This is a genomic window from Streptomyces sp. NPDC058195, from assembly GCF_042883525.1.
In the GTDB taxonomy this organism is placed as follows: domain Bacteria; phylum Actinomycetota; class Actinomycetes; order Streptomycetales; family Streptomycetaceae; genus Streptomyces.
The window spans coordinates 1-115,343 of the sequence record NZ_JBHVVM010000026.1; the positions used below are offsets into that span (position 1 = coordinate 1).

Consider the following 115,343-nt stretch of genomic DNA (forward strand, 5'->3'; position numbering starts at 1 on the left):
GAGCGGCACCCCGCTCGCGGAAGGCGGCGGCCCGGCCCCGGATCACACCATTGACCGGCTGGCCGATGCCTTCCGGCGGACGAGGAAAGGACGTGGACCGGCGTGAGCGACTCGACCTCCTCAGTCGAGGAGACGCTGCTCGGCATCATGAGGGCCGAGCTCGACGACGAGGAAATCGGCCTGGACGACGACTTCTACGCGATGGGAGGGGATTCGCTGATCGCGCTGCGCGTGGTGGCCGAGGCCACCGGCAAGGGGATAGACATCCAGTTGCGCGACATCCTCTACTACCCGACCGTCCGTGAACTCGCCGTCTCGCGCGCCGACGTTCCCGCGGCGGCCCCGTCGGCGGTGCCGGCCGGCGCAGCCGACGCCTTCGGCCTGATCGACGACGCGGACCGTGCCCGGGTGCCGCCCGGAGCCGTCGACGCCCTGCCCGCCTCCGCACTCCAGGTGGGCTTGATCTACATGTCCGAGATGGCCGACGACACCCGCCTCTACCACGATCTGACCGGCGCCGAGATCGAGGGCCGCTTCGACGAGGACCGGTTCCGCGCGTGCCTCACCGCGCTCTGTGCACGGCACCCGGCGTTGCGGACATCCATCGACCTGGGCGGGTACACACAGCCGATGCAGCTGGTGTGGGGCGGGATCGAGCCGCCGCTCACCGTGGAGCGGATCGGCGGCGGAGGCGCGAAGGCCGCGGACGCCAAGGTGACGGCCTGGGCCGAGGCGGAGCTGACCAGATCGATCGACTGGAGCGCGGCGCCGGTCTGGCGCTGTTACGTGGTCGTGCTCCCCGAGTCCTTCCGCCTGGCGATGGCCGTTCCGCACAGCATCATCGACGGCTGGAGCTACGGCCGTCTCTTTGTCGACCTGCTGAGCCTGTACAACCGCGAACTGGGCGGCGGCCATGAGGCGCTGCCCCTGCCACCGCCCTCCGGACACGCCGATTTCATCCGTCTTGAGAGGGAAGCGCTCGGCTCCGCACAGGCCGCGGCCTTCTGGCGGGCCGAAGCGGACGTCCCCCCGCTGCTGTTCGGCCCCGAGGACTTCGCGCGCGTGCCGGTCCAGGACGGGCGCCACTTCTTCCCCGTCGGCCCCAGCGCGATGGAGGGACTGCGCAAGGCGGCCAAGCGGGCCGAAGTCCCCCTCAAGTGCCTCGTCCTCGGGGTGCAGTTGTGGGCGCTCGGCGAAGTGACGGGCCGCTCACGGGACATCGTGAGCGGGGTCACCGTGAACGGCCGGCCGGAAGTCCCCCACGCGGACCTGCTCATCGGGCTCTTCCTCAACACGATGCCGCTGCGACTGCGGACGCGGGACGGTGACTGGGACGACATCGCCCGACGGGTCTTCGCCGCGGAGAAGAGCATGGTGGAGTACCGGCACTACCCCGTGGCCGAGCTCCAGCGGAAGCTGGGCCGCCGCCCGTTCGACGTCACCTTCAACTTCACCGAACTGCACGCCTATGAGGAACTGGGCGGGCTGAGCGAGGTGCGCATGGCCAACTGGTGGGCGTACGACCGCAACAGCTTCCCCGTCAACGTCGAGTTCATGGTGAACTCACGCCACTCGGGCACGGGCGTCCAGGTGGCCTACGACCCCGGCCTGATCACCGAGCAGTGGGCGGCGGAGTTCTCCGGCGTCTACCGTGCCGCGCTGGAGTCCGCGGCGGGGGAAGGGGCATGACCCTCGCCGTCGTCTACGACCACGGGGCCGCGTCCGCGGGCGACATCGCCGTGGGGCTGGCCGAGGTCGCCCCCGTGGTGTTCGTACTGCCTCCCTCGCGCCACAACGAGCAACTGCGCGACGTACTGCGCGGACTGGGCGACGTGGCCGTGCTGCGCGGTGACCCCGTGGCGGACGCCGCCGCCGTGCGCGGGCACCGGCCCCTGGGCATCGTGACCTTCAGCGAGTCGATGCTCGTCACCACCGCGGCTCTCGCCGACGCCCTCGGGCTGCCGTTCCACAGTCCGTCGACCGTGAGGCTGCTCACCGACAAGCTCGCTCAGCGCGACCGGCTGCGTTCGGGCGGCGTGGACGACGTCAAGGGCCACCTGGTGCGCTCCGTCGCCGAATGGCCGGACGCGGTGCGCCACGTCGGCCTGCCCGCCGTACTGAAACCACTGCGCGGCCAGGGCAGTCGGCACACCTATCCGGTCACCGACGAGGAAGAGGGGCGCCGACTGCTCGAAGGGCTGCTGCCCGGCGACCCGATGCTGCTCGAAGAACTGCTGCTGGGGCGGGCGGCGCCGCCCTTCGGTGACTACGTCTCGGTGGAGAGCGCATGCGGGCCGGGCGGTGTGCGGCATCTCGCCGTGACCGGCAAGTTCCCGCTCGCGCACCCCTTCAGGGAGGTCGGCAAGTTCTGGCCGGCCAGGGTCACCCCGGCGCAACGGGCCGAGATCCTGGCACTCACGACGCGGGCGCTGCGCGCGCTCGGAGTGAGCACCGGCATCACGCACACAGAGATCAAGCTCACCCCCGAAGGCCCCCGGATCATCGAGGTGAACGGCAGGCTCGGCGGACACATCAACGACATGGCGAAGCAGTCCTGCGGAGTCGATCTGGTGCGGCTCGCGGGCCGGCTGGCTCTGGGGCAGGCCGTGCCCGTCCCCCCGCTCGAACCCGGCGGCGTGCACTTCCAGTACCACACGCTCGCCCCGGTCGAGCCGTGCCGGCTGATGGGGAGTTCCGGCGGCAAGGAGGTGAGACGGATCCCCGGAATCTCTGGATACCGCACATACGCGAAGAAGGGGGAGGAGCTTCCGGGCGGCGTACGAACACACTTCATCGATGTTCTCTGGGGGGCTTCCGGGACTCATCAGGCGATGGTGGACATACTCGGGTCCGCGCTTCCGAGAATTACCCACGACGTACTCATCGGAGGTCTTCATCACCGCGTTTCGCCCGCTCTCTGATCCGGTCCGCGCCGTTTCCCAGCCTCAAGTAGCGTCACCAGCACGCAGATTAAGGGACCACTAAACGCTCTTGTTTCAGGAGTGACACGTGTGGGTAGATTGCTGAACGTCTTGAACCGGAACGAGCAATTGCTTGTCAGGATGCCGTGCCAGGTCATACGAGAAGACCCTTGAGAAGTGTGCCCGTTCCGCTATTTCATCTTGCTCTCGAAAGTGACGGACCTCGGGTCATGCCCGGTCTGCGCAGTGCCACGCATTCCCTCCCCGCCTCCAGGTACGTCGAGCGCATCCGATGCGTTTGGCGGCGTCGTGGTGTGCGGACCAGTCGATGACGGATCTCTCCGCAGGACGAACACGGCGATGGGCCGGATAGGAATCGAGGTCGAGCAATGGCGCGCACCACTGTCTCTCCCGTGACGTACCCGTGGACCGGAAGGACAGTCGTAGAGCTCTTCGCCGAGAGCGTTCGCGAGTCTCCTGACCGGATCGCCGTGGAGTGCGGGGACGCTCACATGACCATGGGGGAGATCGACCGTCTCAGCGGCCGGATCGCCGCCGAACTCGCCGCGGCCGGGATCGGGCGCGGCGATGCGGTCGTCGTCGCCGTGGACCGCGGCGTTCACCTGCCGGCCGCGCTGCTCGGAGCGCTGCGCAGCGGCGCCGCCTTCGTCCCGGTCGACCCCGGCTACCCGGCCCAGCGCCGCGCCTACATGCATCAGGACTCGGGCGCGAGGGCGACCCTGACGCTGAGCCGGTTGCTCGACGACGTGGACGATGACCGCCCGGTCGTCCTCGTGGACGCGCCCCGCGGCGGCCTCGCGGACGCCGGTCCGCCCCCGGTCCGCCCGGCCGACCTCGCGTACATCATGTATACGTCGGGCTCCACCGGACGCCCCAAGGGCGTCGAGATCAGCCATCAGGCCCTGCTCAAGGGCGTGCTGGCGACGGCCTCGGTACTGGATCTGGGCGAGGACGAGGTCTGGCTCTCGGTCACCTCCCCGTCGTTCGACATCAGCCTGGTGGAGATCCTCGTTCCCCTGCTGACCCGGGGGCGCCTCGTCATCGCGGACAACGACCAGGTCGTGGCCGGGGACGCGTTGTGTGACCTGCTGGCACAGAGCCGCGCCACGATCATGCAAGCCACTCCGCTGACCTGGCGGATGCTGCTCGCGGGCGGCTGGACCGGGCCGCTGCGTTTCGCGCTCTGCGCCGGTGAGCCGATGCACCCGGACCTCGCCAGGGCCCTGGACGAGCGCTGCGGCGAAGCATGGAATCTCTACGGGCCGACCGAGGCCGCCATCTACGCCACCGCGCATCGCGTCGGTCCGCGGGACACCGGGAACATCCCCGTGGGACGCCCGCTGCCCGACACCGAGGTGCGCATCCTCGGCACGGACCTGGCCGACGTGCCGCAGGGCACCGTGGGAGAACTCTGGATCGGCGGAACGGGCGTCGGCGTCGGCTATCACGGACGGCCCGAGCTGACCGCGGAGCTGTTCCGTACGCTGCCCGGCGGACCGCCCGCGGAACGCTTCTACCGGTCCGGCGACCTCGGCCGCCGACGCGAGGACGGCACGATCGAGCTGCTCGGCAGGGCGGACGACCAGGTCAAGATCAGAGGGCACCGGATCGAGCCCGGCGAGGTCGAGAACCAGATCCTGGACCACAAGGACGTGGAAAGCGTGGTGGTCGTACCGCGTACCCTCCCCGGAGAGGCGGGTGTTCAGCTGGTCGCCTACGTCCGGCCCGTGGGAGACGGCCGGATCGCCGCGGCCGAGCTGCTGGGGTTCCTCGGTGACCGGCTTCCGCAGTACATGATTCCGTCCGCCGTCGTCCAGGTCGCCGAGTGGCCGCGGACCGCCAGTAACAAGATCGACCGCAACCGGTTGCCGGACTCCGGCAGTTCCGCCCCCCGGCCCCAGGCCGGTGCCGCTCCGCGGACACCGACCGAGCGCGCACTGGCCCTGCTGTGGGAGGAGGTGCTGAACCACCGGCCCGTCTCCCGCGAGGACGACTTCTTCGCCCTCGGCGGGCACTCGCTGCTCTCGATGAGGCTGGTCGCCCGTATCCGCCAGGAGATGGGCGTGGCGGCGACGGTGCGCGACCTCCTCAAGGCACCCGTCCTGGCCGACCTGGGCGAGCGCCTCGCACGGATGCCCGCGGCGTCCGCCGCGTCACCCTCGGGCGGCACGCCGAGGCCGTTCCTGCCGGTCTCGCCGGAACAGCGGCTCCGCCTGGCCAAGGAGCGGCTGCGAAGGGAGCGCGGCCTCGGCCCCGGAACACACAACGTCCGCATGGTGTCCACCGTCGAAGGCCCCCTTCACCTGGACGAGCTGGAACAGGCCCTGACCGATGTGGTCAACCGCCACGAGGCGCTGCGAGCAAGGTTCCTGTGGGACGAATCGGGCGAGGTGCTCCAGGAGATCGCCCCGGTCCAGCCGGTGCGCATCCGCCGGGAAGTCGTACCCCCCGGGGAGAAGGCGCCGTTCGCGGACATCAGGCAGGCGGCCAACGATCCGTTCGACCTCGGCTCCGGGCTGCTGCTGCGGGCGGCGCACTGGGCGTGTGACGACGGTACGGGTGTCCTGCTGCTCGCCTGCGACCATTCCGTCTTCGACCTGGTCTCCGTGGTCGTGCTGATCGGCGACCTGGAGCGTGCCTACGCCGCGCGGCTCGCGGGCGCGCCGGTGCCGTGGGACGGCCCGGATCCGGCCTACCGGCTCTTCCTGGTGGAGGAGGAGGCATGGCTGGCGTCGCCGGAGGCCGAGGACGCCCTGGCGGCCTGGCGCGAGAAGCTGGCCGGCGATCCGCCCTACTGCCTGCTGAAGGGCCTGTCCCAGCCCGCGGCGAGAGCCGCGCACGAGCCCCTGTCCGGAGCGAGGGCGGTCCATCTGCCCCGAACGGTCACGGAACCGCTGGCGGCCGTGGCCGCCGAGCACGGCGCTTCCCTCGCCCACGCCCTGCTGGCACTGGTCGCCGTGACCCTGTCCGGGATGACCGGTCAGGAACGCGTCGGTGCGATCGTCCCCATGGCGAACCGCGAAGTCGCCGGGTCGGACCGGCTGGTCGCCTACGCCGCGCACGGGCTGCCGATCCTCCAGGACGTCTCCCTGGAACTGCCGTTCACGTCCCAGGTCGAGCAGGCCGCCGAACAGACGATGGAGGTCCTGGCCCGTCAGCGCATGGCCCTGGCGGAGATCGTACGCAGGCTCAGCCCCGAGCAGTTCGGCCTGGCGTCCTCCCAGCCGTATGCCATGGTCAACTACATCTCGGCGGACCTGTTGAGCGCTTCGAGCGTTCCGGTGCTCGACCAGGTGCGCATGGAGCCCTTCGTCGTGGGAGCCATCGAGCCGCCGGCTCCTGTCGTGGTCATCTTCGAGGAGACCGCGGAGTACCTCGCCGTGGAGGTCGTCCACGACCGCAGGATCATCGAGGACGCGGACGCCCAGCGCCTGGCCGACCTCCTCACCGCACTGGCCGGCGCGGCGGCGGCCACCCCCGGGGCGACGGTCGCGGAGCTCCTCGCCGCACAGGGTGCCACCACGTGACCATGGCAGAAGCCACGGGCGAGGGCGGGCCGACGCGCATCCTCCCGCGTGGGCCGGGTGTCGTGTGGTTCGGCGCCTCGGGGTTCGTCAACGCGTTCGGCACCGGATTCTTCTACCCCTTCGCGCTCCTCTTCTTCAGCGAGCTGTCGGGTCTGTCGCTGAGCGCGGTGGGCGTGGTGCTCACCGTCTCCGCCCTTGCCGCGCTGCCGGGGCTGCCCTTCGTGGGCCGCCTCATCGACCGGTTCGGACCGCGCAGGGTGCTCGTCGTGGCCGCGCTGGCGCGGGCCTGCTGTTTCGTGGGTTTCGTGTCGACACGCGGTGTCGTGCTGCTCGTCCTGTTCAACATCGCCCTCGCCCTGGGCAACCGCGCCGAACAGGCCGCGGCCCCGGCCCTCGCCGTGGGCCTGGCCGGAGAGGGACAGAGCGGGCGGTGGCTTGCCCTGTCCCGGGTGGTCTTCAACGCCGGAATCGGGGCAGGCGCCCTGGTCGCGGGCTTGCTCGTGGTCGACTCGCGATCGGGATTCGCGGTACTCGGCGTGGCCAACGCGGTCAGCTTCGCGCTGACCGCGGTGCTCTACTTGAAACTGTCCGTACGCGAGCACCCCGCGAAGACGCCGGACGCGGAGGAACCGGGGGCCGCGCACAGCAGCCCCTGGCGCAACACCCTCTTCCTGCGGGTGGCGGGTGCCAACGCCGTCCTGTGGACGGCGACGCTGATCGTGGAGACCGCGCTGCCGGTCTTCGTCCTTCATGAACTGTCCCTCGCCACCTGGACGGTGGGAGCGCTCTTCGCCGTCAACACCGCTCTGCTCGCCCTGCTGCAACTGCCGGTGAGCCGCTTCCTGGAACGGTTCCGCCTCGGGCCGGTACTGGCCGCCGGAGGCTGCACCTTCGTCGTGCTGTACGTGACCGCGGCGACGGTGGGCCCCGCTCCGCACGCCGTCAGGCTCGGGGCCCTGCTGCTGGCGATGGCTGTGTACACGCTCGGCGAGATGGCTGTCTCGCAGGCAGGTCTGGTGCTGCTGACGGCCCTTCCCCCACCGTCGGAGCTGGGCGGCTACATGGCCTTCAACCAGCTCTTCGTCGGTGTGGGCGCCGCGCTCGCCCCGTTACTGGCCGGAACCCTCCTGGACCGCTGGCCGGCCCTGCTCTGGTGGGTTCTCAGCGCGATGAGCGTCCTGGCCGTCCTGCTCATTCCCCGCCTCCCACGAGGTGCCTCCCCACAGCCCGGGGAGATCTCCCCCGCGTAGGTGCCGGGGCCAGGGCCGGGCACCACCGAGCGGCCTGAGCCCGGCGTGAACCGACTGTTCCCCGGACGGGCCCGCTGCTACCGAGCGCAGTCAACGGCCCGCGGACACGTGCGCTGTTGTGTTCCCAAGTACCCCGGAATGAGAGGGTCTTCCATGACCAGCAAGCCACGGCATATGCATTTCTTTCTTGTCATGGGCAACGTCGGCCAGCACCATGGGGCATGGCGCGAACCGGACAGCGGCATCGAACTGGCCGACTCGATCGACTTCCACGCCGAGGTGGCACAGCGGGCCGAAGCCGCGAAGCTGGACGCCGTGTTCATCGCCGACCACCTCGCGATGCTGGGGCGGGAGGCGCATGCGCCCGCGCAGCATCTGGAACCGGTGACCCTGCTGTCGGCCCTGAGTACGCGTACGGAGTCCATCGGCCTGGTGGGCTCGGCGAGTACGACGTTCAACGAGCCCTTCAACGTGGCGCGCCAGTTCGCCTCACTGGACCACCTCAGCCGGGGCAGGGCGGGCTGGAACATGGTGACCTCGGCCTTCGGCGAGGAGAACTTCGGCTCCGAGCCGCTTCCCGCGCACGCGACGCGCTATGAACGTGCCGATGAGTTCGTGGAGGTGACGAAGGCGTTGTGGCGCAGCTGGAGCGCCGACGCCCTGGCGCTGGACAGGGAGTCCGGTGTGTACGCCCGGTCGGAGAAGGTGCATCCGATCGACTACGCGGGCAAGCATCTGACGGTCTCCGGGCCGTTGAACATCCCCCGGCCGCCGCAGGTGCACCCCGTTCTGGTGCAGGCCGGGACATCGGCCGACGGCATGGCCTTCGCGTCCAAGCACGCCGAGGTCGTCTTCTCGGCGCATCAGGGGATTCCGGCGGCGAAGCGCTACTACGAGAAGATCAAGAACGGCGCGCGTCTGTGCGGCCGTGACCCGGACTCGGTCAAGGTCCTGTTCGGCCTGAGCCCGATACTCGCCGACACCCAGAAGGAAGCCGAGGAGCGGCAGCGAGCTCTGGCCGGTCTCCTCAACATCGACTACGTCAAGCAACTGGTGGGATTCCAGCTCGGCGGCATGGACTTGAGCGGCTACGACATCGACGAGAAGCTGTCACTGGACCTGCTGCCGGACCCCGCCACCGTCAACCGCAGACAGGGGCGTTTCGACCTCTACCGGCAACTGATCGAGGACGGCGAAACCCTGCGGCGCCTGACCGAGATCGAGGCCACGGCGGCGGGGCTCCAGGTCGCCGTCGGCGATGTGGCAGGCGTTGCCGACAAGATGGTCGCCTACTTCGAGGCCGGCGCGGCCGACGGTTTCATTCTCATTCCGCCGTCCCAGCGCGTGGACGGACGCCGTCTGCTCGGTGAGGTCATTCCGCTGCTGCGGGAGCGGGGGTACGCCCGTGAGGACTACCGGGGTACGACCCTGCGGGAACATCTCGGCCTCACCTGGCCCTGAGTGCCGTGCGGAACCAGACCGTTGGCGACCGGCGACCGGCGACCGGCGACCGGCGCCCGGCTGCCGGGACACGGAGCCGCGTGCCGGTCCGGCGGGGTGGCCGCGGCCGGACCGGCGGGGTGGCCGCGGGGGCGCCGGGCGCCCGATGCGCCGGACCGGGTCGCTTCACCCGGAGGTGGGTGCATACGTGATTATTTCGACTTCGCTCAGGGTCGCCATTCCCTCGTCAATCAGTTCTGACAATTGAGGGAGGAAGTTACGCACCCGTTCCTCCGCGTCGATGATGACCACCAGAAGCGGCATCGAGTCCGACAGGGAGAGAAGCCTCAGGGTCTGTATCTGGCCGTCGCCGGTATAGCCCTCTATGCCACGAATCACGATCGCCCTGAATATCCCGGATTTCCTGGCTCTTCGTACGATCTCGTGGTACAGGGGCTTGCGGTGCCATACGTCGTCATCGTTGACGAAGATCGTCAGCTTCAGTCCACGGCTGGCTGATGGCATGGCGCGCCTCTTTTCTGTGCACTGAAAGTCAACGATCCAGTTCAGGGAAGCGTGAGGGTGGAGGCTTCTTCATTCCTCGGCGGGTGGCGATCCAATCCCGCGGTGACATTGAGTGAAGTTCAAATCTCTCCCAAGCTAGCAGCGGCCTGTGGTGGCCGCAATACCCTGTGCGACCCGTATGACCTGCACGATCGGCTTGTGACCGGCCAGTAGGAAGTCGGTGCGCCGAAGGCTCCTGTGACGTATTCGACGTTTGACTGGTCGAAAGCCCTGACGGTGATGTTGCCGACTGTGTGCGGGGCCGGGCGCGATCGCGCTTGCGAAAAACGGACAGTTGCCGGTCGTAAATCGGATTGAGGCACCTTGGGGTGACGGATAGTGTTCCTGTGGCGCAAGGGGATTCCGTATGTCCCAGCCGCCATGGATCGAGTTATCGACCGAGAGAGGCAGCGATGACCCAAAATTCACCTGCTACGGGCATCCGTACACTCGACCAGGACGCATTCGATCGCCATCTCAAGGAGTATTCCGAGAGCGCTCCTGTGCTCGAGTACTCGCAGCAATTCCGCCGGGAAGGCTATGTCAAGCTTCCCGGAATCGTGCCGGCGGACGTCTTCTCCGAGGTCGTCGGTGAATCGAACGGCCTGCTCGACCAGCACGCCCGACGCATCGACATCGAGCTCAAGGAGACCGGGAACTCACCGCGCAAGATGCGCACGGTGAGCGCCGCCGACATCGACCGCGGGTCCAAGCTCATTCCCGCGATCTACGATTCCGCGAGCATCCGCGACATGCTCGGCCAGATCGCGCAGGCGGATGTACTGCCGTGCCCGTGGGACGGCGAGAAGTACGTCATCATCCGTCAGGACCAGCCCGGCGACACGCACGGATGGCACTGGGGCGACTTCAGCTACACGCTGATCTGGATCATCGAGGCGCCCGGTCCCGAGGTCGGCGGGATGCTCCAGTGCGTGCCGCACACCAACTGGGACAAGCAGAACCCGCGGGTGGAGGAGTACCTCCAGAGCAACCCGATCCGGACGTACGCGAACGCCACCGGTGACCTGTACTTCCTGCGTTCGGACACCACGCTCCACCGGACGATCCCGCTCAACAAGCCGGCCACCCGGATCATCCTCAACACCTGCTGGGCCAGCCAGGCCGATGTCGATCGCCCGGCGACACACGAAACCATGGACGCGATGTTCTCCTCCTGACCGTCGCGCGAAGGGGGAATCTCCTTGAGTACCACTCCTGAACTGCACAGCGGAATCGACCTCCGGGAACTCGTCATTTCGCTGCTGGCCGGGGACGAGGACGTGGCCACGGTCAACTCCCGGGTAACCGACCGGGTCTACCGGGCAGAAATCCGTGCCGCCTCGGAGGAGCTGGCCCACGCGGCCTTCGTCCGGGACGACCGTCCGTCGCTGACCACCGCACACTGGGTGCTCAGCGACATATACGACTGGTATTTCGGTCTGCCGCCCGTCGACCAGGTCGACTCACTGCTGAGTGAGATACTGGACGACATCCGCGGTGTTCTGGAAAATGCCATGCTGGCGTATGTCCGAGAAAGAGTGGATTGCAGCGAACTGGCTTCCGCTCCCCAGGACCCGGAAGCGTTTCTTCCGTGGTACCGGAACTTCATCAGCAGTCACAAAGCAAGCAATCACCCGTTCTACCGGGATTTCCTGGAGAATCGGGCCTCGGTGGATGACCTGAGATTCTATCTGGCTCAGGAAACATCGCTGGATCCCCGCTTCGACGACATTCTGTCACTCCTGACCGTGGGAACCGACGGCCTGGTGAAGATGGAGCTCGTCACCAACCTCTGGGATGAACTCGGAAACGGCAAGGAAGAAGAAGTGCACACGTCGGTGTTCGCGCGGACACTCGCCGACGCCGGAGTTTCGAAGGAGTTCATCGAAACCAACATCATGTTGGATTCGCTGGTGTGCGGAAACGTTTCTGCTGCCTTGGCGCTCTCCAGGCGTCACTGCTACAAGGCGTTCGGATACTTCGGTGTCACCGAGTATTTGACGCCTCGGCGTTTCCGGTCCTACATGGTCGGGTGCAAACGCCTGGGCATGCCGAGATCGGCCTACTTCTACCACGAGCAGCACATCCAGATCGACGCGCGGCACGGTCCCGCCTGGTTCAAGAACATCCTGCTCCCGGCGATCGCCCGCGAACCGCGTTGTGCCTCGGACATCGCGCTGGGCACCGTCCTGCGGCTGGAGACGTCAACCTGGTACCTGGATGCCTTGCAGGCGAGACTGGAGTCGGCCGTATGAAGCCGGCATGGCGACAGGATCCGCGCGGATGCGGCTAGCCATCGTCGGCGGTGGCGCGTCCGCGGTGACACTGGTGGACGCCCTCGCCCGCAGCACGCCGAGAGAAAAGATCAAGGTCAGTATCTTCGAGCCCCGGGCGGATCCCGGCCCCGGCAGGCCCTACCAGCAGGACGCGGACGGCGCGCTGATCAACAGACCCGCCGAGGCGATGTCCATTCGGCACACCGAGCCCCTCGACTTCCGGAACTGGCTGCGGGAGGCCGGGAACAGAGGCGAATTCCCGTCCGTCGATCCAGAAGCGCGATTCCAGCCGAGATGGCTGTTCGGTGTCTACCTGCGTCGGCGGCTCGCGTCGGCGGCCGCCCGGCTGGCCGCGGGCGGAAGCACGGTGGAGACCAGCGAAAGCACCGTCGAAGACGTGCTTCCCGTCGATGGCGGACTGCGCATCCTCACCTCGACTGGTGTGACGCAGACGAACGATCACGTCGTGATGTGTCTGGGCACGCCCAGGCCCGCCGACCTGTACGGGCTGTCGGGCAGACCGGGTTTCGTGGCGGATCCCTATCCGCTGGCGGGACCGCTGCCCGCCGACGAGCCGGTGACCGTGCTGGGCAGCAATCTGTCCGCGGTGGACATCGCGGTCGCGCTCCTGCGCAGGGGACACACCGCGCCGGTTCGGCTGATGTCGCGCAACGGCGCGCTGCCCAGTGTGCGCTGCCGGCCAGCCGTCATCCTCCCGGACGAGGCCCGGGAGCTGGCCGAAGCGGTCCGGCGTACCCCGTCGGCCGCGCTCTGGACGACCGTCCGGAGACTGCTGCGGGCCCGGCTGGCCGCGCACGGGGCATCGGCCGACGAGATGGTCCGGGACCTGGCAGTGGGTGAGCCGGCCGCGGGCCGGCTCACCCGCCAGCTCGGACGGCAGGACGCCGAGGACTGCTGGCGGGCGGTGCTGCTGCCCCTGCTGGATCCGGTGGGCGAACTGTTCTGGCAGCGGCTTCCCCCGCGTACGAGGCAGTCGTTCCTGGGACGGCACCACACACGGCTCGCGACCGTGCTCAACCCGATGCCACCGGCGACAGCGGCGCTGCTGCTGGAGGCATTGCGCACGGGTGCGCTGGAGGTGCACGCGGGGGTCACCGCGGTCACCGCCCGGCCGACTGGTGGCTTCACGGTGACGGCGGACGGAAGGGACCACCACGCGGGTGTCCTGCTGAACGCGGTGCGGGCGACGCCCTACGACCCCGAGGAGCCGGCCGGGCGGCTCCTCGCCCGGCTGACCGCCAGCGGGCTGGTCCGCCCGCATCCGTGTGGCGGTGTGTACGTCGACTTCGCCACGAACCGGGTACTCGGACCGGCACCCGGACTGTACGCCCTCGGTCATCCGACCGCGGGTGACCTCTACTACGCCAACGCGGGCTCCCTGCTGGGCATCAGCGCCCGTGCCGAACGCATCGTGGCACGGATTCTGAGCAGCCCGGTCACGGGCGCCGCCGCAGTGGCCCATTCTTCAACGCTGACGATCGGGGGACGGCTCGATGGCTGAGTCCTGGTGGGGAATGCGCGACGAGATATTCGCGGACGGACTGCGGGGCAGCGTGCCCAGACTTCCGTCCGATCCCGCCGAGCTGGAGCAGTTGGCACAGCGCTACCTTCCGGCCGGTCTGTGGTCCTTCGTGGCGAACGGAGCGGGCGGCGGACGCACGCTGGCGGCCAACCGGGCCGCCTTCGACGCGTGGGAGATCGTGCCGCGCATGATGCACACGGACCAGAACCCGGCACTGCGCACCGAACTGCTGGGAACCAGCCTGGCCGCACCGGTGATGCTGGCTCCGATCGGTCTGGCCGGTCTGGCCCACCCGGACGGCGAGGCCGCCGCGGCCCGGGTGGTCCGGGACCTCGGACTGGGCATGGCCCTGTCGAACTCCTCCTCGCTTTCCCTGGAGGAGGTGGCCGATGCCGCACCCGGTGCGGGGCTGTGGTTCCAGCTGCATCCGCCCAAGGACGACGCGTTGGGCGCGTCGATCGTCCGGCGGGCGGAGAAGGCCGGTTACCAGGCCATCGTGGTGACCGTCGACTCCTGGACCAGGGGCTGGCGACCCGCCGACCTCGACCACGGGTACGACCCGTTCCTCCGGGGCCACGGCATGGGTACGTTCCTGGCCGATCCGCTGTTCCGGCGGTCGTTGCCGACGGACGTGCCGGCCGGGAGCGAAGCCTGGCTCACGGCCGCCGCGGCCCAGTGGCGTGCGGTCTTCGGTCACGCGGGCCTGTCCTACGAGTACTTCGCCAGACTGCGCGACAGCACCGACCTGCCGATCCTCATCAAGGGCGTGCTGCATCCGGACGACGCGGAGCAGGCGATGGCGCACGGGGTCTCCGGCATCGTGGTCTCCAACCACGGCGGCCGGCAACTGGACCGGTCCAGGGCGGCGCTCGACGCCCTGCCCGCCATCGCCCGGCAGGTGGCCGGACGGGTGCCCGTGCTCTTCGACTCCGGGATACGCAGCGGTGCGGACGCCGCCATCGCGCTGGGTCTTGGCGCGGACGCGGTGCTGCTGGGCCGGCCGTGGCTGTACGGGCTGGCTGTCAACGGCGCGGACGGAGTGCGGCACGTACTGCGCTGCGTGCTGGCCGAACTGGAACTCACCATGCTCATGGCCGGCGCCGCCGAGGTCGAGGACCTGCGGCACATGGTGGCTCCGGTTCCCGGCCGGGCGCGCGGGAACTGAGCCGGGGCACCGACCAACCAACGTGTGAAGGGGAGAACCACATGCGATCACAGAGCAAGGTGCTGGTCATCGGCGGAGGACCGGCCGGGTCCACCGCGGCGACGTTCCTGGCGCGCAACGGCGTCGAAGTGGTGCTGCTGGAACGGGACACCTTCCCGCGCTACCACGTCGGCGAGTCGTTGTCGCTGTCGGTCGTGCGGATGATGGACCTGCTCGGAGTGTCCGAGAAGCTCGACAAGTTCGGCTTCCGGCACAAGGACGGTTCCTACTACGAGTGGGGCAAGGAGAAGTGGGACCTGCCGTTCACCGATGTGCCCGGCGGCAAGCACAGCTGGCAGGTCACCAGGGCCGACTTCGACAAGATCCTGCTCGACCACGCACGCGAGGAGGGAGTGGAGGCGTACGAGGGCCACCGGGTGCGCGACATCCACTTCTCCGGGGACCGGGCGGTGGGCGTGCGCTGGCAGAACGGCGACGGCCGCGAGGGCGAGATCGAGTTCGACCACGTCATCGACGCCTCCGGCCGCGCGGGCCTTCTCGCCAAACGCCACTTCGACATGCGGCGGATGCACGAGGTGTTCCGCAACGTCGGTGTCTGGACGTACTGGAAGAACGCCAAGGACGTACCCGAGGGCCCCAACGGCGCGATCACGGTGTGCAGCACTCCGGAGGGCTGGATCTGGGTGATCCCGCTGCACAACGGGATCACGAGCATCGGACTGGTGACCGACAAGAAGAACTTCGGGGAGAACTGTCATTCCCCGGCCGACGTGGAGGCGCTGTACCACCGGGCCGTGCAGGCGCATCCGCTGGTGCGGCGGACCATAGCCAACGCGGAGCAGGTCTCGAAGATCCGCACCGAGACGGACTACTCCTACGTGGCGGACCGGTTCAGCGGTCCCGGCTACCTGATCTCCGGGGACGCCGCGTGCTTCCTGGACCCGCTGCTGTCCACCGGCGTGCACCTGGCCACCTTCAGCGCCATGCTGGCGGCCGCCTCGGTGACCTCGATCGCGGACGGCACGGTGGCCGAGGAGCGGGCGCTGAACTTCTACGACGTGGCCTACCGGTACTCCTACGAACGGCTGCTGGTCCTGGTCTCGGTGTTCTACGACAGCTACCGGGGCAAGGACGACTACTTCTACCGCGGCCAGGCCATGACCCGTGCCGAGCAGAACCGACTGCACATCCACGAGGCGTTCCTCAGCATCATCGCCGGTGTCGAGGACCTCGCCGACGCGACGACGGTCGACGCCTACCAGGTCATCGAGAACAGCCTGCACGGCGCGGAGCGGGGCGTGACGCCGCCCACCCGTATGCACAGCCAGTCACGGGAATGGTCGATCACGCCCAACTCCCCGGCGAACGCCATCGAAGGCGTCTACCTGGAGATGGAACCCAGCGTGCGGCTGCGCGACTCCCGGCGCTGACGGCCCCCGCAGACCACCAAGAGACAGGGAGAAGACAGTGGCCAACATCGACCGCATCGCCGCGAAACTCAGGGAATCGGCCGACGACGATTCCTACACGGTGACACCGCGCACCGTCCCGATCCGGTACCGGGAGCGCATCCGCTACGACCGCGAGGCCGCGCACGCCATTCTCGACGAGGGCCTCGTCGCGCACATCGCGTTCAACCGGGAGGACTACCCGGTCGTGCTCCCCGCCGTGTACGCGCGGCACGGCGAGACCCTGTACTTCCACGGCTCGCGTGCGGGCAGGTTCGCCGAGCTGGGGGCGGCGAACGCCCCGGTGTGCGTGACCGTCACCCTGCTGGACGGCCTGGTGTTCGCCAGGGCCTGGCTCATTCACTCGGCCGCGTACCGGAGCGTCATGGCGCACGGGCGGCTTCGCCTGATCACCGATGACGAGGAGCGGATGCGCGCCCTGGCCAGCCTGATCGAGCACGTCGCCACCGGCCGGAGCGCGGAGGCCCGGCCTCCGACGCGGCAGGAGTTCGCCAGCGTGGCCGTGGTGGCGCTGGACCTCGACGAGGTGTCCACCAAGGTGCGCCGCGAGGAGCAGAGCAAGTACGAGCCGGCGGACGTCCAGGGCGGTTGCTGGGCCGGATACGTACCGCTGCGTCAGGTCGCGCTGGATCCCCGGTCCGCGCCCGACCTGCCGGACGATGTCGTGGCACCCGCCATCGTGGAGAAGTACAGCGGGCCGTTCCCTGTGACGGACGAGGCTCTGGCCATCGTCCCCGACCCGCCGACCAAGCCGGGCGCCTAGCCGGGGTGGCTGCCATTCGGCCCGTGACCGGGTTCCGTCTGGCAGCCCTGCTCGTTGGACACCGATCAGCCGTATACGGCCCTCTCGGGCCACCGAGACCTACGGAGCTTTTTCTATGGCCGACTTGATCGCAGCGCTGCACCAGTCCGCATCCGACACCAAGCTCCTCGTCTATGACAAGGACGGCAGGAAGCTGGTCGAGCAGCGGGCGGCGCTCGCACCGGAGGCTTCCGGTGAAGGCACCCTGGAATACGACGCCATGGAGATCTGGCGGCACACCGAGGCCGTGATCGTCGGGGCGCTGTCCGAACTGGGCCGCCCGGCCTCCGACCTGGCCGGGATCGGCATCGCCGCCCAGCGCGAGACGACCGTGGTGTGGAACCGGCGTACCGGAAAGCCCTACGCCCCGGCCATAGCCGGACCGGACCGGCGTTCCGCCGAGCAGATGGCTGACCTGGAGAGGGACGGCCGGAGCGCACTGATCCACAAGAAGACCGGACTGGTGCCGGACGCGCTGTTCTGCGCGGGCAAGCTGAGCTGGCTCCTGCGGAACGTCGAGGGCCTGCGTGCGGACGCGGAGCGGGGCGACGCGTTGTTCGGCACGATGGACTCCTGGCTGGTGTGGAACCTCACCGGCCGGCACGCGACCGATGTGACCAGCGCCAGCCGCACCATGCTGCTGAACCTGGACACCGTGGACTGGGACGACGAACTGCTCACGCTGTTCGGCATCCCGCGGGCGATGCTGCCCGAGGTGGCCCCGTCGTCCACCCCGGACCGGTTCGGCCGCACGGCCGCGTCCGGGCCGTTCGGCGCCGAACTGCCCGTCTCGGGGGTGCTCGGCGAGCACCAGGCGGCCCTCTTCGGCCAGCACTGCTTCCTTCCGGGGCAGGCCCGCTACGGATTCGAGGGCAGCAGCGCCCTGCTGGTCAACACCGGGACCAGCCGGGAGGACGCCGACTCCAGCCTGCTCGGCACCGTCGCCTACCAGCTGGACGGCGAACCGGCGGTGTACGCGCTGGAGGGATTCGTCCCGTACACCGGTGCCACGGTGCAGTGGCTGGTGGACGGGCTGGGCATCATCCGGGGTGTCGGTGAGGTCGAGGCCATGTCCAGGCGGGCCGACGATCCGGAAGGGCTGTACTTCGTCCCCGCGTTCACCGGACTCGGGCTGCCGCATTCCGATCGCGGCGCGCGCGGGGCCATGCTCGGCATGGACCCCCACCACAACCAGAACCATGTGGCCCGGGCCACCCTGCAGGCGCTCGCCTACCAGCTGCGGGACCTGATCGAGACCATGCGGGAGGAGACGGGGTACGTCCCCACCCAACTGCGGGTCGACGGGAACGGCGCCTGGTTTGATATGTGCATGCAAATTCACGCGGACGTCCTGGGCTTCCAGCTCCGCCGCCCGGCCGACGTCGCCGACACCGTGGCCCGCGGCGCGGCCTACGCCGCCGGCCTGGGCGTCGGAGTGTGGGCGGACCTGGCCGAGGTGGCCGGTACCCGCCAGGAGAATCACCGCTGGTCCGCGCAGTGGATGGCGGAGGACCGGCAACGCGGCTACGACGGCTGGAAGCTGGCCGTCGCGCGCACCAGGGGATGGGCCGACGGGGCCACGCTGCCGCGCGGCGACTGGCTGGCCACGGTGGCCGCGGCCGAATGGCACGCGGACGGGTCACGCTGATGCAGGCCGGCCCAGGGCCGCTCCTCGCCGCCGCTCCGGTGGCCCCCCTGGGGGGACACCCGTTGGTCATGCTGCTCATGCAGCTGACCCTGCTGATCGTGTGCGCGTACCTGATGGGACGGCTGGCCAACCGGGTGGGCCTGCCCGCGGTCGTCGGCGAACTCAGTGTGGGCGTACTGCTCGGACCGAGTGTGCTCGGGTGGATCGCGCCCGGTGTGAGCAACGCGCTGTTCCCGCGCGACACGGCGCAGTTCCACCTGCTGGACAGCGTCGCCCAGCTCGGCGTACTGCTTCTGGTTGGGGTGACCGGGATCAGCCTCGACTTCAAACTGCTGCGCCGCCGTGGCGGCACGGTCGTCTGGACCAGTCTGCTGGGCCTCGTCATCCCGTTCGGGCTGGGGGTCGCGGCCGCCATGATGCTGCTGCCCGACGCGCTCCGCCCCACAGACACACAGCCCGTCGTGTTCGCGCTGTTCCTCGGGGTGGCCCTGTGCGTCAGTGCGATTCCGGTGATCGCCAAGACCCTTCTCGACATGGGGCTGATCCACCGCAACGTCGGTCAGCTCATCCTGGCCGCCGGGACCATGGACGATGTCGTCGGCTGGCTGCTCCTGTCCGTGGTGTCGGCGATGGCGGTCGACGGTCTGCACACGGGCACCGTGCTCGAACCGGTCCTGTACCTGGCCGCGATCCTGCTCGTGCTGATGGTGGTGGGCCGGCCGCTGGTCCGCTGGGCGATGCGCTGGGCTCAGCGCTCCGAATCCTCTGCCTCGGTCGTGGTGACGGCGGTCGCGATCATCCTGGTGTGCGCGACGGGCACCGCGGCACTGGGACTCGAGCCGGTGTTCGGAGCGTTCCTCGGCGGAATCCTGATCGGCACCAGCGGTACCGTCAGCCTCAGTTCGCTCGCTCCTCTGAACAACGGCCTGTCCGCCACTCTGGCGCCGCTCTTCTTCGCGACCGCCGGACTGCGCATGGACATGAGGTCGCTGGTGCACCCGGCGGTGCTGGTCGGCGGGCTGCTCATCCTGGGAGTCGCGATCTTCGGCAAGTTCGCCGGGGCGCTGCTGGGCGGGCTGACCGGGCGCCTTGACCGGTGGGAGATCCTGGCGCTCGGCGCCGGTATGAACGCGCGCGGGGTCGTGCAACTCGTCGTGGCCTCGGTCGGCCTGCGGCTGGGTGTGCTGAACACCGAGTCCTACACGATCATCGTCCTCACCGCGGTGATCACTTCGGTGATGGCGCCGCCCCTGCTGAAGCATGCCACGCGGCGCCTGAGTGTCACGGTTGAGGAGGAATCGAGGCGTCGAACGATGGAGCCTCTTCTGAATTGAAATTCAGTCCCTCGGACGCCCGCATGTCGCGATGCCTTCTGACTGTTTCCGAAGGATTCTCATGATACTGCTTCCGGTATTCTTGTGCGAACCTTCCGAAGTGGCTGAAACCCCACCGCGCTGCCACCTCACTCACCGTCGTGTTCGTGGCATCCGGTGCGGTCAGCTGGGCCCGGACCTGTTGCAGCCGGATCTGGCGAAGATATCCGTAGGGCGGAACTCCGAAACGGCGGCGGAACGCTCTTTCCAGCGTGCGCACACTCACTCCGGCGGCCTGCGCGAGATCGGCTACGGTGTGACCGGCCTCCGGGTATTCGTTGATCAGGCGAACCGCCGTTTCGATCGGGCTGTCAGGTCGATCCGGCGGTTCGCGGTTCAGCGCCCGGCTGTGCGTGTTCTGCTGATTGATCAGCAATCCGGTCATCAGGGCCCTTTCCAGCTCCGTGGCGACCAGCGGGTGCATCGAGTTCTGACCGACACCCTGGGATTCGTTGGCCTGTTCGACCAGGAACATCAGCGATTTGTACCAGCTCGCGGGGCTGTCCGGATCCAGCCGCATCTGGGGATCGAAAGCGGGCGAATCCGCCGAAGGGCTGTTCAGCAGGCTCTGGACGTGCGCGGTCAGCACCGCCTGGTGGATGTGGACGATCAGCTGCTGGCAGTCCGCGGAGAGCCGTATGCCGACAGGCTCGGCCGGACCGAGGACCGCGCCCACACCGGGGTGGAGATGCATCCGCTGGACGCCGCCCAGCCAGACGCTTCCGGACAGCGGCACCAGGACGAGGTATCCGGACCGGGGCCCGGCCAGTTCGAGTTTCGCCGCGGTGCCGAGCGATAGATAGCTCAGTCGCAGGGAGCCCAACTCGCAACTGTGAAAGTGGATATCGGGCCGCGCGGTCGGCGCAACCGACAATTCGTGCTCGCCGAGTACGGGTACGAGCGTTTCTCTGGTGGCGCCGATGTCTTCAGTCTGTAGGACAGCGTGGTTAGTCAACAGTGGTTCTGCAGACATGTGAGCTCCCTCGCGCCAGGTTCTGGCGAATCGAAGTGGAGTAGCTGCTGCCGGAAGGATGTGGAGAAGAAACGCGGCATTGCAATTTAATAATAATGACGAGTCCGGGACTGCTGTGCAACGATCTACGAGGACACCTTTTCAGCCATTGTCGAAAAGGCGATAAAGTCGACTTTTCGGTCAGTTGGTCATCCGGTGAAGAGTGCGGGAGTGTGCATATCTCGCAAAACGGACCGGGTAAAGAGGGAGAAGTGAGGGTAAGTGCGAGATTCGGGGCATTTAGTCGCCGCTCCCTCTCTTGGCTGAGAAGTGTTGTGTAAAGCGGGTGGTGACTCGTTTCAGTCCTTGGATCCAAGCGCCCCGCGATCGACCGCCACTTTCGAACCCAAAAGGTCCGATTCTGCCTGCCGCACGAACGGTCCAGTACGGTCAACGAAGAAAGGCTGCGTAATGATCCTGAGGTCATGGGGTGCGCGAGCACCCATAGGAAACGTGGATTCTTTTCTCGAAACATTTCGAAGCACCATTCAGCCGCACATGGAGGGTTTCGACGGGTATCGCGGCTGTTACCTGCTGCACCGCGAGGAGGGTGACCAGGTTCACATCCAGGTGCTCAGCCTCTGGGACACCCTCGCGTCGATCAGGGGGTTCGCGGGTACCGAGGGGCTGACGGCGGTGGTGTCGCCGACGGTCGCCGGCCTCATGAGCGCGTACGACACCGAGGTCAGGCACGACACCGTGGTCATCGACACCGCGACCGGCCACGGCACGAAACCCGCGACGCGGGGCCAGGGCGACGGATCATGACCCTTCAGTCGTCCGACCTCATGCATCTGTTCGTCGCGGTGACGGTCCTTCTGGTCGTCGCCCACACCGTCGGCCACCTCTTCCTGCTGCTCCGCCAGCCGCCGGTCATCGGGGAGATACTCGGCGGCCTGCTGCTCGGCCCGACCGTGCTCGGCGTGATCGCGCCCGGCGCGCAGGAGTGGCTCTTCCCCTCCTCGGGCTCCGTGGCCGCGGGCCTCGGCGTTCTGTACGAGGTCGGACTGCTCCTGCTCCTGTTCCTGTCCGGCCGGGAGATGGTCGAGCACCGCGGCGGCAGCCGCCGGAAGTCCACCACCGCGATGGCGGTGATCGGAGTCGTGGTGCCCTTCGCGGTCGGCATGTTCGCCGTCCGCTTCGTGGACGTCGACTCGCTGTCCGGGCCGCACGGCACGCAGACGAGCGTCGGGCTGGTCTTCGGTATCGGTGTGGCCGTGACGAGCATCCCGGTGATCTCCCGGATCATGCTCGACCTCGACATCCTGCGTACCGCCTTCGCGCGCACGGTGCTGTCCATCGCCGTGCTCGAAGACGTGGTGCTCTACGTGATGCTGGCCGTGGTGCTCGGTCTGGCGCAGGCGAACTCCGGCACCTCCTACGGCCTGTGGTCGCTGTTCCACAACGACGGCGCGCTGGCCAGCACGGTCTACTACGTGGTGGCCACCCTGGTCTTCTTCGCGGTGTTCCTGCCGCTCGGACGGCAGTTCTTCCGTCTGCTGGCGATCGGTCCGGGAAGCTTCATCGAGAAGCGCAGCCCCACCGGGTTCCGGCTGGTGTACATGCTGCTGATGGCCCTGATCTGCGTCGGTCTGGGCATCAACCCGGTGTTCGGCGCCCTGCTGGCCGGTGCGTCCGCCGCCTCGGCGGACATGCGGGTGACCGTGCCGGAGCAGCGGGCGGCGGCGAGCGCCTCGTGGGAGTCGCTGAAGAAGTTCTCGCTCGCCTTCTTCGTCCCGCTGTACTTCGCCAACGTCGGCGTCCAGCTCGACCTGGCGCACCACTTCGCGCCGCTCTTCTTCGTCGGCTTCCTGGTCATGGCCTGTCTGGTCAAGCTGGGCAGCGTCTGGGCGGGAGCCAGGCTGGCTGGGGAGGACAACCGAGTGGCCGTCCACTTCGCGGTCGCCCTGAACGCGCGCGGCGGACCGGGCATCGTGCTGGCCACGGTGACCCTGGCGGCCGGAATCATCAACGAGGACTTCTACGCCGTACTGGCCATGCTGTCGATCATCACCTCGCAGATCGCCGGCGTGTGGCTGCACGTCTTCCGCAAACAGGTGATCGACATGGCCCAGAGCGGCGCGGCTCCGCCGGAGAAGGCGGAACCGAGCGGCGCGGCCTCCACGACGAGCAGGGGGTAGGCACCGTGGCCGACTTCATCGGAGCCTTCGACCAGAACACCACCGGCACCCGTTTCGCCGTCCTCGACGCGGAGGGCGCCGAGGTGGCCGCCCGTGCGCGGACGCATGCCCAGCTGCGGCCTGCGGACGGCTGGGTGGAGCACGACGCGACGGAGATCTGGGCCAACGCCCGCAGTGTCATGGCCGACGCCCTCGCCGAAGCGGGACTGTCCGCCAGGGATCTGGTGGCCGTGGGCATCACCAACCAGATCGAGACCACCGTGGTCTGGGACCGGCGTACGGGGAAGCCCTACCACCACGCCCTCGTCTGGCAGGACACCCGTACGGACCAGCTGGCCGCCGCCCTTGTCGCGGACGGCCGGGCGGAGACGATCCACCGCAAGGCCGGTCTGGTGAGCAATCCTCACTTCTCCGCCACGAAGATCCAGTGGCTGCTGGAGCATGTGGACGGGCTGCGCGCGGCGGCGGAGCGCGGTGACGCCCTGTTCGGGGGCATGGACACCTGGCTGATCTGGCAGTTGACGGGCGGGCCCGCGGGCGGTCGGCACGTGACCGACGTGACGAACGCCAGCCGCACGATGCTGATGGACCTCACCACGCTGGACTGGGACGACGAACTGCTGGACTTCTTCGGCGTGCCCCGTGCCATGCTGCCCGGGATCCACCCGTCGGCCGCAGGCGACGCCTTCGGCGTCACCGCACGGGACGGCCTGCCGATCGCCGGGGTGCTCGGCGGACCGCAGGCCGCCATGTTCGGCAACGGCTCCTGGGCCACCGGCGAGGCGTGGTGCAATTACGCCCACCGCAACCTGGTCCTGCTCAGCATCGGCGGCGAACCCGTGCGGTCCGCGCACGGCCTCCACACGACGATCGCGTACCAGCTGCCCGGTGAGGCTCCGGTGTACGCGCTGGAGGCGAACATCCAGAACACCGGCGGCGCGGCGCGGTGGGTGGTGGAGGACCTCGGCTCGGTGTCCAGCCCGGCGGCGTTCGAGAAGGCCGCGCTCTCGGTGTCCGGGACCGAGGGCCTGTACTTCGTGCCCGCGTTCACCGGGCTCGGCGCGCCGCGCCCCGCGCCGGAGGCCCGCGGCACGCTGATCGGCCTGGCGCCGGGGCACACCAGGGGCCACCTCGCACGGGCGACCCTGGAATCGGTCGGCTACCGCATGTACGAGGTGTTCGCCGCCATGACCGACGACTGCGGGGTGGTACCCGTCACGCTCGCGGTGGACGGGCCGGCCGCGGCCTCGGACGTCGGCCTGGCGGTCCTGGCCGATGTCACCGGGACGCCCGTGAGCAGGGCCGCGATCGCCGAACCCGCGACACGCGGCGCGGCGTACGCGGCCGGCCTCGGCGCCGGGTACTGGAAGAGCGCCGGAGAGCTCCCCGTGCACCGGCCGGCCGAGGACCGCTGGGAGCCGGGCTGGGGGGCCGGGCGCCGGAGGGAGGCGTTGGCGGACTGGCGCCGCGCGGTGGGCCGCAGCGGACCTCCGGCCGCGGCGGACGAAGGAGCGCGGCCGTAGCGTCCCGTGCCCGTGCCCGTGCCCGTGCCCGTGCCTGTGCCCGTGTCCCGGTCAGCCGGGCACGGGCACAGGCCCCCGCGCGTACCCCGGTCAGCCGAGGGCGTCGAGGGCGGCGAGGATGCCGGCCGGCTCGGCGCGCACCGTGAAGTCGGTGTCGACGAAGGCCCATCGGATGACGCCGGACCGGTCGATGACAAAGGTGGCGGGCACCGGCAGGGTACGCGCGTGGCCGGAATTGACCCGTTCGAGGTCGAGCCCCGACCCGGCGTAGTGGGCCGCCAGCTCGTCGGACAGCTCGAAGGCCACGCCGTACTGCTTCGCCGTGGCCGAGCCGATGTCGCTCAGTACGTCGAAGGCCAGTTCCTGCTTCTCGCTGAGGGACAGCGATTCGTCGGGCACCTCCGGGGATACGGCCACCAGGTGGGCGCCCCGGGCCGTGATGTCCGCGTGGTGCCGCTGGAGGGAGCGCAGCGTCATATTGCAGTAGGGGCACCAGGCGCCCCGGTAGAAGGTCAGCACCACAGGACCGCCGGCGAGGAGGTCCTGGAGAGCGACGGTCCGGCCCGTGGCCGACGGCAGGCTGAAGCGCGGTGCGTGTGCGCCGACGGACAGCGCCCGCTCTGCCTGCCCGGACTCGGCGAGTTCCCGGGCCGCCTTCGCCTTGATCGCCCATCCTTCGGCGGGGTCCTGCCGCCGTTGGACCTCACGGAACGCGCGCAACTCGTCGTTGAGGCTCATGGTCTCCTGACCTTCCTTGAGCTCGGCAGCGGGGGAGGCGAAGACCGGCAGTCGGACCGCGGCCTTTCAACCGTGCGGTGCGTCATCCAACGTAGCGTGGCCCGGCAGTTGAAGGACGGACTTCCGTTCGATGGTGAGTTCGATGGATGCCATGGTGTGCCCCGGTACCTCGGGGGACACCTCACTCGTCAGTGTGATGCGCGTCCGCATCCGCATCCGAATTGAATTGATAGCCTGACACCTCCGCATGCACGAAGAGGTGATTGCTGGATGGCCAAGCGTATGGGCTGCTGCCGCTCCTCGTGGTCTGCCCGCTCCGCCTCTCCGGCACGGCGCGGCACAGGCTGGCACCCAGTGCCGCGACAGGAGCCCTGGGAGGGCGATCCGAGCGGCGGAGGCCGTTCTCGCTTCCCCGGGGCACCGCCCGTTGCCGATCAGCCATGACGACTGCTCGGCGGAACCGCCGGTGAGCAGCTGTCGGTCCTGTGCGTGCACCGAAAACCCTCCCTGTCAGCAGCCCTTAAGGAGAATGACGTATGGGCGTTCTGGAGTCGATCCGCGGGCCGCAGGATCTGAAGAAGCTCGACACCGGTGAGCTGGGCGGACTCGCGAAGGAAATCCGTGAGTTCCTCGTCAACGCCGTTTCCCGCACGGGAGGGCATCTGGGGCCGAACCTGGGTGTGGTGGAGCTGACCATCGCGCTGCACCGGGTCTTCGACTCTCCCAAGGACCGCATCGTCTTCGATGTCGGCCACCAGACGTACGTCCACAAGCTGCTGACGGGACGTCAGGACTTCTCGAAGCTGCGCAAGGAGGGCGGCCTCTCGGGCTATCCGAGCCGCGCCGAGTCGCCGCACGACATCATCGAGAACCAGCACGCCTCCGCGGCGCTCAGCTGGGCCGACGGCCTCGCGAAGGCCGACCGGCTGTCCGGCAGGCGGGACCGCTCCGTGGTCGCGGTGGTCGGCGACGGGGCGCTGACCGGGGGCATGACCTGGGAGGCGATCAACAACATCGCCGCGGACAAGACGCTTCCCCTGGTCATCGTCGTCAACGACAACGGCCACTCGTACAACCCCACCATCGGCGGACTGGCGACCCATCTGGCCGCCCTCCGTACGACGGACGGATACGAGCAGTTCCTGGAGCGCACGAAGAACGTGCTCGACCGCACGCCGTTGGTCGGCCGGTCGGTCTACGACGCACTGCACGGGGCGAAGAAGGGCTTCAAGGACTTCATCGCACCGCAGGGCATGTTCGAGGACCTGGGCCTGAAGTACGTGGGGCCGATCGACGGCCATGACGTGGCGGCCATGGAGAACGCGCTGCGCCGCGCGCAGAGTTTCGGCGGACCGGTGATCGTCCACTGCATCACCGAGAAGGGCCGGGGCTACAGCTTCGCCGAGGAGTCCGACGAGCGCTTCCACCAGGTGAAGGTGATCGACCCGGACACCGGCAAGCCGGTCTCGGTCGCGGGCAAGGACTGGACCACCGTCTTCGGCGAGGAGATGGTGCGGCTCGGCACCGAGCGCGAGGACGTCGTGGCGATCACGGCGGCGATGCAGCGCTCCACGGGGCTCGGACCGTTCGCCGAGCGGTTCCCCGACCGGTTCTTCGACGTCGGGATCGCCGAGCAGCACGCGGCGGCCTGCGCCGCCGGGCTGGCCACGGCCGGACTGCACCCCGTGATCGCGGTGTACGCGACGTTCATGAACCGGTGCTTCGACCAGCTTCTGATGGATGTGGCCCTGCACCACTGCGCTGTGACGTTCATGCTGGACCGCGCGGGCGTCACCGGCGACGACGGCGCGTCGCACAACGGAGTCTGGGACATGGCCGTCCTGCAGGTGGTGCCGGGGCTGCGGGTCGCCGCGCCGCGCGACGCCGACCAGCTGCGGACCCAGATGCGCGAGGCCGTCGAGGTGGCGGACGGTCCCACGGTCGTGCGCTACTCCAAGGGCACGGTCGGTCCCGAGGTGGCCGCCGTCGACACGATCGGCGGGATGGACGTGCTCAGGGGCTCCGCGCAGGACGGGGCCGACGTGCTCCTCGTCTCTGTCGGAGCGCTCGCGCCCATGTGCCTCGACATCGCCGACCGGCTGGCCGAGCAGGGCATCCGTACCACCGTGCTGGACCCCCGGTGGATCAAGCCGGTGAACGAGCAGCTGCCGGCCATCGCCAGCAGGCACGGGCTCGTGGTGACCGTCGAGGACGGGGTGCGGGCCGGGGGTGTCGGCTCCGCCATCGCGCAGTCGCTGCGTGACGCCGAAGTCGACGTTCCCCTGCGTGACTTCGGTGTCCCCGTCGAGTTCCTCGACCACGCCGAGCGCAGCCGGGTCATGGGGCGTGTCGGTCTGACGGCGGCGGACATCGCCCGCCGGGTCTCAGGCGTCTTCGCCGGTCTCGGGCGCGATGAGATGGTGCTCCCGAGCTGACCCGCGGCACGAAGACGCGGCGGGCGTCGGCCTCTGGCCCGGACCGGGTCCGGCAGGCCGGCGCCCGCCCGTAGCGTGACCGGCGGTGCCGGGCCCACGCCCCGGAGCGGGTGCGGGTGCCGGTACGCGGCCAGGAGTCCGAGGCCCGGCTGCGAGCCCGGATCCGCACGGCCGCCGAGCCCAAGGCGGACACCCGCCGGCAGGGGCACCTTGTGCCCGATGGCGCCTCTCCGTCCGGCGGACCGCGCCGTCATTCGACGGTGGGTACATGTGGTGTAGGCGCGCACACCCCGGGGTAGTTGAACTGCCATGTGTGACGGGGGATGCCGCTGATGAACCTGTTCTCTCCAGTTGACGACTCTTCCTTCTCTCCGGAGGCCGGGCCCGCCCCGTGGGTCGTGTGCTCGTGGACGTGAGCACGGTGTGCCTTCCGGAGGGCGTCCGCCTGGTCGAGCGCGCGAAGGATCTCCCGCGCCGGGAGTGGGACGCGCTGACACGCCCCTCCGACATTTTCCTGACCACGCGCTGGCTGGACGTGGTCGAAGGAACCGCGGGTGTCCCCATGGCCTACCTGCTGGCCGAGCGTGGCGGACGGCTTGTCGCGGGACTGGCCACCGCCCTGGCCGGTGCGACGGTTCCCTGGTCGCTCGGCCGCCCCGACTACGTCCTGGGGAAGAGCGCCGAGGCGGAACTGCCCGGCGCGGAGGAGTTCCTCGCCGCTCTGCGGACCGGGCCCACCGAGGCCCTGATGCCGACGCTGCTGGCCGGCGGCCGTCATCTCGGTCACACCCGGATCCTGTACGGGGAACTGGCGTCGGCCGATGACCTCGCCGCCCTGGTCGCCGCCGCGGAGGGACTCGCCCGCGCCGCGGGTGCGGCAAGTGTGACCTTCCTCTACGTGGACGAGACGGACGTTGAGCTGACGGGAGTTCTGGCCCTGCGCGGGTACCGGAACTACACGTCGGGGCGGTACAGCTCGCTGCGCGTACCGGCCGACGGGTTCCCCGGCTACCTGGCCGGGCTCCCGAGCAAACGGCGTATCTCCATCAACGCCGAGCGGCGAAGGCTCCACGACGAGGGCTGCCGGATATCCGTGGAGTCCCTCGACGGCGCCGACCTCGCCCGCTTCGCCGCACTCGAGGCGGAGCTCATGCGGAAGTACGGCATCGAGTGGCGCGACGACCAGTCGCTGCCCACACTCGTTCAGATCCGGGACCGATTCGGAGACGACGCCTTCGCGCTCGTTGCCCGCGCGGACGGGGCGGTCCGCGGGTTCGGTCTGATTCTGCGGTACCAGAACCACTGGTACGCACGCCAGAGCGGCTTCGACTACGCATATCAGGGGAACAAGCGGCTGCCGCTGTATTTCGAGGTCCTCTACTACCGCCTCCTGGAAGAGGCCGCCGCAGCCGGCGTCACCACCATTTACTACGGCCACGGCAGCGAGAAGACCAAACTTTCACGCGGCTGCGTGGCGAGCGACCAGTTCTGTCATGTGCTGAGCCTGTGAGAACAGCCGTCTCGATAATTCACCTGTGAAAGGGTTGGAATGCCGCACAACAGCGAAAAGAACGTGTTCGCGGTCGTCGAGAACTTCATGGGGGCCCTGGGCCGCACCGTGTTGCAGGCGGCGCGTGCCGAAGGACTGCACGTCGCGATGGTGACCCGGGACGTGTCCCGCTACACCCCGGACCAGAGGGCCCGTGAGGCGTTCGAGGCATGCGTCGACGACGTGATCGAGGCGGACCCGCACGAAGGTGCCGAGGTGATCGCGGCGCTCGACCAGAGGTACGCGCGGAGCGAGCTGCGAGGGGTCTACACGAACATCGACCACTATGTTCCGGTCGTGGCCGAGGTCGCGCGCACCCTGGGACTGCCCGGTCTCGATCCCGACGCCGCCCACACCTGCCGGAACAAGCTGAGGATGAGGCAGGCGGCCGAGAAGGCGGGCGTGCCTGTCCCGGCGTGGGCCTGGGTCCGTTCGGAGGACGAGGCCGTGGCCGCCGTCGAGCGCGTCGGGCTGCCGTGCGTCGTGAAGCCGATGACGGACGCCGGGAGTCTGGACGTCAGGCTCTGCCGCACGAGGGAGGAGGCGATCGCGCACTACCACTCCATCTCCTCGGTTCCCACCGACTACTTCGGCGGGCGGCGCCTTCCCGGCGCACTCGTGGAGGAGTACCTCATCGGGTTCGAGGTGAGCGTCGAGTCCTTCACCTTCCGTGGTGAGCGCACCCTGATCGGCGTGACCGACAAGGGACTGGGTGCGCATCCGCACTTCGTCGAGACCGGGGACGTCTTCCCCTCACTCCTTTCGCGGTCCGTCCAGAAAGAGCTGTCCGACACGGCGTTCGCCGCACTCGATGCCGTCGGACACGACTTCGGGTGCGCCCATGTCGAGGTCAGGATGACGGGCTCCGGTCCCAAGCTGATCGAGGTCAACGCGCGCATGCCCGGAGGCCAGATCACTCGTCTCATCCGCGAGAGCACCGGGTTTCACCTTCAGCGCGAGCACGTACGGATGCACTCCGGGGAGGAACCCGACCTCACGTTGCGCGCGCTCGGCTCCGCGGCCTCGCGATTCCTCTCCGCGCCCCGCGAAGGCACTGTGCGCGCGGTGCACGGTCTCGACATGCTCGGACGTACTCCGGGTGTCGTGGCGGTGGACCTGCACGTGGCCCCCGGCGACGAGGTGCGCATCCCGGAGAACAACGTCGACCTGCTCGGCAGCATCGTGGTGCGCGGGCGGGACAGCGGCGAAGCCCTTCGCAGGGCGGACGCGGCGGCGGGGCAGATCGGGATCGACGTCATGTGACGCCGCGCGCGGTCCGCCGATGGCATCCGCGCGGGTGTGGCCGCCTCGCGGGCGGGACCGGTGCCGTGCCGGTGCGCCGCACGGATCATTTCCGTCCCCGAGGGGCTGTGGCGATTCGCCGTGGAATGAATGATGACGGCGGGTTCTTGCCCGGCGAGGATTGGCCTGGATACGCTTCCGGAGTTTTCGATCCTGTGCCACATCGAGGATAGGGTGAACCAGTTGAATATCAACAGCACGGGCCACCATATGCCGGCATGGACTGATTCCGGATCACTTGGCCGCCTTCCGGATTCTCATCGCGCCGAAGAATCACTTATGCCGAAGCATACGGAATTCGTCCTCCGTACCGGGATCGGCCGGAAGGCCCCGGTCCCTGTCACGGGAATCGAGAAGCGAATTCCCGGCAGTGGGTTCGCCGACATCCGGCAGGGGGGCACCGCTGGCGGGGGCGGCGAGGTCATAGCCCGGAAGCCAGCCGCGTGAAGAGAGGTGAGGGGCCCACGCCGGAGCCGACGGCCGCCCCCGCCGATCGGCCGTACGCGCGGCGTGCGGCCGTGGCCAGCATGGTCGGGGCGGTCTTCGAGTGGTACGACTTCTACCTGTACGGCATAGCCGCCGCGCTGGTGTTCAACAAGATCTTCTTCACGGACCTCGATTCCACGGCCGGTCAACTCGCCGCCTTCGCCACCTACGCGGTCGGCTTCGTGGCCCGTCCGCTCGGCGCCGTGTTCGCCGGCCAGATCGCCGACCGGCACGGCCGCCGGCTCGTGCTCATCCTGTCGTTGGTCACCATGGGCGTGGTCACCACCATGGTCGGGATGTTGCCGACCTATCGCCAGGTGGGTGTGGCGGCGCCCATCGCGCTGGTCCTTCTGCGCCTGATCCAGGGCGTGGCGGCCGGAGCCGAGCAGGGCGGGGCCGCGGTGTTCATGGTCGAGCACTCGGGTGCCCGCCGTCGCGGCAGGTGGGGCAGCCTGGCGACTTCGGGCGCGGGACTCGGGCTGCTCTTCGCTTCGGGGGCCTTCTTCTTCCTCCAGCGCTTCGTCAGCATGCAGGACATCCTGGCCGGGGCCTGGCGCATCCCCTTCCTGATCAGCCCCGTGCTCATCATCGTCGGGCTGGTCATCAGGGCAACGGTTCCGGAACCGGAGGTCTTCGAGCGTGCCCAGGAGACCGACGGCACCCGGCCGAACGCCTTCGTCGACCTCCTGCGCAACCATCGGAGGCAACTCGCCCTGGGGATAGGCCTGCGGATCTCGCAGACCACCGCTTCCTACTTCTACACCGTGTTCTCCGTCTACTACATCGGTGTGGTGCTGGGGAAGGCGTCCTCGGTCGGATCGGCCGCGGTGGCTGTGAGTTCGGCACTGAGCCTTGTCAGCGCGCCCTTCTGGGGGGTCGTGTCCGACCGGGCCGGACGGCGCCGCTGGTATCTGTTCGGTGCCATCGGCAGCGCGGTGTTCATCACCCCCTTCTTCCTTCTCGTCGACACGCGGTCGCCGGTGCTGATCGGACTGGCTGTGATCTGCGGGCTCAACGTGTTCCACGACGCCATGTCCGCGCCCCAGCCGGCCTGGCTCAGCGAACTGTTCCCCACGTCGGTACGCAGCAGCGGTGTGGGCATGAGCTACCAGATCGGTGCCGTGCTCGGCGGTGGGATCCTGCCACTGGTGGGTGTGTTCCTGCTGATGGCCGGCTCCGGCAGGCCGTGGCTGATCGTCGCCTACTTCGGGTTGCTGTCCGCGGTGACCATCACCGCCGCGTTCCTGGCCCCGGAGGCCGGTTCCCGAGGACTCGAACAGGTGGAACAGGCCAAGGCCTGAACGGCCGGAAGGAGGTCCCGGCCGACCTGCTTCCTGTCCCGCACCGCTCCGGCGGGCCCGAGGAGACGCCGAGCGCCGTCCTCGGGCCCGCCGGCCCGGCAGCTCCGGGCCCAGCCGCCCGCGGGTGACGCCCGCACAGCGGCGTCAGCCGTACATCCGGCAGCCCTTGAGAACGCCGCACGGCGCGAAGGCCGCTCCGTGCAAGCGCTGTGTGCACGCGCTCTGTGCCGTGGGGGAGACCAGTGAGCTCCGCAGCGTGCCGCTGAAGGCCCTCAGATGTCGCGGAAGATCTCGATCTGCGCGCCCACGGAGTTGAGCCGCTCCGCCAGCTCCTCGTAACCCCGGTTGATGACGTACACGTTGCGCAGGACGGATGTGCCCTCGGCCGCCATCATGGCGAGCAGGACCACCACCGCCGGGCGCAGGGCGGGCGGGCACATCATCTCGGCGGCACGCCAGCGGGTGGGGCCTTCGACCAGCACCCGGTGCGGGTCGAGGAGCTGGAGTCTGCCGCCGAGGCGGTTCAGGTCGGTGAGGTAGATGGCGCGGTTGTCGTAGACCCAGTCGTGGATGAGGGTCTGGCCGTGGGCCGAGGCGGCGATCGCCGCGAAGAAGGGCACGTTGTCGATGTTGAGCCCGGGGAACGGCATGGGGTGGATCTTGTCGATCGGCGCCTCCAGCTTGGAGGGGCGGACCGTCAGGTCGACCAGGCGGGTGCGGCCGTTGTCGGCGGCGTACTCCGTCGTGCGGTCGCAGTCGACGCCCATCTCCTCCAGGACGGCGAGCTCGATCTCCAGGAACTCGATCGGCACCCGGCGGATCGTCAGTTCGGACTCCGTGACGACGGCGGCGGCGAGGAGGCTCATCGCCTCGACCGGGTCCTCGGAGGGGGAGTAGTCGACGTCCACGTCGATGTGCGGGACGCCGTGCACGGTCAGGGTCGTCGTACCGATGCCCTCCACGCGTATGCCCAGGGCCTCCAGGAAGAAACAGAGGTCCTGGACCATGTAGTTGGAGGAGGCGTTGCGGATGACGGTCGTGCCGTCGTGCCGGGCGGCGGCCAGCAGGGCGTTCTCGGTCACGGTGTCGCCGCGCTCGGTCAGCACGATGGGGCGGCCGGGGGAGACCGAGTGGTCGACCTGGGCGTGGTAGATCCCCTCGGTCGCGGCGATCTCCAGGCCGAAACGGCGCAGCGCGATCATGTGGGGCTCGATGGTGCGGGTTCCCAGGTCGCAGCCGCCCGCGTAGGGGAGCTTGAAGCGGTCCATGCGGTGCAGCAGCGGGCCGAGGAACATGATGATGGAACGGGTGCGGCGGGCGGCGTCCGCGTCGATGGCGTCCATGTCGAGGCGGGCGGGCGGAACGATCTCCAGGTCGGTCCCGTCATTGATCCAGCGGGTCCGCACGCCGATGGAGTTCAGCACCTCCAGGAGGCGGTAGACCTCCTCGATGCGGGCGACCCGGCGGAGCACGGTACGGCCCTTGTTGAGGAGCGAGGCGCAGAGCAGTGCCACGCACGCGTTCTTGCTCGTCTTGACGTCGATGGAACCGGAGAGCCTGCGGCCACCGACCACGCGCAGGTGCATCGGCCCGGCGTAGCCGAGCGACACGATCTCGCTGTCGAGCGCCTCACCGATGCGCGCGATCATCTCAAGGCTGATGTTCTGATTGCCGCGCTCGATGCGGTTCACGGCGCTCTGGCTGGTGCCGAGCGCCTCGGCGAGCTGGCTCTGCGTCCAGCCACGGTGCTGCCGGGCGTCACGTATGAGCTTGCCGATGCGTACGAGGTAATCGTCTGACATGGCGAAAGGTTATCTCAGATATGAGATGTGCCGAACGGTGGGGTGCGGCATTCGAGTGACACATGCGCGTGTCGGCACGGCAGTTGTGCCCCGAGGTGTAAAGGCGCGGCCCGGGGTGCTTCGTGCGTTCCATGGTCCGCCCGGATCGCCGCGGCCGCCCGCGGTGCGCGTCCGTACGGGGCAAGGGCAAGGGCAAGGGCATGCCGGGGCGGGGACGGGGAGGCGGAGAACAGGGGGAGCGCCGGGTTCCGGACGGTGTCCGGGCCCGGCGCTCGGGGAACGGTCAGTCCTCGAAGCCCGCGCTGTGGAGGATGGCGTCGATACGGGCGCGGTGCGCCGCCTCCCAGGCGTCGAGGCTTTCTCCGGCCTCCTCGGCCGCCCGTGCCCGCGCGTCCAGGAGCGTCTGCTCGTGCCCGGTGCGCGGGACGACCACGACGCCTTCCTCGTCGGCCACCACGATGTCACCGGCGGCCACCGTCACCCCGCCGCACCGCACGGGGTGGTTGAGCGGCCCGACGGCCTTCTTCGCACCCGGAATGGGGATGACGCCCCGGGCGAAGACCGGGAAGGCTATCGCGCGGACCTCGGCGAGGTCGCGGATCACACCGTCGGTCACGAGGGCGGCGATGCCGCGGCGTTGGGCGACGGCGCACATGTTGCCGCCGGCGAGCGCGTGGCCGACGTCGCCCGATTCGACGACGATGACGGAGCCGGGCTCCGCGCGGTGGATGGCCGCGTGCAGCATGAGGTTGTCGCCGGGCGGGCACCGCACCGTGAACGCCGGACCGGCGATCCGGGGGGTCGGGGCCCAGAGTGGCCGGACGCCGGTTTCCATGACCTGCCCGCGCCCCAGAAGGTCGGCGAGGGTGGTCGGGCAGATGTCCTTGAACTCGCTCGCGTCGTTCATGTTCCTCCGTCGTCCGATTCGGTTCCGTGCGTCAGGTTCCGTGCGTCAGATTCCGTGTGTCGAGTTCTGTGCGTCAGGTGTCGTACAGGCCGTCCCAGGGGGCGTGGAAGCCGAGCCCGTCGGGGTACAGCTCGGCCCGCTCTCCCCCGCCGTCCGCCCCCTCGCCCTCCTCATTCTTCTCACTCCTCTCGACGATCAGGCCGAAGAGCACGTCATCGACGGTCAGCCGGAACGGCCGCACCGCGATGTCGCCGTACGCGCGTCCGGGGAGGCCGTCCAGGAGCTCCGCCAGCCGGGCCCGGGCCCGTGCCATGACGGAGTCCTCGCCGTGGGGGCGGCGCAGCTGTCCGGCCCAGGTGCCGATGTACTGGATGTCCGAGCCGGTGTGCCGCCCTTCCGGGTCGAAGCGGTGGAGGACGGTGTAGAGGCGTTTGTGCTCCGCCCAGTCGTTCCCGGGGGTGTACCCCTCGGGGAAGGCGTAACTGACCGAGGCGAGGAACTGCCCGTCCGCGTACCGCCCGATGGTGTCGGTCCGGTAGCCGGGCTCGTGGGCGATCGGGATGGTCTCGGGGGCTGTCATGGCGAAACCATAGGGGCGGGCTCGGACAGGGCGGTGTCCGGAGCGGCGAACCCGACCGGCGGCACCGGGCGGGGGCGGACGAGCGGGGCGGTGCGGGGTGGGGGAGAGTGGCGCGGGGGGACGACGGTGCCCGGGGCATGACCGTGCCGGAGCGATGTACTAGAGTTATCTCGACATCGAGATATATGCCGAAGGCGCACCGCAGTCCGCCCGATGGTAAGGGTTACCTAACTAAGCCTTACCTTAGCGGATGGTCGAGGTGCCGTAGGCGGCACCACGCGGCGCCCGGCGTAGTGAGGCGCGGCGCGGAGTACGCGCACATTGATGAAGGAGACTGTCGTGTCGGCGAACAGCTTCGACGCCCGCAGCACGCTGCGCGTGGGCGACGAGTCGTACGAGATCTTCAGGCTGGACAAGGTCGAGGGCTCCGCGCGCCTCCCCTACAGCCTGAAGGTGCTGCTGGAGAACCTGCTCCGCACCGAGGACGGCGCGAACATCACCGCCGACCATATCCGGGCGCTCGGTGGCTGGGACTCCCAGGCACAGCCCAGCCAGGAGATCCAGTTCACGCCGGCTCGCGTGATCATGCAGGACTTCACCGGTGTGCCGTGCGTCGTGGACCTCGCCACCATGCGTGAGGCCGTCAAGGAGCTGGGCGGCGACCCGGCCAAGATCAACCCGCTCGCCCCGGCCGAGCTGGTCATCGACCACTCCGTCATCGCCGACAAGTTCGGCACCAACGACGCGTTCGCCCAGAACGTCGAGCTGGAGTACGGCCGCAACAAGGAGCGCTACCAGTTCCTGCGCTGGGGCCAGACCGCCTTCGACGAGTTCAAGGTCGTCCCCCCGGGCACCGGCATCGTCCACCAGGTGAACATCGAGAAGCTGGCCCGCACGGTCATGGTCCGGGGCGGCCAGGCCTACCCCGACACCCTCGTCGGCACCGACTCGCACACCACCATGGTCAACGGCCTCGGCGTGCTGGGCTGGGGCGTCGGCGGCATCGAGGCCGAGGCCGCGATGCTGGGCCAGCCGGTCTCGATGCTCATCCCGCGCGTCGTCGGCTTCAAGCTGACCGGCGAGCTCCCGGCCGGCACCACCGCCACCGACCTGGTGCTGACCATCACCGAGATGCTCCGCAAGCACGGTGTCGTCGGCAAGTTCGTCGAGTTCTACGGTGAGGGCGTCGCCGCCACCTCGCTCGCCAACCGCGCCACCATCGGCAACATGTCGCCGGAGTTCGGCTCCACCGCCGCGATCTTCCCGATCGACGACGAGACGCTGAAGTACCTCCGCCTGACCGGCCGTGACGAGCAGCAGGTCGCGCTCGTCGAGGCGTACGCCAAGGAGCAGGGCCTCTGGCTCGACCCGGCCGCCGAGCCGGACTTCTCCGAGAAGCTGGAGCTGGACCTCTCGACGGTCGTCCCGTCGATCGCCGGTCCGAAGCGCCCGCAGGACCGCATCGTCCTGGCCAACGCCGCCGAGCAGTTCAAGAGCGACGTCCTGAACTACGTGGCCACCGCCGACGAGGCGGGCGAGGAGTCCTTCCCGGCCTCCGACGCCCCGGCCGCCGCCAACGGCACCCCGTCGAACCCGGTCACCGTGACCGCCCCCGACGGCTCGACCTACCAGATCGACCACGGCGCCGTCACCGTCGCCGCGATCACCTCCTGCACCAACACCTCGAACCCGTACGTCATGGTCGCCGCGGCGCTCGTGGCGAAGAAGGCGGTCGAGAAGGGCCTGTCCCGCAAGCCGTGGGTCAAGACGACTCTCGCCCCGGGCTCGAAGGTCGTCACCGACTACTTCGACAAGGCGGGCCTGACCCCGTACCTCGACAAGGTCGGCTTCAACCTCGTCGGCTACGGCTGCACCACCTGCATCGGCAACTCCGGCCCGCTGCCGGAGGAGGTCTCCAAGGCGGTCAACGAGCACGACCTGGCCGTGACCTCGGTGCTCTCCGGCAACCGTAACTTCGAGGGCCGGATCAACCCCGACGTCAAGATGAACTACCTGGCGTCCCCGCCGCTGGTCGTCGCGTACGCCATCGCCGGTTCGATGAAGGTCGACATCACCAAGGACGCCCTGGGCACCGACCAGGACGGCAAGCCGGTCTACCTCGCGGACATCTGGCCCTCCGAGGCCGAGGTGAACGACGTCGTCGCCAACTCCATCGGCGAGGACATGTTCAACAAGTCCTACCAGGACGTCTTCGCGGGCGACGCCCAGTGGCAGGCGCTGTCGATCCCGACCGGCAACACCTTCGAGTGGGATCCGCAGTCCACCTACGTGCGCAAGCCCCCGTACTTCGAGGGCATGACGATGGAGACGACCCCGGTCGCCGACATCACGGGCGCCCGTGTCCTCGCCAAGCTGGGCGACTCGGTCACCACCGACCACATCTCCCCGGCCGGTGCGATCAAGGCCGACACCCCGGCGGGCACGTACCTCACGGAGCACGGCGTCGAGCGTCGCGACTTCAACTCCTACGGCTCGCGCCGTGGTAACCACGAGGTCATGATCCGCGGCACGTTCGCCAACATCCGCCTGCGCAACCAGATCGCCCCGGGCACCGAGGGTGGCTTCACCCGCGACTTCACCCAGGACGGCGCGCCGGTCGCGTTCATCTACGACGCCTCGCAGAACTACCAGGCCGCCGGCACCCCGCTGGTCATCCTGGCGGGCAAGGAGTACGGCTCCGGCTCGTCCCGCGACTGGGCCGCCAAGGGCACCGCGCTCCTCGGCGTCAAGGCCGTCATCGCCGAGTCCTACGAGCGCATCCACCGCTCGAACCTCATCGGCATGGGCGTCCTCCCGCTCCAGTTCCCCGAGGGCGCGAACGCCGAGTCCCTGGGCCTGACCGGCGAGGAGACCTTCTCCTTCACCGGTGTGACCGAGCTGAACGACGGCACCACGCCGCGCACCGTCAAGGTGTCCACCGACACCGGTGTGGAGTTCGACGCGGTCGTCCGCATCGACACCCCCGGCGAGGCGGACTACTACCGCAACGGCGGCATCATGCAGTACGTGCTCCGCAGCCTGATCCGCAAGTAACAGCGGGTCCGGCCGGGCACCGGGCCGCCCCCTCCGCAGCACGCGGAGGGGGCGGCCCTCTTCCGTACCGGTGTCCTGTACCGGAGGTGCCCCCGAGGAATGCGATCGTGGGCGGACGGGTTCACCCAGCGACAGCGCAAGCGGCCTCGTACGGAAGAGAGCGGAATCACCATGGGCGAGCTGATCCTGATCCGGCACGGCGAGACGGAATGGTCGCGGTCCGGGCAGCACACGAGCCACACCGACCTGCCGCTGACCCCCCTCGGCGAACGGCAGGCCCGCGCGCTGGCGCCGCTGCTCGCCGGGCGGAACATCGCCCTCACCCTGGTCAGCCCCGCCGTACGCGCCCGGCGCACCGCCGAGCTCGCCGGACTGGCCGCCCCGCTCATCACCCCCGAGCTGCGCGAATGGGACTACGGCGGCTACGAAGGCGTGACCACCGATGAGATCCGCCGCACCCGCCCCCAGTGGAACCTGTGGACCGACGGGGTCGCCGCAGGACCCGAGGACCACCCCGGTGAGACGCCCGCCGAGGTCGGCGCCCGCGCCGACCGGGTGCTGGCGAAGGCCGCCGCGGCTGCCGCCGGACGGGACGCGGACGAGGACATCGCCCTGGTCGCGCACTCCCACTTCCTGCGCGTGCTCACCGCCCGCTACCTCGGACTGACCCCGGCCGAGGGCACCCTCTTCCAGCTCGCCACGGGGGCGGCCTCCCGGCTCGGCACCGAGCACGGCAAGCCGGTGATCACGGCATGGAACGTGACACTGCCCGACAACCTGTTCCCCGGGGCCGGGCCGGAGACCGCCGCCCGCCCCTGACCGGGCCGGGACGAGCGGCGCCGGCCGGGTCAGGAGATCAGCTCCACCTCCGCCAGCCGTCCTCCTTCCCCCGCGAACACCAGGCGGTAGTGCGCGTACCGGCCCGGTGCGCGCACCGGGAACACGCGCGTCCGCCGGTCCCAGGAGAACGGCTCGGCCGACCGCCGGTCCAGGTCCGTCCACACCGTGCCGTCCGGGGAGGCTGGAGCACCCAGCCGTCCGGGGCCTTCGCCGCCCTGTCCGAGGTCAGGGTGTCCCGCACGGCACCGGCCGCCGCGCGGACCGGCAGCTCCACCGTGCCGACCCGGGCCGCCGTGGCCGAGGTGTCGTCGAAGAGCGGACCCGCGCCCCTAAGGGCTGTCCCGCAATCCCTGGTGGATCAGCGTGCGGCGTCAGACGCGGTGCATCGCAAGGCGGAGGGACGCCCGAATACTGGATGTATTCGGGCGTTCCAGCAACGCGGCGAGGTGCCGTGGCTGTCGTCGCACGCCCGCCAGGGATTACGGGACAGCCCTTAGGGACGTCCCTGGGCGGCGAGGGCACCTGGTCGTCCGTGGTGACCGAGGCGGGCGCCGCATCCTTGCCGGTCCCCCAGGAGGAGGGCCGCGGGCCCATCGCGAAGTCCAGCACACCGCCCCGGGCCAGCAGCACGTGCGGGAGTGACGTGGCGCCCCACTTCCCGCCGTTGACCTCCAGACCTTGTACGCAGAGGTTCTTCGCGCTGTTCGCCGGGGCCCTGACGACCAGGTCCCGGCCGTTCTCCAGAGGGACCGTGGCCCTCGTGAAGCGCATCCGGGCCGCGTGGTCGGCCGGGGCCATCTCGGCCCTGAGCCCGTTGTCGAAGGTCACCCCGTAGTAGTGCGGCCTCGCCGTCTCGTTCTCGTGGTGGAAGGGCAGCGCCCGTGCCGTGCGGGAGGCGTCGGGGGTGCCCGTGGCCGCCGAGGGCATCACCTGGAAGGTCTGCCGGTCACCCATCCAGGGGCTGGGCTCATGGCTGGCGCTGAACGCCTGAAGAGCCGGCAGGTTGTCGTCGCTGTTGCCGCGCGCACAGTCGTAGAGCCAGCTCGTGGAGGCGGCGTCGGTGACCGGCGTCCAGAAGTTGAAGCCATGGGGCACGGCGGTGGCGGGGATGGTGTTGCCCCGGGAGAAGGCGCCGCTGGAGTGGGCGCCGCGCACCGTAGAGGCGTAGTCGGACAGGTGTGCCCGGCGCTTCTCGGGCGCCTTCGGCGCGATCGCGATGTCGTCGATCCAGCCCTGGAACGCCGCCGTTCCCCTGGGCGCGTCGTACGCCACGAGGACGCGGTCCACGGTCCTGCCCGCCGCGACCGTGCCGACCGACGCCTCCACCGTGTTCCACTGGTTGACGTAGAGCCGCTTGGAGTCGGCCTGGCCCCGCGGGGCCAGCGGGCCGCCGTTGCTGTCGGTGGCGCCCAGATCGCTCAGATACGTACCGTCCGTGAACGCCGGATCGGCCGCCACGTGCGTCGACGGGCAGGAGAGGTCGGTCTCGCCCATCTGCGGAGAGATCAGATAGGACAGTGAGGTGTCACGGGTGACGGCCGTGTTCACATCGAAGACCTTGTTGTACGAGCAGGCCCGGCCGTCCGCCCTGTGCGTACCGGCGTACCGCAGCGCCCGCTTCCCGGTGAAACCCGTACCGGCCTTCGCCGTGGGGGGAGCCGAAAGGGCCGCGGCCGGGCAGGCTGCGCATGTCCGTGGGGGCCGGGGGTGAGGTGTCACCGTTCGAGAGCTGGATGTCGGCGAGCTGGGTGGCGTCCGTGGCACCGTTGTTCGCCGTGATCCCCAGCCGGAAGTGCCGGTACGCCCTGTCAGGTGTGAAATGGTACGACGTGGCCTGGAACCGCTCACCGAGGATCTCACCGCTTCGGGAGTCGAGATCCTGCCACTTCTGGCCGTCGGCGGATCCCTTGGAGCGTCCAGTCCTTCGGGCCGCGTTCAGCGTGGTCATTGGCTGAAGTCAGGGCATACGTCGCGACTTTGACCGGTTTGTCGAGAACGAACTCGATCCAGCCGGATGGTGCGAAGGTGAGCCATGTGGTGCCGCAATCCCCGTCGGCCAGATTCTCCTTCGCCTCCCCGCCGCCGGTGTTCTCGCCACTGGCGCGGACCTCTGTCACCTTGTCGGTGGCATTGCCCGGAATCCCTGTGGAGAATCCACCGTCGACACCTGATGACCGCTTCTTTCCCCCAGGTCCTTCTTCTGCGGTGTTGTGCCAGTCCGGCTGCCTTTCGTCCGCTTCGAAGGAGGAACGGAACGTCCGCTCCGCCAGGGGGATATGGGTTCTTTCCGCCGGTCCGGCCGACTGGGCCGCGGCCATGGCGGGGGCGGTCAGGACCAGGGCGAGTGAGGCCGCGATCAGTGCGGCGGTGCGGCTGTGCCGTGTGCGGGAACCAGGTCGGGGCTGCATGCCGAGTCGATCCTCCCGGGGGAAGTCCACCTGGACAACGTTGTCAGAGCGACACGCAAGGTCCAGTGGGTGGCCAAGTGCCGGGGTGTGTCAAGCGCGTTGGAGGTGAATGCCGGGCCCTGTTGACCGGAATGCGGAAATCGCCGTGCCGGAACCGGGAGCGTGCGGGGGGCATGTATCCGCGAGGTCTCAACTCGGGAAAGACTGCTGCTCAAACTCGCGTTCGATCTTGCTCAGTCGGCCGTGAGTGGACTATACCTGTCGGCGTCCGCACCATCGCTCCGGTGACGCGGACGTGGGGGACAAGGGGAAGCGGTCGAGGACGGCATCACGCGTGCCTCCGATACCCGGGCTCTCCGGGCACCCCACCGCACATGGCTAGCCTTAAATCAGCACCACCCAAGCGCAATTGACCGCGGTGGCGGGGCCCTTCGCCTGAGGCGAATTTTCGACGGGCGACCGGTTACACACCGCCTGAGTCCTGGAGAAGGCGAGGACTTGAGCATGGGATCCACCTCCGCCCACAACAATGAGGGCCTTGGCCGTCGCGATGTGATCAAGCGATCGGCAGCACTCGGCCTGATCAGCGTTCCCGCGATGGGCTTCCTGTCGGCCTGCGCGAGCGGCGACAGCGGCGGCGACAAGAAGGTCGAGAAGGGCAAGGTCTCCAAGACCAACCCGCTCGGCGTCAACGAGACGGCCCCGCTTGAGGTGGTCATCTTCGACGGCGGCTTCGGTCAGCAGTACGCGATCGACGCGGAGAAGAAGTACAACGAAGCGTTCCCGAAGGCTCCGAAGGTCAAGCACGTCGCGACCCAGAAGATCCAGTCGCAGCTCCAGCCCCGCTTCAACGGCGGCACCCCGCCGGACCTGATCGACAACTCCGGTGCCGAGCAGATGGACATGGGTGTCCTGGTCGGCAAGAAGCAGCTGCTCGACCTGACGCCGCTGATGGACGCCCCGTCCATCGACGACCCGAGCAAGAAGGTCCGCGACACGCTGCGTCCCGGCGTCCTGGAGATGGGCCAGTTCGAGGGCGATCCCGTCTGGATCATGTACTACGCGTACACCGTGTACGGCGTCTGGTACTCGCAGACCGCGCTCGACAACCTCGACGCGGCGTACCCGGAGGACTGGGACGCCATGCTCGCCCTCTGCGCCAAGGCGAAGAAGAAGGGCATCGCGGGCTGGACGTACGCCGGCAAGTACCCGTACTACCTGCCGTTCTCGCTCTACCCGTTCATCGGCAAGATCGGTGGCCGGGAGGTTCTCGACAAGATCGACAACCTGGAGCCGAACGCCTGGAAGGACCCCGCGGTCAAGGCGGCCTTCGAGGCGTACTACGAGCTGTACAAGAAGGGCTACATCCTTCAGGGCACCCCGGGCCTGACCCACATCCAGTCGCAGACCGAGTGGACCAAGGGCAAGGCGCTCTTCCTCCCGAACGGTTCGTGGGTGGAGAACGAGGCGGCGCCGACCACGCCCAAGGACTTCAAGATGATGGTCGCGGCGCCGTCCAGCCTGGACGCGTCCGACAAGCTGCCGTTCGGCACCATCTGGGCCTCCGGCGGTGAGCCCTTCGTCGTCCCGGCCAACGCGGCGAACCCCGAGGGCGGCATGGAGCAGCTGCGCATCATGCTCTCCGAGGAGTCCTCGAAGAACTTCACCAAGCAGGTCAAGTCGCTCAGCGCGTTCAACGGCGGAACGGACGGTCTGACCCTCTCCACCGCCATGCAGTCCGGTGTCGACGCGCTGAAGAAGGCCGGCGACAACGTGGTGAACCCGCGTCTGCAGGACTGGTACGTGAAGCTCCAGAAGGAGCAGATCGGTGTCGCCGGTATCGGCGAGATGATGGCTGGCCGCGCGACCCCTGCGGAGGCCATCAAGAAGATCCAGGCCTTCGCGGACGCGGCGGCCAAGGACCCGTCCATCAAGCGCTACAAGCACCAGTGAGCAACCGTCACCAGCGGCGGCACCCGCGGAAAGATCGGGGTCGGTAGACAATGCAGCACGGCAAGTACCGTTTCATCGTGGGGTTCTTGACACTCCCCCTGGCGTTGTACGCGGTCTTCGTCATCTGGCCGTTCATCCAGTCCATCTACTACTCGTTCACGGACTGGACCGGCCTGAGCCCGGACTTCAAGATGGTCGGGTTCGACAACTACACGAGGATGCTCAAGGACGACATCTTCTGGAAGTCCTTGCAGCACAGCGCCTTGCTCGTGCTGCTGCTGCCGCTGGTGACGCTCGGCCTGGCACTCTTCTTCGCCTTCATGCTCAATGTCGGAGGCCGGCGGCGGAAGAACGCCACGGTCTCCGGCGTGCGCGGGTCGGGTTTCTACAAGATCGCCTATTTCTTCCCGCAGGTGCTCTCGATCGTCATCGTGGCCCTGCTGTTCCAGTTCGCGTACAACCCGACCAGTGGCATGCTGAATTCGGCGCTGAAGGCGGTCGGTCTGGGCTCGGTCCAGCCGGACTGGCTGGGTGACCCGAACCTCGCGCTGATCTGCGTGATGACGGTGCTCGTCTGGTCGACGGTCGGATTCTTCGTCGTACTCTTCTCGGCCGGAATGGCGTCCATCCCGAAGGATTTCTACGAGGCGGCGCTGCTCGACGGGGCGAACCGTTTCACCACCTTCTTCAAGATCACCCTTCCGCTGCTCTGGGACACGGTGCAGTCGGGCTGGGTGTACATGGGCATCCTGGCGCTCGGTGTGGAGGCGTTCACCACCGTCCAGGTGATGACCGTGGGCCCCGGCGGCCCCGACTACTCCACCTCGGTCCTGCCGCTGTACGTCTACCAGACCGCCTTCCGCGACGGGCAGGCCGGCTACGCGACGACGATCGGTGTCGGACTGCTCTTCGTCACCCTGGCCTTCGCCGCCATCGTGATGCGGCTGGGCCGGCGCGAGCGGCTGGAGTTCTGATGCTGCGATTCCCGGGAAACGGTCCCCGGACCCCCAGCAGGCACCACAGGTCGGCCTCCGTGTCCGGCTCGACAGTACGAGGTGAGTACGCGTGAAGACGACTGACACCCCTCCCGCGGCACCGGCCGCGGACCCGGCCCCGGCGGCCGGGCGGCCCGCACCGGCGCCCAAGGCGAAGAGCAGCGAGGGCCACGTCCTCAACGTCTTCTCGCACGGTGTGCTGATCATCTGGGCGGTCCTGGTGGTCCTGCCGCTGCTGTGGGCGGTGATGTCGTCCTTCAAGACGGACGACTCGATCCTGTCGACGCCGTGGGAGCTGCCCGACAAGCTGCACTTCGAGAACTGGTCGCGCGCCTGGAGCCAGGCGCACATGAGCGACTACTTCTTCAACACCATCGTGGTGGTGGGCTGCTCGCTCGTCGGCACCCTGCTGCTCGGCTCGATGGCGGCGTACGTACTGGCGCGGTTCGACTTCCCCGGCAACCGCTTCATCTACTTCCTGTTCATCGGCGGGATGAGCTTCCCGATCATCCTGGCGCTGGTCCCGCTGTTCTTCGTGATGAACAACATGGCCCTGCTGAACACGCGGCACGGACTGATCATGGTCTACATCGCCTACTCGCTGCCGTTCACCGTCTTCTTCCTCACCTCCTTCTTCCGTACGCTGCCGACCTCGGTGGCGGAGGCGGCGATGCTCGACGGAGCCTCGCACAGCCGGACGTTCTTCCAGGTGATGCTGCCGATGGCGAAGCCGGGGCTGATCAGCGTCGGCATCTTCAACTTCCTCGGCCAGTGGAACCAGTACATGCTGCCGACGGTGCTCAACACCGATCCCAACGGCCGGGTGCTCTCCCAGGGCCTGGTCGAGCTGGCCACCAGCCAGGGCTACAAGGGTGACTGGTCAGGTCTCTTCGCCGGTCTGGTGATGGCGATGCTGCCGGTCCTGGGGGCCTACATCGTCTTCCAGCGCCAGGTCGTCGCCGGGCTCACCGCGGGCGCGGTGAAGTAGCCGCCCGCCCCCTTCGCCCGTATCCACGAACCGCCCGTCGGCCCGCGCCGACGGGCGGTTCGCGTGTGTACGCGGCCGGACACGCCGCTCATCGGAGGCTTCGGTTGCTCAAGGTCTTGACGGGGAGTGCCGCAAAACGGTCAGCTTGGAGTTCACATGTTGGAGAAAACGGCAGGAGTGAGAGAGTCGATGGAGACTCCGGGGTCGCAGACATCTCTGCATCGCGCCAACCTTGAGCGGGTCGTACGCGCGGTACGCATGGCGGGCTCGCTCACCCAGGCGGAGATCGCACGGAGCACCGGCCTGTCAGCGGCCACCGTCTCCAATATCGTTCGTGAACTGAAGGAGAGCGGCACGGTCGAGGTCACCCCGACCTCGGCGGGAGGCCGCCGGGCCCGCAGCGTCTCGCTCAGCGGGGACGCGGGCATGGTGATCGGGGTCGATTTCGGCCACACCCATCTGCGGGTGGCGATCGGCAACCTCGCCCACCAGGTGCTCGCCGAGGAGGCCGAGCCGCTGGACGTCGACGCCTCCTCCGCGGAGGGCTTCGGGCGGGCGGAGACACTGGTCCGGCGGTTGATCGCGACGACCGGGATCGGTCCGGACAAGGTGATCGGGGTGGGCCTCGGCGTTCCCGGCCCGATCGACGTGGAGTCCGGCACTCTGGGCTCCACGTCCATCCTGCCGGGCTGGACGGGCATCAACCCCAGCAAGGAGCTGGGCGGCCGTCTCGGCGTGCCGGTCTACGTCGACAACGACGCCAACCTCGGCGCGCTCGGCGAGCTGGTCTGGGGCAGCGGCCGGGGGGTCAGGGACCTCGCCTACATCAAGGTGGCCAGCGGCGTCGGCGCCGGACTGGTGATCGACGGGCGGATCTACCGGGGGCCGGGCGGCACAGCGGGCGAGATCGGCCACATCACGCTCGACGAGTCGGGCCCGGTGTGCCGCTGCGGCAACCGCGGCTGCCTGGAGACCTTCACGGCCGCCCGCTACGTGCTGCCGCTGCTCCAGCCCAGCCACGGACCCGGCCTGACCATGGAGCGGGTGGTCCAGCTGGCCCGCGAGGGCGATCCGGGGTGCCGCCGGGTGATCGGGGACGTGGGACGGCACATCGGCAGCGGGGTGGCCAACCTCTGCAACCTGCTCAACCCCAGCCGGGTGGTGCTCGGCGGATCGCTCGCGGAGGCGGGCGAGTTGGTGCTCGCGCCGATCCGCGACTCGGTCTCCCGCTACGCCATCCCGAGCGCCGCACGGCAGCTCTCGGTGCTGCCCGGGGCGCTGGGCGGACGGGCCGAAGTGCTGGGCGCGCTGGCTCTGGTGCTCAGCGAGATGGGGGATTCGACCATTTTGGAGAGCGCCTTGCCGAAAGCCACTCCTGCCTTCACTTAGATAAGGGATGGCACCGTTGTCATCTCGTTAAGGATTTACTCCTTGACGCTGCCGTCGCAGCCGAGTTGACTGCCAGCCACCTCGGCCGCGACGTTGCGGCCTCGTCAGGGAGGCAATCGGAAATGAACGCAACGACGCGACGTATCGTCATAGGAACGGCCGCGGTCTCCATGGCCCTCTCCCTCGCGGCCTGCGGCAAGGCCGGTGACGACAAGGACTCCGGCGGCGACAGCAAGACCATCGGCCTGCTGCTGCCGGAGAACAAGACCACGCGTTACGAGACGTTCGACCGCCCCCTCATGGAGGCGAAGATCAAGGCGCTGTGCGGCGACTGCGAGGTCAAGTACAACAACGCCGCGGGCGACAGCGAGACCCAGAAGAAGCAGTTCGACGCGCTCGTCACCCAGGGTGTGAAGGTCATCATCCTGGACACCGTCGACTACAAGGCCGCGAAGTCCTGGGTCCAGCAGGCCGCGAAGAAGGACGTCAAGATCGTCGCGTACGACCGTCTCGCCGAGGGGCCGATCTCCGCCTACGTGTCGTACGACAACGAGAAGATCGGCCAGCTCCAGGGCGAGGCGCTGGTCAAGGCGCTGGGCGCCAAGGCCAAGGAGAGCAACGTTGTCATGATCAACGGCTCGCCGACCGACCCCAACGCCCCCTTCTTCAAGAAGGGCGCGCACAGCGTGCTCGACCAGCAGGTCAAGAAGGTCGTCTACGAGCAGGACATCCCGGACTGGTCGCCGGACGAGGCCAACAAGAAGATGGGCGCCGCCATCGACTCGCTGGGCAAGAAGGGGTTCCAGGGCGTCTACTCCGCCAACGACGGCATGGCCGGCGGCATCATCACCGCCCTGAAGAAGCAGGACATCAAGGTCCCGGTGGGCGGACAGGACTCCGAACTCGCCGGCATCCAGCGCGTTCTGACGGGTGAACAGGCCTTCTCGATCTACAAGCAGATCAAGCCGGAGGCCGAGACCACCGCCGAGATCGCCGTCCGCCTGCTCAAGGGCGACAAGATCGACGACCTGGCCCCGGTGAAGGTCGACAGCCTCTCGGGCGAGTTCAAGGCCACCCCGTCGAAGCTTTACGACGCCTCCATCGTGACCAAGGAGAACGTCGCCTCCACGATCGTCGCGGACAAGGTCTACACGGTCGAGCAGATCTGCACCGCGCAGTACAAGGCGGCCTGCGAAGCCGCCGGGATCAAGTAGCCACCACAGCCCGGGAGTTCCGCGTCCCTGCCCGGACGTCACCCCCGGCGCCACCCCGGTCCGGTCCGGCGCCCGCCCCGTCCATGCCCCGCAGCAGGGGCGGGCGCCGGACTGCTCACCGGTCCCGGCACCGCCCTCCCCCTCGTGCTCAGCACCACCCCCCCCGCCGGTCAGGCGGCGAAGGAGATGATTCACGTGTCCGCTACGCCCGTGCTGGCGTTGCGCGGGATCTCCAAGCGGTTCGGCGCCGTCCAGGCGCTCACCGATGTGGACCTGGAGATCCACTCCGGCGAGGTGGTCGCCCTGGTCGGCGACAACGGCGCCGGAAAGTCGACCCTCGTCAAGACCATTTCGGGCGTCCACCCGATCGACGAAGGCGCCATCGAGTGGGAGGGCGCGACGGTCCGGATCAACCGGCCCAACGACGCCCAGGAGCTCGGAGTCGCCACCGTCTACCAGGACTTGGCGCTCTGCGACAACCTCGACGTGGTCGCCAACCTCTTCCTCGGCAGCGAGCTGCGCAGGGCCTCCGTCCTCGACGAGATCGCCATGGAGAAGCGCGCCAAGGAACTGCTGGACACCCTGTCCATCCGGATCCCGAGTGTCCGCATCCCGGTCGCCTCGCTCTCCGGAGGCCAGCGCCAGGTCGTGGCCATCGCCCGCGCGCTGATCGGTGACCCCAGGATCGTCATCCTCGACGAGCCGACCGCCGCCCTGGGTGTCGAGCAGACCGCGCAGGTCCTCGACCTCGTCGAGCGGCTGCGCGAGCGCGGCCACGGCGTCATCCTCATCAGCCACAACATGGCCGATGTGCGCGCCGTCGCCGACCGGGTGGCGGTGCTGCGGCTGGGCCGCAACAACGGGGTCTTCGACGTGGCCACCACGTCCCACGAGGACATCATCTCCGCGATCACCGGTGCCACGGACAATGCCGTCACGCGCCGCCAGGCACGCACAGCGACGAAGGAGGACGCCAGGTGAGCGACCTCGCCAAGACGCCCGAGAGCAGGACTCCCGGAAGCAGGCCCCCCGAGGACGAGATCCCCGCAAGCAGGACCCCCGGAGGCCCGGAGGGCGAAGCCGTGCCCGCCGACGCCACGGCCGCCGGACCCACCGCGACCCCCGCCGTCGACCCGCGCCTGCTCGTCCGCGAGGAGGGCATCAAGGGCTACTGGTCGGAGTTCGCCCGCAAGGTGCGCGGCGGCGAGCTCGGCTCGCTGCCGGTTCTGGTCGGCCTGATCGTCATCGCGATCGTCTTCCAGTTCCAGAACGAGAACTTCCTCTCCGCCAGCTCCCTGGCCAACATCGCGGTCTACAGCTCCGGCCTCGGCATCATGGCGGTCGGCATCGTCTTCGTCCTGCTGCTCGGCGAGATCGACCTGTCCGTCGGCTCGGTGGCCGGTGTCGGCGCGGCCACCTGGGCCGTGCTCAACGTCAACCACGGCTGGCCCGACTGGGCGGCGGTGCTGGTCGCGGTGGCCGGGGGCATGGTGCTCGGCGCGCTGCACGGCTTCTTCTTCGCCAAGATCGGAGTGCCCGCCTTCGTCGTCACCCTGGCGGGCTTCCTCGGCTGGAGCGGTCTGCAGGAGTGGATGATGGGCGGTGAGGGCTCGATCAACACCCCGTCCGGCAGCGTCGTGGAGAACCTCACCAACTACTTCTTCGAGGACAAGGCCGCCGGGTACGGTCTCGCCCTGGTCGCCGTCCTCGCGTACGCCGCTTCTCTCGTCATGGACAGCCGGCGCCGCCGGGCCGCCGCCCTGCCCGCCCGCCCGACCGGCGAGGTCCTGCTCCGTACGGGCGTCGTCGCCGTGCTGTGCTTCGCCGTCGCCTACGTACTGAACGAGCCCTCCGGCGCGCGCGGGCTGCCGCTGGCCCTGGTGCTCTTCCTCGCGGTGCTGGTCGTCGCGGACTTCGTGGCCCGCCGCACCGCCTTCGGCCGCCAGGTCTTCGCGGTGGGCGGCAACCCGGAGGCCGCGCGCCGTGCCGGTATCAGCGTCGACCGGGTCCGGATCATCGTCTTCGCGCTGTCCGGGATGCTGGGCGCCTTCGGCGGCCTCTTCATCGCCAGCCTCTCCGGCGGCGCCACCAAGAGCGTCGGCGGCGGCAACACCCTGATGCTGGTCATCGCGGCGGCCGTGATCGGCGGCACCAGCCTCTTCGGCGGCCGGGGCAAGGTCTGGTCCGCGCTGCTCGGCATGATCGTGATCCAGTCGATCCAGCAGGGACTGAACATGATCGGGATGGCCAACGCCATCCAGTACATGATCACCGGCGCGGTGCTGCTGGCCGCCGTGGTCATCGACTCGGTCTCCCGCCGCACCCAGAAGACCGCGGGCCGCGCGTAGCCGCGTCCCCGGCCTGGCGCCCGGTGCCCCCCGAGGGCGCCGGGCGCCCTCGTGTGCGCGCCGGGCGACCGGGCCCTGCGCACGGAGTACGTACCGCCCGATGACCTCCGGTTTAAGCGGAACATTAGACTCATCGGACCGGCATGCTCGACCAGCTCAAGACGCAAGGAGGCACGGGTGGCCCTGCTGACCCGCATCGGTGGACCGCGTGACCTGGACCGGCTCACGCCCGAGCAGCTGGAGCAGCTCGCCGAGGAGATCCGGACCTTCCTCGTCGAAGAGGTGTCCAAGACCGGCGGCCACCTCGGCCCGAACCTGGGCGTCGTCGAGCTGACCATCGCCCTGCACCGGGTCTTCGACTCGCCGAGGGACAAGGTGCTCTTCGACACCGGGCACCAGAGCTACGTGCACAAGCTGCTCACCGGCCGCCAGGACTTCTCCCGGCTCAAGAGCAAGGGCGGCCTCTCCGGCTACCCCTCGCGTGCCGAGTCCGAGCACGATGTGATCGAGAACTCGCACGCCTCCGCGGTGCTCGGCTGGGCCGACGGCCTCGCCAAGGCCAACGAGGTGCTCCGCAAGGACGACCACGTCGTCGCGGTCATAGGCGACGGCGCGCTCACCGGTGGTATGGCCTGGGAGGCGCTGAACAACATCGCCGCCGCCAAGGACCGTCCCCTCGTCATCGTCGTCAACGACAACGAGCGTTCCTACGCGCCGACCATCGGCGGCCTCGCCAACCACCTCGCCACGCTGCGCACCACCGACGGCTACGAGCGCTTCCTGGCCCGCGGCAAGGACTTCCTGGAGCGCACCCCCGTCGTGGGGAAGCCGCTGTACGAGACGCTGCACGGCGCCAAGAAGGGCCTCAAGGACTTCATCGCCCCGCAGGGCATGTTCGAGGACCTCGGCCTGAAGTACGTCGGCCCGATCGACGGCCACGACATCGAGGCCCTGGAGTCCGCGCTCCAGCGCGCCAAGCGCTTCGGCGGCCCCGTCATCGTGCACTGCATCACCGAGAAGGGCCGCGGCTACACCCCGGCCCTCCAGGACGAGGCGGACCGCTTCCACGCCGTCGGCAAGATCCACCCGGACACCGGGCTGCCCATCGCCTCCTCGGGCCTGGACTGGACCTCCGTCTTCGGCGAGGAGATGGTCAAGCTCGGCAAGGAGCGCGAGGACATCGTCGCGATCACCGCGGCCATGCTCCAGCCGGTCGGGCTGACCAAGTTCGAGAAGGAGTTCCCGGACCGGATCTACGACGTCGGCATCGCCGAGCAGCACGGCGCGGTCTCCGCGGCGGGTCTCGCCACGGGCGGGCTGCACCCCGTCTTCGCGGTGTACGCCACCTTCCTCAACCGTGCCTTCGACCAGGTCCTGATGGACGTCGCGCTGCACAAGTGCGGGGTGACCTTCGTCCTGGACCGGGCCGGGATCACCGGCACCGACGGAGCCTCGCACAACGGCATGTGGGACATGTCGATCCTGCAGTGCGTGCCCACCCTCCGGATCGCCGCCCCGCGCGACGCCGACCAGGTCCGCGCCCAGCTCCGCGAGGCCGTCGAGGTCGACGACGCGCCGACCGTGGTCCGCTTCTCCAAGGGCGCGGTCGGCCCGGCGGTGGAGGCGGTGGGCCGGATCGGCGGGATGGACGTGCTGCGAGAGCCCGGCACCACCCGGCCGGACGTGCTGCTGGTCTCGGTCGGCGCGCTCGCCCCGATGTGCCTGGAGATCGCCGGGCTGCTGGAGGCGCAGGGCATCTCGTCGACCGTGGTCGACCCGCGCTGGGTGAAGCCGGTCGACGAGGCGATGGCCCCGCTCGCCGAGCGCCACCGGGTCGTCGTCACCGTCGAGGACAACAGCCGGGCCGGCGGTGTCGGCTCCGCCGTCGCCCAGGCCCTGCGCGACGCCGGGGTCGACGTACCGCTGCGCGACTTCGGCATCCCGCCGCGCTTCCTGGACCACGCCTCCCGCAAGGAGGTCATGGCCGAGATCGGGCTGACCGCGCCGGACATCGCCCGCCAGGTCACCGGTCTGGTCGCCAAGCTGGACGGCCGCTACGGCGCCAGCGCCAGCGCCGACGTCAGCGCCGACACCGACACCGACGCCGGTGCGGTGAGCGAGCCCGCCCGCGACTGACGCCCCCTCCCGCACGGCCGATGGGCCGGTCGGGTCACCCTGTACGGGTGGTCCGACCGGCCCATTCGCGTGAAATCGCCCGATTCGTCGCCCTGTCTCACTGTGGCAACCCCAAATCATGGCGTACACGACGAATGCGCGGAGGTACGCCGGTGACTGCCCAGCAGGACACACCACCCAGCGGTGACGGACTGTTCCGGACCAAGACGGTCGAGGACTCCATCCGCGACACCGAGGAGCCGGAGCACGCGCTCCGCAAGTCCCTCTCCGCCCTGGACCTCACGGTCTTCGGTGTCGGCGTCATCATCGGCACCGGCATCTTCGTCCTCACCGGCAAGGTGGCCAAGGAGACGGCGGGCCCCGCCACGGCGCTCGCCTTCGTGGTCGCCGGGGTCGTCTGCGCGCTGGCCGCGCTCTGCTACGCCGAGTTCGCCTCCACCGTCCCGGTCGCGGGTTCCGCGTACACCTTCTCGTACGCCTCGCTGGGCGAGCTGATCGCCTGGACCATCGGCTGGGACCTGGTGCTGGAGTTCGCGCTGGGCACGGCGGTGGTGGCGGTCGGCTGGTCCGGCTACGTCCGCTCGCTGCTGGACAACTTCGGCTGGCACATCCCCGACGCGCTCTCCGGAACGGAAGCGGCGCAGGGTTTCGGCTTCGACATCCTGGCGTTCTTCCTGGTGCTCGTGCTGACCGTGGTGCTGGTGCTCGGGATGAAGCTCTCCGCCCGGGTCACGACCGTGGTCGTCGCCATCAAGATCGTGGTGGTCCTGATCGTGATCATCGCCGGGAGCTTCTTCGTGAAGGCGGCCAACTACTCGCCGTTCATCCCCGAGGCGCAGCCGCAGCCCGCGGGGTCGGGGCTGACCGAACCGCTGGTCCAGCTGATGTTCGGCTACGCGCCCACCAACTTCGGCGTCATGGGCATCTTCACCGCCGCCTCCATCGTCTTCTTCGCCTTCATCGGCTTCGACGTGGTGGCGACCGCCGCCGAGGAGACCAAGCGCCCGCAGCGCGACATGCCGCGCGGCATCCTCGCCTCGCTCTTCATCTGCACCGTGCTCTACGTCGCCGTCTCGCTGGTGGTGACCGGGATGGAGCACTACTCCGACCTGTCGATCGAAGCTCCGCTCGCCGACGCCTTCAAGGCCGTCGGCCATCCCGTCTACGCCGGGCTGATCAGCTTCGGGGCCGCGATCGGCCTCACCACCGTCTGTCTGATCCTGCTGCTGGGGCAGACCCGGGTCTTCTTCGCGATGAGCCGTGACGGACTGCTCCCGAGGTTCTTCTCCAAGACCCACCCGAAGTACGGCACCCCGTACCGTCCGACCATCCTGCTCGGTGTGGTCATCGCCGTCGTCGCCGGATTCACCAGCATCAACGAACTGGCGGCGCTGGTGAACATCGGCACGCTCTTCGCCTTCGTCGTGGTCGCCCTCGGGCTGCTGGTGCTGCGCCGCACCCGCCCCGATCTGCCCCGCGCCTTCCGTACCCCGTGGGTGCCGTTCGTGCCGATCGCGTCGGTGGCCGCCTCGGTGTGGCTGATGCTCAACCTCCCGGCGGAGACCTGGCTGCGGTTCGGTGTCTGGATGGCCATCGGCGTGATCATCTACTTCGCCTACGGGCGTTCCCACAGCCGGCTGCACACACGGAGAACCAGCAGGTGACACCGGGTTCGGGAGGGTCCGGACGCGGGGTCATAGGATGCCTGTATGACTTGGCTGATCACGGGTGGCGCGGGTTTCATCGGGGCGCACGTCGTAAGGGCGATGCTCGACGCGGGCGAGCGGGCGGTGGTGTACGACGACCTGTCGAGCGGTGACCCGGCCCGGATTCCCGACGGGGCGCAGTTCGTCAAGGGATCCACGCTGGACCGGGAGGCGCTGGACCGGGTGATCGCCGAGCACGGTGTCGACGGTGTCGTGCACCTGGCGGGCAAGAAGCAGGTCGCCGAGTCCGTGGCCCGCCCGCTGCACTACTACCGGGAGAACGTGTACGGTCTCCAGACCCTGCTGGAGGCCGTCACCGCCGCGGGCGCCCGCCGCTTCCTGTTCTCCTCGTCGGCCGCCGTCTACGGGGTGCCGGACGTGGACCTGGTCACCGAGAGCACGCCGTGCGCCCCGATCAACCCGTACGGTGAGACGAAGCTGGCGGGCGAGTGGATGGTCCGCGCGACGGGCGCGGCGCACGGCATGGCGACGGCCTCGCTGCGGTATTTCAACGTGGCGGGCGCGGCCTCGGCGGACCTCGCGGACACGGGGGTCTGCAATCTGATCCCGATGGTCTTCGAGAAGCTCACGCGGGGCGAGGCGCCGCTGGTCTTCGGCGACGACTACGCCACCCCGGACGGCACGGCGATCCGCGACTTCATCCATGTCGCCGACCTCGCCTCGGCGCATGTCGCGGTGGCGCGGGCACTCGGCGCACGCGGTGACGGGACCGACCTCACGGTCAACATCGGCCGGGGCGAAGGCGTCTCCGTACGCGAGATGATCGCCCTGATCGGCGAGGTCACCGGTTACGGACCGGCCGCCGAACCGGCCGTACGCCCGCGCCGTCCCGGAGACCCGGCCAAGGTGGTGGCCGCCGCCGGCCGGATGCGCTCCGAGCTGGGGTGGACCGCACGGCACGAGGTGCGTGCGATGGTCGAATCGGCCTGGGAGGGCTGGTGCCTGTTCCACCCCGAGGCGCGGCGCTGACGCGCTCCGGCATACGGCGATGCCCCGGGACACGCGGTCCCGGGGCATCGCCCTACGGCGTACCGGCCGCTCAGCCGCCGGTCGCCGGTGACTTCTTCGCGGACTCGGGGATGGCGGCGTCCTCGCGGATCGCCTTCCAGAGCTCGCCGGCCTGGGGTTCGGCCGCGATGACCCGGTTCTTGTCGATCTTGTCGTACGCCACCGGGAGCATGATGGTCTCCATCGTGCCCGGGTCGACGCCGTTCATCGACCGCGCGAACTCCGCCAGGGACGTCAGCGAGGCCAGCTCGGAGTCGGTGGTCAGCGACTTCGTCGCGGAGCTCGCCACCTTGTAGGACTTCGCCGGGCTGCCCAGCAGGTTCTGGGACTTGACCTCGCTCAGCAGGGCCAGCAGGAACTGCTGCTGGAGACCGATGCGGCCGAGGTCGCTGCCGTCGCCGATGCCGTGCCGGGTGCGTACGTAGGCGAGGGACTGGGTGCCGTCGAGCCGGTGCGTCCCGGCGGTCAGGTCGAGCCCGGAGGACTTGTCGTGGATGGGCTTCTCGACCTCGACGGTGACCCCGCCGATGGCGTCGACGAGATCCTTGAACCCGGCGAAGTTGATCTCCAGGTAGTGGTCGATGCGGACCCCGGACATCTTCTCCACGGTCTTGACCACACAGGCCGGACCCACCTGGGAGTACACCGAGTTGAACATCACACGGTCGGCGGTCGGCACCGTCGAGCCGTCGCCCTTGGCGCACTCGGGCCGGGTCACCAGGGTGTCGCGCGGAATGGAGACCGCGACGGCCTTGCTCCGGCCCTCGGGTATGTGCACCACCATCGCGGTGTCGGAGCGCGCGCCGCTGACGTCGCCGCCACCGCCCAGCTCCTTGTTCTCCGCTCCGGCCCGGGAGTCGGAGCCGAGGACGAGCAGGTTCTGCCCGCTGGTCGGGAGCTTCTCGGGACGGTCCTCACCGAGCGCCTTGTCGATGTCGACGCCGGTGATGTTCCCGTCGAGCCTGCTGTACAGCCAGTACAGGGTGGAGCCACCGGCCACCACGAGCACCAGCAGCGTGACGAGCACGCCGCGCCTGATGCGCTGGCCGCGGGTACGGACCTTGCGGCCCCTGGGCTTGTGACGGGAGGGCGGATCGGAGTCGTCAGACATACACAGCTCGTCATCGTCTGGGCCCCTGGGTCAGTGGGGGACCACTGAGGCGAGTCGGAACCTCCCGTCCTGCGCGGCTGCGAGGTGCCGCGGAACGGGAGGGGGGTCGTACAAAGGACCCGACCGCGGCTCATGGGGCGCGCGCTGGACGGGGTCACGGCGGACGTCGCTGGCCGCACATGTGTCAACGGATCGGACGCTGGAGCACTATAGACAGATTTTCTGGGCGGCAGGGAGGGCGCCTGTCCTCCGGGGGGCCGGGAGGGGCACCGGGGCCTCGACGCCGGGGTGGGATAGGTCACACCGGTGGGGCCGGACGCCTCGCGCGGGCCGCGCCCGCCGCGGGGGCGGACCTCGGGCCGGTGAACGCCGCCCCGGCGGCCCGCCGGTGCTGAGCATATGATGTGTCGGCCGCGTACGGGCGGGATGAAGAACGGGTGAAGCGGAGAGGGTGTCACGGGCCATGCGGAGAAGAGGACCGAACTCCGCGAGCGGCACCCGCGCCCCCGCCCCGTCGTCCGCCCCCCGCCAGGTCCACGGAACACCGCACGGCCGCTGGATGCCGCTCGGCAAGGACGGCAGGCTCACGCTCTACGCCCGCACGGACGGCGGTCTGCTGCGCTGGACGCAGCGGAGCGCGGGCGGGGACCGCTGGGACGGCCCGCAGTTCGTCCCGGTCGCGGGCCTGACGGACGTGACCGTCGTTCAGGGCGCCAACGCGTATGTGCACTTCCTGGGGCGGCGCGAGCGCGCTGGTGCCGACGGTCCGAAAGCGGACTACGTGCACGCCGTCCAGTACCAGACGGGCCGTCCCGTCACCGCGTGGCGCTCGCTGGGCAACTTCCACCGTGAACGGGAGGCGGGCCTGAAGGCCGGTGCGCCCGCCGGGGCCGTCGACGCGCAGGGAACGGTCTTCGTCTTCGCGCGCAACGCGGGTCGCGGACTGCAGATGCGCCGTGAGGGCAAGGGCGGCAAGTGGGGGGCCTGGCAGGACCTCAAGGGCGCCGGGCTCGCCGCCGAACTGGTGCCGTCGGTGACGGCGAGCGGGCTCGTGGAGGTCTTCGCGCCCAGTGACAGCGGCGTGCAGCAGTGGCGTCAGGACGCTCCGGACGGTCCGCTGGTGACCGCTCAGCCCTCGCAGTTCTACGCGCTGGCGGGATCCGCGACCGCGCTGGAGACGGCACCGGACCGCCTCACCTACTACTGGACCGACGCGAACACGGCGGGGGTCGTCGCCTACCGGGCGGGCGCCTGGCCGCTCGCGGTGGGCGGGTACCCGGGGGACGGGGCCGTCGTGGCGCTGCGTACCCCGCTCGACGGCTACGACTGCACGGTTCTCGCGCAGCGCGGGGCGGGCGGCACGCTGCTGATCGGGGTCTGCGGTACCGAGGCGGAGCAGGGCGGCGTCTGGTGGTCGGACACCACCAAGGAGTGCGTCGGCGACCCCGCCCTCGCCCTCGACGGCCACGGCCGTGTCGTCGTGGCGATGCGCGGGCGGGACGGGGGCGTATCCGTCGCCCGGCAGGAAGACGGACCGGGGCTCACGCTCTCACCGCACTGGCACCGGCTGTGATCTGAGGGTCTCTTTTCGGCCGCCGGGCGCCGGGTGGCACCGGGGTGTTACCTCGTTACCTCGATTCCATGTGGTGTTCCCGTGAAGTTGTAGAAGGTTGTATGACTTCCCGGTGGGATTCATCACGGCTATATGTCGTATATGTCCGCTTTTTTGGTTGGACATTGATCGGTTCCTTATGTGAAAGTTCTGTGACTTGCTCGCGGGTGAGCAGATTCGGCCATCCAGTGCGGCGGCCGACATGGTGGATGACAGTTTTCGGTCTCATTCCGTTCGTCGTCAGGGCACGAGGTGGTGCCCCGATGCGGCAGGCGCTGGACCGCAGTGGCGTGGGTGGTGGATGCCTCGTGGTCGATTCCGGTAATCCGGAGGCGGGATCGCTGGTCTCGGCGTATCGGTCCGTGGTGCCGGTGGGCGCGCGACGAGGCATCGTCCGCAAAGTGCCCGCCCCGCTCCGCTCCGCCGTCAAGTCCTCGTTCACCTCCGTCGACGCCGTCCGGTCGGCCACGGTCGTCTGGGCGATGGGCGGCCGTCGCAGGACGCCCCGGCACAGCGCGGCCCACGTGCGCCGGGTGGTGCGCGTCGAGGGGCGGCACATGCACGCCCTGCTCGTGGAAGGCGCGACGGCCTGGGCGGCCCGCGCCCGCAATCTGCACATCCTCGTCTCCGTGCTGGAGGCCGGGGGCATCGAGTACTTCTGCATCCGCGGCGCGAAGAACGTCCCGACGGTCGCGGTGCCCGTCGCGCTGCGCGAGACCGCGGAGGAGATGCTCCGGCTCGCCTTCGAGCAGTCCCCGGGCTACGTGGGCGCGGCCACCGCGTCGGAGTCGGACGTGCGCCCCGGCGACGACGGCAGGTCCTGGCGGCAGCTGCGCAAGCACGACGCCCTCCGGGTCGCCTGGTACGTCACGGACCCCACACAGCACCTCGTCTTCGGCATCGACCAGGGGTGCGACCTCGAATTCTGGGCGGAACGGGACGGCCGGTACGAAGCCCCCCGCCCCAACAGCGTCGTCGAACAGGTCCCCGCGGACACCCCCCGGCCAGCCGCTCCGCAGGCCCTGTTCGCGCTCGTCCCCGGCGCCTACACCACCGGCGTCACGCGCACCCTGCCGGAGTTCACCCAGCCACTGCCGGACGACCACCTCTTCCCCATCGACGTCGTCTACACCTGGGTCGACGACTCCGACCCGGTATGGGCCGCGGAGCGGGACGCCGCGCGCTCGGGGCGCCCCGGCGCACCCGCCCCGAGCCTGCACGCCCAGGCCGCCAACGACGCCCGGTTCACCAGCCGCGACGAACTGCGCTACTCGCTGCGCTCGCTGCACCAGTACGCGCCGTGGGTGCGCAACGTCTACCTGGTCACCGCCGGGCAGGTGCCCGCCTGGCTCGACACCGACGTACCGGGGCTTCAGGTCGTCGACCACCGCGAGATCTTCTCCGACCCCACCGCCCTGCCGACCTTCAACTCGCACGCCATCGAGAGCCAGCTGCACCGCATCGAGGGACTGTCCGAGCACTTCCTGTACCTCAACGACGACGTGTTCTTCGGCCGGCCGCTCACCCCCGGACACTTCTTCCACGCCAACGGGCTGAGCAAGTTCTTCCAGTCCAAGGCGCTCGTGCCGACCGGCTCACCGGACTCCGACGACCTGCCGGTGAACGCCGCGGGCAAGAACAGCAGGGCTCTGATCGAGCGCTCCTTCGGCACCCGCATCGCGCAGAAGATGAAGCACACCCCGCACGCACTGCGCCGCAGCGTCCTCGCCGACATCGAGCGGGAGTACGACGAGGCGCATCGCCGCACCCAGCACTCACGCTTCCGCTCGCCCGAGGACGTCCCCATCACCTCGTCCCTGCACCACTACTACGGCTTCCACACCGGACGGGCGACCGTCGGCAGCCTGCGCTACGTCTACGTCGACCTCGCCGCCGACCAGGCGCGGCGCCGCCTGAACTCGCTGCTCGCCCGCCGCGACTTCGACACGTTCTGCCTCAACGACACCGTCGTACACCCCGACCCCGAGGCGCAGGACCGCATGGTCCGGTCGTTCCTCGCGAGCTACTTCCCCGTGCCCAGCCGGTACGAACTGCCCGCCGGGGCCACCGGACCCACCCGGCTCACCGACCGCCGTGTCCTCCAGCCCAGCCTGGACGCGGGTTCCACCCACCACGGCCTTGCCGACGGAGCCGCCCGATGAAGCGCCGACGACCCCTGCGCGCCCTGCGCCGCCGGATGCGCCGCCAGACCACTCGCCTCCGGTCGGTGCTGCTGCGCCGTTTCTTCCTGCCGCGCCGCGAGGGCCGGGCCGCGGTACTGCGCTACGCCGCCGTACTCGACGGGCAGACCGTCAACCTGCACGCCCGGATGCCACGCTGGGTGCGGCCCGACGAGGACGCCCGGATCGAGCTGCGGCGCCGGGGCCGTCGGCTCGCCACCGCCGCCAGGGTCTACACCGACCACGACGGAGGAGTCGCGATGGACGCGGCGATCCTGCTCGGACAGGACGTGAACGGTCTGCCGCTGACCCCCGGCCGCTGGAAGATCCGGCTCCGCCTCTCCCAGGGGCTGCGCCGCACGCTGCCCCTGCTCCTCGTCGACCTTCCCGTCCCGTACGGGGGCCCGACGCGGCCCATGGAGGCCGCCGCGGCGACCGGGGCCCGGTACCGGCTGGGCCGCGGTGTCACCGGCAACGCCCGGGTGACGTTCAGCCCGGCCCAGCCCTCGGCGGAGGTGGTGCGCGTCCACGTGACCCACAGCCAGGTCGAGGTCGCCTTCCGCGTGGCCGGAGGCGAACCCGAAGCCCCCTGGGCCGAGTTCGTCGCCTCCGGGCGCCGCCTGAGGGCCGGGGTCGACCGCGCCGACGGAGGGCTGTGGCAGGTGTCCGTACCGCTGCACCTCATGGCGCCGCGCCGTGACCGCGCCGAGCAGTGGGACCTGGTCCTGTGCTCCGGCAACCTGCGCGACATGCGCCTGGGGCGGCGCCTGCACGACGTCCGCAACCCCGGACGGGTCTTCGCCTACCGGCAGACCGCGGTGACACCGGTCGGCCAGCACCCCATGCTCGTACTGCCCCGCTACACACCCGCGGGTAACTTCCGCATCCAGTGCAGCCCGATGACGGAAGCCGCGTAACCGCACACCATGAAGATCACCTTTCTCCTGCTCACCGCGGACGCCGTCGGGGGCACCGAACGAGCGGTGTTCAACCAGGCGGCCGAACTCGTGGGCAACCACGACGTCCGCGTGCTGAGCATCCTCAAGACCCAGCCGCGGCTGTTCTTCCCGATCGACGAGCGCGTCCGCGTCGACTACCTGATCGACCGGACCGGGCCCGCCCCCGTCCCGATCCGCCCCACCGGCCTGCCCGCCGAGGCATGGGCGCAGGTGGCCGACCGGCCCAGCGCCCTGGTGGACCCCGCCTGGGAAGCGGCCTTCAACAGGCTGACCGACCTGGAACTGGAATACGCGCTCCAGCACACCGACACGGATCTGCTGATCACCACCACCCCGGCGCTCATGGCGCTCGCGGTGCAGCTGGCGCCCCCGCACGTGATGACGCTCCACCAGGAACACCGGGTCTCCGAACTGCGCGGCCCCAGCGCCGAACCACTGCTGCGCTACGCCTCCCGCCTGGACGCGCTCGCCGTGCTCAGCAACCGCACGCGCGACTGGTTCGCCGAGACCCTCGGCCACAGCGCACCGCGCATCGACGTCGTCCCCAACGCCCTGCCGCGCGGGTTCCGGCCACGCTCCACCCTGGAGACCCGGAGCGTCGTCATCGCGGGCCGGCTGGTCGGCGAGAAGCAGATCGACCACGCCATCACCATCTGGCACACGGTGGCCCGCCACCACCCCACCTGGATCCTGCGCGTCTTCGGTGACGGTCCGCTCGCCGGTGCCCTGCGCCGCCAGATCGACGTGCTCGGACTGCAGGACAGCGTCCAGCTCAACGGCAACTCCCCGCACCTGGCCGAGGAATGGGCCAAGGCCAGCATCGCCCTGATGACGTCCCGCAACGAGGCGTTCCCGCTGGTGCTGACCGAGGCCCAGGCCGCCGGGGTACCCGTGGTCTCCTACGACTGCCCCAACGGCCCGCGCGAAGTCGTCCTGGACGGGCAGACCGGCATCCTCGTCCCGGCGAACGACACCGACGCCGCCGCCCGGGCGCTCATCCGGCTCATCGAGGACGCCCCGCTGCGCCACGGCATGGGGCAGGCGGCGGCCGACTCGGTCGCCCGGCTCGCCCCGCCCGTGGTCACCGCGATGTGGGAGAACATCTTCGCCGGGCTGGAGAGCGAGCGGGCGTCCGGACAGCGCGAGGCCCGCAAGGCGGAGCGCCAGGCACTGCACTCCCTGATGAGCGGCCAGGAAGGCATCCTCCGCCCGGCCGCACCGGCCCCCGCCACCTCGGTCGACACCAAGGAACAGCGGGCCCTGGAGGAGCGGCTGCTCCGTTCCGACCGGGGCCTGGTGCGCGACGGCGGACAGCTGTGCCGCCGGATGGGCGGCGAATCCCCCTGGGACGTCGTCCAGCACAATCTGGCGCTGGTCGCCACGGCCCTGGAACAGGCGCAGATCCCGTACTTCGTCACCCGGGACACCAACGTCCGGCACGCGGTCGCCGTCCACACCTCCAACCGGGAGCTCGTGCTCAAGGCGCTCACCGCGACGCACGGCGGCAGCGCCGTCTACGTGGCGCTCCTCAACGAACGCCAGAACCCGACCGCCACGGTCCTCGCCGCCTTCGCCGAGCGATACGCCCAGAGCTCCTGCCCGGCCGTCCGCGTCTACCAGAACGCCGTCACCTCCGCCCGCACCCTCCGCCTCGCCGGGGTCTACGGCTGCACGGTCAACTTCTGGGAGGAGGACGCCGAGGACCCGCACATGATGGTCTCCCCGGTCCGCACCGTCGTCGGCGACAAGGTGCCCACCCAGACCATGAACCTGACCCGGACCGTGCTCGGCGGACGCACCTACCCCACCATCGAGCCGTACGCCCACACCGTCCACGGCGACGTCAGCTTCCCCATCGACGCCGTGTACACCTGGGTCGACGGCGGCGACGTCGCCTGGCTGGAGCGGAAGAACGCGGTGATGCGCGCCCTCGGCATGCAGACCGAGGACTCCGCGAGCAGCGCCGCCCGCTTCCGCGACCGGGACGAACTGCGCTACTCGCTGCGCTCCCTCGACATGCACGCCCCCTGGATCCGCACCATCTACCTGGTCACCGACCAGCAGGTGCCGCGATGGCTCGACCTGAACCACCCGCGGGTCCGGGTCGTGGACCACCGGGAGATCTTCGCCGACCCGTCGGTGCTGCCGACGTACAACTCACATGCCATCGAGAGCCAGCTGCACCGCATCGACGGGCTGTCCGAGCACTTCCTGTACTTCAACGACGACGTGTTCATCGGCCGGGTGCTCCAGCCGGGCATGTTCTTCCACAGCAACGGCGTCGCCAAGCACTTCATGTCCCCGACGACCGTGCCCATGGGGCCGACCACGGGCACCGACGAGTTCAACGTGAGCGCCGCCAAGAACAACCGCGCCCTGATAGCCGACACCTTCGGGCAGTTCCTCGCACACTCGTTCCTGCACGCACCGCATCCGCTGCGCCGCAGCGTCCTCGCGGACATCGAACACTCCTACCCCGAGGCCGTCGCGGCGACCGCCGCCGGCCGGTTCCGCAGCCACTCCGACCTCGCGATCGCCTCGTCGCTGCACCACTACTTCGGCTTCCACACACAGCGTTCGGCCCCGGGCAGCATCAACTGCGGCTTCGTCAACGTGGGTCTGAGCGAGCACAAGCAGCGGCTCTCCCGCCTCCAGCTCAACCGCCCGCACGACGTGTTCTGCCTGAACGACTACCACGACGGCGATGTCACCGAGGACGAGCAGGACGCCGTCCTGGCGGCGTTCCTGCCCTCGTACTTCCCGGTGGCCAGCCAGTTCGAGGCGGGTTCCCCCCGCAACCAGCGCTTCCACGCCGGACAGCTGCCGCAGTGGCCGCTGTGAGCGCGCCCCCCGCCGCCCGCCGTTCGTCAGCCGCGCCCGATCGGAGCATCCACCGACCATGACCCAGCCCGCCGAGTCGCCTTCCGCCTCGTTGTTCCAGGTGTTCGCCCACGCCGACGACGACCTCTACTTCGTCAACCCCGACCTGTACCGGGTGCTGACCGCGGGCCACCGCGTCACCAGCGTCTACCTCACGGCCGGTGAGGCCGACGGGCGCAACGTGGACACCCGCGACCCGCTGCGCGGCCAGGCCCCGGTCGACTTCGCCGGTTACATGGAGGCACGCCAGAACGGACTGTGCGCGGCCTACGCCACCATGGTCCTCGGTGACAGGGAAGCCTCCTGGACCCGGGAGCCGGTCGAACTCGTGCCGGGCGTGGCCGCGGAGCGGTACTACCTGGCACAGGCGCCGCACGTGCAGCTCTTCTTCCTGGGGCTGCGGATGGCGGACACCGCGCACGGCTTCCCCGCGGACCAGCCGCAGGCCCGGCTGACCAGCCTGTGGGACGGGCGCGCCGCCCGCCAGCCCACCCTCCTCGCCGCCGCGTCCGAGCTCCGCCAGCCGCAGGCACTCGGCCGCGAGGACGTCGTCGGCGCTCTCACGCAACTGCTCTCCTACGCGCAGCCCACGCTGTTGTGGACCATGGACCCGGACCCGCTGCACGAGTCGTACGACGAGGCGCGCGGCATCACCTCCAGCGACCACGCCGACCACACGGCCACGGCCCAGTTCGCCCGCGAGGCGCTCCGCCGCCACCTGCGCGCCGGAAGCCGTCCGCCGCTGACCGAGCACTTCACCGGCTACGGCAACAAGAACTGGCCGAGCAATCTGAGCGAGCGCTCCCACGCACTGAAGAAGTCCCTGGTCGACGTGTACGCGGGAGCTGACGGGCACCCGTGCGCGCACCGCTACTGCGGCGACCTCCAGCTCGGCGACGGTGCCGACATCCGCCGCTACGGCTGGAGCACCCGCAGCCGCTATCCGCAGGGCACGCAGTGGCTGCACCGGCAGCACGACGGCAGGCTCGCCGCGTACACGGTCCTCGGCGACCAGGCCGCGGTGTGGACGGAGACCGAAGCGGGCAGCGGACGCTTCGAGGGACCGCTCCTGCTGCCGGGCGGCGATCTCCTGCCGTGCCTCGCCGCCGCCCCCGACCGTACCGGGGGCGTCCACCTGGTGGGACTGCGCCGCGTCCAGGGTGCCGAGGGCCGGGCCGATGTCGAGGTGGTCCGCATGTGGCGCCAGGCGCACACCGGTTCCGTGCTGCCCTGGGAGTCCCTCGGCAACCCCGACGAGGCGACCGGTGACTGGCGGCGCTGCCGCGAGGTCGGGGTGCCCGCCGCCGTGGTGGACCCGGCCGGCCACCTCCACGTCTTCGTACGGAACTTCTCGGTGGGCGTCAGCATGCGCCGCGAGACGCCCGAGGGCCTCACCGCCTGGGAGGCGCTCGGCGGGCGCTGGATGCAGGACTCCCTGACCGCGGTGGCGCGTTCCACGGGCCGTATCGACATGTACGCCACGAACCGCACGGGCGGGGTGCGCTGGCGGCAGGAAGCCGTGTACGGACCGTTCAAACTGGAGGACCAGCTGGTCACCGGCGTGCCGGAGAGCTGGCGTCCGGCCTCCGGTCTCACTCCTGTGCAGATCGGCCGCAACCGCGTCGCGCTGTTCTACCGGGAGGAGGACTCCGGGGCGGTGATGCGCCACCAGCAGCGCCCCAACGGAACGTGGGAGCAGCGGGTGGACCGGCTCAGCGACGACGGCGGCACCGGCGCGGTCGCCGCGGCCCGGCTGCTCGACGAGGAACACGACCTCCTGGTCGTCGCCAGGCGGGACGAACGGAGCAGGCCCGCGGTGGCCGTGCTTCCCACGGACGACCGCGTTCCCGCGCGGCCCGAATGGGAGCACCACGGGATCCAGATGGTCGGCGCACCGGCGATCGCCGCCGACGCACACGGCCGGGCGGTCGTCGCGGTGGTCGGTACGGACGGACGGCTGCACTGGACGCGGCGGGACGCCTCGCGGCCGGGCGCGGGCTTCGGCCCCTGGGACGCGTGCTGACGTCCGGCCGGGCCATGTGACAACGGAGACGAGAAGAAGACATGCGAAAGATCTGCGTCATCGGCAACTCGGTGGCGGCCTCCCGCACCAAGGAGGAGGCGCCGCTCGCGGGGTGGGGCCAGTACCTCAAGGAGTTCCTGGGGCCCGACTGCGACGTACGCAACTACGCGCGCGACGCCATGACGCTGCGGGACTACTACACGGGCCGGTTCGCCGCGCTGCTCACGCTCGTCGGCCACGGTGACCTCGTGCTCATCGCCTTCGGCCACGTCGAGCAGCGCGTCAACCAGCTCAACCGCCACCACGGCCCCCGGGAGTACAAGGAGTACCTGCGGCTGTACGTCGAGGCGATCCGCGCCGAGGGCGCCGTACCGGTCCTCGTGACCCCGGCGGCCCGCTGCGTCTTCGACGTCTCGGGCAGTCCGTTCGACACCCACGACGGATACACCCGGCTGACTCTGGAGGCCGCGGCGGAACTCGGCTGCCCGGTCATCGACATGAACGCCTCCACCACCCAGCTCCTCGCCGAGCTGGGCCCGATGCGGGCCCGGGGCCTCTTCCGGTGGCTGGACCCGGGAGACCACCCGGCGCACCCCCACGGCATCGTCGACGCCTCGCACTTCAACCACGAGGGGGCCCGGGAAGCGGCGCGGCTGGTGGCGAGCGGCCTGGCCGCCGTGCCGGGACTGCCGCCCGGGCTGGTGGACGTCCAGCGACTGGTGCCGGGGCAGCTGCCGCCGGTGCAGACCGAGTTCACCGTGCGCCAGCCGCAGCTCGCGCTGACCGCCCGGCCCGAGGTGGCCTCTGCCCCCGCCGTGACGTCACCGGCCTTCGCCGAACTCGTCGGTGCCGGACGCAAGCTGACGGGAACGGCGCCCGAGGGCGCCGACTACGTGCTCTTCTTCGAGGAGGGGGAGTACCTCGGCGGCACCCGCACCGACGGGGACGGGGCGTGGCAGTGGCGGCGCGCCGTGCGGTGGCCCGCGGGCCGGCACAAGGTGACCGCGATCGCCCTCGCGGGCCCCGCGGTGTCCACGGCGGCGGAGACGGAGTTCGAGGTGCTCGACCGGCTGGAGGCACCTGAGGTGATCGGCCCCCGCAAGGGAGCGTGGAGCGGTCCCCGTCCCCGGTTCTCGGGCACGGCCGGGCGGGGCGTCCAGAAGGTCATGGTGCTGGAACAGGGGCGGCTGATAGCCGAGGCCCCGGTGGGGGACGACGGGAACTGGCGCGTCACGCACCCCCACGTCTGGCGGCCGGGCACCTACGCGGTGGAGTTCGTCGCGGTGTTCAGCGCCGTCCACTCGCCCCCGGCGCGGCTGGAACTGAAGGTGCACGGCGTTCCCGAGGACAGCTGGCTGCACACGTCGATGTCCGCGCGGGAGTCCTGCGGCCCGGACTGCGCCCACTACCCGGCCCTGCCCGCCTGGTGACGCGGCGGGGGCGCCCGCCCCCGGAACGCGGAACGGGCCGTACGGAGTGGTCTCCGTACGGCCCGCCGTCGCGTCGGCGAAGGGTGGTTACGCCGGGACGCTCGCCACGCCCTGGGCGAGGAACTTCTTTCCGTTCACCCGCTCCGAGACGCCCTCACGGTCCAGGTACGGCGTGATGCCGCCCAGGTGGAAGGGCCAGCCCGCGCCGGTGATCAGGCAGAGGTCGATGTCCTGGGCCTCGGCGACGACGCCCTCGTCCAGCATCAGACCGATCTCCTGCGCCACCGCGTCCAGCACCCGGTCGCGCACCTGCTCCTCGGACAGGACGACATCGCCCTGCTTGAGGAGGGCGGCGACCTCCGGGTCCAGCTCCGGCTTGCCGGAGTCGTAGACGTAGAAGCCGCGCTTTCCGGCCTTGACGACCGCGGCCAGGTTCTCCGAGACGGTGAACCGGTCCGGGAAGGCGCGGTTCAGGGTCTCCGAGACGTGCAGACCGATGGCCGGGCCGACCAGCTCCAGCAGCACCAGCGGCGACATCGGCAGGCCCAGCGGCTCGACGCCCCGCTCGGCGACGGCGACCGGGGTGCCCTCGTCGATGACGTTCTGGATCTCGCCCATGAAGCGGGTGAGGATGCGGTTGACGACGAACGCCGGGGCGTCCTTCACCAGCACCGCGGTCTTCTTCAGCTTCCGCGCCACACCGAAGGCCGTGGCCAGCGAGGCGTCGTCGGTCCGCTCGCCGCGCACGATCTCCAGCAGCGGCAGGATCGCGACCGGGTTGAAGAAGTGGAAGCCGACGACCCGCTCGGGGTGCTTCAGCTTCGACGCCATCTCGGTGACCGAGAGGGAGGAGGTGTTGGTGGCGAGGATCGCGTGCGCCGGGGCGACCGCCTCGACCTCCGCGAACACCTGCTGCTTGACGCCGATCTCCTCGAACACGGCCTCGATGATGAAGTCCGCGTCACCGAAGCCCTCGGCCTTGTCCAGCACACCGGTGACCAGGGCCTTCAGGCGGTTGGCCTTGTCCTGGTTGATCCGGCCCTTGCCGAGCAGCTTCTCGATCTCCGTGTGGACATAGCCCACGCCCTTGTCGACCCGCTCCTGGTCGATGTCGGTCAGCACGACCGGCACCTCCAGGCGGCGCAGGAACAGCAGCGCCAGCTGCGAGGCCATCAGACCGGCGCCGACGACACCGACCTTGGTGACCGGGCGGGCCAGGTTCTTGTCCGGGGCACCGGCCGGGCGCTTGGCGCGCTTCTGGACCAGGTTGAACGAGTAGATCCCCGAGCGCAGCTCACCACCCATGATCAGGTCCGCGAGGGCCTGGTCCTCGGCGTCGAAGCCGGCGCCCAGGTCGCCGTCCTTCGCCGCCGCGATGATCTCCAGCGCGCGGTAGGCGGCCGGGGCCGCGCCGTGCACCTTGGAGTCGGCGATGGCCCGGCCGCGCGCGACGGCCTGGTCCCAGGCCTCGCCGCGGTCGACCTCGGGACGCTCCACGGTGACCGTGCCGTTCAGCACGTCCGCCGTCCAGACCAGCGACCGCTCCAGGAAGTCCGCGCCCTCGAAGAGCGCGTCGGCGATGCCGAGCTCGAAGACCTGCTTGCCCTTGAGCTGGCGGTTCTGGTTCAGCGAGTTCTCGATGATGACCGAGACCGCGCGGTCGGCACCGATCAGGTTCGGGAGCAGTGCGCAGCCGCCCCAGCCCGGGACCAGACCGAGGAAGACCTCGGGCAGCGAGAACGCGGGCAGCGCCTTGGAGACGGTGCGGTACGAGCAGTGCAGCCCGACCTCGACACCGCCGCCCATCGCCGCGCCGTTGTAGTAGGCGAACGTCGGGACCGCGAGGCCGGACAGGCGGCGGAAGACGTCGTGCCCGCCCTTGCCGATGGCCAGCGCGTCGTCGTGGCTCTTCAGCAGCTCGACGCCCTTGAGGTCGGCGCCGACCGCGAAGATGAAGGGCTTGCCGGTGATGCCGACGCCGGTGACCGTGCCCTCGGCCGCCTCCTTCTCGACCTGGTCGATCGCGGCGTTCAGGTTCGCCAGCGACTGCGGTCCGAAGGTGGTGGGCTTGGTGTGGTCCAGGCCGTTGTCCAGCGTGATGAGGGCGAAGCGGCCCGCACCGGCCGGGAGGTCCAGGTGACGTACGTGCGCCTGGGTGACGACCTCGTCGGGGAACAGCTCGGCCGCGCCCTTCAGAAGCTCAGTGGTGGAGCTCACTTGTTGCCTCCGTTGAAGTTCGGGTTCTCCCAGACGACGGTGGCGCCCATGCCGAAGCCGACGCACATGGTGGTGATGCCGTAGCGGACCTCGGGCTGCTCCTCGAACTGGCGGGCCAGCTGCGTCATCAGACGCACGCCCGAGGAGGCCAGCGGGTGACCGTAGGCGATGGCTCCGCCGTACTGGTTGACGCGCGGGTCGTCGTCGGCGATGCCGTAGTGGTCGAGGAAGGCGAGCACCTGGACGGCGAACGCCTCGTTGATCTCGAACAGGCCGATGTCGTCGATCGTCAGACCGGCCTGGGCCAGGGCCTTCTCGGTCGACGGGATCGGGCCGTAGCCCATGACCTCCGGCTCGACACCGGCGAAGGCGTAACTGACCAGCCGCATCTTGACCGGGAGGCCCAGCTCGCGGGCGACGTCCTCGGCGGCGATCAGGGAGGCGGTGGCGCCGTCGTTGAGCCCGGCGGCGTTACCGGCGGTGACCCGGCCGTGCGGACGGAACGGGGTCTTCAGTCCGGCGAGCGACTCCATGGTCGTCCCCGGGCGCATCGGCTCGTCGGCGGTCACCAGGCCCCAGCCGGTCTCACCGGCCTCGGCGTTGGTGCGGCGCACCGAGACCGGCACCAGGTCCTGCTGGATCGCGCCGTTGGCGTACGCCTTGGCGGCCTTCTCCTGCGAGCGCACCGCGTACGCGTCGGCACGGGCCTTGGTGATCTGCGGGTAGCGGTCGTGCAGGTTCTCCGCGGTCATGCCCATGAAGAGAGCGGACTCGTCGACCAGCTTCTCCGAGACGAAGCGCGGGTTCGGGTCCACGCCCTCGCCCATCGGGTGGCGGCCCATGTGCTCGACACCACCGGCGATGACGACGTCGTACGCGCCGAAGGCGATCGAACCGGCCGTCGTGGTGACGGCGGTCAGCGCGCCCGCGCACATGCGGTCGATCGAGTAGCCGGGCACGGACTGGGGCAGGCCCGCCAGGATGCCCGCGGTGCGGCCCAGCGTCAGACCCTGGTCACCGATCTGGGTGGTCGCGGCGATGGCGACCTCGTCGATCCGCGCGGGGTCGAGGTCCGGGTTGCGGCGCAGCAGCTCCCGGATGGCCTTCACGACGAGATCGTCGGCGCGGGTCTCGTGGTAGATGCCCTTCGGGCCCGCTTTGCCGAACGGGGTGCGGACGCCGTCGACGAAGACGACGTCCCGGATGGTACGAGGCACGGTGGCTCTCCTCCAGGGTGCGGGATGGCACTGCTGCGCGGCACGCCCGGAAGCGTGCTGCTCCCCACATGCTACTTGCGGGTAACCAGACTGCCCACCCCCTGTGCCGGGAGCGGCGAAGGTCACACGGCCCCGGGCCCGGAAACGGCGAACGCCGGGCGGGCCGGAATCGGACCGTCCGGCGTTCGGGCGCACGGATCGTACGGGCGTACGGGTCGGGAACCTGGCGTGATTACGCCCCCGGGGCAGCCGCCCGGACCCTGCCGGGCGGCCCTTCGGCCGGAGAGCACCCGGCAGGCGTTCAGGCGGCCGACGACAGCGCGCGCAGCAGCAGCGGGGCCACCTGCTCGATCTGCCAGCGACGCGCCCCGTACCCGGCGAGCGCGGTCTCCACCGCGTCCGGCGTCGGGTGCTTGGGCGGCTCCCAGCAGACCCGGCGCACGGTGTCCGGGGTGATCAGGTTCTCCTGCGGCATGTGCAGCCGCTCGGCCAGCTCCGAGACCGCGGTGCGGGCGGCCGAGAGCCGGGCCGCCGCCGCGGGGTCCTTGTCCGCCCAGGCGCGGGGCGGCGGCGGACCGGCGAGGGCCTGGCCGGGCTGCGGGAGCTCGGTGTCCGGCAGCGCCTTGGCCCGGTCGACGGCCGCCTGCCACTGCTCCAGCTGGCGCCGCCCCATGCGGTGGCCGAAGCCGGGCAGCGCGGTCAGCGCCTGGACGTTGGGCGGGAGCGCGAGCGCCGCCTCGACGATCGCGGCGTCGCCCAGGATCTTGCCCGGGGAGACGTCACGGCGCCGGGCGACCTGGTCGCGCGCGGTCCACAGCTCCCGGACCACCGCCATCTGCCGGCGGCGGCGGACCTTGTGCATGCCGGAGGTGCGGCGCCAGGGGTCCTTGCGCGGGGGAGCGGGCGGGGCGGTGGCGATCGCGTCGAACTCCTCGCGGGCCCACTCCAGCTTGCCCTGCTGGTCGAGCTCGTCCTCCAGGGCGTTGCGCAGGTCGATCAGCAGCTCGACGTCGAGCGCCGCGTAGCGCAGCCAGGGGTCGGGCAGCGGGCGGGTGGACCAGTCGACGGCGGAGTGCCCCTTCTCCAGCGCGAAGCCGAGCACGTTCTCCACCATGGCGCCGAGGCCGACGCGCGGGAAGCCGGCCAGCCGTCCGGCGAGCTCGGTGTCGAAGAGCCCGGTGGGGGTCATCCCTATCTCGCGCAGACAGGGCAGGTCCTGCGTGGCGGCGTGCAGGATCCACTCGCTGCCGGTCAGGACCTCGCCGAGCCCGGACAGGTCGGGACAGCCGACCGGGTCGATCAGCGCGCTGCCCGCGCCGTCCCGGCGCAGCTGCACCAGGTAGGCGCGCTGGCCGTAGCGGTACCCGGAGGCCCGCTCGGCGTCCACGGCCACCGGGCCGGACCCGGAGGCGAAGGCGGTGATCACCTGGGCCAGCGCGTCCTCGGACGCCACCACCGGGGGAATGCCCTCGCGAGGTTCGAGCAAGGGGATCGGCGCCGGGGCGACGTCGTCCGGGGGAGCGCCCCCGGTGGTTCGCAGTGAACTGTCTGCTGCGGTCTCTTGGGCGTCGGTCACGTGTCAAGGGTATCTGTGTATGTACGGCGCCCGTCGACGGAACGTTCCGCCGACGGGCGCCGATGAGCACAAACCAGCCGGGCCGCACCCGTGCGGGCGGGCGGGTGCGGGCGTCAGTGGATGATTCCGGTACGCAGCGCGACGGCGACCATGCCCGCGCGGTCCCCGGTGCCGAGCTTGCGGGCGATCCGGGCGAGGTGGCTCTTGACGGTCAGGGCGGACAGGCCCATCGAGACGCCGATGGCCTTGTTGGACTGGCCCTCGGCGACCAGCCGGAGGACCTCGACCTCGCGGCCGGACAGTTCGCGGTAGCCGCCGGGGTGGCCCGGGGCGCCGGGGGGACGGCGGTGCATACGGGCGGCGTTGGCTCCGATGGGGGCGACGCCGGGGCGGGCGGGGTGGCCGATATTGGTTCGTGTGCCCGTGACGACATAGCCCTTCACTCCGCCCGCGAGGGCGTTGCGGACGGCGCCGATGTCGTCGGCGGCGGACAGGGCGAGACCGTTCGGCCAGCCGGCCGCCCGGGTCTCGGACAGCAGGGTCAGCCCGGAACCGTCGGGCAGATGGACGTCGGCTACGCAGATGTCGCGCGGGTTGCCGACGCGGGGACGGGCCTCCGCGATGGACGACGCCTCGATGACGTCACGTACTCCGAGTGCCCACAGATGGCGGGTGACGGTGGAACGGACGCGCGGGTCGGCCACGACGACCATGGCCGTCGGCTTGTTCGGGCGGTAGGCGACCAGGCTTGAGGGCTGCTCTAGGAGAACGGACACCAGGCCTCCTGGGGAGTGGCGGGACGGGCCGGCTCGGTGGTGGGCCGGGGCGAACCGTGCTTGAAGGGTCATTGACCTCTTCGGCAGCAGACCCCTGCTCCTTTAGGGGATGATCGCGATTTGATGCGTAACAATTCGGGCAAATCGGGCACGCGATCGATTGTACGAAAAAGTGCCGGTGACTGGGCGACATGAGTGACGCACAGTGACCGGCATAAGGTGTTTTCGGCCATTCGAGAATGCGGGCTGTTCGGGGACGGTGCCGAAGACGCCTCAGGAAACCTGCGGGCCGCGCCGCTGGGGGAGGGTCACCACCGCCGCGTCCACCGGCCCCGAGGGCGGCAGACCGGCGACCTGGCACAGCAGATCACCCCAGGCCATCAGGTGGGCGGCGGCGTCCGGCACCCCGCCCCGGCCCTCCCGGGGCGTCCAGGACGCCCGGATCTCGATCTGTGTCGCCGGGCGCCGCGCGCCCAGCGTTCCGAAGTAGTGCGAACTCGCCCGCGTCACCGTGCCGCCCGCCTCTCCGTACGCCAGGCCGCGCGCCTCCAGCGCCCCGGTCAGCCAGGACCAGCAGACCTCGGGCAGCAGCGGATCGGCGGCCATCTCCGGCTCCAGTTCGGCCCGCACCAGCGTCACCAGCCGGAAGGCGCCCTGCCAGGCGTCGTGCCCGGCCGGATCGTGGAGCAGTACGAGGCGCCCGTCGGCCAGATCGTCCTCGCCGTCGACGACCGCCGCCTCCAGGGCGTGCGCGTACGGGGCCAGCCGCCGGGGCGGCCGGGTCGGCTCCACCTCCAGCCCGGGGCGGAGCCGCGCCGCGTGCAAGGCGTCCACCGCCGACTGGAACGCGGGCGGAACGGCATCACTCTCCTCGCCGCCCTTGCCGTCAGCGTCGTCGGTGCGATCGGAGAAGTGTCCCTGAGCCGGAGCCATGCGGGGAAGAGTAGGCGGAACCGGCGCTTCGCGCAGGGAGGGACACCCGCGCGTGCCCGGCTGCCGGGGCCGTCGTGCGAAGATTCCTGGTGTGAGTGCCAACGATCGCCCCATGGGCCAGCAGCCGAAGACCCCCGCCACCCATGAGTCGGCGTTCCTGAAGGCGTGCCGCCGCGAGCCGGTTCCCCACACGCCGGTCTGGTTCATGCGCCAGGCGGGCCGCTCACTGCCCGAGTACCTGAAGGTCCGCGAGGGCATCCCGATGCTCGACTCCTGCATGATGCCGGAGCTGGTCGCCGAGATCACGATGCAGCCCGTCCGCCGCCACAAGGTCGACGCCGCGATCTACTTCAGCGACATCGTCGTACCGCTCAAGGCCATCGGGATCGACCTCGACATCAAGCCCGGCATCGGCCCGGTCGTCGCCGAGCCGATCCGCACCCGCGCCGACCTGGCCCGGCTGCGCGACCTGACGCCCGAGGACGTCGCGTACGTCACCGAGGCCATCGGCCTGCTGACCGCCGAGCTCGGCGCCACGCCGCTCATCGGCTTCGCCGGGGCGCCCTTCACCCTGGCCAGCTACCTCGTGGAGGGCGGCCCCTCCCGCAACCACGAGCACACCAAGGCCCTGATGTACGGCGACCCGGAGCTCTGGGCCGACCTGCTGGACCGGCTCGCCGAGATCACCGGCGCCTTCCTCAAGGTGCAGATCGAGGCGGGCGCCTCGGCCGTCCAGCTCTTCGACTCCTGGGTGGGCGCGCTGGCCCCCGCCGACTACCGGCGCTCGGTGCTCCCCGCCTCGGCGAAGGTGTTCGACGCGGTCGCCGGGTACGGCGTCCCCCGCATCCACTTCGGCGTCGGCACCGGTGAACTCCTCGGCCTGCTCGGCGAGGCCGGTGCGGACGTGGTCGGCGTCGACTGGCGCGTCCCGATGGACGAGGCCGCGCGCCGGGTCGGCCCCGGCAAGGCGCTCCAGGGCAACCTGGACCCCGCCGTGCTGTTCGCGCCGACCAGGGCCGTGGAGGAGAAGGCCCGCGAGGTGCTGGACGCGGCGGCCGGTCTTGAGGGCCATGTCTTCAACCTGGGCCACGGCGTGCTGCCGTCGACCAGCCCGGACGCGCTGACCCGGCTCGTCGAGTACGTCCACACCAGCACCGAACGCTGACCTCCCGCCGGGCGGGCACCACCGCTCAGCCGGTGCCCGCCCGGCGCACCGCCGTCACCGCCTTGCGCGCCGCCACCAGCACCGGATCCCAGACCGGCGAGAACGGCGGCGCGTACCCCAGGTCCAGGGCCGTCATCGCCTCCACCGTCATCCCGGCCGTGAGCGCCACGGCCGCGACGTCCACCCGCTTGGCCGCCCCGTCCCGGCCCACGATCTGCACCCCGAGCAGCCGCCCCGTGCGGTACTCCGCGAGCATCTTCACCGTCATCGCCCGCGCCCCCGGGTAGTACCCCGCCCGGCCGGTCGACTCGATCGTCGCCGTCACGAACCGCAGGCCCACCGCGCGGGCGTCCTTCTCGCGCAGACCGGTACGGGCGATCTCCAGATCGCACACCTTGCTCACCGCCGTACCGACCACCCCCGGGAACGTCCCGTAGCCCCCGGCGACGTTGGACCCGATGATCTGGCCGTGCTTGTTGGCGTGGGTGCCCAGCGCGATGTGCCGGGTGCGGCCCGCCACCAGGTCGAGCACCTCGACGCAGTCGCCGCCCGCCCAGACGTTCTCGTGCCCGACGACCCGCATCGACAGATCCGTCAGCAAGCCGCCGTGCGGACCCAGCGGAAGACCCGCCTCCCGCGCCAGCGCCGTCTCCGGCGCCACCCCGATGCCCAGCACCACCACGTCCGCCGGATACTCCGCCCCGCCCGCCACGACCGCGCGGACCCGGCCGTCCGGGCCGGTGCGGATCGCGGTGACCCCGGCCCGGTTGACGGTGGTGATGCCGAGACCGTCCATCGCCTCGTGCACCAGCCGCCCCATGTCCGGGTCGAGCGTCGCCATCGGCTGCTCGCCCCGGTTGAGCACAGTCACCCCGAAACCGTGCTTCAGCAGCGCCTCCGCCATCTCCACACCGATGTAACCCGCCCCGACGACGACCGCCCGCCGGCCGCCCGGCGCCCGGTCCAGCGACTCCAGCAGCGCCTGCCCGTCGTCCAGGGTCTGCACCCCGTGCACCCCGGCCGCGTCCATCCCGGGCAGGGCCGGACGCACCGGCCGGGCACCGGTCGCGATCACCAGCTTGTCGTACCCCGTCCAGTACGCCTCGCCGCTGCCCAGGTCCACCGCCCGCACCCGCCGCCCGGCGACGTCGATCGCGGTGACCTCGGTGCGCATCCGCAGATCGATGGAGCGGGCCCGGTGCTCCTCGGGGGTACGCGCGATCAGCTCGCCGGGCCCCGCGACGTCACCGCCGACCCAGTACGGGATGCCGCAGGCGGAGTACGAGGTGAAGCCGCCCCGCTCGAAGGCGACGATGTCCAGCTCGTCGGGGCCCTTCAGCCTGCGGGCCTGCGAGGCGGCGGACATGCCCGCCGCGTCGCCGCCGATGACCACCAGTCGCTCCGCCGCCATGTAGCCGGTCCTTTCGACGCGTTCCGGGTCCTGTCCGGGTGCCCACGCTACGACGTGGGGCACGCGTCCGGGCGCCCGGACGGGTTTGAGAGAGTGGGGGCATGCAGCGTTCAACACACCGCGCGGACCCGGGCACCGGACACGTCGTCGTCATCGGCGGAGGCATCGCCGGTCTCGCCGCCGCCCACCGGCTCCTCGGGGCCGGAGTGCGGGTCACCCTGCTGGAGGCCACCGAGCGCCTCGGCGGGAAGCTCATGACCGGCGAGGTCGCCGGGGTCCAGGTCGACCTGGGCGCCGAGTCGATGCTCGCCCGCCGCCCCGAGGCGGTCGGCCTGGCCCGCGAGGCCGGGCTCGGCGACCGCCTCCAGCCGCCCGCCACGGCGACCGCCTCGGTCTGGACGCGCGGCGCCCTGCGCCCCATGCCCAAGGGCCACGTGATGGGCGTCCCCGGCGACCCGTCCGCGCTCGCCGGACTCCTCACGCCCGAGGGCCTCGCCCGTATCGCCGAGGACCGCGACCTCACCCCGACCCCGGTCGGCGACGACGTCGCGGTCGGCGCGTACGTCGCCGACCGGCTCGGCCGCGAGGTCGTCGACCGGCTCGTCGAGCCGCTGCTCGGCGGGGTGTACGCGGGCGACGCGTACCGGATCTCGATGCGGGCCGCCGTGCCGCAGCTCTTCGAGGCGGCCCGGGAGGGCGGCTCGCTGCTCGACGGGGTGCGCCGCGTCCAGGAGCGGGCCGCCGCCCGGCAGCAGACCGGCCCGGTCTTCCAGGGCATCGAGGGCGGCATCGGCACCCTGCCCGGCGCGGTCGCCGACGCCGTCCGCGCCGCGGGCGGGGAGATCGAGACCGGCACCCCCGTCCTCGGCCTGACCCGTACCGCCGACGGCTGGAACGTCCGCACCGAGGCCCGGACCATCACCGCCGACGGCATCGTGCTCGCCGCCCCCGCCTGGTCCGCCTCCACGCTGCTCGCCGCCGAGTCCCCGGCGGCCTCCGCCGAGCTGGCCGGGGTCGAGTACGCCTCGATGGCACTCGTCACCATGGCCTTCCGCCGCTCCGACGTCGCCGCCACGGACGCGCTGGCGGGCCGCTCCGGCTTCCTCGTCCCCCCGGTCGACGGCCGCACGATCAAGGCCTCCACCTTCTCCACCCACAAGTGGCAATGGGTCGCCGACGCCGCACCGGACCTCTTCGTCCTGCGCACCTCCGTCGGCCGGTACGGCGAGGAGGACCACCTCCACCGCGAGGACCGCGAACTCGTCGACGTGTCACTGCGGGACCTCGCCGAGGCCGCCGGCCTGGCCGCGAAACCCGTGGACACCGAGGTCACCCGCTGGATCGGCGGACTGCCCCAGTACCCCGTCGGCCACCTCGCCCGGGTCGCCCGGATCCGCGAGCAGGTCGCCGCACTGCCCGCGCTGCGGGTCTGCGGGGCGGCCTACGACGGGGTCGGCATCCCGGCCTGCATCGCCAGCGCCCACCGCGCCGCCGACGAGATCGTCACCGAGCTGGCCGAAGAGATCATCGCCACGCCGACCCCGGTTCAGGGCACACGGAGCGAGGCGGGACAATAGCCGTATGAGTGCGACCGAGAAGATTGCCAACGCCGGCAAGAAGGCCAAGGACCTCAACGAGGTCATCCGCTACACGCTGTGGTCCGTCTTCAAGCTGCGCGACGTCCTGCCCGCGGACCGTACGGGCTACGCCGACGAGGTTCAGGAGCTGTTCGACCAGCTCGCGGCCAAGGACATCACCGTCCGCGGCACCTACGACGTGTCAGGCCTGCGCGCCGACGCGGATGTCATGATCTGGTGGCACGCCGAGACGGCGGACGAGCTCCAGGACGCGTACAACCTCTTCCGTCGCACCAAGCTGGGCCGGGCGCTGGAGCCGGTCTGGTCGAACATGGCACTGCACCGCCCCGCCGAGTTCAACAAGTCGCACATCCCGGCGTTCCTCGCCGACGAGACGCCGCGTCACTACATCAGCGTCTACCCCTTCGTGCGCTCCTACGACTGGTACCTGCTGCCCGACGAGGACCGCCGCCGGATGCTCGCGGACCACGGCAAGATGGCCCGCGGCTACCCGGACGTCCGGGCCAACACCGTGGCCTCCTTCGCCCTGGGCGACTACGAGTGGGTCCTCGCCTTCGAGGCGGACGAACTGCACCGCATCGTCGACCTGATGCGCCACCTGCGCGGCTCCGAGGCGCGGATGCACGTCCGCGAGGAGGTCCCGTTCTTCACGGGGCGCAGGAGGTCGGTCGCAGACCTGGTGGCCGGGCTCGCGTAGCGAGCGGGCACGACCACCCCAACCCGGAAGGTCAGAAGGCGGGCACCGGTGCTCAGGCGCCGCCCGTCGTTCCAGCGACACCGGGTTCGGCTCCGGGTGCGGCGCGCGTTCCGCGCGCCGCACCGGCGTCTTTTCCCCGCACCGGCGTCTTTTCCCCGCACCCCGGCTACCGGACCGGCCCGCCGAGCGCCGCCCGCAGGGCCGGATCGTCCACGGCGCGCACGCCGTCCACGGCGAACGCCGCCAGCACCTCGCCTCCCGCCCCGGACACCGGCGCCGCGTGGGCGGCCAGCAGCCGCCATCCGGCCGGTGAGGCCCACGAGTCGTACGGATGGATCTCCATCCGCGCGATGACCAGGCACCCCACCGTCAACGCGAACGGCAGCCCGAACCGGACGAGCAGCGACATCACCGCCCCGCCGGGGCCGTGCTCCTGGCCGGGCATCAGCGCCGTCAGCGCACCCGTCGCGGCCACCAGCAGCGCCGCGCCGCGCACCGCCCGCACCGCGGCGGCGACCTCCCCTCCGACCCCGACGGGCAGCGCCAGCCCCGCCGCGACGAGACGGTCGGCCAGGGCGCGCACCGACTCCGCGGCAGCCGCGGCCTTGCGGACCGGCGGTATCGGGGACTGGCCCCGCGGCCCTATCGCCCGTATCACCGTGCGCTCCATCTCGTCCCGGCCCTCCGGGTCGACGACCGTCGCCCAGCCGGTGTGGGCGAGCAGCAGCCGACGCCGCAGATGCATGGCGACCAGGGTCAGTTCGACCACCCGGTGCGGGCCGCCCGCCAGGAACGCGGTTTCGTACAGGGTCAGTTCACGGCCCGTGCCGTCGTCGGGGGCGGTTTCCCCGGAGGGGCCGGACATGTGGGACAGCAGTCCGGCGCGCGCCGACACCAGGCAGAGCCGTGCGCACGACACGACCGCCACCCCCCACGCGACCAGTACGAAAAGAACCCAGAGCATGGCGGCTTTCTACGGGGGAAAGGCGCGGAAGCCAAGCCCTTTTTCCTCCCGCGGACGAAAAACGGTGCCCCGGCGCTCAGTCGCCGCCACCCCCGCCCCCGCCGCAGCCCCCGCCTCCGCCGCAGCTCGATCCGCCACCGCAGCCGGAACCGCTGTCACCGCCGGAACCACTGTCGCCTCCGCCGCAGCCACCGCCTCCGCCGCCACCGCTTCCGCCCGCGTCGCCGGAGCTGCCGCAGCCGCTGTGGCCGGGGCCCGTACCGGCGCACCACACCACGGGGGCGAGCAGCAGCGCGGAGGCGCCGTCCGCCATGGCCGCCGTGTGCGCCCGGCCCTGCGGGTCCGTGCGGGCCGCCGCGACCAGCTGGGCCCGCAGTTCCGGGTCGGGCAGGGCCCGCAGGCCCCGCGTGGCGACCAGGACGGACGCGTCGGGGACGGTCGCCCGCGCGGCCTGGTACTCCCGGGCGGCCCGCCGCCCGGCCCGGGTGACGCGGCCCCGGGCGCGGGAGGCGCAGACGAAGCCGATGATCATGCCCGCGATCAGGACCGGGATCACCTGGAAGGGGAAGGGCACACCGCCGTCCGGGGCCAGCTCGTCGGACAGGGCGTCCTGGACGGTCGCCACGATGGTGAGTGGTACGGCCAGCAGGCAGACCAGCCCCTGGGCGAGGCCCCAGCGGTGCCAGGTCTTCCCCGTGCCGGGTACGACCAGCAGCCCCCGGGCCGCGAGCCCGTCGCCGGTCTCCTGCACGGCCGGGTGCCGCATCACCGCCGCACGCAGGCTGTGCAGCGCCCCGGTGGGTGCCTGCGCCAGCTCCTGGAGGACGGCGCGCTCCACCGGGTCACGGCCCTCGGCCCGCTGGACGGCGACGATTCCGGGGCCGCCGATCGTGAGCCGCCCGTCCGTCGCCATCGCGGTGAGCGCGGTGTCCGCCACTCTGCCCGGACCACTGCCGAGGAACGCCGCCTCGTAGCGGTCGTGCACGGGGCCGCCGGGGCTCTGGGGGCCGCGACGGGCGCGGACGAGCCCGGTGATGAGCAGGACGGAGGAGATCACGACGGCGAGATGCGCCGTCAGGGCCAGGGTGTTCACGCCGGTCGCCTTCCGGTCAGGGCCGCGCGGGCGGCGCGGAGCAGCAGGGTGGTGCGGCTGGGCGGGCGGGCGCCCGCGCGGTCCTGCCACCAGTGGGTCAGCCGGCGCCGGGCCGCCGCGTCGGCGGGCTGGCCGGCGAGCAGCAGGGATTCGGCGAAGTCCAGGGCGTCGCGCCGGTATCCGGCGGACATCGGCCGGGATCCGGCGTACGCGAGGAAGGCACGGCGGTAGCCGGAGCCCAGGATCCCCGGCAGTTCGGGTGCCACCTTGGCCACGACTCCGGCCCGCTTGGCGGCCAGGGCGCGGCTCTGGACCCTCAGCCGGTCCCGGTCGAAGCCCGCGGGGGCGGGGCCCTGGGCGACCAGCGCGGCGAGCAGCCCGTGCTGGGCGGCGGCGACCCGGTCGCGGGCGGCCTCCCCGGTGGGCGGGGCCGAAGCCGCCGGGACGGGCGTACGGGCCCGTGGCGCGCGCTGCCGGGGAGTGGCCGCCGCCCGGTCCAGAGTGGCCCGGACCAGGTCCAGCTCGCCCGCCAGTTCGCCAGCCGGGGGAAAGTCGTCGTCACGCTCCAGCAGGACGCCCGGCGGGTCGGTCCGTGAGCGCAGCTCGGCGAGGACGTCGAGGACCGGCGCGGTCACCGGGTGCGCGTGGGTGTCGTGCCAGACGCCGTCCTTCTCGACGCCGCCCGCCACATGGACGTACGCGATGGCCTCCACCGGCAGCTCGTCGAGCGCGGTGGCCGGGTCCTCGCCCCGGTTGACGTGGTTGGTGTGCAGATTGGCGACGTCGATCAGCAGCCGGACCCCGGTGCGCTCGACCAGCTCCGCCAGGAACTGGCCCTCGGTCAGCTCCTCGCCGGGCCAGGCGACCAGCGCCGCGATGTTCTCCAGGGCCAGCGGCACCGGCAGCGAGTCCTGTGCGACGCGCACGTTCTCGCACAGCACGTCCAGCGCGTCCCGGGTCCGCGGCACGGGCAGCAGATGGCCCGCCTCCAGACCGGGCGCCCCGATGCGCGGCCCCCCGGCCCGTACGAACGCGATGTGCTCGGTCACCAGCGGCGCGCCCAGCAGTTCGGCACGGGCGGCGAGGTCGGCGAGCCGCCCCGCGTCGGGGCGCTCCGCCCCGCCGAGCCCGAGCGAGACGCCGTGCGGCACGACCGTGACCCCGCGCTCCCTGAGCCGTACCAGCGAATCCGGCAGATGGCCGGGGCAGAGGTTCTCCGCCACGGCCTCCACCCAGTCGATCCCGGGCAGCGCCTCGACGGCGTCCGCGATCTCCGGCCGCCAGCCGATCCCGATCCCCAGCTTCATGCCCGCCCCCTCTCCGCTCCGCCACCTCGTGCGGCATTCCGTACCCGGCTCATGGCCCCGCACGGCAGTGGCGAATCCGAACGGAAGGACGTTCAGAGCTGCATCTGAGGTTCCGGTTTCAGGCCGGAACGGTTGCGGGCGCCGCACCGGAGGCGATTCCGGTGCGGCGCCCGTTGGTGCCGGTCGTGTGCTACTTGAGGCGGTAGGCCCGGTCGATGGTCTCGACCGTGCGGCTGCCCGCGCCGTCCCAGAGTTCGGCCCTGACGGCCACGTACCCGTTCGTCGCGGAGAGCTTCGGGTGCCGGTAGGAGACCCGGAAGGAGTCCGCGTCCGTGCGCGTGACGGTGGCCGCCTTCCAGGTCGTGCCGCCGTCGTAGCTGACCGAGACCTTCGCCCCGGCCAGCTTCGTCGGGCCCTGCCAGCCGGTGGCCCGGTAGCCGTCCAGGGTGAAGGAGTAGGCGGAGTTCGCCCGTACCTGGTCGAGGAGGTCGGCCGTCATGCCGTAGTGGGTGGTGATGACGGGGAGCGGCTCACAGGTGGAGACCACGCCGGCGAAGTCGGCGCAGGCCTCCTCGGAGAACCCGCTCGGGGTGTCCGCCGTGAACGAGTACTGGGCGCGGGAGGTCCCGGCGGTGTCGAACATGCCCTCGTCCGCCTCGCCGAAGGGGAGCTCGATGTCCACCCGGTAGTCCGCCTTGCCCTTGACGGTCCACGGACTCTCGTCTCCGACGCGCCGGCCGTCGCGGTAGAACGCCAGCGCGAGGCCGGGGACCGAGTCCATGTAGTGCTCGGGGTCGGAGTCGGCGGCGGCGCCCGGCATCAGGATGATTCCGGCGTCGGTGCTGCAGAAGTTGCACGACATCCAGCTGCCCAGCGGGGCCGCGTGAAGGGCCGGACCGAACCAGTCCTCGACGACGGAGCGTCCGGCGCGCGGGGTCTCGATCCGCCCGTGCATCTGGGAGCGGTAGATCCCGACGGCGACGTGCTGCTGGTACGTCAGGCCCCCCTTCGCGTAGACGAGGTCCTCACGCGACTGTCCCCGGTAGACGGTCTCCGGCGTCCGCAGGGAGACGGTGTTCGTCCCCTTGGGGCCCCACACGTCCTGCACGTATTCGGTGGGCTTCTCCTCGCCGTAGCCGTGGAAGGCATTGGTCACCGAGGCGAAGTCGGTGCGCCGGGCCGTGGCCTTGAGGTCGGCGGGAACCCCGTCGAAGGTCCACTGCCCGGAGTAGGCGTAGGCCGACTCCTTGCGGCCGTGCAGGGTGACGGTGACGGGCTTCTTCTTGCCCGCCGCGGCGATACGGGCGGCGAGTTCCTTTCCGTCCCTCTGGGTGAGCCCGGCGAACGGGATTCTCAGCCCGTCGCCGACGGAGGTGAAGACGCTGCGGTCGGTGACCCGGGCGACGAGCACCGCGGCGGCACCGGCGTCGTCCAGGTCACCGGCGAGCGGCCCGGCATCGGACGGGAAGTCGTTGTGCACGAGCACGGCCTTGCCCCGGATGTCCTTGCCCGCCAGTTCCTCGGCACTGCCCCCGCCGACGTCGACGAGCGGGAGCTTCCTGGTGCCGTCGAAGCGTACGAGGTTGCTGGGGGCCCGCAGGGTCAGGTCGAAGCCCTTGGGGCCGGTGACCTCGCCGGTGAGCAGCGGCTGCCGCTCACGCTGGTAGAAGGTCGAGGACAGGGTGCCCGTGTGCGGCTTCTCCGCGGGGATCGCGCCGAAGTGCCCGGTGGTGTTGGAGGCGTCACCGGCGACGGCGACACCGGAGGAGCGTCCGTCCGGGGCGGTACGCCGCAACTGGTAGGTGAGAGTGGAGGCCTGGAGGGGGCGCCGCTCTCCGGTGACGTCCAGCTGGAAGTCCTTCGCCCGGGTGGCGTCGGCGGTCGTCGTGACCGGCTTGTCGGTGACCGTCACCTCCGGGAGGCTGAACAGGTCGACGGCGTCGGCGTATCCGGGATAGTAGCCGAGGTCCCCGGTGGTGATCTCGCCGAAGACCGCGTACCGCCCCGGGGAGACGCGCAGCCTGAGGGTGGCGAGGCTGTCCATGGGGAACGTCTCGTAGTAGGCGCTGTCGAGCCCCATGACGATGACCAGGCCGCGGTCGGGGGTGTTGCCGTTGCGGTCCTTGAGGTTGATGTTCATGCCGTAGCGCGGGGCTTCCTTGGTGAAGCCGAGAGCGGCGTGGGCCGTCGCGCCGTCCGTGCCGGTCGCGGTGATCTCACCCGTGTACGTGCCCGCGTCCAGGAGGTTGGGGTCGAGGACGACGGGTATGTCGGCGCTGCCGCCGGCGGGTACGGTCACCTCGTCCTTGCCGAAGGTCAGCGAGCCGTCGGCCGGGGAGCCCTGGAAGACGCGGGCGGCGAGCTTCACGGTCTGTGCCGCGCCGGTGGGGTTGCTGACGGTGAGGGTGCGGGTGCGCTTCTCGTACGTGGCGTCCGCGCCTTCGTACCAGGTCATCCCGAAGTCCGCCGGGCCGGAGAGGTCGAGCCGGGCGTCGAGGGAGGCGGCGACGTTCACCCGGCCGCTGCCCTGCTCGAAGACGGTGGCGTCGGCGGACCGCTCGGTGTGCGACGTCAGCGCCGCCTTCAGCCGCTCGCCGGTCCAGTCCGGGTGCCGCTGCGCCAGGATGGCGGCGGCTCCGGAGACGTGCGGGGTGGCCATCGACGTACCGTTCGCCGACGTGTAGTTGTCGTCGACAACGGTGCCCATGGCGGTACCGGCCGCACGGGCGGCGACGATTCCGACACCGGGCGCCGTGACATCGGGCTTGAGCCCGTGGTCGTAGGTGCGCGGGCCGCGGCTGGAGAAGTCCGCCATCACGTCGGACTTGTCGACGGCGCCGACCGTCAGGGCCGCGTCCGCGGCGCCGGGGCTGCCGAGGGTGGACTCTCCCGGGCCTTCGTTGCCCGCGGCGACCACGAACAGCGAGTCGCTCGACGCGCTCAGCCGGTTGACCGCCTCCGTGGACGGGTTGTCCTCGGGGTCACCCGGGGAACCCAGGCTCATGCTGATGATGTCGGCGCCCTGGTCGACCGCCCATTCCATGCCCGCTATCACGCCGGAGTCCGGCCCCGATCCGCTGTCGCCGAGGACCTTGCCGATCAGCAGGTCGGCGCCCGGGGCGACCCCCTTGTACCGTCCGTCCGAGGCGGCGCCGCTGCCCGCGACGGTGGACGCGACATGGGTGCCGTGCCCGTGGCCGTCCTGCACGGTGGCGGCGCCGTCGATGAAGCTCTTCGCGGTGACGACCCGGCCCTTGACGTCGGGGTGGTTGAGGTCGACGCCGGTGTCGAGAATGGCGACCTTGACCCCGGTCCCGTCATACCCCGCCGCCCAGGCCTCGGGGGCGTGGATCTGGGGAACGCTCGTGTCCAGCGTCACCTTGGCCGGTGCGTCGTACCAGATCTTGGCGACCCCGGACCCGGCGGCGGCGGTCCGCTTCGTCCCGTTCTTCCCGGCGGTCCGGTCGGGCCGGGCGGCCTTCCAGAAGGAGGCCGCCCCGTGCTTCTTGACGTGGACGGCGGCCATGCCCATCCGGCGGAGCAGGACGCCGGGCTTGCCGGAGGGGAGCTGACGTGCGCGTTCGCCCAGCTCGGCGCGGGAGGGCTTGTCGTCGTACGAGACGATCACGGGCAGCGTGCTGTCCTTGGAGTCCCCGTGCCCGTCCTTGAGCAACTGGGTGACGTTGAACAGCCGCCGGTCCAGGGTGCGGGAGGCGAGCGGGGCCAGCGCCTCGGTCGGGTACACGTACAGGTCGCCGTCGGGGTCGGTGACGGTCTGGAACGTCGTCGCGTTTCCGGGCGCGGGGGTGACGGTCACGGAGCTGCGGCCGTCCGCCCCCTTCGTCACGGACACGGTGTCCCCGGTGATGAGGGTGACCAGGGAGGGCTTGGCCTTCTGCGCGGCCTTCGGCGAAAGGCTGCCCGCAGGGCTGCTGGTGGCGGGTGCTCCCATCGCTGATCCGGGACTGAGCCCGGGTATCAGCATGCCGCTGGCGAGCACGGCCGTGACGGCGATCAGCCGTCTTCCGTGTATGCCGCTTGAGGGTGTCGGCACGTACTTCTCCTTGGGTGAAGGACGGAACGGGTACGGGAAGAAAAGAGCGCACGCCGGCATTCGGGCAGGGGGAACCACGGGAAGGGGAAGGGGGAGGAGGGGAAGGCCCGGACGGACGGCGCATCCGGAGGCTATAGCCCGTCGGAGCTGGGGCTGAAGACCATTCCGTGGCGCATATGCGCCAGTTGTGAAGGCCGGGGCTGCTGAGGCGCGGCGGATAGACCCGCACGTCGCGGCGCCCGCGTAGGGCGGTCCGCGCCGTCGCACATCACGTCGTGGCGCCCGCGTGCGGCGGTTCGCCTTGTCAGGTCACGCCGGAGGGGCGACGTACGGCGGTTAGCCCCGTCACGTCACGTCGTGGCGCCCGTGTACGGCGATACGCCCCGTCAGGTCACGCCGGAGGGGCCGCGCGTGCCGGGGCGCCCCGGCACGCGCGCCGTGGAGGGATCGGCGCGGTCGCGTGCCGCCGCCGCTATCCCCGTGCCGGTTCCGGGTCCGGGGCGCCGCACGACACATCCACCCAGCCCCGGCGGGCCGCGTACCAGCCGAGCTGCATCCGGGTCGCCACTCCGGCCCGGTCCATCAGTCCGCGTGCGCGGCGCAGTACGGTGCGCCGTCCGACGCCCAGGTGCCGGGCGATGGCGTCATCGGTCAGCCCGCCGAGCAGCAGGGTCAGCAACCGCTTGTCCGCGTCGCCCAGTTCGTCCCGCTCGGCCCGGGGCGCGGGGGTGCCGTGGTCGAAGGGCGCGCTGTCGGCCCAGACCCGTTCGAACAGCTCGACCAGGCCGTCGAGCAGCGGGCCGGAATCCACGATCACCAGGTCCCCGGGACTGCCCGCGCGGTCACTCTCGCCGAAGGCGCAGGTGAAGGCGTGCTCCCGGTCGATGATCATCATCTTCATCGGCAGCCGGGCCGTCACCCGCGCCTGCTCCCCGGCCCCCAGGCACTGGTCGATGCGCGTCATGGCCCCCGGGTACTCGATCGCCTCCCGGCCGTAGACGGTGCGGTACGAGACCCCGTCCGACAACCGGTCCAGCTGGACCGCGTTGTCCACGGACCAGTAGGGGGGCGCGTCGAAGTACAGCACCTCGCGCCGGGCGCGTTGCTGGAGCCGTGCCGCGTGGACCGGCGCGGTCGGGCGCGACATGCCCGGGACCGTTCCGCCCCTCGTGCCGATGCCGATGCCGGTCACCGTCCCGCCCTGCCGCAGCCTCTCGCGGACTCGGCCTCCGTCACCGCGCAGGCCCGGACTGTCCGGCATCGCGACCCCTCTCATCAGGACTCCTCTCATGAATCCTGAGAGGGTATTCGTTCGCTGGCAAGGGTATGCGTTGTCCGGAATCGGATTGATGACACGTTTGATCGGTGGCACGGCGGGCAGGTGCCCGGCGCCTTCGCGGGCATGCCGAGGGGAGGAGGCAGGGGGCGACCGCCCCTTCGGTCCCTTCCCCGTTCAGTCGCGCCGCAGGGCCGGATGGTCGGCGACCACCGTGCACGAGCCGGGGGCGATCTCGGTGAACCCGGCGTCCCGCACCACCGGCAGCCCGCTGGTCGTGAGCTCCTGCCACCGCTCCGGCGCGGCGGTGGCGACCGCGAGCGGGAAGCCCGCCTCGCGCCACGCCTTGCGCTGCGTGTCCGACAGCTCCCACCACGCGAGCTGCGCCCCGTGCCCGGCCTGTGCCATGGCCTTGCCCGCCGACATGTCCAGCTCCGGGCTGAGCCAGAGGACCGGGCCCGCGAGGTCCGGCGCGGCGGGCGGCTCGGGGTCGTCCAGGTCCGTCCCCGACACCTGGAGCTTGGCCAGTTCCTTCGGCCAGCCGTCCAGCGGCACCGGCGGGAAGACCCGCACCTCGGCGCTCTGGCCGGTCACCGTGATGCCGGGCAGCGCGGACGCCTTGCGCCACTCCGCGCCGCGCGCCCGCCGCACCACCTTGCGGATGCGGGCGTCCTGCCAGTCGCGCATCGCCCTCGCCCACGCGCCCTCGCCCTCCGAGCGCTCGTCGGAGAGCATCACGAGCACCGCGCGGGCGGCCGTCCGCAGGGCGTCGGTCCGCGCCGGGGGTGCCGTCTTCTCGATGTGCACGACGAGCGGCAGCACGTACTGCGGCGCCTCGTCACGGCTGGTGCTCTCCGGCACGAACGGGGATCCGGGCACGGCGGGGGATCCGGGCGCGGACGGGGATACGGGAATGTCTTCGCTGCTCACCCCTACCAGTCTGCCAGCCCCCGGGAAGCCGTTTGTTGGCGGAATGAAAGGCTCCGGGTGAGGATGCACCGCATGAAGAGCGATCTCTTTTCCACCGAGAACATGGCGCAGCCGGCGACGGCCCCGGGGATGACCCTGCAGAACGCCAAATCCATCAAGTACGCCGTCAACGGCGAGATGCACGCCCGCCAGGGCGCGATGATCGCCTTCCGGGGCAATCTCCAGTTCGAGCGCAAGGGCCAGGGCATAGGCGGCATGCTCAAGCGGGCCGTCACCGGTGAGGGCCTGCCGCTGATGGCGGTCCGGGGCCAGGGCGAGGCATGGTTCGCGCACGAGGCCGCCAACTGTTTCATCGTGGAGATGGAGCACGGCGACGTCCTCACGATCAACGGCCGTAACGTGCTCTGCTTCGACCCCACGCTCGCCTACGAGATCAAGACGGTGAAGGGCGCCGGGATGGCGGGCGGCGGACTCTTCAACAGCGTCTTCACCGGATACGGCAAGCTCGGCCTGATGTGTGAGGGTCACCCCATCGTGATCCCCGTCAGCCCGCAGCAGCCGGTCTGCGTCGACACCGACGCGGTGGTCGGCTGGAGCGCCAACCTGACTACCTCGCTGCACCGTTCGCAGAGCTTCGGCTCGATGATCCGCGGCGGTTCCGGCGAGGCCGTCCAGCTGCGTCTGGACGGCGAGGGCTTCGTGATCGTACGGCCCAGCGAGGCCAAGCCCGAGAAGGCGACGGCCAACTGAGGCTGTCCGGTGTGGGCCGACGCTACGGCCTTCGCGGACCATGGGTGCTGCGCGGGATCGACCTCGACCTGCCCGCGCGCGCCCTGATCCGGGTCGAGGGCGCCAACGGCACCGGGAAGTCGACCCTGCTGCGGCTGCTCGCCGGGATCGACGCCCCGACGGAGGGCAGGATCACCGGCCGCCGCCCGCGTACGGCGTACGTCCCCGAGCGCTTCCCGGCCGCGCTGCCGTTCACCGCGACCGGCTATCTCGTCCACCTCGGCCGCGTCCACGGACTGCGGGGCGCCGAGGCGGCGGACCGCGCGCGGAGCTGGCTCGACCGATTCGGAGCCGCCGCCCACGCCCGTACGCCGCTCGCGGAGCTCTCCAAGGGCACCAGTCAGAAGGTGGCCGTCGCCCAGGCGTTCCTCGCCGATCCGGAGCTGCTGATCCTGGACGAGGCGTGGACCGGGCTGGACACCGCGGCCCGCGCCGGGCTTGACCGGGCCGTGGCCGAACGGGTGGCGGCCGGTGCCACGGTCGTCTACGTCGACCACGGCCCGCGCGGGTTCGCCGGGGCGGCCGACACCGTGCTCCGGGTCGAGAACGGCACCCTGAGCACCGCCGCCCCCGCGCGCCCGGCCGCGCGGACCGCGCCCCGGGTACGGATCGAGGTGTCCGGCCCGCCCGGTGCCCCGCTCCCCACCGGACTCCCGGGCTGCCCGGAGCACACCCCGGCACCCGGCGGGGGAGTCCTGCTCACCGTCGGGGCCGACCACTCCGACGCACTGCTGCGGGCCCTGCTCACCGCGCACCCGCCCTGGCACATCGGCCGTCTGACCGTCGCCCCCGGCCGGGCGGAGGAGGCCCCGGCGGCCGGCCCGCCCCCGCCCTCGGTCCCGCCCTCGCCCCCGCCCCCTGAGGCACCATGACCGCTCTCGTGCGTTACCAGGCCGCCCTGCTGACCCGTTCCCAGCGCTGGCTCGCCCCGGTCCTGCTGTACGCGGCCTTCGTCGTCACCGGAGTGGGCTGGGGGCAGCCGGTCCTCGACTCGCTCGGCTACGCCGCCGCGGGGCTGCTGCCCGTCACCGCCTGGCTCGTCCAGCTCTGCGCCACCCAGGAGCCGCCCGCCGCCCGGACCGTCACCGCCGCCGCGGTGGGGTCACCGAGGGCGCATCTGGCGTCGCTGCTGGCCGGGCTCGGCTGTGCGGGGCTGCTGGGTGCGCTCGTCATCCCGGTCGTGCTGCTGGTCAGCCGCCCTGCCGGTGCCGACGGCTCGGTACGGGTGGCGACGCTGTCCGCCGGGGCGGCCGGGCTGCTCGCCACCGCCTGCTGTGTGCTGACGGGGGCGGCGGTCGGCGCGCTGTGTACCCGGCCGCTGCTGCGCCGGCGCGGCTGGCGCCTGGCGGGGACCGTGCTCCTCGCGCTGTCGGCCCTGGTGGCCGACGGCTCTCCCGCGAACACCGCGGTGCGGGGCCTGGTCACCGGGTCGCGGACGGGCGTGGTGCACCTGCCGGTCGTGCCCCTGGCCGTCGCCGTCGTCCTCGCCGCCGCGGTGGCGGTGCTCGCCTGCCGGAGGGCGGCGGCCTGACGGCGGAGGCTGGCCCGGTCCTCAGGCCGTCGTCGCCCGGATCAGGTCGGAGACCTTCACGAAGCGGTAGCCGCGCCTGCGCAGCTCCGGGACGATCTGGCGCACCGCGTCCGCGGTGACCGGCGCGGCGCTGCGGGTGCAGTGCATGACGACCAGGGAGCCTGGCCGCACCCCGGCCAGCACCTGGGCGGCCACCGCGTCCGCGTCGGTGGCGAAGGCGTCACCGCTGACCACGTCCCACTGCACCGCCGTCATCCGCTCGGGCGCGAGCGCGTGCAGCGAGGCGCCGTCGTAGCAGCCGCCCGGGAAGCGGAAGTACGGCACGGTACGCCGCACCCCGGCCTTCCGGAACGCGGCGGCGGCCCGCGCCACGTCGGCGCGCATGTCACGCCCCGCCACCGTCGGCAGCCCGTAGCAGGGCGAGACGAAGGCGTCATGGCTGTACGAGTGGTTGGCGACCTCGAAGAGCGGGTCGGCGCCGATGGACCGGGCCTGGTCGGGGTACTCCTCGGCCCAGCGCCCCGTCATGAACACCGTCGCGGGTACCTTGCGGTCCCGCAGCAGCGCGATCAGGGCGGGATGGTCGAAGGGCTCGCCGGCCGCCGCGCGCGCCCCTTCGGCGGCGGTCATGTCGGCGTCGAAGGTCAGCGCCACCACCTTCCCGCCGGTCCGGGGCCCGTGGGAGAAGACCGGGGTCAGCGCGCCCGGACCGGGTGCCAGGGTCGGCGGCGGGGCCGGGGCCGCGTGCGAGGGCGAACGGACCGGTGCGGGGGAGCGGTCCACGGCCGCGGGGGCGACGGTGGAGTCACCGTCGCCCCCGCAGCCGGTGAGACTGCCGAGCAGCGCCCCGAGAACGGCGAGAGCGGCACTTTTCCGAGCGGGACCAGTCACCAGCGGAAAATATCCGGTTATCTGATGTATGGGTGTGCGCGGCGCCGCCCCACGGCCGGAGCCGTGCCAGGATTCACCCGGCCCGTCGTATCACCGTCAGCGCCTGTCAGCGCCCGTCCCCGCCGACCGCCGACCGCCGACCGCCGACCGCCGACCGTCCCCGGTGACCGGTGACCGGTGACCGGTGACCGCCGAGCCCCGGCCGCCGACCGTCGGCCGCCGGGGCCGTCACCGCTTACCGCTTACCGCCAGGGCCCCGTCACCGCGAACGTCGTCCCCGGGGTGTAGCAGTTCACGTACATCGTCGAGAGGTCCGGGGCGAAGGTGACTCCGGCGAACTCGCCCCACTCGGGCTTGTCCGGCGTACCGATGTTCTGCCGCCCCCGTGCCATCGCGTAGACGTCGCCGCCCCGCGTCAGGCCGAACACGTGCTGGGCGCCGTCGCCGTCCTCGCACACCATCAGCCCGCCGTCCGGGGCGAGGCAGATGTTGTCGGGGGACTCGCCCGGCAGCTGTACGTCCTTCCCCGCACCGAAGACGATCACGAGCGTGAGGCGGCGCCGCTTCGGCTCGTACCGCCACACCTGGCCGTGGTGGTCGGCGGCCGAGCCCTCGCCGCTGCGCGCGAAGCTGGACACGAAGTACACCGAGGAGCCGCCCCAGTAGCAGCCCTCCAGCTTCTGGGCGTGCGTGATGCCCTTGGGACCGAAGTCCTGGAAGCGGATGGGGGTGCTGTCCGCCAGCGGGTCGGGTACGGCCGCCCACTCGACGCCCTCGAAGCTCGTCCCGGCCTCCTGGACCGCGGAGAGGTCCGGTACGCCGGGCACCCGCATGGCCTCCAGATGCCCACCGGCCCGCAGCGAGCCGGTGCCGCCGAGCGGCTTGTCCGGCAGGAAGCGGTAGAAGAGCCCGAAGGGTTTGTCGAAGGCGTCCTCCGTCTCGTAGACGATCCCGGTCCGCGGGTCGATCGCGATGGCCTCGTGCTGGAACCGGCCCATCGCGGTGAGCGGCACGGCCCCGGTGCGGCGCGGGTCGGCGCCGTCCACCTCGAAGATGAAGCCGTGGTCCTTGGTGTAGCCGTTGGTGCCCGCTCTGTCCTCGGTCTCCTCGCAGGTCAGCCAGGTGTTCCAGGGGGTACGGCCGCCCGCGCAGTTCACCGCCGTCCCGGCGATGGCGACGCGCTCGCCCAGGACGTTGTTGCGGCCGTCCAGCTCCAGGGCCGTGCAGCCGCCCTTGCCCATCGGGTCGTAGGTGAGGCCCTCGACGACGGGGACCGGGATGCGCGCGGTGACCCGGTTCTCGTGGTTGCGGACCAGGTGGACATGGCCGTGGCGGCCCGCGAAGGCGGCCATCCCGTCGTGGTTGCTGGGTACGAGGCCCTCGCCGGAGCGGAGCAGCCCGCCCTCCCGGGACAGCACCCGGTAGCGGAAGCCCTTCGGGAGGTCGAGCAGTCCGTCGGGGTCGGGCACGAGCGGCCCGTATCCCGCGTGTCCCCGGGCGGCGGCGGTGCCCGCGAAGAGCTCGGAGAACGCCCCCGTGAAGGCGATCGAGGCGACGGCCGCACCCGTACCGGCCAGCACGTGACGACGGCTGGCGACCAGGCGGGACGCTTCCCCGGCGGCGACCGGGCGGGATGCTTCCCCGACGCCGGGGCGGGACGTTTCCGCGACGGTCCGGCGGGACGTTTCCGCGACGGTCCGGCGTGACGTTTCGGCGGCCGTTCGGGACGCGTCCGCAGTCGTGCGTGACGTTTCGGCGACCGTTCGGGACGCGTCCGCGGTCGGTCGTGACGTTTCTGATGACATGAGGCAACTCCCTGTTGGCGGACAGGAAAAGTGACCCGCATGTGTGTAGCACGCGCGTCGCCGCGCGGGAACCATGCGGGTCACCGTGTCCCGGGTGCGCCCAGGTGTTCCCTGGGTCGGGAGTGGCCCCTGTGACTCGTGTGGCCCTTGTGGCGTCAGGCCAGCGAGGCGGAGAGCGTGATCGTCGTGCCGGTCAGCGCCTGGCTGACCGGGCAGTTCGCCTTGGCGTCCTCGGCGGCCTTGACGAAGGCCGCCTCGTCGATGCCGTGCACCTGGCCCACCACGGTGAGGTGGATGCCGGTGATGCCGGTGCCGGGCTGGAAGGTCACGTCGGCCTTGGTCTCCAGCTGGGTCGGCGGCGTACCGGCCCCGGTCAGACCGTGGGCCAGTGCCATCGAGAAGCAGCTGGAGTGGGCCGCCGCGATGAGTTCCTCGGGCGAGGTCTTGCCGTTGGCCTTCTCGGCGCGGGACGGCCAGGAGACGGGGAAGTCGCCGATGCCGGAGGAGTCGAAGGTGACGACCCCCTTGCCCTCGATCAGGTTGCCTTCCCAGACCGTGTGGGCCTGTCGGACGGTAGCCATGCGGAATCCCTTCGAACGGTGTGCGCGGTCGGTGCGGGAACACCGGGGCGTCGGTGGACGCCCCGGGCGGTACGTCCCGAACCTACTGCGCCACCAGACCCTTCGCGTCCCGTGCCAGCGCCGTCAGCCGGGAGATCGCCCGGAAGTACTTCTTCCGGTATCCGCCGTTCAGCATCTCCTCGCTGAACAGCCGGTCGAACGGCAGCCCGGAGGCGAGCACCGGGATCTCCCGGTCGTACAGCCGGTCGGCGAGGACGACGAGCCGCAGCGCGGTCGACTGGTCGGGCACGGGCTGGACCTCCGTCAGACAGACCGCCCGCACTCCGTCCGTCATCGCGCCGTAGCGGCTCGGATGGACCCGCGCGAGGTGGTCGAGCAGCCCGGGGAAGTCGTCCAGGCTGGCCCCTTCGGTGGCGTACGCGGCCCGGGTGACCTGGTCGTCGGAGTACGGCGGCGGGGCCTCGGGCAGACCGCGGTGGCGGTAGTCCTCGCCATCGATGCGCAGCGGGCGGAAGTGCGCGGACAGGCCCTGGATCTCCCGCAGGAAGTCGGCAGCGGCGAACCGGCCCTCGCCGAGCTTGCCCGGCAGCGTGTTGGAGGTGGCGGCCAGCGCGACTCCCGCCTCGACCAGCCTGCTCAGCAGCGAGGACACCAGTACGGTGTCGCCCGGGTCGTCCAGCTCGAACTCGTCGATGCACAGGAGCCGGTGCTCGCTCAGCGTCTTCACGGTCTGCTGGAAGCCCAGCGCGCCGACCAGGTTCGTCAGCTCCACGAAGGTGCCGAACGCCTTCAGCGCGGGCTCGGCGGGGGTGGCGTGCCAGAGCGAGGCCAGCAGGTGGGTCTTGCCGACGCCGTAGCCGCCGTCGAGGTACACCCCGAGCGGAGCCGAGGCGGGCGCGGGCTTCCGGCTGAACCACTTCCGCTTGCCCGAACCGCTGGCGTGCGCGCCGCCCAGCCCGGCCGCGAAGCCGCTCAGGACCCTGACCGCCTCCGTCTGGCTCGGCTGGTTGGGATCGGGCACGTAGGTGGCGAAGCGCACGGAGTCGAAGCGTGGCGGCGGCACCATCTCGGCGACCAGCCGGTCGGCCGGTACGTGGGGCTCGCGGGCGCACAGGGACAGCGGAGCTGTTTCGGATATGGGGCTCTGCCCCGGCAGGGCTGTGGAGGACGACACAACTCTCCACTCTAAGCGCCGTGGCAGGCCGTGGAAGACTGCGCAGCATGCGACGCCTGTTCCCTGTGACCGACCTGACACCCGCAGCCACCTCCACCGGCGCACCTTCCGGCACCTCCGCCCACACGTCCGCCGGTACGTCCGCCGACGACCTGGGGGAGTGGAGCCTGGACGCCCTGGCCGACGCCTACGCCTACCCCGGGCAGGACGGCCCCTGGCTCCGCGCCAACATGGTGTCGACCCTCGACGGCGCCGCCCAGCACGACGGCCGCTCACAGCCGATCTCCTGCGCGGCCGACATGCGGATCTTCGGCACCCTGCGCGGTCTGGCCGACGTGATCGTGGTGGGCGCGGAGACGGTGCGTCTGGAGGGCTACCGCCCCGCCCGCGCGCGCGAGGCCTTCGCCGCCCGCCGGGCCGCCGCCGGTCAGGGGCCCGCGCCCGCGGTCGCCGTGGTCAGCGGCAGCCTGGACCTGGACTTCTCGCTGCCGCTCTTCACCGAGCCGCTGGTGCCGACCCTGCTGCTGACCGGCGCCGGGGTTCCCGCACAGCGCGTGGAGCAGGCGCGCGCGGCGGGCGCCGAGGTGGTGATCGCCGGGGAGGGCTCCCGGGTGGATCCCGCCAGGGCCGTACAGGAACTGGCCGGTCGCGGCCTCACCCGGCTGCTCACCGAGGGCGGCCCGAGACTGCTGGGCCAGTTCGTGGCCGCCGGGGTCCTGGACGAGCTCTGCCTGACGCTCGCGCCGCTGCTGACCGCCGGGGACGCGCAGCGGATCGCGGGCGGTCCCGGGGTCGCCGTGCCGAAACGATTCGTCCTGGCATCGATGCTGGAAGAGGCCGGTTTCCTCTTCACTCGGTACCGTCGGGGCTGAAAAGAGCGGAATTAGCCGTTCCGGTTGGCTTCCGGTGGGCACAATTACTTCCGCAACCCCCGTGCGAGCACGGGGAAGGATGGTTTCAGCAGTGACCTGGGACGGTCACTGAAGCAGAAGGGCGCCCGTGGTGTTCACCAGCGTTTTGATGATCGAGAAGCCCCTCACCTCGGAGGACGTCGACTTCGTCACCACTTTGCACGGGGAGGAGCGGATCTCCTTCGTCGTGCTCCTCCAGCCGCGCGGTGACCAGGCCGATGTGCTCCTGCGGGCGATCGACGACCTGGCGATGGGTGAACTGAAGGAGGCCGCCCGGGAGAGCGAGGAGCCGGAGGGCGAGAACGCCAGACAATCCGCCGAACTCGCGCTCGAAGTGTCCCTGGAGGCGCTGCGCCAGGCCGGTTCCCAGGCGGTCGGCCAGGTCGTCGAGGACCATCCGCTCGACCTGCTGAAGTCCGTGGTCGAGGACGCGGAGGCGGACGAGGTCATCGTGCTGACCGCTCCGCACTACGTCGAGGAGTTCTTCCACCGCGACTGGGCGTCCCGGGCCCGCCACAAGGTCGGCGTCCCGGTGCTCAAGCTCTTCGCGCACAGCGAATAGGCTGGGCGGGCGGTCGAGGACGGTACCTCTCCGCGACCGAAAGCACCCGTTCAGCTCCCGGAGGACGCACATGACACCCGGTATCCCCGCCGCCATGGAACGCCCGCACTTCATCGGCATCGGCGGCGCCGGAATGTCGGGCATCGCGAAGATCCTCGCCCAGCGCGGCGCCAAGGTCGCGGGCAGCGACGCCAGGGAATCGGGTACGGCCGAGGCGCTGCGGGCGCTGGGGGCGACCGTCCACATCGGACACGCCGCCGCACATCTGGCCGACGACGCTTCGTGCGTGGTCGTCTCCAGCGCCATCCGCGACGACAACCCGGAGCTGGTGCGGGCCGCCGAGCTGTCGATCCCGGTCGTGCACCGCTCCGACGCGCTCGCCTCGCTGATGAACGGCCTGCGCGGCCTCGCGGTGGCCGGTACGCACGGCAAGACGACCACCACGTCGATGCTGGCCGTCGCCCTGACCGACCTGGACCTCGACCCCTCGTACGCCATCGGCGGCGACCTGGCCGGACCGGGCACCAACGCCACGCACGGCGAGGGGGCGGTCTTCGTCGCCGAGGCCGACGAGAGCGACCGCAGCTTCCAGAAGTACGACCCCGAGGTCGCGATCGTCCTCAACGTCGAGCTGGACCACCACGCGAACTACGCCTCCATGGACGAGATCTACGAGTCCTTCGAGGCGTTCACCGCCAAGATCGTCCCCGGCGGCACGCTGGTGGTCTCCGCCGACCAGCCCGGCGCCGTCGAGCTGACCGCGCGGGTCCGCGACCGCGAGGGGCTGAACGTCGTCACCTACGGCGAGGCCGACTCCGCCGACGTACGCGTCCACCGGATCACTCCGCGCGGTCTGACCAGCGAGGTCACGGTCCTGCTGAACGGGAAGTTCCTCACGTTCTCGGTCTCCGTGCCCGGCCGCCACTACGCGCTCAACGCCGTCGCCGCCCTTGCCGCCGGTGTCGCCCTCGGCGTCCCGGCCCACAACCTGGCCTCGGCGCTCGGCACGTACACCGGGGTCAAGCGCCGTCTCCAGCTCAAGGGCGAGGCGGCGGGCGTGCAGGTCATCGACTCGTACGCGCACCACCCCACCGAGATGACCGCCGACCTGGAGGCCATGCGCGGAGCCGCGGCCGACGCCCGCATCCTGGTGGTGTTCCAGCCGCACCTCTTCTCCCGCACCCAGGAGCTCGGTACGGAGATGGGGCAGGCCCTCGCGCTGGCCGACGCCTCCGTGGTGCTGGACGTCTACCCGGCCCGCGAGGACCCGATCCCGGGCATCACCAGCGAGCTGATCATCGACGCCGCGCGCACCGCGGGCGCCGACGTCACCGCCGTCCACGACAAGGACGCGGTCCCCGCCACGATCGCGGGAATGGCGAAGCCCGGCGACCTCGTTCTCACCATGGGCGCGGGCGACGTCACGGACCTCGGTCCGCGCATCCTGGACCACCTGTCGAGCTGAGGGAGCGCCGTGTCGTACGAGATCGAGAAGCCGGACGAGCAGTGGCGGGCCGAGCTGTCCCCTGGCGAGTACGCCGTCCTGCGCCAGGCCGGCACCGAACCCGCCTTCGTCGGTGAGTACACCGACACCAAGACCGAGGGCGTCTACTCCTGCCGTGCCTGCGGCGCGGAGCTGTTCCGCTCGGACACCAAGTTCGAGTCGCACTGCGGCTGGCCCTCCTTCTACGACCCGAAGGACACCGACGCGGTCGAGCTGATCCAGGACCGCAGCCACGGGATGGTTCGCACCGAGGTCCGCTGCGCCCGCTGCGGATCGCACCTCGGCCACGTCTTCGAGGGCGAGGGCTACCCGACCCCCACCGACCAGCGGTACTGCATCAACTCGATCTCGCTGCGGCTGACCCCCGACGCCTGACCTCCGACGCCTGACCTCCCCGGTCCGGTGGTCCGGCGACGGGCCCGTCACCCGGAGGACGCACCGGCGATTCCTCCGGGCGGACGAGGGGCACGCCGGGGCGACGGGCGGGGCTGGAGAACGGATTCACGTGTCTTCCGGCCCGGCCCGGCCGTAATCGGGGAGCAGGACGTTTGGGCCCGCCTCGCGTGCGGTTCCCGCACCGCCTCTGTCCGCCGCCCGCCAGAAGCGCGCGGAGGCGGAAGAGGGGTGGGAGCGGGGTGGAAGCGGGGCGGAGGCGTGCTGGGCAGTCTGGTCATGGCCGGGGCACCCGGCGCGGGCACCGCGTCCGCATCACGCCCTGGCCGCAGCCGGGACTTGGTAGAGGCGTCACCGGATCGAGGGCTTCACCGAGCGGGCCTCTGGCCTCGCGGCGGGCCCGGACGGTTCTGTGCGGTCAGTCCCGGACGACCTCTGCGGAAAACCGCTGGCCCGGTCCGTGGGCCGCCCGTCCGGCCGGAGTGCGGAAGACCCGCGCCATCCCCGGCGTCCGGCACCGCCGGTGAGGTACCGCGCCGCTGGGCGCCCGGTGAAGGAGCTGCCATCCGCTGAGGTTCAGAGGATCAGCACGATGGCGGCGCCGATGCCGCCGACGCACAGGGCGAAGACGGCTTCTGGCCAGCCGCCCTTCCCCCAGCGGAACGGCCTGTCGAGGGCGAGCCGGCCGGGGCCGATGGCGGCGATCGCCAGCGCCACGACCGCGATGGCCACGTTGTACTCGACGCCGCCGTCTGTCGCCCACAGCCCGTGTGCCGCGGTGACGGTCACCATGGCATTGATCATGACGCCGATCAGGGTGGCCGACGCCAGCGGGGTGAGCAGCCCCAGCGCCAGGCCGAGGCCGCCGAGGAACTCGGAGCCACCACCGATGGCGGCGTACACCGTCCCGGGGCGGTACCCCAGGCTGGCGAACCCCTTGCCTGTCGCGGTGAGACCCTCGCCACCGAAGATTCCGAAGAGCTTCTGGCATCCGTGCCCTGCCATGAGAAGGCCGAAGGTGAGCCTGAGCAGAAGCAGACCGCAGTCGGCGGCGGAAACCGGGGAGTGCGCCGCCACGCGGGCCGTCGGCTGGGGCGGGGCGCGCAGCTTCTCATTGATGAAGTTCACCGGAGGCTCCTTGCTCCGATGCCCCGGGACGGCGCCGACCGACCGCCCGGGACACGGCGGGATCAGCTGTACGGCGCCTGCCCGTGCGCCGGACACGCGGCGCCGCGACGCTGCGGGCAGGCAGCCGGTCCGCGGAGAACCCGCTGGGTTCCCGCCCCGGGCGGGCCGCCCGGCCGCTTTCGCGCGGAACCGCGTGACGTCGGCTCCTCCTTCCCAGCATTACCCCTTCCCCCGCCGCCATCGACCCTGGAGCGGGGGCGGGCGCGCGGTATCGGCGGATACGAGGAGCCGGTCCGCCGAGGCCCAGGCCCAGGCCCAGGCCCAGGGCCTCGGCCTCGGCCCCGGTCACCCCGGGCTGCCACAGACCCGATCCGGGCCACGCGGGGCACCGCCGGGGACGCCACCCCGGGGGCGCCCGCGCCGGGCGCGTCTCAGGGGTGGTGGCGATGGCGTGTCAGGAGGCCGTCCCCGGGCGTCCGCGCCGGGCGCCCGCGCCGTACGGTCTCACGACCGCCGCACCCGGGCCGCGATCCGGCTGCCCAGCCGTCTGCGCAGGCCGCTGCCCGACCTGTTCCAGGAGCGGAAGGCCTCCGCCGTACGGCTGCTGCCCGCCCGGCCCGCGGCCTCCTCCACCGCCGCCAGCTCCTCCGGCGACAGGGCCCGGACCACCGGACGCAGCACCTCTTCCAGGAGGGCAGTCCGGGTCGCGTGCCACGCCTCGCCCGCGTGCGGGTGGGCGCTCCAGACGGTGAAGCAGTCGGCGGCGTAGGCCGGTTCGGAGCGCAGCCGGGCGAGCACCGCGTCCTGCCGGGCGGCCCGGCCGTACGCCGCGATCAGCTCCGGGTCCGCGCTGTGCACGAAGGCGTACAGCTCGGCCTCCGGGCGGTCCGGCGCGAGCAGCAGCCCTGCCAGCGCCCCGTACGCCTGCTCACGCGCGCCGGTCTCCACGGGCTCCGCCCCGGCGCACAGCCGCAGGGCCGTCTCCGTCCAGCCCGGCTCCGCCGCCCCCGCGCGGACGTCCCGCGCGAACTCCAGGAGCAGCAGCGCGTGGCGCGTCCGCGCGTCGATCTCCTGCGGGAAGCCGCGCAGCAGATCGGGAGCCAGCTCCGGGGCCTCCACGTCGTCGGCGGGCGCACCGAGCGCCGCCGCGACGAGAACGGACCACGTACCGGCCGTGCGGTGCGCGTCGGAGGTGCTCGCGCCCAGCAGCTGCCGGGCCTCGCCCGCCGTGGGGGCGGCCCCCTCCCAGACCAGCCCCACCGCCGTGCGCAGCACCAGCGGTTCGGTGAAAGGTGACATACCACCGGCGCGGAGCACGGTGCTCAGCGTCTTCACCCGGTCCTCACCGCCGCGTGCCCGCGCGTCGGCCGCGGCGGCGCACATCCGCAGGTGCGGCAGTGCCTGCGCCCCGGTGAACGGCAGCGCGACGTCGGTGAGCAGCCGTTCGGTGGCCGTGGGGTGGAGCGGGGCGATCCGGTCCAGCTCGCCCAGCAGTGCGGTACGGATGTCGAACTGCTCGTCCAGCAGGTCCAGCAGCACCTGCCCGCAGGTGCCCGCGCCCTCGTCCCGCAGCGCCCGCGCCATCCGGCGTACGGCCTCGGGGAGCAGGTCCGCGCAGTCCACGTCGAGCAGCCGGGCGATGCGCAGCAGCTGCACGGTGCGCCCCACGCCGCGTCCGGGGGCGGTGCCAGGGGCGGCGAGCGGCGAGCCGGTGGCCAGTTCGGCACGCAGATCCTCGCCGACGGCCTCGACGAGCGCCGCCGCGACGGGCTCCCCGCCCGGCCCGGAGAACACCGAGCGTCCCGGGGGAACGACGGTGACATCGTCCCCGTAGACCGCCTCCGTCACCAGCAGGGCACCGAGAGAGGCCGTCACACCGGCCGGGGCCCGTCCGTCGAGCGCGGTCAACAGGCTTGCCACAGCGCCGAGTTCATGCGGCGTGCGGTCGATGTCCGGATCGGTCAGCGCGTCGGTGAGCCGGTGCGTGCGCTCCTCGTCCAGTGCGTACGGCCGCTCGGCGGCCCACTCGGCCGCCGCCGCCCGTTCGGCCGACCCGAGCGCAACGCCCGCGCAGAGCGCCGTGACGGCGAGCGGTCCGGCGGCGAAGGGCCCGCCGGGCAGCTCGGCCGCCGTCCGGAACAGTTCGGGGGACCGGTTGCGCCAGATCCGGGCGCAGGTCTCGGCCCAGGCGTCGTCCACCGCCCCGGAGGGCCGGGCACCGGCGCAGTCGTGCACCCGCAGCGCGGACGTCGCGTCGAGGCGCGCGGCATCCTCGGGGAGCACGCCGACGACCTGATGCGGCGCGTCCGACGGACGGCGGGTGTACGTCGTGAACGTCAGCCGGTGCGCGTCGTCGGGCGGCAGCACCGCCGAGGCGAGCGCCACCCACCGGGCCACATCCGCGCTGTGCCGCTCCACCAGCACCAGCCGCCCGGCGTCCGGCTCGCCGGTGCAGACCCGGCGCAGGTCGGCGAAGACCGCCGCGAGCCAGGGACTCCGGGAGACCGCGAAGTCGTTCAGCGCCTCGGCGGCCTCCGGCCCGAAGGCGGCGGAGGCGGGCAGCGAGGATATCCGCTCCGGGGCCCCGCCCCGAGGCGGCGCGGAGGCCCAACTGGGCGAGCGCCAGGCCGTGATCGGCAGCACGCCGCCCGGCAGCCGCGTCCCGGCCGGAAGGTGCACGGCATGCGCGTGAAACCCGACGGGACCGCCGCCGGACACGCCCGACCCGCCGGACACGCCCGACCCGCCCAACCCGCCGGACCCGCCCGGCCCGCCACCGGGCCCGGTGTACGCGACCGTGCGGGACAGCAGATGCCCGCCGTCCGGCAGCGCGCTGAAGCTGAACGCCTCGGGCAGGGAGCGGAGCTGGTCGGTGCTCGGCCGGTGCGGGGTGTCGGCGGGCGGCTCGTAGCCGAGGAGCTCTTCGGCCTCGGCCAGCACCGGCGTGGGCAGTCCGGCGCTGACGGCGGTGAAGCGCGCGCCGCCGCCCCCTCCGTCGTCGTCCGCGCGGACAGCGGGGGAAGAGGTGTAGTGCAGCTGCGCGAGAGTCATGCGTCGGGCCCTTTTTCGTCCTTGCCGCAGACTTCCCCGCGCCCCTCGGGGCGGACCGCGGCGCACGGCGACGACCCCGGCGGGAAGCACGAACCGCAGTCGCGGGAGCGACGCTATCAAGGCACACGACCCCTCCGCGCGCCCCGAGGAACAGCTGTGCCGCGCACCGGATCCGGTCCGGTGCGCGGCACGGGGCGCCGACGGTGTGTCAGGCGAGCGCGGCGCCGCTCGCGTAGGTCACGAAGCCGGTCCAGGCCGCGGGGGAGAGGGCCAGCTCCGGTCCCTGCTCGACCTTGGAGTCCCGGACATGGACGGTGCTGGGGCAGGCGGCGACCTCCACGCAGGAGTCGCCGGAACCGCTGCTGTAGCTGGACTTGTGCCAGGCGAGCGCGACTTCGACGCAGGAGTCGCCGGAGCCGCCGCTGTAGCTGCTCTTGAACCAGGAAAGACCGGAGGTGGTGGTGCTCATAGCGCTCCTCGCATCTGCCGCAGCAGGCCCACGGAGTCTTCGGGGGTGTGAGCCTGCGATCGCATCTTGGCATACCGCATCTGGAGCACACTGACCACAGCCGGGTCCGCATGGAGCTGGCCGGACTCCTGTCCCTCGCTGTAGCCGAGCCACTTGTGATCTGGCGTCTCCAGCAACTGGATCGGGCCGTCCAGCCCCGCATGGCTCTCGCGGACCTGCGGCATGATCTGCACCTCCACATTGCGCAGTCCGGCGAGGTCGAGGACGTGGTCGACCGTCTCCCGCAGAACCCGCGCGCCGCCCGTGCGCCGCAGGAAGAGCTGCTCTTCGAGGATGAAGCTGTAGTCGGTGGTGACCCGTTCGCGCAGCAGTTGCTGACGTTCCATCCGGGCCGTCAGCTGCCGCTGGATCTGCTCCTCGTCGAACAGCGGGAGCTGGTTGAGGAACAGCGTGCGCGCGTAGGCCTCCGACTGCAACAGTCCCGGGACCAGTCGGCACTCATAGGTGTAGAGGCTGATCGCCTCCATCTCCAGCTTCGCCCACTGGCGGAACCAGTTGGCGATGCCCGGCCGCCGGGACAGCTGGGCCGCCGCCGTCCTGATCATCCCGGACGCGTCCAGCACCGACTCGGAACGCTCGACGAAGGGCAACGGCGGGAACCTGCGGCCCTGTTCGATCGAGGCGACGGTCGGCACGGAGTAGCGCACCCTCGGCGCGAACTGTTCCTGGGTCAGCCCGGCCCGTTTGCGGAAGCCCTTGACGAGCGTTCCGAAGACCCTCAGGCTTTCCGACGGCTCCGGCTCCGAGTCCGCCCTCGTCGCCCCGCCCGCCCTTTCGACGCCGTCCGTCATGTCCGGCCACCTCCGTGCTGGTCGTACTCCGTGCCGCTACCGGCAGACAACTCGCCCATGCTCACGGACCGTTACCCCTACTGTCCACCGTCCGTACCCGTACGCTGACGGAGCGTACGAGTTTCGCTGCTGGTCCAGCGGGGTCCGGGCCGTCACGGTGGAGGCATGGAAACACTCCCCACCCCCCAACGTCCGGTTACCGTACGTGTGTTCGTGCGGCTTTTCAGCTCCACGCCGCGCGGAGCCAGGAGTGCCCGCCACCTCGCGAGGCACGTGCTGCACGACTGGGGCATCCCGTACCGCAGTCACGCCTCGGAGGCGGCGGAGCTGATCGTCTCCGAGCTGGCCGCCAACGCGGCGACGCATGGCCGGGTGGCGGGCCGGGACTTCGAACTGAGGCTCCGCCACTCGCCCGGACGCGACGGCACCCGAGGTGTCCTGCGCATCGAGGTCAGCGACACCCGGGGAGAGCGGCGCCCGCCCGGCCCGGTGCGTCTGGTCCCCCCGCCCTCCGACGCGGAGGGCGGCCGGGGCCTCGTCCTGGTCGACGCCCTGGCCGACCGCTGGGCCGTCCTGGACCGGAACCCGGGCAAGACGGTCCGCGCGGAGCTGGACGTCGCGCGCTGACGCCGCCCGGACGGCCGTGACGCCGCCCGGATGGCCGTGACGGTGCGCGGCGGGTGAGTGAAACACTGCCGCCGCGACGGAGCCGATGACCTTCCCGTACCACCTGCGGCGGGCGGGCACCCGCGTCCTGGAGCGTGTTCCGGCCGCGCTCCGGGACGGGATCTACGTCCTGGCCTTCCACGTCTGGCGCGTCGACTGTGACGACCGCCGCCCCTACGCGGACCGCGGCTACACCACGGAGAGCCGGTACGAGGAGGATGTCCGGAACAGCTCCGGTCAGCAGGAGGTCCGTTGGAACTGCGCCTTCTGCATCCTCGACGGGTTCGAGAGACTCGGCAACGTCCCCGGGGATCCGGTCGGCGGCCCGCTGTTCGAGGCGGAGGCGGGGCGCCTGGGCATCTGGTGCGACGGCGCGTTCGACCTCGGCCGGCTGCTGGACGACGCGGACCCCATCGCCCGGTCGGACCCCCTCCGGCTCCATTTCCGCGAGGCCGTCTTCGGCCTCGCCCGCCACCTCCACGCGGGCGGCGCCATCGAGAGGATCTTCGGCCGCCCGCTGCCCGTGGTGGTGTGCGACATGGACGAGCCCGGCCGGGAGGAGGAGACGACGAGGGCGGCGAACCCGCCGGAGCTGATCGTCGACTTCCTGGTGTGGCGGGGGCGGTGACGCGTGGGCTCTCGTCTTCCTGGTGTGGCAGGGGCGGTGACGCGGGTGATCGTCGCTCTGCCGCCGTGGTGCGCGTCGGCGGCGGACGGCCGCGGGCTTGTCCACGGGGCGTGGGCGCCTGATGATGTCGGCCATGCCTTCTGAGACGTCGCCCGGCGGTCCCGGGAACGACACCGCGCACAGCTTCGTCGCGTGCCCGTGCTGCCATGAGCGGACCCTTGAACGGCGGGCGGACTTCGAGATCTGCCCGGAATGCGGCTGGGAGGACGACGGACAGGACGACGCGGACGCCCACATCGTCCGGGGCGGCCCGAACGGCCGACTGAGCCTGAAGCAGGCCCGGTTGGACTACCTGGAGGCGGTGGCCGAGGACGGCGGCGATTCCACGGCCCGCGGCGGCGGGGGAATCTGGCAGGCGGAGGCGCGGCGCCAGGCTCCGGACCTGTTCGACATCTGACCCGCTCACGCGCGGGCCGGTGCGGGCTCCCTGCGGGGCAGCCGCTCGTCGGCCGCCCAGACGGCCAGCGCACAGGCCGCGAATCCGGCACCGAGAAGGCTGGAGGCCGCCCAGCCGTGGGCGGTGAAGACGGCGGTGGTCGTGGCGGCGCCGAGAGCGGAGCCGAGCGAGTAGAAGACCATGTAGCTGCCGATGACGCTGCTGATCCGGTCCGGATGCGCGGTGGTGAGCAGGTGCTGGTTGCTCACGTGCACGGCCTGGACCGCGAAGTCGAGAAGCACGATTCCGGCGACGGGCAGCCACAGGGACCACGACAACTGCCCGATCGCCGCCCACGAGGCGATGAGCAGGGCGAGCGCGAGCCCCGTGACCCGTGACGTGCGCCCCGCGTCCGCCCATCGCCCCGCCCGTGCCGCGCCGAGCGCGCCGACGAGACCCACCAGCCCGAACAGCCCGATCCGGGCTTCGTCCAGCTGCCACGGGGCACCTGCCAACGGCAGCGACAGCCCGCTCCACAGGGTGCCGAAGGAGGCGAACAGGAAGAACGCGATGAGCCCGCGCACCAGGAAGAGACGCTGCCCGAACAGTCCGCCGAGCGAGCCGAGCGCCTTCCGGTACCCCGCGGACTGGTGGGGGCGCTCCTGCGGGGGCAGGACGACGAGAACGAGGGCCGCGAGCCCCAGGGACAGGGCCGCGAGCACGGCGTAGACGTACCGCCAGCTCCAGACCTCGGCGAGCGCGCCGGTGACCACCCGTGCGCCCAGGATGCCGATCACGACGCCCGCGGTCACCGTGCCGATGGTGCGTCCGCGTTCGGCGGGCGACGAGGCCGACGCGGCGTAGGCCACCGTGGTCTGCACCACGACCGCGAACAGTCCCGAGACCGCCAGCCCTGTGAACGCCATCCACGCTTCTGGCGCCAGGGCTGTCAGGAGCAGACCCGTCGAGGTCACCGCCAGGTGCACGGCGATGAGCCGGCGCCGGTCCACCACGTCGCCGAGCGGTACCAGCAGCACCAGCCCCGCCAGATAGCCGAACTGGCCGGTCGCGACGATCCACCCGGTGAGCTCGGCCGGTACGCCCAGATCGCGCCCCATCGGCTCCAGGACCGGTTGAGCGGCGTAGACGCTCGCCACAGCAACACCGCAGACCATCGCCAGCAGCAGACGCCGCCACGTACCCATCGCGCCTCAACTCCGATCAGTAGCGAAATGCAACTGATGAGACGCTACGGCATGATGGTTTTGATCCGCAACCAAACGGGAGGTGCCATGTCACACGTCAGCTCGCGCGCCGCGAACCTGGACGCGACCGAGCCGGGCGCTACCGGCCCGGAGGGAACGGGCCGTGACGGGGAGGGCCGTGATGGGGCCGGTCGTGACGGGGCTGGCCGTGACGCGGCAGTCCGTGACGCGGCAGGGCCCGACTGGACCGACCCGGACTGTCCGGTGGCCCGCGCCCTCGACCTTGTCGGCGACCGATGGAGCCTGCTCGTCATCAGGGACGCGATGGACGGGGCCCGGTCGTTCACCGAGTTCCACCGGCGTACCGGTGTCGCGCGCAACATCCTCACCGACCGCCTCCGCAAGCTCGCCGCTCACGGCGTGCTGGTCCAGCGCACCGCACCGTCGGGGCGTCGTCAGGAGTACGTGCTCACCGACGCCGGTCGTGATCTCTTCCTCGTCATCCTCAGCCTGCGGCAGTGGGGGGAACGTCACGCGTTCGCGTCCGGTGAGACCCGTTCGGTCCTGGTCGACCAGCACGGCGCCCCGGTTCCGGAGGTCGTGGTGACCGGCACCGACGGCACCCCGCTGGACATCGACACCACACGGGTGCGCAAGGCCGGGCAGGAAGCGGCCGACGGCGGCTGAGGGCTCACGGGGACGGGCGGGACGGGCGGGACGGGGCTCTCGGAAGGGACATGACGTCCGTGCGGGGCCCCGGAGGGATGCGGCGGGTCCTGAGGGCGGTGCGGGTACGCATCTCCCCGGTGGTCAGGGAGCGTCGTCGCTCCGCGATCACCGGGGGCGTGCCTGTCGTGGCGACGCCGGATCGCGGATCAGCGGGCGCCGTATCTGACGCCATGTCCGACGTTTATCCGATGCCGTATCCGGCGCCGCGTCCGATGTCGCGAGGCGTCGGCGAGGCCGGAGCGAGGCCAGGGGCGCCGAGCGGCTCAGTCGTGGAGAGTGACGTGGGGCAGGGGGCGGCCGGTGGCGTCGAACAACGCGGTTCCGCAAGCGCAGCGCTCGTCGGCCAGGGTCTCGGTCGTCGGCACTTCCCAGACCAGCATCTCCGCGCAGTCCGGGCAGTTCAGGCTGACCAGAAGCACGTCGGGCTGCGAACCCCAGACCCGCACCGGGAGGCCCTGGTGCGTCAGCCCGGCCAGCTCGGCCGGCTCACGCTCACCGGTCAGCGCGACCAGTACCTCGTACGTGTCGGTGCCGTTGTCGTGCGTCATGAGCGTGCAGCCGAGACGGGAGAGCACCTCGGAGAGATGATCGAGCTGGCGGACCGGAAGATCACCGCGGCGCAGGGCCGGATCGGCCTCGGCCGCGTCGCGGACGGCGTCGGTGTCCACGTCCGTCGGCTCTGCCCCGAAGGCCCGTACCCGGTCGGCGACGAACGCCGCCAGCTGGCCCGGGTCGTCCTCGCCGGTCCAGTCCATGGTGAACGTCACCTGGCCGACCCGGCCCCCCTCGGCTCGTTCGTCGGGGGTCAGGACCAGCTCTTCCAGCTCTGTCATGCGTATCACGCTACCAACGGGCGGCGGCGGACCGCGCGTTGCCGTTGCCTGACCGGCACCAGCCTGCGGCGGGCCCTCTGCCGCGTGATCCGCTCGCCACGGCGCAGCTCCCCGCGTCAGCCCGACGCCCCGGTGGACAGGGGCGTCGGTCCGGCGTCCTGGGGGGCCTCGCCCGTTTGCCCCGGGCGGGCCCGCCTGTTGCCTGGCAGGCCCGCCCGACGCTGCCCCGGGGGACCTGGCCCGGCGGCCCCCTCATCGTCTAAGCAGGAGAGGCCGCACCTCCTTTGCCGGAAGAGGCTCCTTTGCGCGACTACGAGAACGCCGGGAAGACCGGAACCGAGGGCACCCGCCGGGCGGCCCGCGGCTCCGAGGCCGCGTCTCCCGCTCCACTGCCGGGGCTGCTCCCGGCGCAGGCGGAGATGGGGAACGCCGCCGTGGTGCAGATGCTCCGTCAGGCTGGTTACCACTGGGCCGAGGAGACGCACCAGCACTCCGACGGATGCGGCCAGGACCAGGCGGGGCAGCCGAGTGTCCAGCGCTCCGCCGTCCACGATGTCCTGCGTACCCTGGGCCGCCCCCTCGACAGCGGGACGCGCGTGGAGATGGAAGCCCGTCTCGGTGCGGACTTCTCCGACGTCCGCATCCACAACGACAGCGCCGCGAGGGCCTCCGCCGCCGAGGTCGGTGCACGCGCCTACACCTCCGGCAGTCATGTGGTCGTCGGCGAGGGCGGCGCCGACAAGCACACCCTGGCGCACGAGCTGACGCACGTCCTTCAGCAGCGGCAGGGTGCGGTCGCCGGTACGGACAACGGTGCGGGCCTGCGGGTGTCGGACCCTTCGGACCGTTTCGAGCGGGAGGCGGAGACCAATGCCCGGCAGGTGATGCGGGGGCCCGTGCCGCAGGGCGGACCCTCCGGCGCCGACGCGCCCCCCGCACAGGGCGGCGGGGCCGCCGCCCCGTCCCTCCCGGTGCAGCGCGTCTTCCAGGGCGAGCTGAACGGCTACGGCACCGCTGAGGTGATGAAGGCGCTGAAGGAGCGGATCCCGGGGGCGAGGCCGAAGTGGAGCGAGGTCGACGCGGCACGCAACGCCCCGACGGTCTACGGCGACCTCGGCGCCGTCGCGTCGGCGCTCGGCCTCCAGCTTCCCTCGCAGCAGGCCGGGGCCGCACAGGCTCCCGAGGCCACCGCGGCGCCCGTCGCTCCGACGCCCGCCGCCCCGGTTCCTTCCAAGCGGCCGACGCCCCCGCCCAAACCGGCCAGATTCAGCGGCGGCGGCGGACAGCAGTCGAGTTCCGCAACCGCCCCGCAGGTGATGGTCCCCTCCGTCCAGGCGCCCGCCCCGGCCCCGACCGTCCCCGCCACCGTGCCCTCCGCACCGGTCGAGGAGCGGCGGGAACAGCAGGAGCAGCAGGTACGGCAGGAACCGCAGGTACGGCAGGAGGCCGTGCCCCCGGTGCCGGCCGAGGAGCCGGTGGAACGGATGGAAGGGGTCGCCGAGGAGGTCTCACTGGAGGACTTCAAGGCGAACACCGCGCAGGCCCGCGCCGCATGGGAGAACGAGCTGCGTGAGCCCGGCAAGTACCTGCGCCGTCGGGCCGCGAGCCCGTGGAACGACGCGCTGTTCGAGCAGCTGGCGAAATCGGTGACGATCCGCAACAGGACCACACTCCCGCGGCTCCTGATCGATCAGCTCTACAGCTGCCTGGAGTGGACCGGCCGGGCACCCATCACGGTCTTCACGCATGAGGCCCAGGGCAAGGGCGACCTGATGCTCGGCGTGAAGACGGCCGACGCGCTGCGGGAGACCTTCCCCCGGACCGAGGAGAACAAGAACGACATCGCCCTGCTGACCGCCGCGGGAGCGTACAAGAAGCAGCCGGGCGTCTTCAAGGAGTCCGGCCACCCGTTCACCGTGCTGCCCGGCACCACCGCCGAGGCTCCGGAGATCGATTCCGGCAAGGCCCCCGCCCATGTGATTGTCGCCCCGCAGCTGGCGGTCACCAGGCCCTTCCAGCGGACCGTCGGGAGGTGGGACAGCAAGGTCTCCGCGATGACCGAGTACTCCAAGAAGGAGGACAACAGCCACACCACCGGCCTCGGCGACGAAGAGGTCGGCATCACGTTCGACGCCGGTCTGCGGGCCTACAAGCAGCAGCAGGACGGCATCGCGGACGAAGGAGAGAGGCGCACCGCCCGGCTGGACCACCTCCAGGTGCTGAAGTCCAAGGACCTGCTCACCGCGCTCTTTCCCCCGGAACAGGAACAGACGGCGGAGGGCTTCGCCCGATCGGCCTCCTCCCGGCTGTACTTCGCCTACTCCAACAAGAGCGCCATGCGGTTCGCGCGCACCGTGGCCGAGGTCGAGTACGACCAGGGCAACGACGTGCACGTCGTCCAGTCCTCGCCCCATGGGATGCCGGAGCTCGACGACACCGTGAAGCGGGAACTCGCGGGGCTCGGCGTGGCCGGTGTCCGGCTGGTGAAGGTGACCTCCGGGGAAGAGGCCCCGGAGATCACGTCCATTGCCACCGGGGGCACCGGCAAGACGATGCACTGGATCACGACCGACCGGATGCCGCACGACGACATGCTGACGCTGATCAAGGCGAGCGAGCCGATCGTGATGACGACCGGCAACCAGAGCACCTCCGAGGCGCTGTCGGCGGGCAAGACCCTCATGTACGAGAGCATCGGCATGCCGCAGAGCCAGGCGTTCCGGCAGTCGCTGTACAAAGGCGCCAAGGTCAGCGATCGGGACATCGAAAGCATCGCCGCCATCAGCGCGGACTACGACAAGACGGGTGATGCCCCCGGCCAGCCCCAGTTCAAGGCCGCGGCGGCGGCTCTGCGGACCATGGAGCAGGAGAACAAGATGGGGGACTTCAGCGACCGGGCCTCCGCCACCAAGGACCTCGGCCGCTGGGTCGGCGGGCAGCAGCTGCGCGAATTCCTGATGAAGTCGACCTTCGGCCCCGAGCTGCGCACCAAGGAGGACGAGATCATCAAGAAGCCCAGGGAGGCAGCTTCCTACCGGGACTTCGTCGCGTACCTCAGCGGGCTCCCGGGCAAGAAGCAGTAGTGCCGCGCCGCGCCGTCGCGGCGGCGGCCGGATCGCGGAGGTACCCCCTCCGGGCGCGCCGCTCTCGTACAGCCGCCGCAGGGGCGAGCCCCGCCCCCGTGGCAGGTCTGTCCAGGAGCCGCCGTCCCGGACCCGGGACCAGGGTCCGAGGCCCAGGGCTCACGGCCGGGGTGAGACTCTGGGCGCGTGAACCATCTCGGCGATGTACACCTGCGGACCTTGACGCTGCGCTGGATGACCCTCCTCGCGGCCGACCCCCAGGACCAGATCGCCTGGTCGGTGGAGTACGCGGGGGAGACGGAGCCGATCGCCGAAGAAGCGCGGTTCTTCTGCCGTGTCGGTGAAGGACTCGCGGAGCGCGGGGTCCTTGAGCCCGCGATTCTGCGTGATCTTGAGACCATCGGCCGTCGCCTGGACGGAATCACCGCAGCCGGCCGCACCGGCCTCTGGTCCGACGCCCTGGCCGCGGACCCGGCCTGGGACGGCATACGGCCGGTCGCCCGGCAGCTGCTCCTCGCGGCCCTCGGCGACTGGCGCCAGCCGCTGCCGCGCCCGGCGCGCCCGCACCCGGACAGGAGCTGACCGGAGCGCGGTGGTACGCGCCGGGCGGGCGATGCACCCGGCTCACCTCAATGGCGCACGTACCGGCCCCGTCCGCCGGTCGTTGATCGTCTCGGATCGTTCACCACCCCGAGGGCACCGCTCATCGGGCCCAAGGGGCCATCCGAGCAGAGGAGTTGCTCCATTGAAGCGCAATATTCTCGCCGCGGCGACCGCCGCCCTGGCACTGACCGGTCTCGCCGGGTCGCCCACGTCCGCGGGCGCGGCGCCCGGCACGGTCTCCGGCGACGGCGGCAACCGCATCGGCATCCTGCGGATCGACGGTGACGCCTACGTGAAGGGGGGCGGCCTGAGCGCCCCCTGGGTCAAGGAGTCGGGGAGCATCAAGCAGCTCACCCTCTCCGGCGACCGCATCGGCGTCGTCACCGGTGACGGGGTGGCGTGGGTGAAGGAGGGCGGCCTCAGCGCGTCCTGGGTCAAGGAGGCCACCGACGTCAAGCAGATCGCCCTCTCGGGCAACCGCATCGGCGTCCTCAAGGACAACGGCGAGGCGTACGTGAAGGAGGGCGGCCTCAGCGCGTCCTGGGTCAAGGAGTCCGTCAAGGTCAAGGAGCTCGAACTCTCCGGCGACCGCATCGGCGTCGTCACCGGTGACGGGGTGGCGTGGGTGAAGGAGGGCGGCCTCAGCGCGTCCTGGGTACGGGAGTCGGACAACGTCATCGGCATCGACCTGGCGGGCGACCGGATCGGCGTACTCGTCGGCAACGGCGTCGCCTGGGTGAAGGAGGGCGGGCTCAGCGCCTCGTGGGTGCGGGAGGCCGACGACGTCATCCAGCTCGAACTCTCCCGCGATCGCAACCGTGTCGGCGTCCTCAAGGACGACGGAACGGCGTACGTGAAGGAGGGCGGGCTCAGCGCGGCGTGGGTCCACGTGTACGACCACGCCATCCAGATCGCGCTCTCCGGCGACCGCATCGGCGTCCTCAAGGGCGACGGCGACGCCCGGGTGAAGGATGGCGGGCTCAGCGCGGCCTGGGTCCTGGAGGCGGACAACGTCACGGAGCTGGCGCTCTCCTGATCGACAACCGCCCCGCGGTGTCGGCCCATTGAGGCCCGCCGTGCCGCACGCCGGTGCCGACTTCGGTGTGCGGCACCGTGCCGCCCGGGGTACAGGCCCAGGCGTTCCAGGAAAATCGCTGGTCAGATGGGGGGACGTTTCGGTAGGAAGTGATCATGACTGCTTCCTCTTCTTCCTCTGCTTCTTCTGTCACCGAATCCGCCACCGGTCCCGTCGACCGCAAGACCTTCATCCGTACCGCGTTCGATCTGGGGGACGTGGCACTGCGCCCCTGGACCATGGCGGACGCCGATTCGGAACCCCTGCTGGCCGCCCTGGTGGACGCGGCCGCCGATCCGGCGATCGCCCTCTGGAACCCCATAGCGGCGACCGACCGGGACGCCGCCCGCACCTGGGTGCAGGCGCGTGACGGCGGGTGGGAGCGCGGAGGCGCCGCCGCCTTCGCCGTACAGGACGCCGACGGGGCGCTGCTTGGCAACGTCACCCTGCGCTGGGTCGACCGCGCGGACGGGCTCGCGATGATCAGTTACTTCCTGCTGCCCGCCGCCCGGGGGCGTGCCATCGCGACCAGGGCGGTCGCCGTGGTCACCGACTGGGGCTTCGACACCGCCGACGTCCGTCGTCTGGAGATCGCCCACGCCGTCGGCAACACGGCGTCCTGCCGGGTGGCCGACCGCTGCGGCTTTCTCCCCGAGGGCGTGCTCCGCGAGTCCTTCCGCTTCGGCGACGGCGAGTACCACGACGAGCACCTGCACGCCAGGCTCGCCAAGGACCCGCGCACAGAAGGGAAGTGACGGAGTAACAGATTCTTGCCGGGAACCAGCCGTACCCCTTCCGCACTCATAGGATCGACGCGACGTCGGGGATACGGGGGTGGTCGATCGTGGCGCGCGGCGGTCCGGTACGCACATGGCGCGGGTACGGGGTCCTGGCGGCGGTGCCGCTGTTGCTGGCGACCGCGTGCGGCGGGGGCGGCGGGGACGGGGACGGCGGGAGGCCAGCGAAACAGTCCCCGTCCACCACCGGTACTCCCGCCACCGGGAAGGGGACGCCCAGGGCCACGGACGGACCCGTCATCGACGCGGACCCGGCACGGCTGCCCACCACGCGCACGACGGCCCTCGCCCTCGTCCGGCAGGTCATCGCCGACCCCGGCGACCTGGGCCCCGGCATCGTCGCGCGCACCCCGTACGAAAGCGGCCCGGACGCCTGGCCGGTGCTCGGAGCCGACTGCGTATGG

Annotated in this window: 88 protein-coding genes and 1 pseudogene (1 of these 89 running past the window's edge); 57 read left to right on the top strand and 32 right to left on the bottom strand. The window is 70.9% G+C overall.

The genetic code is table 11. The annotated features are described in order from the left end of the window. Positions 1 to 102: 102 nt before the first annotated feature. The 5 genes from ACFVWY_RS27075 (at position 103) to ACFVWY_RS27095 (ending at position 9,180) form a co-directional block, all read left to right on the top strand. Positions 103 to 1,689, top strand: a complete 1,587-nt coding sequence (locus ACFVWY_RS27075; protein ID WP_389877027.1) for a condensation domain-containing protein — start codon at positions 103 to 105, stop codon at positions 1,687 to 1,689. Beyond that, on the top strand, positions 1,686 to 2,921 hold the full coding sequence (locus ACFVWY_RS27080; RefSeq protein WP_389877029.1) for an acetyl-CoA carboxylase biotin carboxylase subunit family protein: 1,236 nt from the start codon (positions 1,686 to 1,688) through the stop codon (positions 2,919 to 2,921). Before ACFVWY_RS27075 ends, ACFVWY_RS27080 begins: the two co-directional genes overlap by 4 nt. Positions 2,922 to 3,310: 389 nt before the next feature. Continuing rightward, positions 3,311 to 6,469, top strand: coding sequence for an amino acid adenylation domain-containing protein (locus ACFVWY_RS27085; RefSeq protein WP_389877031.1), 3,159 nt, complete (start codon positions 3,311 to 3,313; stop codon positions 6,467 to 6,469). A gap of 2 nt (positions 6,470 to 6,471) precedes the next feature. After that, positions 6,472 to 7,719 (top strand): MFS transporter, encoded by a 1,248-nt coding sequence (locus ACFVWY_RS27090; RefSeq protein WP_389877033.1) that lies wholly within the window; start codon positions 6,472 to 6,474, stop codon positions 7,717 to 7,719. A 153-nt stretch (positions 7,720 to 7,872) separates the two neighbouring features. Next, the gene (locus ACFVWY_RS27095; protein WP_389877034.1) at positions 7,873 to 9,180 is read left to right on the top strand and encodes an NtaA/DmoA family FMN-dependent monooxygenase; all 1,308 of its coding nucleotides are present in this window, start codon (positions 7,873 to 7,875) and stop codon (positions 9,178 to 9,180) included. A gap of 165 nt (positions 9,181 to 9,345) precedes the next feature. Here the strand turns inward: ACFVWY_RS27095 and ACFVWY_RS27100 are convergent, their stop codons facing one another. Further along, positions 9,346 to 9,684, bottom strand: coding sequence for a DUF190 domain-containing protein (locus ACFVWY_RS27100; RefSeq protein ID WP_389877036.1), 339 nt, complete (start codon positions 9,682 to 9,684; stop codon positions 9,346 to 9,348). A 599-nt stretch (positions 9,685 to 10,283) separates the two neighbouring features. Here ACFVWY_RS27100 and ACFVWY_RS27105 point away from each other — a divergent pair. The 8 genes from ACFVWY_RS27105 (at position 10,284) to ACFVWY_RS27140 (ending at position 19,960) form a co-directional block, all read left to right on the top strand. After that, the gene (locus ACFVWY_RS27105; RefSeq protein ID WP_389877038.1) at positions 10,284 to 10,901 is read left to right on the top strand and encodes an ArpA protein; all 618 of its coding nucleotides are present in this window, start codon (positions 10,284 to 10,286) and stop codon (positions 10,899 to 10,901) included. Between the two features lie 24 nt (positions 10,902 to 10,925). After that, positions 10,926 to 11,978, top strand: coding sequence for an iron-containing redox enzyme family protein (locus tag ACFVWY_RS27110; RefSeq protein WP_389877040.1), 1,053 nt, complete (start codon positions 10,926 to 10,928; stop codon positions 11,976 to 11,978). 7 nt (positions 11,979 to 11,985) lie between these two features. Continuing rightward, complete coding sequence (locus tag ACFVWY_RS27115; protein WP_389877042.1) at positions 11,986 to 13,521, top strand: FAD/NAD(P)-binding protein; 1,536 nt, start codon at positions 11,986 to 11,988, stop codon at positions 13,519 to 13,521. Next, positions 13,514 to 14,707, top strand: a complete 1,194-nt coding sequence (locus ACFVWY_RS27120; protein WP_389877044.1) for an alpha-hydroxy-acid oxidizing protein — start codon at positions 13,514 to 13,516, stop codon at positions 14,705 to 14,707. Before ACFVWY_RS27115 ends, ACFVWY_RS27120 begins: the two co-directional genes overlap by 8 nt. 41 nt (positions 14,708 to 14,748) lie before the next feature. Next, positions 14,749 to 16,137 carry an NAD(P)/FAD-dependent oxidoreductase gene (locus ACFVWY_RS27125; protein WP_389877045.1) on the top strand — a complete coding sequence of 463 codons (1,389 nt, stop codon included), beginning with the start codon at positions 14,749 to 14,751 and terminating at the stop codon, positions 16,135 to 16,137. A 37-nt stretch (positions 16,138 to 16,174) separates the two neighbouring features. After that, complete coding sequence (locus ACFVWY_RS27130) at positions 16,175 to 16,939, top strand: pyridoxamine 5'-phosphate oxidase family protein (RefSeq protein ID WP_389877046.1); 765 nt, start codon at positions 16,175 to 16,177, stop codon at positions 16,937 to 16,939. Between the two features lie 115 nt (positions 16,940 to 17,054). Further along, positions 17,055 to 18,626: an FGGY family carbohydrate kinase gene (locus ACFVWY_RS27135; RefSeq protein WP_389877047.1), complete on the top strand. Its 1,572-nt coding sequence runs from the start codon at positions 17,055 to 17,057 to the stop codon at positions 18,624 to 18,626. A gap of 68 nt (positions 18,627 to 18,694) precedes the next feature. Beyond that, positions 18,695 to 19,960, top strand: a complete 1,266-nt coding sequence (locus tag ACFVWY_RS27140) for a cation:proton antiporter (RefSeq protein ID WP_389877049.1) — start codon at positions 18,695 to 18,697, stop codon at positions 19,958 to 19,960. Here the strand turns inward: ACFVWY_RS27140 and ACFVWY_RS27145 are convergent. Continuing rightward, positions 19,908 to 20,972, bottom strand: coding sequence for an AraC family transcriptional regulator (locus tag ACFVWY_RS27145; RefSeq protein ID WP_389877051.1), 1,065 nt, complete (start codon positions 20,970 to 20,972; stop codon positions 19,908 to 19,910). The genes ACFVWY_RS27140 and ACFVWY_RS27145 overlap by 53 nt on opposite strands. A 537-nt stretch (positions 20,973 to 21,509) precedes the next feature. Here ACFVWY_RS27145 and ACFVWY_RS27150 point away from each other — a divergent pair. From ACFVWY_RS27150 to ACFVWY_RS27160, 3 genes are read left to right on the top strand one after another with little or no spacing between them, the layout of a single operon-like run. Continuing rightward, complete coding sequence (locus ACFVWY_RS27150) at positions 21,510 to 21,779, top strand: hypothetical protein (protein ID WP_389877053.1); 270 nt, start codon at positions 21,510 to 21,512, stop codon at positions 21,777 to 21,779. Further along, the gene (locus ACFVWY_RS27155) at positions 21,776 to 23,152 is read left to right on the top strand and encodes a cation:proton antiporter (protein ID WP_389877055.1); all 1,377 of its coding nucleotides are present in this window, start codon (positions 21,776 to 21,778) and stop codon (positions 23,150 to 23,152) included. Before ACFVWY_RS27150 ends, ACFVWY_RS27155 begins: the two co-directional genes overlap by 4 nt. Positions 23,153 to 23,157: 5 nt before the next feature. Then, positions 23,158 to 24,675 (top strand): FGGY family carbohydrate kinase, encoded by a 1,518-nt coding sequence (locus ACFVWY_RS27160; protein ID WP_389877057.1) that lies wholly within the window; start codon positions 23,158 to 23,160, stop codon positions 24,673 to 24,675. 90 nt (positions 24,676 to 24,765) lie between these two features. On the opposite strand, the gene ACFVWY_RS27165 is transcribed toward ACFVWY_RS27160, so the two are convergent. Further along, positions 24,766 to 25,413, bottom strand: a complete 648-nt coding sequence (locus tag ACFVWY_RS27165; RefSeq protein WP_389877059.1) for a peroxiredoxin-like family protein — start codon at positions 25,411 to 25,413, stop codon at positions 24,766 to 24,768. Between the two features lie 536 nt (positions 25,414 to 25,949). Between ACFVWY_RS27165 and dxs (ACFVWY_RS27170) the strand changes: the two genes are divergently transcribed. The 4 genes from dxs (ACFVWY_RS27170) to ACFVWY_RS27185 all read left to right on the top strand — a co-directional run bounded on the left by dxs (ACFVWY_RS27170) (position 25,950) and on the right by ACFVWY_RS27185 (position 32,486). Then, a complete protein-coding gene (gene dxs, locus ACFVWY_RS27170) occupies positions 25,950 to 27,848 on the top strand; it encodes a 1-deoxy-D-xylulose-5-phosphate synthase (protein ID WP_389877061.1) in 1,899 nt (632 codons plus the stop codon). Between the two features lie 412 nt (positions 27,849 to 28,260). Then, a complete protein-coding gene (locus ACFVWY_RS27175; protein WP_389877062.1) occupies positions 28,261 to 29,358 on the top strand; it encodes a GNAT family N-acetyltransferase in 1,098 nt (365 codons plus the stop codon). Positions 29,359 to 29,397: 39 nt separating this feature from the next. Beyond that, positions 29,398 to 30,660: an ATP-grasp domain-containing protein gene (locus tag ACFVWY_RS27180; RefSeq protein ID WP_389877064.1), complete on the top strand. Its 1,263-nt coding sequence runs from the start codon at positions 29,398 to 29,400 to the stop codon at positions 30,658 to 30,660. Between the two features lie 566 nt (positions 30,661 to 31,226). Further along, positions 31,227 to 32,486, top strand: a complete 1,260-nt coding sequence (locus ACFVWY_RS27185) for an MFS transporter (protein ID WP_389877165.1) — start codon at positions 31,227 to 31,229, stop codon at positions 32,484 to 32,486. 272 nt (positions 32,487 to 32,758) lie between these two features. Here ACFVWY_RS27185 and ACFVWY_RS27190 read toward each other — a convergent pair whose 3' ends face one another. The 3 genes from ACFVWY_RS27190 to ACFVWY_RS27200 form a co-directional block, all read right to left on the bottom strand. Next, complete coding sequence (locus ACFVWY_RS27190) at positions 32,759 to 34,288, bottom strand: helix-turn-helix domain-containing protein (protein ID WP_389877066.1); 1,530 nt, start codon at positions 34,286 to 34,288, stop codon at positions 32,759 to 32,761. A 283-nt stretch (positions 34,289 to 34,571) separates the two neighbouring features. Beyond that, entirely contained in the window at positions 34,572 to 35,195 is a 624-nt protein-coding gene (locus ACFVWY_RS27195; RefSeq protein ID WP_389877068.1) for an RraA family protein, read from the bottom strand. A gap of 73 nt (positions 35,196 to 35,268) precedes the next feature. Then, entirely contained in the window at positions 35,269 to 35,775 is a 507-nt protein-coding gene (locus tag ACFVWY_RS27200; protein ID WP_389877070.1) for a hypothetical protein, read from the bottom strand. A 339-nt stretch (positions 35,776 to 36,114) separates the two neighbouring features. Between ACFVWY_RS27200 and acnA the strand changes: the two genes are divergently transcribed. Beyond that, positions 36,115 to 38,829, top strand: coding sequence for an aconitate hydratase AcnA (gene acnA, locus ACFVWY_RS27205; protein ID WP_389877073.1), 2,715 nt, complete (start codon positions 36,115 to 36,117; stop codon positions 38,827 to 38,829). Between the two features lie 171 nt (positions 38,830 to 39,000). Then, positions 39,001 to 39,648 (top strand): histidine phosphatase family protein, encoded by a 648-nt coding sequence (locus ACFVWY_RS27210; RefSeq protein WP_389877167.1) that lies wholly within the window; start codon positions 39,001 to 39,003, stop codon positions 39,646 to 39,648. Between the two features lie 29 nt (positions 39,649 to 39,677). Here ACFVWY_RS27210 and ACFVWY_RS27215 read toward each other — a convergent pair whose 3' ends face one another. From ACFVWY_RS27215 to ACFVWY_RS27225, 3 genes and pseudogenes are all read right to left on the bottom strand, one after another. Beyond that, positions 39,678 to 39,833: a hypothetical protein gene (locus ACFVWY_RS27215; RefSeq protein ID WP_389877074.1), complete on the bottom strand. Its 156-nt coding sequence runs from the start codon at positions 39,831 to 39,833 to the stop codon at positions 39,678 to 39,680. 61 nt (positions 39,834 to 39,894) lie between these two features. Continuing rightward, positions 39,895 to 40,440 (bottom strand): glycoside hydrolase domain-containing protein, encoded by a 546-nt coding sequence (locus tag ACFVWY_RS27220; RefSeq protein ID WP_389877168.1) that lies wholly within the window; start codon positions 40,438 to 40,440, stop codon positions 39,895 to 39,897. Continuing rightward, positions 40,429 to 42,077, bottom strand: a pseudogene (locus tag ACFVWY_RS27225) (discoidin domain-containing protein); the annotation flags it as partial. The pseudogene ACFVWY_RS27225 and the gene ACFVWY_RS27220, both read right to left, overlap by 12 nt. A gap of 504 nt (positions 42,078 to 42,581) precedes the next feature. Here ACFVWY_RS27225 and ngcE point away from each other — a divergent pair. The 10 genes from ngcE (at position 42,582) to galE (ending at position 55,796) form a co-directional block, all read left to right on the top strand. Next, positions 42,582 to 44,030 carry an N-acetylglucosamine/diacetylchitobiose ABC transporter substrate-binding protein gene (gene ngcE / locus ACFVWY_RS27230; RefSeq protein WP_389877076.1) on the top strand — a complete coding sequence of 483 codons (1,449 nt, stop codon included), beginning with the start codon at positions 42,582 to 42,584 and terminating at the stop codon, positions 44,028 to 44,030. A gap of 50 nt (positions 44,031 to 44,080) precedes the next feature. After that, on the top strand, positions 44,081 to 45,004 hold the full coding sequence (locus ACFVWY_RS27235; protein ID WP_389877077.1) for a carbohydrate ABC transporter permease: 924 nt from the start codon (positions 44,081 to 44,083) through the stop codon (positions 45,002 to 45,004). A gap of 91 nt (positions 45,005 to 45,095) precedes the next feature. Then, a complete protein-coding gene (locus tag ACFVWY_RS27240) occupies positions 45,096 to 46,013 on the top strand; it encodes a carbohydrate ABC transporter permease (RefSeq protein WP_389877079.1) in 918 nt (305 codons plus the stop codon). Between the two features lie 189 nt (positions 46,014 to 46,202). Next, the gene (locus ACFVWY_RS27245; RefSeq protein ID WP_389877080.1) at positions 46,203 to 47,402 is read left to right on the top strand and encodes an ROK family protein; all 1,200 of its coding nucleotides are present in this window, start codon (positions 46,203 to 46,205) and stop codon (positions 47,400 to 47,402) included. Positions 47,403 to 47,524: 122 nt separating this feature from the next. After that, the gene (locus ACFVWY_RS27250; protein ID WP_389877082.1) at positions 47,525 to 48,616 is read left to right on the top strand and encodes a sugar ABC transporter substrate-binding protein; all 1,092 of its coding nucleotides are present in this window, start codon (positions 47,525 to 47,527) and stop codon (positions 48,614 to 48,616) included. Positions 48,617 to 48,802: 186 nt separating this feature from the next. Further along, positions 48,803 to 49,597 (top strand): ATP-binding cassette domain-containing protein, encoded by a 795-nt coding sequence (locus ACFVWY_RS27255; RefSeq protein WP_389877169.1) that lies wholly within the window; start codon positions 48,803 to 48,805, stop codon positions 49,595 to 49,597. A gap of 101 nt (positions 49,598 to 49,698) precedes the next feature. Then, complete coding sequence (locus ACFVWY_RS27260) at positions 49,699 to 50,964, top strand: sugar ABC transporter permease (RefSeq protein ID WP_389877170.1); 1,266 nt, start codon at positions 49,699 to 49,701, stop codon at positions 50,962 to 50,964. A gap of 177 nt (positions 50,965 to 51,141) precedes the next feature. After that, entirely contained in the window at positions 51,142 to 53,100 is a 1,959-nt protein-coding gene (dxs, locus tag ACFVWY_RS27265; RefSeq protein ID WP_389877083.1) for a 1-deoxy-D-xylulose-5-phosphate synthase, read from the top strand. A 152-nt stretch (positions 53,101 to 53,252) separates the two neighbouring features. Next, positions 53,253 to 54,764, top strand: a complete 1,512-nt coding sequence (locus ACFVWY_RS27270) for an amino acid permease (protein ID WP_389877085.1) — start codon at positions 53,253 to 53,255, stop codon at positions 54,762 to 54,764. A 45-nt stretch (positions 54,765 to 54,809) separates the two neighbouring features. Continuing rightward, positions 54,810 to 55,796, top strand: coding sequence for a UDP-glucose 4-epimerase GalE (gene galE / locus ACFVWY_RS27275; protein WP_389877087.1), 987 nt, complete (start codon positions 54,810 to 54,812; stop codon positions 55,794 to 55,796). Positions 55,797 to 55,866: 70 nt separating this feature from the next. Here the strand turns inward: galE and ACFVWY_RS27280 are convergent, their stop codons facing one another. Next, the gene (locus tag ACFVWY_RS27280) at positions 55,867 to 56,946 is read right to left on the bottom strand and encodes an LCP family protein (RefSeq protein ID WP_389877088.1); all 1,080 of its coding nucleotides are present in this window, start codon (positions 56,944 to 56,946) and stop codon (positions 55,867 to 55,869) included. A gap of 463 nt (positions 56,947 to 57,409) precedes the next feature. Between ACFVWY_RS27280 and ACFVWY_RS27285 the strand changes: the two genes are divergently transcribed. The 6 genes from ACFVWY_RS27285 to ACFVWY_RS27310 all read left to right on the top strand — a co-directional run bounded on the left by ACFVWY_RS27285 (position 57,410) and on the right by ACFVWY_RS27310 (position 68,030). Next, positions 57,410 to 58,519 (top strand): hypothetical protein, encoded by a 1,110-nt coding sequence (locus ACFVWY_RS27285; protein ID WP_389877089.1) that lies wholly within the window; start codon positions 57,410 to 57,412, stop codon positions 58,517 to 58,519. Positions 58,520 to 58,866: 347 nt separating this feature from the next. Next, positions 58,867 to 60,720, top strand: coding sequence for a stealth family protein (locus tag ACFVWY_RS27290; RefSeq protein ID WP_389877091.1), 1,854 nt, complete (start codon positions 58,867 to 58,869; stop codon positions 60,718 to 60,720). Continuing rightward, the gene (locus ACFVWY_RS27295) at positions 60,717 to 61,655 is read left to right on the top strand and encodes a hypothetical protein (protein WP_389877092.1); all 939 of its coding nucleotides are present in this window, start codon (positions 60,717 to 60,719) and stop codon (positions 61,653 to 61,655) included. Before ACFVWY_RS27290 ends, ACFVWY_RS27295 begins: the two co-directional genes overlap by 4 nt. 9 nt (positions 61,656 to 61,664) lie before the next feature. Continuing rightward, the gene (locus ACFVWY_RS27300; protein WP_389877094.1) at positions 61,665 to 64,538 is read left to right on the top strand and encodes a stealth conserved region 3 domain-containing protein; all 2,874 of its coding nucleotides are present in this window, start codon (positions 61,665 to 61,667) and stop codon (positions 64,536 to 64,538) included. 58 nt (positions 64,539 to 64,596) lie between these two features. Continuing rightward, positions 64,597 to 66,600, top strand: a complete 2,004-nt coding sequence (locus ACFVWY_RS27305; protein ID WP_389877095.1) for a PIG-L family deacetylase — start codon at positions 64,597 to 64,599, stop codon at positions 66,598 to 66,600. Positions 66,601 to 66,641: 41 nt separating this feature from the next. Beyond that, positions 66,642 to 68,030, top strand: a complete 1,389-nt coding sequence (locus tag ACFVWY_RS27310; RefSeq protein ID WP_389877096.1) for a GDSL-type esterase/lipase family protein — start codon at positions 66,642 to 66,644, stop codon at positions 68,028 to 68,030. An 87-nt stretch (positions 68,031 to 68,117) separates the two neighbouring features. Here the strand turns inward: ACFVWY_RS27310 and ACFVWY_RS27315 are convergent, their stop codons facing one another. The 5 genes from ACFVWY_RS27315 to ACFVWY_RS27335 form a co-directional block, all read right to left on the bottom strand. Beyond that, positions 68,118 to 70,247 (bottom strand): 3-hydroxyacyl-CoA dehydrogenase NAD-binding domain-containing protein, encoded by a 2,130-nt coding sequence (locus ACFVWY_RS27315; protein ID WP_389877097.1) that lies wholly within the window; start codon positions 70,245 to 70,247, stop codon positions 68,118 to 68,120. Next, the gene (locus ACFVWY_RS27320) at positions 70,244 to 71,464 is read right to left on the bottom strand and encodes a thiolase family protein (RefSeq protein ID WP_389877098.1); all 1,221 of its coding nucleotides are present in this window, start codon (positions 71,462 to 71,464) and stop codon (positions 70,244 to 70,246) included. Before ACFVWY_RS27320 ends, ACFVWY_RS27315 begins: the two co-directional genes overlap by 4 nt. 301 nt (positions 71,465 to 71,765) lie before the next feature. Next, a complete protein-coding gene (locus ACFVWY_RS27325) occupies positions 71,766 to 73,040 on the bottom strand; it encodes an HRDC domain-containing protein (protein WP_389877100.1) in 1,275 nt (424 codons plus the stop codon). Between the two features lie 113 nt (positions 73,041 to 73,153). Further along, on the bottom strand, positions 73,154 to 73,816 hold the full coding sequence (locus tag ACFVWY_RS27330) for a LuxR C-terminal-related transcriptional regulator (protein WP_389877101.1): 663 nt from the start codon (positions 73,814 to 73,816) through the stop codon (positions 73,154 to 73,156). A 273-nt stretch (positions 73,817 to 74,089) separates the two neighbouring features. Beyond that, positions 74,090 to 74,749 (bottom strand): DUF3000 domain-containing protein, encoded by a 660-nt coding sequence (locus ACFVWY_RS27335; RefSeq protein ID WP_389877103.1) that lies wholly within the window; start codon positions 74,747 to 74,749, stop codon positions 74,090 to 74,092. A gap of 91 nt (positions 74,750 to 74,840) precedes the next feature. Here ACFVWY_RS27335 and hemE point away from each other — a divergent pair, with 91 nt between their 5' ends. Beyond that, positions 74,841 to 75,914: a uroporphyrinogen decarboxylase gene (gene hemE, locus ACFVWY_RS27340; protein ID WP_389877105.1), complete on the top strand. Its 1,074-nt coding sequence runs from the start codon at positions 74,841 to 74,843 to the stop codon at positions 75,912 to 75,914. A 25-nt stretch (positions 75,915 to 75,939) separates the two neighbouring features. On the opposite strand, the gene ACFVWY_RS27345 is transcribed toward hemE, so the two are convergent. Next, entirely contained in the window at positions 75,940 to 77,325 is a 1,386-nt protein-coding gene (locus ACFVWY_RS27345; protein WP_389877106.1) for an FAD-dependent oxidoreductase, read from the bottom strand. Between the two features lie 101 nt (positions 77,326 to 77,426). Here ACFVWY_RS27345 and hemG point away from each other — a divergent pair, with 101 nt between their 5' ends. Both hemG and hemQ read left to right on the top strand, forming a co-directional pair. After that, positions 77,427 to 78,902, top strand: coding sequence for a protoporphyrinogen oxidase (hemG, locus tag ACFVWY_RS27350; protein ID WP_389877107.1), 1,476 nt, complete (start codon positions 77,427 to 77,429; stop codon positions 78,900 to 78,902). Positions 78,903 to 78,906: 4 nt separating this feature from the next. Further along, positions 78,907 to 79,620 carry a hydrogen peroxide-dependent heme synthase gene (gene hemQ / locus ACFVWY_RS27355; RefSeq protein WP_389877108.1) on the top strand — a complete coding sequence of 238 codons (714 nt, stop codon included), beginning with the start codon at positions 78,907 to 78,909 and terminating at the stop codon, positions 79,618 to 79,620. A gap of 166 nt (positions 79,621 to 79,786) precedes the next feature. On the opposite strand, the gene ACFVWY_RS27360 is transcribed toward hemQ, so the two are convergent. From ACFVWY_RS27360 to ACFVWY_RS27385, 6 genes are all read right to left on the bottom strand, one after another. Next, positions 79,787 to 80,584: a TIGR04222 domain-containing membrane protein gene (locus ACFVWY_RS27360; protein WP_389877109.1), complete on the bottom strand. Its 798-nt coding sequence runs from the start codon at positions 80,582 to 80,584 to the stop codon at positions 79,787 to 79,789. A gap of 76 nt (positions 80,585 to 80,660) precedes the next feature. Further along, entirely contained in the window at positions 80,661 to 81,677 is a 1,017-nt protein-coding gene (locus tag ACFVWY_RS27365) for a TIGR04222 domain-containing membrane protein (protein WP_389877111.1), read from the bottom strand. Next, entirely contained in the window at positions 81,674 to 82,984 is a 1,311-nt protein-coding gene (locus ACFVWY_RS27370) for a DUF692 domain-containing protein (RefSeq protein WP_389877113.1), read from the bottom strand. Before ACFVWY_RS27370 ends, ACFVWY_RS27365 begins: the two co-directional genes overlap by 4 nt. A gap of 190 nt (positions 82,985 to 83,174) precedes the next feature. After that, the gene (locus ACFVWY_RS27375; protein WP_389877114.1) at positions 83,175 to 87,038 is read right to left on the bottom strand and encodes a S8 family serine peptidase; all 3,864 of its coding nucleotides are present in this window, start codon (positions 87,036 to 87,038) and stop codon (positions 83,175 to 83,177) included. 472 nt (positions 87,039 to 87,510) lie between these two features. After that, on the bottom strand, positions 87,511 to 88,314 hold the full coding sequence (locus ACFVWY_RS27380; RefSeq protein WP_389877116.1) for a hypothetical protein: 804 nt from the start codon (positions 88,312 to 88,314) through the stop codon (positions 87,511 to 87,513). A 177-nt stretch (positions 88,315 to 88,491) separates the two neighbouring features. Next, entirely contained in the window at positions 88,492 to 89,244 is a 753-nt protein-coding gene (locus tag ACFVWY_RS27385; protein WP_389877118.1) for a peptidyl-tRNA hydrolase, read from the bottom strand. A 72-nt stretch (positions 89,245 to 89,316) separates the two neighbouring features. Between ACFVWY_RS27385 and ACFVWY_RS27390 the strand changes: the two genes are divergently transcribed. The 3 genes from ACFVWY_RS27390 to ACFVWY_RS27400 are packed head-to-tail and all read left to right on the top strand — an operon-like array spanning position 89,317 to position 91,564. Beyond that, a complete protein-coding gene (locus tag ACFVWY_RS27390) occupies positions 89,317 to 89,994 on the top strand; it encodes an AIM24 family protein (protein WP_389877120.1) in 678 nt (225 codons plus the stop codon). After that, positions 89,991 to 90,905 (top strand): ATP-binding cassette domain-containing protein, encoded by a 915-nt coding sequence (locus ACFVWY_RS27395; protein WP_389877172.1) that lies wholly within the window; start codon positions 89,991 to 89,993, stop codon positions 90,903 to 90,905. The genes ACFVWY_RS27390 and ACFVWY_RS27395 overlap by 4 nt, the downstream gene beginning before the upstream one ends. Continuing rightward, a complete protein-coding gene (locus tag ACFVWY_RS27400; protein ID WP_389877121.1) occupies positions 90,902 to 91,564 on the top strand; it encodes an ABC transporter in 663 nt (220 codons plus the stop codon). Before ACFVWY_RS27395 ends, ACFVWY_RS27400 begins: the two co-directional genes overlap by 4 nt. A gap of 21 nt (positions 91,565 to 91,585) precedes the next feature. On the opposite strand, the gene ACFVWY_RS27405 is transcribed toward ACFVWY_RS27400, so the two are convergent. The 4 genes from ACFVWY_RS27405 to zapE form a co-directional block, all read right to left on the bottom strand. Next, positions 91,586 to 92,455: a polysaccharide deacetylase family protein gene (locus ACFVWY_RS27405; protein WP_389877123.1), complete on the bottom strand. Its 870-nt coding sequence runs from the start codon at positions 92,453 to 92,455 to the stop codon at positions 91,586 to 91,588. A 242-nt stretch (positions 92,456 to 92,697) separates the two neighbouring features. Then, entirely contained in the window at positions 92,698 to 94,056 is a 1,359-nt protein-coding gene (locus tag ACFVWY_RS27410; protein ID WP_389877174.1) for an alkaline phosphatase PhoX, read from the bottom strand. A 359-nt stretch (positions 94,057 to 94,415) separates the two neighbouring features. After that, positions 94,416 to 94,841 (bottom strand): OsmC family protein, encoded by a 426-nt coding sequence (locus tag ACFVWY_RS27415; protein WP_389877125.1) that lies wholly within the window; start codon positions 94,839 to 94,841, stop codon positions 94,416 to 94,418. A gap of 82 nt (positions 94,842 to 94,923) precedes the next feature. Beyond that, positions 94,924 to 96,015 (bottom strand): cell division protein ZapE, encoded by a 1,092-nt coding sequence (zapE, locus tag ACFVWY_RS27420; RefSeq protein WP_389877126.1) that lies wholly within the window; start codon positions 96,013 to 96,015, stop codon positions 94,924 to 94,926. 47 nt (positions 96,016 to 96,062) lie between these two features. Between zapE and ACFVWY_RS27425 the strand changes: the two genes are divergently transcribed. From ACFVWY_RS27425 to msrB, 4 genes are all read left to right on the top strand, one after another. Next, on the top strand, positions 96,063 to 96,887 hold the full coding sequence (locus ACFVWY_RS27425; protein WP_389877128.1) for a pyrimidine reductase family protein: 825 nt from the start codon (positions 96,063 to 96,065) through the stop codon (positions 96,885 to 96,887). A 148-nt stretch (positions 96,888 to 97,035) separates the two neighbouring features. After that, the gene (locus tag ACFVWY_RS27430; RefSeq protein WP_389877130.1) at positions 97,036 to 97,488 is read left to right on the top strand and encodes an indole-3-glycerol phosphate synthase; all 453 of its coding nucleotides are present in this window, start codon (positions 97,036 to 97,038) and stop codon (positions 97,486 to 97,488) included. A 70-nt stretch (positions 97,489 to 97,558) separates the two neighbouring features. Further along, entirely contained in the window at positions 97,559 to 98,953 is a 1,395-nt protein-coding gene (gene murC / locus ACFVWY_RS27435; RefSeq protein WP_389877132.1) for a UDP-N-acetylmuramate--L-alanine ligase, read from the top strand. A 9-nt stretch (positions 98,954 to 98,962) separates the two neighbouring features. Then, positions 98,963 to 99,367 (top strand): peptide-methionine (R)-S-oxide reductase MsrB, encoded by a 405-nt coding sequence (gene msrB / locus ACFVWY_RS27440; RefSeq protein ID WP_389877134.1) that lies wholly within the window; start codon positions 98,963 to 98,965, stop codon positions 99,365 to 99,367. Positions 99,368 to 99,961: 594 nt separating this feature from the next. Here msrB and ACFVWY_RS27445 read toward each other — a convergent pair. From ACFVWY_RS27445 to ACFVWY_RS27460, 4 genes are all read right to left on the bottom strand, one after another. Next, a complete protein-coding gene (locus ACFVWY_RS27445; protein WP_389877175.1) occupies positions 99,962 to 100,504 on the bottom strand; it encodes a DoxX family protein in 543 nt (180 codons plus the stop codon). Between the two features lie 513 nt (positions 100,505 to 101,017). After that, complete coding sequence (locus ACFVWY_RS27450) at positions 101,018 to 103,564, bottom strand: GTPase-associated protein 1-related protein (RefSeq protein ID WP_389877135.1); 2,547 nt, start codon at positions 103,562 to 103,564, stop codon at positions 101,018 to 101,020. Between the two features lie 208 nt (positions 103,565 to 103,772). Beyond that, complete coding sequence (locus ACFVWY_RS27455) at positions 103,773 to 104,033, bottom strand: DUF397 domain-containing protein (protein ID WP_389877137.1); 261 nt, start codon at positions 104,031 to 104,033, stop codon at positions 103,773 to 103,775. Next, positions 104,030 to 104,884 carry a Scr1 family TA system antitoxin-like transcriptional regulator gene (locus ACFVWY_RS27460; protein WP_389877139.1) on the bottom strand — a complete coding sequence of 285 codons (855 nt, stop codon included), beginning with the start codon at positions 104,882 to 104,884 and terminating at the stop codon, positions 104,030 to 104,032. Before ACFVWY_RS27460 ends, ACFVWY_RS27455 begins: the two co-directional genes overlap by 4 nt. 165 nt (positions 104,885 to 105,049) lie before the next feature. Between ACFVWY_RS27460 and ACFVWY_RS27465 the strand changes: the two genes are divergently transcribed. The 3 genes from ACFVWY_RS27465 to ACFVWY_RS27475 all read left to right on the top strand — a co-directional run bounded on the left by ACFVWY_RS27465 (position 105,050) and on the right by ACFVWY_RS27475 (position 106,635). Further along, entirely contained in the window at positions 105,050 to 105,511 is a 462-nt protein-coding gene (locus ACFVWY_RS27465; protein ID WP_389877141.1) for an ATP-binding protein, read from the top strand. 85 nt (positions 105,512 to 105,596) lie between these two features. Next, on the top strand, positions 105,597 to 106,178 hold the full coding sequence (locus ACFVWY_RS27470; protein WP_389877142.1) for a hypothetical protein: 582 nt from the start codon (positions 105,597 to 105,599) through the stop codon (positions 106,176 to 106,178). A gap of 133 nt (positions 106,179 to 106,311) precedes the next feature. Beyond that, positions 106,312 to 106,635 (top strand): CPCC family cysteine-rich protein, encoded by a 324-nt coding sequence (locus ACFVWY_RS27475; RefSeq protein ID WP_389877144.1) that lies wholly within the window; start codon positions 106,312 to 106,314, stop codon positions 106,633 to 106,635. 5 nt (positions 106,636 to 106,640) lie between these two features. Here the strand turns inward: ACFVWY_RS27475 and ACFVWY_RS27480 are convergent, their stop codons facing one another. Continuing rightward, positions 106,641 to 107,819: an MFS transporter gene (locus ACFVWY_RS27480; RefSeq protein WP_389877145.1), complete on the bottom strand. Its 1,179-nt coding sequence runs from the start codon at positions 107,817 to 107,819 to the stop codon at positions 106,641 to 106,643. A gap of 264 nt (positions 107,820 to 108,083) precedes the next feature. Here ACFVWY_RS27480 and ACFVWY_RS27485 point away from each other — a divergent pair, with 264 nt between their 5' ends. Further along, entirely contained in the window at positions 108,084 to 108,506 is a 423-nt protein-coding gene (locus tag ACFVWY_RS27485) for a winged helix-turn-helix transcriptional regulator (RefSeq protein WP_389877177.1), read from the top strand. Between the two features lie 305 nt (positions 108,507 to 108,811). On the opposite strand, the gene ACFVWY_RS27490 is transcribed toward ACFVWY_RS27485, so the two are convergent. After that, positions 108,812 to 109,381 carry a hypothetical protein gene (locus tag ACFVWY_RS27490; protein WP_389877146.1) on the bottom strand — a complete coding sequence of 190 codons (570 nt, stop codon included), beginning with the start codon at positions 109,379 to 109,381 and terminating at the stop codon, positions 108,812 to 108,814. A gap of 302 nt (positions 109,382 to 109,683) precedes the next feature. Between ACFVWY_RS27490 and ACFVWY_RS27495 the strand changes: the two genes are divergently transcribed. The 5 genes from ACFVWY_RS27495 to ACFVWY_RS27515 all read left to right on the top strand — a co-directional run. After that, positions 109,684 to 112,464: a DUF4157 domain-containing protein gene (locus ACFVWY_RS27495; RefSeq protein ID WP_389877148.1), complete on the top strand. Its 2,781-nt coding sequence runs from the start codon at positions 109,684 to 109,686 to the stop codon at positions 112,462 to 112,464. Between the two features lie 186 nt (positions 112,465 to 112,650). After that, positions 112,651 to 113,046 carry a hypothetical protein gene (locus ACFVWY_RS27500; RefSeq protein ID WP_389877150.1) on the top strand — a complete coding sequence of 132 codons (396 nt, stop codon included), beginning with the start codon at positions 112,651 to 112,653 and terminating at the stop codon, positions 113,044 to 113,046. 163 nt (positions 113,047 to 113,209) lie between these two features. Then, positions 113,210 to 114,103, top strand: coding sequence for a peptidase S1 (locus ACFVWY_RS27505; RefSeq protein ID WP_389877151.1), 894 nt, complete (start codon positions 113,210 to 113,212; stop codon positions 114,101 to 114,103). Between the two features lie 155 nt (positions 114,104 to 114,258). Further along, on the top strand, positions 114,259 to 114,897 hold the full coding sequence (locus ACFVWY_RS27510) for a GNAT family N-acetyltransferase (RefSeq protein WP_389877152.1): 639 nt from the start codon (positions 114,259 to 114,261) through the stop codon (positions 114,895 to 114,897). A gap of 89 nt (positions 114,898 to 114,986) precedes the next feature. Then, on the top strand, positions 114,987 to 115,343 hold the 5' portion of the coding sequence (locus tag ACFVWY_RS27515) for a hypothetical protein (RefSeq protein ID WP_389877154.1). Its footprint extends 474 nt past the window's final position; 357 of the gene's 831 nt are visible here — the first part of the coding sequence; its start codon is at positions 114,987 to 114,989; its stop codon lies beyond the right edge, outside the window.

Excerpts from the sequence above, each read along its gene's own strand:
- ACFVWY_RS27465 (WP_389877141.1), top strand. The coding sequence starts at position 105,050 with ATGGAAACACTCCCCACCCCCCAACGTCCGGTTACCGTACGTGTGTTC.
- ACFVWY_RS27490 (WP_389877146.1), bottom strand. The coding sequence starts at position 109,381 with ATGACAGAGCTGGAAGAGCTGGTCCTGACCCCCGACGAACGAGCCGAG.
- ACFVWY_RS27150 (WP_389877053.1), top strand. The coding sequence starts at position 21,510 with ATGGAGGGTTTCGACGGGTATCGCGGCTGTTACCTGCTGCACCGCGAG.
- ACFVWY_RS27220 (WP_389877168.1), bottom strand. The coding sequence starts at position 40,440 with ATGCGCTTCACGAGGGCCACGGTCCCTCTGGAGAACGGCCGGGACCTG.
- hemQ (WP_389877108.1), top strand. The coding sequence starts at position 78,907 with ATGAGTGCGACCGAGAAGATTGCCAACGCCGGCAAGAAGGCCAAGGAC.
- ACFVWY_RS27380 (WP_389877116.1), bottom strand. The coding sequence starts at position 88,314 with ATGAGAGGGGTCGCGATGCCGGACAGTCCGGGCCTGCGCGGTGACGGA.
- ngcE (WP_389877076.1), top strand. The coding sequence starts at position 42,582 with ATGGGATCCACCTCCGCCCACAACAATGAGGGCCTTGGCCGTCGCGAT.
- ACFVWY_RS27425 (WP_389877128.1), top strand. The coding sequence starts at position 96,063 with ATGCGACGCCTGTTCCCTGTGACCGACCTGACACCCGCAGCCACCTCC.
- ACFVWY_RS27095 (WP_389877034.1), top strand. The coding sequence starts at position 7,873 with ATGACCAGCAAGCCACGGCATATGCATTTCTTTCTTGTCATGGGCAAC.
- ACFVWY_RS27335 (WP_389877103.1), bottom strand. The coding sequence starts at position 74,749 with ATGGCTCCGGCTCAGGGACACTTCTCCGATCGCACCGACGACGCTGAC.
- ACFVWY_RS27390 (WP_389877120.1), top strand. The coding sequence starts at position 89,317 with ATGAAGAGCGATCTCTTTTCCACCGAGAACATGGCGCAGCCGGCGACG.
- ACFVWY_RS27165 (WP_389877059.1), bottom strand. The coding sequence starts at position 25,413 with ATGAGCCTCAACGACGAGTTGCGCGCGTTCCGTGAGGTCCAACGGCGG.
- ACFVWY_RS27185 (WP_389877165.1), top strand. The coding sequence starts at position 31,227 with ATGGTCGGGGCGGTCTTCGAGTGGTACGACTTCTACCTGTACGGCATA.
- ACFVWY_RS27255 (WP_389877169.1), top strand. The coding sequence starts at position 48,803 with ATGATTCACGTGTCCGCTACGCCCGTGCTGGCGTTGCGCGGGATCTCC.
- ACFVWY_RS27415 (WP_389877125.1), bottom strand. The coding sequence starts at position 94,841 with ATGGCTACCGTCCGACAGGCCCACACGGTCTGGGAAGGCAACCTGATC.
- hemG (WP_389877107.1), top strand. The coding sequence starts at position 77,427 with ATGCAGCGTTCAACACACCGCGCGGACCCGGGCACCGGACACGTCGTC.
- ACFVWY_RS27285 (WP_389877089.1), top strand. The coding sequence starts at position 57,410 with ATGCGGAGAAGAGGACCGAACTCCGCGAGCGGCACCCGCGCCCCCGCC.
- ACFVWY_RS27310 (WP_389877096.1), top strand. The coding sequence starts at position 66,642 with ATGCGAAAGATCTGCGTCATCGGCAACTCGGTGGCGGCCTCCCGCACC.
- ACFVWY_RS27510 (WP_389877152.1), top strand. The coding sequence starts at position 114,259 with ATGACTGCTTCCTCTTCTTCCTCTGCTTCTTCTGTCACCGAATCCGCC.
- ACFVWY_RS27155 (WP_389877055.1), top strand. The coding sequence starts at position 21,776 with ATGACCCTTCAGTCGTCCGACCTCATGCATCTGTTCGTCGCGGTGACG.
- ACFVWY_RS27360 (WP_389877109.1), bottom strand. The coding sequence starts at position 80,584 with ATGCTCTGGGTTCTTTTCGTACTGGTCGCGTGGGGGGTGGCGGTCGTG.
- ACFVWY_RS27235 (WP_389877077.1), top strand. The coding sequence starts at position 44,081 with ATGCAGCACGGCAAGTACCGTTTCATCGTGGGGTTCTTGACACTCCCC.
- ACFVWY_RS27135 (WP_389877047.1), top strand. The coding sequence starts at position 17,055 with ATGGCCGACTTGATCGCAGCGCTGCACCAGTCCGCATCCGACACCAAG.
- ACFVWY_RS27180 (WP_389877064.1), top strand. The coding sequence starts at position 29,398 with ATGCCGCACAACAGCGAAAAGAACGTGTTCGCGGTCGTCGAGAACTTC.
- ACFVWY_RS27115 (WP_389877042.1), top strand. The coding sequence starts at position 11,986 with ATGGCGACAGGATCCGCGCGGATGCGGCTAGCCATCGTCGGCGGTGGC.
- ACFVWY_RS27080 (WP_389877029.1), top strand. The coding sequence starts at position 1,686 with ATGACCCTCGCCGTCGTCTACGACCACGGGGCCGCGTCCGCGGGCGAC.
- ACFVWY_RS27245 (WP_389877080.1), top strand. The coding sequence starts at position 46,203 with ATGGAGACTCCGGGGTCGCAGACATCTCTGCATCGCGCCAACCTTGAG.
- ACFVWY_RS27210 (WP_389877167.1), top strand. The coding sequence starts at position 39,001 with ATGGGCGAGCTGATCCTGATCCGGCACGGCGAGACGGAATGGTCGCGG.
- ACFVWY_RS27125 (WP_389877045.1), top strand. The coding sequence starts at position 14,749 with ATGCGATCACAGAGCAAGGTGCTGGTCATCGGCGGAGGACCGGCCGGG.
- ACFVWY_RS27085 (WP_389877031.1), top strand. The coding sequence starts at position 3,311 with ATGGCGCGCACCACTGTCTCTCCCGTGACGTACCCGTGGACCGGAAGG.
- ACFVWY_RS27250 (WP_389877082.1), top strand. The coding sequence starts at position 47,525 with ATGAACGCAACGACGCGACGTATCGTCATAGGAACGGCCGCGGTCTCC.
- ACFVWY_RS27200 (WP_389877070.1), bottom strand. The coding sequence starts at position 35,775 with ATGACAGCCCCCGAGACCATCCCGATCGCCCACGAGCCCGGCTACCGG.
- murC (WP_389877132.1), top strand. The coding sequence starts at position 97,559 with ATGACACCCGGTATCCCCGCCGCCATGGAACGCCCGCACTTCATCGGC.
- ACFVWY_RS27480 (WP_389877145.1), bottom strand. The coding sequence starts at position 107,819 with ATGGGTACGTGGCGGCGTCTGCTGCTGGCGATGGTCTGCGGTGTTGCT.
- ACFVWY_RS27140 (WP_389877049.1), top strand. The coding sequence starts at position 18,695 with ATGCTGCTCATGCAGCTGACCCTGCTGATCGTGTGCGCGTACCTGATG.
- ACFVWY_RS27460 (WP_389877139.1), bottom strand. The coding sequence starts at position 104,884 with ATGACGGACGGCGTCGAAAGGGCGGGCGGGGCGACGAGGGCGGACTCG.
- ACFVWY_RS27100 (WP_389877036.1), bottom strand. The coding sequence starts at position 9,684 with ATGCCATCAGCCAGCCGTGGACTGAAGCTGACGATCTTCGTCAACGAT.
- ACFVWY_RS27300 (WP_389877094.1), top strand. The coding sequence starts at position 61,665 with ATGAAGATCACCTTTCTCCTGCTCACCGCGGACGCCGTCGGGGGCACC.
- ACFVWY_RS27400 (WP_389877121.1), top strand. The coding sequence starts at position 90,902 with ATGACCGCTCTCGTGCGTTACCAGGCCGCCCTGCTGACCCGTTCCCAG.
- ACFVWY_RS27370 (WP_389877113.1), bottom strand. The coding sequence starts at position 82,984 with ATGAAGCTGGGGATCGGGATCGGCTGGCGGCCGGAGATCGCGGACGCC.
- ACFVWY_RS27195 (WP_389877068.1), bottom strand. The coding sequence starts at position 35,195 with ATGAACGACGCGAGCGAGTTCAAGGACATCTGCCCGACCACCCTCGCC.
- ACFVWY_RS27305 (WP_389877095.1), top strand. The coding sequence starts at position 64,597 with ATGACCCAGCCCGCCGAGTCGCCTTCCGCCTCGTTGTTCCAGGTGTTC.
- ACFVWY_RS27295 (WP_389877092.1), top strand. The coding sequence starts at position 60,717 with ATGAAGCGCCGACGACCCCTGCGCGCCCTGCGCCGCCGGATGCGCCGC.
- ACFVWY_RS27145 (WP_389877051.1), bottom strand. The coding sequence starts at position 20,972 with ATGTCTGCAGAACCACTGTTGACTAACCACGCTGTCCTACAGACTGAA.
- ACFVWY_RS27345 (WP_389877106.1), bottom strand. The coding sequence starts at position 77,325 with ATGGCGGCGGAGCGACTGGTGGTCATCGGCGGCGACGCGGCGGGCATG.
- ACFVWY_RS27190 (WP_389877066.1), bottom strand. The coding sequence starts at position 34,288 with ATGTCAGACGATTACCTCGTACGCATCGGCAAGCTCATACGTGACGCC.
- ACFVWY_RS27120 (WP_389877044.1), top strand. The coding sequence starts at position 13,514 with ATGGCTGAGTCCTGGTGGGGAATGCGCGACGAGATATTCGCGGACGGA.
- ACFVWY_RS27455 (WP_389877137.1), bottom strand. The coding sequence starts at position 104,033 with ATGAGCACCACCACCTCCGGTCTTTCCTGGTTCAAGAGCAGCTACAGC.
- ACFVWY_RS27280 (WP_389877088.1), bottom strand. The coding sequence starts at position 56,946 with ATGTCTGACGACTCCGATCCGCCCTCCCGTCACAAGCCCAGGGGCCGC.
- dxs (WP_389877061.1), top strand. The coding sequence starts at position 25,950 with ATGGGCGTTCTGGAGTCGATCCGCGGGCCGCAGGATCTGAAGAAGCTC.
- galE (WP_389877087.1), top strand. The coding sequence starts at position 54,810 with ATGACTTGGCTGATCACGGGTGGCGCGGGTTTCATCGGGGCGCACGTC.
- ACFVWY_RS27090 (WP_389877033.1), top strand. The coding sequence starts at position 6,472 with ATGGCAGAAGCCACGGGCGAGGGCGGGCCGACGCGCATCCTCCCGCGT.
- ACFVWY_RS27430 (WP_389877130.1), top strand. The coding sequence starts at position 97,036 with ATGATCGAGAAGCCCCTCACCTCGGAGGACGTCGACTTCGTCACCACT.
- ACFVWY_RS27470 (WP_389877142.1), top strand. The coding sequence starts at position 105,597 with ATGACCTTCCCGTACCACCTGCGGCGGGCGGGCACCCGCGTCCTGGAG.
- ACFVWY_RS27475 (WP_389877144.1), top strand. The coding sequence starts at position 106,312 with ATGCCTTCTGAGACGTCGCCCGGCGGTCCCGGGAACGACACCGCGCAC.
- ACFVWY_RS27450 (WP_389877135.1), bottom strand. The coding sequence starts at position 103,564 with ATGACTCTCGCGCAGCTGCACTACACCTCTTCCCCCGCTGTCCGCGCG.